Origin of the sequence: Streptomyces viridifaciens, assembly GCF_001888885.2 — a bacterium.
In the GTDB taxonomy this organism is placed as follows: Bacteria; Actinomycetota; Actinomycetes; order Streptomycetales; family Streptomycetaceae; genus Kitasatospora; species Kitasatospora aureofaciens.
Genome location: NZ_CP090840.1, coordinates 1,439,017 through 1,554,359 on the forward strand (window position 1 = coordinate 1,439,017; position 115,343 = coordinate 1,554,359).

At 70.5% G+C, this 115,343-nt stretch carries 88 protein-coding genes and 10 pseudogenes (2 of these 98 only partly in view); 57 read left to right on the plus strand and 41 right to left on the minus strand.

Annotated elements, in window-relative coordinates; translation table 11 throughout:
* Together BOQ63_RS06105 and BOQ63_RS06110 are read right to left on the minus strand one after the other, a co-directional pair.
* On the minus strand, positions 1-69 hold the 5' end (the start) of the coding sequence (locus BOQ63_RS06105) for a hypothetical protein (RefSeq protein ID WP_191093632.1). It extends 234 nt beyond the left edge of the window; the window shows 69 of its 303 coding nt (coding positions 1-69); it begins with the start codon at positions 67-69; its stop codon lies off the left edge, out of view.
* Between the two features lie 42 nt (positions 70-111).
* Positions 112-1,740: a tannase/feruloyl esterase family alpha/beta hydrolase gene (locus tag BOQ63_RS06110; RefSeq protein WP_072653625.1), complete on the minus strand. Its 1,629-nt coding sequence runs from the start codon at positions 1,738-1,740 to the stop codon at positions 112-114.
* 213 nt (positions 1,741-1,953) lie between these two features.
* Here BOQ63_RS06110 and BOQ63_RS06115 point away from each other — a divergent pair, with 213 nt between their 5' ends.
* From BOQ63_RS06115 to BOQ63_RS06125, 3 genes are all read left to right on the plus strand, one after another.
* A complete protein-coding gene (locus tag BOQ63_RS06115) occupies positions 1,954-2,787 on the plus strand; it encodes an alpha/beta fold hydrolase (protein ID WP_030555949.1) in 834 nt (277 codons plus the stop codon).
* Between the two features lie 22 nt (positions 2,788-2,809).
* On the plus strand, positions 2,810-3,358 hold the full coding sequence (locus BOQ63_RS06120) for a nuclear transport factor 2 family protein (RefSeq protein WP_223886184.1): 549 nt from the start codon (positions 2,810-2,812) through the stop codon (positions 3,356-3,358).
* An 88-nt stretch (positions 3,359-3,446) separates the two neighbouring features.
* On the plus strand, positions 3,447-3,716 hold the full coding sequence (locus BOQ63_RS06125) for a helix-turn-helix domain-containing protein (RefSeq protein WP_223886185.1): 270 nt from the start codon (positions 3,447-3,449) through the stop codon (positions 3,714-3,716).
* A gap of 30 nt (positions 3,717-3,746) precedes the next feature.
* On the opposite strand, the gene BOQ63_RS06130 is transcribed toward BOQ63_RS06125, so the two are convergent.
* Positions 3,747-6,464 (minus strand): AAA family ATPase, encoded by a 2,718-nt coding sequence (locus tag BOQ63_RS06130; RefSeq protein ID WP_150476415.1) that lies wholly within the window; start codon positions 6,462-6,464, stop codon positions 3,747-3,749.
* Positions 6,465-7,160: 696 nt separating this feature from the next.
* A complete protein-coding gene (locus BOQ63_RS06135) occupies positions 7,161-8,087 on the minus strand; it encodes an alpha/beta hydrolase (protein ID WP_030555955.1) in 927 nt (308 codons plus the stop codon).
* 476 nt (positions 8,088-8,563) lie between these two features.
* Between BOQ63_RS06135 and BOQ63_RS06140 the strand changes: the two are divergent.
* The 4 genes and pseudogenes from BOQ63_RS06140 to BOQ63_RS06155 form a co-directional block, all read left to right on the plus strand.
* Positions 8,564-8,779 (plus strand): annotated as a pseudogene (locus tag BOQ63_RS06140) (hypothetical protein); the annotation flags it as partial.
* Positions 8,780-9,085: 306 nt separating this feature from the next.
* Positions 9,086-9,928, plus strand: a complete 843-nt coding sequence (locus BOQ63_RS06145) for an oxidoreductase (RefSeq protein WP_072653629.1) — start codon at positions 9,086-9,088, stop codon at positions 9,926-9,928.
* Between the two features lie 122 nt (positions 9,929-10,050).
* Positions 10,051-11,226 carry a hypothetical protein gene (locus tag BOQ63_RS06150; protein ID WP_072653630.1) on the plus strand — a complete coding sequence of 392 codons (1,176 nt, stop codon included), beginning with the start codon at positions 10,051-10,053 and terminating at the stop codon, positions 11,224-11,226.
* Between the two features lie 11 nt (positions 11,227-11,237).
* Positions 11,238-12,485 (plus strand): ATP-grasp domain-containing protein, encoded by a 1,248-nt coding sequence (locus tag BOQ63_RS06155; RefSeq protein ID WP_072653631.1) that lies wholly within the window; start codon positions 11,238-11,240, stop codon positions 12,483-12,485.
* Between the two features lie 374 nt (positions 12,486-12,859).
* On the opposite strand, the gene BOQ63_RS06160 is transcribed toward BOQ63_RS06155, so the two are convergent.
* Complete coding sequence (locus tag BOQ63_RS06160) at positions 12,860-13,219, minus strand: hypothetical protein (RefSeq protein WP_030598543.1); 360 nt, start codon at positions 13,217-13,219, stop codon at positions 12,860-12,862.
* 126 nt (positions 13,220-13,345) lie between these two features.
* Between BOQ63_RS06160 and BOQ63_RS06165 the strand changes: the two genes are divergently transcribed.
* Complete coding sequence (locus tag BOQ63_RS06165) at positions 13,346-13,564, plus strand: hypothetical protein (protein WP_030598530.1); 219 nt, start codon at positions 13,346-13,348, stop codon at positions 13,562-13,564.
* 86 nt (positions 13,565-13,650) lie between these two features.
* Positions 13,651-13,812: a hypothetical protein gene (locus BOQ63_RS06170; protein WP_167395632.1), complete on the plus strand. Its 162-nt coding sequence runs from the start codon at positions 13,651-13,653 to the stop codon at positions 13,810-13,812.
* On the opposite strand, the gene BOQ63_RS06175 is transcribed toward BOQ63_RS06170, so the two are convergent.
* Entirely contained in the window at positions 13,813-14,556 is a 744-nt protein-coding gene (locus BOQ63_RS06175; RefSeq protein ID WP_150476319.1) for a DNA-3-methyladenine glycosylase family protein, read from the minus strand.
* A 749-nt stretch (positions 14,557-15,305) separates the two neighbouring features.
* On the opposite strand from BOQ63_RS06175, the gene BOQ63_RS06180 reads away from it, so the two are divergent.
* The 4 genes from BOQ63_RS06180 to BOQ63_RS06195 all read left to right on the plus strand — a co-directional run bounded on the left by BOQ63_RS06180 (position 15,306) and on the right by BOQ63_RS06195 (position 18,929).
* Positions 15,306-16,763 carry a hypothetical protein gene (locus BOQ63_RS06180; protein WP_150476320.1) on the plus strand — a complete coding sequence of 486 codons (1,458 nt, stop codon included), beginning with the start codon at positions 15,306-15,308 and terminating at the stop codon, positions 16,761-16,763.
* Positions 16,764-17,098: 335 nt separating this feature from the next.
* Positions 17,099-17,386, plus strand: coding sequence for a hypothetical protein (locus BOQ63_RS06185; protein ID WP_030555968.1), 288 nt, complete (start codon positions 17,099-17,101; stop codon positions 17,384-17,386).
* 58 nt (positions 17,387-17,444) lie between these two features.
* Positions 17,445-17,606 (plus strand): DUF7196 family protein, encoded by a 162-nt coding sequence (locus BOQ63_RS06190; RefSeq protein ID WP_167344953.1) that lies wholly within the window; start codon positions 17,445-17,447, stop codon positions 17,604-17,606.
* An 822-nt stretch (positions 17,607-18,428) separates the two neighbouring features.
* Complete coding sequence (locus BOQ63_RS06195) at positions 18,429-18,929, plus strand: IPT/TIG domain-containing protein (protein WP_063737934.1); 501 nt, start codon at positions 18,429-18,431, stop codon at positions 18,927-18,929.
* A gap of 151 nt (positions 18,930-19,080) precedes the next feature.
* On the opposite strand, the gene BOQ63_RS06200 is transcribed toward BOQ63_RS06195, so the two are convergent.
* A complete protein-coding gene (locus tag BOQ63_RS06200; protein ID WP_072653633.1) occupies positions 19,081-19,329 on the minus strand; it encodes an IPT/TIG domain-containing protein in 249 nt (82 codons plus the stop codon).
* A 2,542-nt stretch (positions 19,330-21,871) separates the two neighbouring features.
* Positions 21,872-22,621, minus strand: a complete 750-nt coding sequence (locus BOQ63_RS06205; RefSeq protein WP_072653634.1) for an IPT/TIG domain-containing protein — start codon at positions 22,619-22,621, stop codon at positions 21,872-21,874.
* Positions 22,622-23,801: 1,180 nt separating this feature from the next.
* Between BOQ63_RS06205 and BOQ63_RS06210 the strand changes: the two genes are divergently transcribed.
* The 5 genes and pseudogenes from BOQ63_RS06210 (at position 23,802) to BOQ63_RS06230 (ending at position 28,117) form a co-directional block, all read left to right on the plus strand.
* The gene (locus BOQ63_RS06210; protein ID WP_150476321.1) at positions 23,802-25,106 is read left to right on the plus strand and encodes a Mu transposase domain-containing protein; all 1,305 of its coding nucleotides are present in this window, start codon (positions 23,802-23,804) and stop codon (positions 25,104-25,106) included.
* Positions 25,103-25,324: pseudogene (locus tag BOQ63_RS06215) on the plus strand (transposase); the annotation flags it as partial. The gene BOQ63_RS06210 and the pseudogene BOQ63_RS06215, both read left to right, overlap by 4 nt.
* Positions 25,325-25,804: 480 nt before the next feature.
* Positions 25,805-26,119 carry a phosphotransferase gene (locus BOQ63_RS06220; protein ID WP_107488437.1) on the plus strand — a complete coding sequence of 105 codons (315 nt, stop codon included), beginning with the start codon at positions 25,805-25,807 and terminating at the stop codon, positions 26,117-26,119.
* A gap of 130 nt (positions 26,120-26,249) precedes the next feature.
* Positions 26,250-26,648 carry a hypothetical protein gene (locus tag BOQ63_RS06225; RefSeq protein ID WP_043389906.1) on the plus strand — a complete coding sequence of 133 codons (399 nt, stop codon included), beginning with the start codon at positions 26,250-26,252 and terminating at the stop codon, positions 26,646-26,648.
* Between the two features lie 233 nt (positions 26,649-26,881).
* Complete coding sequence (locus BOQ63_RS06230) at positions 26,882-28,117, plus strand: IS701 family transposase (RefSeq protein WP_078938714.1); 1,236 nt, start codon at positions 26,882-26,884, stop codon at positions 28,115-28,117.
* Positions 28,118-28,188: 71 nt separating this feature from the next.
* On the opposite strand, the gene BOQ63_RS06235 is transcribed toward BOQ63_RS06230, so the two are convergent.
* From BOQ63_RS06235 to BOQ63_RS06245, 3 genes are all read right to left on the minus strand, one after another.
* On the minus strand, positions 28,189-29,049 hold the full coding sequence (locus BOQ63_RS06235) for a transposase (RefSeq protein WP_454130757.1): 861 nt from the start codon (positions 29,047-29,049) through the stop codon (positions 28,189-28,191).
* Positions 29,040-29,603: a DUF2637 domain-containing protein gene (locus tag BOQ63_RS06240; protein WP_143174645.1), complete on the minus strand. Its 564-nt coding sequence runs from the start codon at positions 29,601-29,603 to the stop codon at positions 29,040-29,042. The genes BOQ63_RS06235 and BOQ63_RS06240 overlap by 10 nt, the downstream gene beginning before the upstream one ends.
* A 214-nt stretch (positions 29,604-29,817) precedes the next feature.
* Entirely contained in the window at positions 29,818-30,066 is a 249-nt protein-coding gene (locus BOQ63_RS06245) for a hypothetical protein (protein WP_143174646.1), read from the minus strand.
* A gap of 5,440 nt (positions 30,067-35,506) precedes the next feature.
* Between BOQ63_RS06245 and BOQ63_RS06250 the strand changes: the two genes are divergently transcribed.
* A complete protein-coding gene (locus BOQ63_RS06250; protein WP_030558279.1) occupies positions 35,507-35,812 on the plus strand; it encodes a hypothetical protein in 306 nt (101 codons plus the stop codon).
* Between the two features lie 18 nt (positions 35,813-35,830).
* Here the strand turns inward: BOQ63_RS06250 and BOQ63_RS06255 are convergent, their stop codons facing one another.
* The 4 genes and pseudogenes from BOQ63_RS06255 to BOQ63_RS06270 all read right to left on the minus strand — a co-directional run bounded on the left by BOQ63_RS06255 (position 35,831) and on the right by BOQ63_RS06270 (position 41,539).
* A complete protein-coding gene (locus BOQ63_RS06255; protein ID WP_030558280.1) occupies positions 35,831-36,391 on the minus strand; it encodes a histidine phosphatase family protein in 561 nt (186 codons plus the stop codon).
* A gap of 27 nt (positions 36,392-36,418) precedes the next feature.
* Positions 36,419-37,540, minus strand: a pseudogene (locus tag BOQ63_RS06260) (IS630 family transposase).
* A gap of 316 nt (positions 37,541-37,856) precedes the next feature.
* Positions 37,857-39,413 (minus strand): Mu transposase domain-containing protein, encoded by a 1,557-nt coding sequence (locus BOQ63_RS06265; protein WP_063737936.1) that lies wholly within the window; start codon positions 39,411-39,413, stop codon positions 37,857-37,859.
* Positions 39,414-40,939: 1,526 nt separating this feature from the next.
* Entirely contained in the window at positions 40,940-41,539 is a 600-nt protein-coding gene (locus BOQ63_RS06270) for an IS66 family transposase (RefSeq protein ID WP_050366295.1), read from the minus strand.
* 98 nt (positions 41,540-41,637) lie between these two features.
* On the opposite strand from BOQ63_RS06270, the gene BOQ63_RS06275 reads away from it, so the two are divergent.
* The 5 genes from BOQ63_RS06275 to BOQ63_RS06295 all read left to right on the plus strand — a co-directional run bounded on the left by BOQ63_RS06275 (position 41,638) and on the right by BOQ63_RS06295 (position 47,406).
* On the plus strand, positions 41,638-41,985 hold the full coding sequence (locus BOQ63_RS06275; RefSeq protein WP_030558359.1) for a PadR family transcriptional regulator: 348 nt from the start codon (positions 41,638-41,640) through the stop codon (positions 41,983-41,985).
* Positions 41,982-42,878 (plus strand): hypothetical protein, encoded by an 897-nt coding sequence (locus tag BOQ63_RS06280; protein WP_141763818.1) that lies wholly within the window; start codon positions 41,982-41,984, stop codon positions 42,876-42,878. The genes BOQ63_RS06275 and BOQ63_RS06280 overlap by 4 nt, the downstream gene beginning before the upstream one ends.
* Positions 42,879-44,595: 1,717 nt before the next feature.
* On the plus strand, positions 44,596-46,677 hold the full coding sequence (locus tag BOQ63_RS06285; protein ID WP_191093633.1) for a hypothetical protein: 2,082 nt from the start codon (positions 44,596-44,598) through the stop codon (positions 46,675-46,677).
* A 230-nt stretch (positions 46,678-46,907) separates the two neighbouring features.
* Positions 46,908-47,195, plus strand: a complete 288-nt coding sequence (locus BOQ63_RS06290; RefSeq protein ID WP_072653638.1) for a hypothetical protein — start codon at positions 46,908-46,910, stop codon at positions 47,193-47,195.
* Between the two features lie 55 nt (positions 47,196-47,250).
* On the plus strand, positions 47,251-47,406 hold the full coding sequence (locus BOQ63_RS06295; RefSeq protein ID WP_167344966.1) for a DUF7196 family protein: 156 nt from the start codon (positions 47,251-47,253) through the stop codon (positions 47,404-47,406).
* A 518-nt stretch (positions 47,407-47,924) separates the two neighbouring features.
* Here BOQ63_RS06295 and BOQ63_RS06300 read toward each other — a convergent pair.
* Positions 47,925-48,425, minus strand: coding sequence for an IPT/TIG domain-containing protein (locus BOQ63_RS06300; protein WP_063737934.1), 501 nt, complete (start codon positions 48,423-48,425; stop codon positions 47,925-47,927).
* A 620-nt stretch (positions 48,426-49,045) separates the two neighbouring features.
* Between BOQ63_RS06300 and BOQ63_RS06305 the strand changes: the two genes are divergently transcribed.
* From BOQ63_RS06305 to BOQ63_RS06340, 8 genes and pseudogenes are all read left to right on the plus strand, one after another.
* Positions 49,046-49,264 carry a DUF5988 family protein gene (locus tag BOQ63_RS06305; RefSeq protein ID WP_030554638.1) on the plus strand — a complete coding sequence of 73 codons (219 nt, stop codon included), beginning with the start codon at positions 49,046-49,048 and terminating at the stop codon, positions 49,262-49,264.
* A gap of 235 nt (positions 49,265-49,499) precedes the next feature.
* Positions 49,500-50,774 carry a beta-ketoacyl synthase N-terminal-like domain-containing protein gene (locus BOQ63_RS06310; protein ID WP_232543344.1) on the plus strand — a complete coding sequence of 425 codons (1,275 nt, stop codon included), beginning with the start codon at positions 49,500-49,502 and terminating at the stop codon, positions 50,772-50,774.
* A 68-nt stretch (positions 50,775-50,842) separates the two neighbouring features.
* Positions 50,843-57,358, plus strand: a complete 6,516-nt coding sequence (locus BOQ63_RS06315) for a type I polyketide synthase (protein ID WP_072653641.1) — start codon at positions 50,843-50,845, stop codon at positions 57,356-57,358.
* An 85-nt stretch (positions 57,359-57,443) separates the two neighbouring features.
* The gene (locus tag BOQ63_RS06320; protein WP_050366125.1) at positions 57,444-57,872 is read left to right on the plus strand and encodes an ATP-binding protein; all 429 of its coding nucleotides are present in this window, start codon (positions 57,444-57,446) and stop codon (positions 57,870-57,872) included.
* A gap of 396 nt (positions 57,873-58,268) precedes the next feature.
* A complete protein-coding gene (locus BOQ63_RS06325) occupies positions 58,269-59,525 on the plus strand; it encodes a Mu transposase domain-containing protein (RefSeq protein ID WP_050366126.1) in 1,257 nt (418 codons plus the stop codon).
* An 850-nt stretch (positions 59,526-60,375) separates the two neighbouring features.
* Positions 60,376-60,516 (plus strand): annotated as a pseudogene (locus BOQ63_RS06330) (DEAD/DEAH box helicase family protein); the annotation flags it as partial.
* A 651-nt stretch (positions 60,517-61,167) separates the two neighbouring features.
* Positions 61,168-61,701, plus strand: coding sequence for a SigE family RNA polymerase sigma factor (locus tag BOQ63_RS06335; RefSeq protein WP_072653642.1), 534 nt, complete (start codon positions 61,168-61,170; stop codon positions 61,699-61,701).
* A complete protein-coding gene (locus BOQ63_RS06340) occupies positions 61,698-62,519 on the plus strand; it encodes a hypothetical protein (RefSeq protein ID WP_150476322.1) in 822 nt (273 codons plus the stop codon). The genes BOQ63_RS06335 and BOQ63_RS06340 overlap by 4 nt, the downstream gene beginning before the upstream one ends.
* 422 nt (positions 62,520-62,941) lie before the next feature.
* Here BOQ63_RS06340 and BOQ63_RS06345 read toward each other — a convergent pair whose 3' ends face one another.
* Positions 62,942-63,085, minus strand: coding sequence for a hypothetical protein (locus tag BOQ63_RS06345; RefSeq protein WP_167395663.1), 144 nt, complete (start codon positions 63,083-63,085; stop codon positions 62,942-62,944).
* Positions 63,086-63,100: 15 nt separating this feature from the next.
* Between BOQ63_RS06345 and BOQ63_RS06350 the strand changes: the two genes are divergently transcribed.
* Both BOQ63_RS06350 and BOQ63_RS06355 read left to right on the plus strand, forming a co-directional pair.
* Entirely contained in the window at positions 63,101-63,571 is a 471-nt protein-coding gene (locus BOQ63_RS06350; RefSeq protein ID WP_143174648.1) for a hypothetical protein, read from the plus strand.
* Positions 63,572-63,859: 288 nt separating this feature from the next.
* The gene (locus BOQ63_RS06355; protein WP_143174649.1) at positions 63,860-64,324 is read left to right on the plus strand and encodes a hypothetical protein; all 465 of its coding nucleotides are present in this window, start codon (positions 63,860-63,862) and stop codon (positions 64,322-64,324) included.
* Between the two features lie 21 nt (positions 64,325-64,345).
* On the opposite strand, the gene BOQ63_RS06360 is transcribed toward BOQ63_RS06355, so the two are convergent.
* The gene (locus BOQ63_RS06360; protein ID WP_435820466.1) at positions 64,346-64,480 is read right to left on the minus strand and encodes a hypothetical protein; all 135 of its coding nucleotides are present in this window, start codon (positions 64,478-64,480) and stop codon (positions 64,346-64,348) included.
* Positions 64,481-64,847: 367 nt separating this feature from the next.
* Here BOQ63_RS06360 and BOQ63_RS06365 point away from each other — a divergent pair, with 367 nt between their 5' ends.
* The 4 genes and pseudogenes from BOQ63_RS06365 to BOQ63_RS06380 form a co-directional block, all read left to right on the plus strand.
* Positions 64,848-65,597: a hypothetical protein gene (locus BOQ63_RS06365; protein ID WP_072653647.1), complete on the plus strand. Its 750-nt coding sequence runs from the start codon at positions 64,848-64,850 to the stop codon at positions 65,595-65,597.
* 374 nt (positions 65,598-65,971) lie between these two features.
* A complete protein-coding gene (locus BOQ63_RS06370; RefSeq protein ID WP_157846645.1) occupies positions 65,972-66,127 on the plus strand; it encodes a hypothetical protein in 156 nt (51 codons plus the stop codon).
* Positions 66,128-66,552: 425 nt separating this feature from the next.
* Complete coding sequence (locus BOQ63_RS06375; RefSeq protein ID WP_050366127.1) at positions 66,553-67,119, plus strand: RICIN domain-containing protein; 567 nt, start codon at positions 66,553-66,555, stop codon at positions 67,117-67,119.
* 723 nt (positions 67,120-67,842) lie between these two features.
* Positions 67,843-67,945, plus strand: a pseudogene (locus BOQ63_RS06380) (IS5/IS1182 family transposase); the annotation flags it as partial.
* 879 nt (positions 67,946-68,824) lie between these two features.
* On the opposite strand, the gene BOQ63_RS06385 reads toward BOQ63_RS06380, so the two are convergent.
* The 3 genes from BOQ63_RS06385 to BOQ63_RS06395 form a co-directional block, all read right to left on the minus strand.
* Positions 68,825-70,540: a beta strand repeat-containing protein gene (locus tag BOQ63_RS06385; RefSeq protein WP_150476323.1), complete on the minus strand. Its 1,716-nt coding sequence runs from the start codon at positions 70,538-70,540 to the stop codon at positions 68,825-68,827.
* A 158-nt stretch (positions 70,541-70,698) separates the two neighbouring features.
* The gene (locus BOQ63_RS06390; protein WP_072653651.1) at positions 70,699-71,493 is read right to left on the minus strand and encodes an IPT/TIG domain-containing protein; all 795 of its coding nucleotides are present in this window, start codon (positions 71,491-71,493) and stop codon (positions 70,699-70,701) included.
* Between the two features lie 261 nt (positions 71,494-71,754).
* Positions 71,755-72,450, minus strand: coding sequence for a hypothetical protein (locus BOQ63_RS06395; RefSeq protein WP_167395664.1), 696 nt, complete (start codon positions 72,448-72,450; stop codon positions 71,755-71,757).
* A gap of 579 nt (positions 72,451-73,029) precedes the next feature.
* Between BOQ63_RS06395 and BOQ63_RS06400 the strand changes: the two genes are divergently transcribed.
* Entirely contained in the window at positions 73,030-73,272 is a 243-nt protein-coding gene (locus tag BOQ63_RS06400; RefSeq protein WP_143174652.1) for a hypothetical protein, read from the plus strand.
* A 470-nt stretch (positions 73,273-73,742) separates the two neighbouring features.
* Here BOQ63_RS06400 and BOQ63_RS06405 read toward each other — a convergent pair whose 3' ends face one another.
* Both BOQ63_RS06405 and BOQ63_RS06410 read right to left on the minus strand, forming a co-directional pair.
* Positions 73,743-75,149: a DUF11 domain-containing protein gene (locus BOQ63_RS06405; protein ID WP_143174653.1), complete on the minus strand. Its 1,407-nt coding sequence runs from the start codon at positions 75,147-75,149 to the stop codon at positions 73,743-73,745.
* Positions 75,150-76,009: 860 nt separating this feature from the next.
* Positions 76,010-76,273, minus strand: coding sequence for a hypothetical protein (locus BOQ63_RS06410; protein ID WP_143174654.1), 264 nt, complete (start codon positions 76,271-76,273; stop codon positions 76,010-76,012).
* Between the two features lie 599 nt (positions 76,274-76,872).
* On the opposite strand from BOQ63_RS06410, the gene BOQ63_RS06415 reads away from it, so the two are divergent.
* The 6 genes and pseudogenes from BOQ63_RS06415 (at position 76,873) to BOQ63_RS06440 (ending at position 81,110) form a co-directional block, all read left to right on the plus strand.
* Positions 76,873-77,178, plus strand: coding sequence for a hypothetical protein (locus BOQ63_RS06415; protein WP_072653653.1), 306 nt, complete (start codon positions 76,873-76,875; stop codon positions 77,176-77,178).
* A 305-nt stretch (positions 77,179-77,483) separates the two neighbouring features.
* A complete protein-coding gene (locus BOQ63_RS06420) occupies positions 77,484-78,275 on the plus strand; it encodes an IPT/TIG domain-containing protein (protein WP_050366225.1) in 792 nt (263 codons plus the stop codon).
* A 511-nt stretch (positions 78,276-78,786) separates the two neighbouring features.
* Positions 78,787-80,052, plus strand: coding sequence for a YVTN family beta-propeller repeat protein (locus tag BOQ63_RS06425; RefSeq protein ID WP_167395665.1), 1,266 nt, complete (start codon positions 78,787-78,789; stop codon positions 80,050-80,052).
* Positions 80,031-80,078: pseudogene (locus tag BOQ63_RS06430) on the plus strand (hypothetical protein); the annotation flags it as partial. The gene BOQ63_RS06425 and the pseudogene BOQ63_RS06430, both read left to right, overlap by 22 nt.
* A 91-nt stretch (positions 80,079-80,169) precedes the next feature.
* Positions 80,170-80,783 (plus strand): annotated as a pseudogene (locus BOQ63_RS06435) (MFS transporter); the annotation flags it as partial.
* Between the two features lie 33 nt (positions 80,784-80,816).
* Entirely contained in the window at positions 80,817-81,110 is a 294-nt protein-coding gene (locus BOQ63_RS06440) for a DUF1330 domain-containing protein (RefSeq protein ID WP_072653655.1), read from the plus strand.
* A 127-nt stretch (positions 81,111-81,237) separates the two neighbouring features.
* On the opposite strand, the pseudogene BOQ63_RS06445 reads toward BOQ63_RS06440, so the two are convergent.
* From BOQ63_RS06445 to BOQ63_RS06460, 4 genes and pseudogenes are all read right to left on the minus strand, one after another.
* Positions 81,238-81,371, minus strand: a pseudogene (locus BOQ63_RS06445) (IS5/IS1182 family transposase); the annotation flags it as partial.
* 47 nt (positions 81,372-81,418) lie between these two features.
* Positions 81,419-82,653, minus strand: a pseudogene (locus BOQ63_RS06450) (IS701 family transposase).
* Positions 82,654-83,015: 362 nt separating this feature from the next.
* On the minus strand, positions 83,016-84,242 hold the full coding sequence (locus tag BOQ63_RS06455) for a S53 family peptidase (RefSeq protein ID WP_072653656.1): 1,227 nt from the start codon (positions 84,240-84,242) through the stop codon (positions 83,016-83,018).
* 639 nt (positions 84,243-84,881) lie between these two features.
* Complete coding sequence (locus BOQ63_RS06460) at positions 84,882-85,142, minus strand: helicase associated domain-containing protein (RefSeq protein WP_191093634.1); 261 nt, start codon at positions 85,140-85,142, stop codon at positions 84,882-84,884.
* Positions 85,143-85,267: 125 nt separating this feature from the next.
* Between BOQ63_RS06460 and BOQ63_RS06465 the strand changes: the two genes are divergently transcribed.
* Positions 85,268-85,429, plus strand: a complete 162-nt coding sequence (locus tag BOQ63_RS06465) for a hypothetical protein (protein WP_157846648.1) — start codon at positions 85,268-85,270, stop codon at positions 85,427-85,429.
* Between the two features lie 499 nt (positions 85,430-85,928).
* Here the strand turns inward: BOQ63_RS06465 and BOQ63_RS06470 are convergent, their stop codons facing one another.
* Entirely contained in the window at positions 85,929-86,519 is a 591-nt protein-coding gene (locus BOQ63_RS06470; RefSeq protein ID WP_223886190.1) for a hypothetical protein, read from the minus strand.
* A gap of 297 nt (positions 86,520-86,816) precedes the next feature.
* Here BOQ63_RS06470 and BOQ63_RS06475 point away from each other — a divergent pair, with 297 nt between their 5' ends.
* Positions 86,817-87,470: an RICIN domain-containing protein gene (locus BOQ63_RS06475; RefSeq protein WP_072653658.1), complete on the plus strand. Its 654-nt coding sequence runs from the start codon at positions 86,817-86,819 to the stop codon at positions 87,468-87,470.
* Positions 87,471-87,951: 481 nt separating this feature from the next.
* On the opposite strand, the gene BOQ63_RS06480 is transcribed toward BOQ63_RS06475, so the two are convergent.
* From BOQ63_RS06480 to BOQ63_RS06495, 4 genes are all read right to left on the minus strand, one after another.
* A complete protein-coding gene (locus tag BOQ63_RS06480) occupies positions 87,952-88,422 on the minus strand; it encodes an STAS domain-containing protein (protein WP_079183436.1) in 471 nt (156 codons plus the stop codon).
* Between the two features lie 26 nt (positions 88,423-88,448).
* Positions 88,449-88,901, minus strand: coding sequence for a hypothetical protein (locus BOQ63_RS06485; protein ID WP_150476325.1), 453 nt, complete (start codon positions 88,899-88,901; stop codon positions 88,449-88,451).
* 1,489 nt (positions 88,902-90,390) lie between these two features.
* Entirely contained in the window at positions 90,391-91,296 is a 906-nt protein-coding gene (locus tag BOQ63_RS06490; RefSeq protein WP_030554692.1) for an NADP-dependent oxidoreductase, read from the minus strand.
* A gap of 96 nt (positions 91,297-91,392) precedes the next feature.
* On the minus strand, positions 91,393-92,463 hold the full coding sequence (locus tag BOQ63_RS06495; RefSeq protein WP_030554693.1) for an alkene reductase: 1,071 nt from the start codon (positions 92,461-92,463) through the stop codon (positions 91,393-91,395).
* Between the two features lie 220 nt (positions 92,464-92,683).
* Here BOQ63_RS06495 and BOQ63_RS06500 point away from each other — a divergent pair, with 220 nt between their 5' ends.
* Positions 92,684-93,214, plus strand: coding sequence for a MarR family winged helix-turn-helix transcriptional regulator (locus BOQ63_RS06500; RefSeq protein ID WP_030554694.1), 531 nt, complete (start codon positions 92,684-92,686; stop codon positions 93,212-93,214).
* A gap of 1,042 nt (positions 93,215-94,256) precedes the next feature.
* Here the strand turns inward: BOQ63_RS06500 and BOQ63_RS06505 are convergent.
* The gene (locus tag BOQ63_RS06505; RefSeq protein WP_072653661.1) at positions 94,257-94,634 is read right to left on the minus strand and encodes a hypothetical protein; all 378 of its coding nucleotides are present in this window, start codon (positions 94,632-94,634) and stop codon (positions 94,257-94,259) included.
* A gap of 85 nt (positions 94,635-94,719) precedes the next feature.
* Between BOQ63_RS06505 and BOQ63_RS06510 the strand changes: the two genes are divergently transcribed.
* Both BOQ63_RS06510 and BOQ63_RS06515 read left to right on the plus strand, forming a co-directional pair.
* Positions 94,720-95,058 (plus strand): cyclic-phosphate processing receiver domain-containing protein, encoded by a 339-nt coding sequence (locus tag BOQ63_RS06510; protein ID WP_072653662.1) that lies wholly within the window; start codon positions 94,720-94,722, stop codon positions 95,056-95,058.
* Between the two features lie 228 nt (positions 95,059-95,286).
* Entirely contained in the window at positions 95,287-95,589 is a 303-nt protein-coding gene (locus tag BOQ63_RS06515; protein ID WP_167395666.1) for a hypothetical protein, read from the plus strand.
* 23 nt (positions 95,590-95,612) lie between these two features.
* Here the strand turns inward: BOQ63_RS06515 and BOQ63_RS06520 are convergent.
* The 3 genes and pseudogenes from BOQ63_RS06520 to BOQ63_RS06530 all read right to left on the minus strand — a co-directional run.
* Positions 95,613-95,772, minus strand: a pseudogene (locus BOQ63_RS06520) (threonine/serine dehydratase); the annotation flags it as partial.
* A 112-nt stretch (positions 95,773-95,884) separates the two neighbouring features.
* On the minus strand, positions 95,885-97,339 hold the full coding sequence (locus BOQ63_RS06525) for a lipase family alpha/beta hydrolase (protein WP_030554701.1): 1,455 nt from the start codon (positions 97,337-97,339) through the stop codon (positions 95,885-95,887).
* Positions 97,340-97,381: 42 nt separating this feature from the next.
* Positions 97,382-98,329, minus strand: coding sequence for a hypothetical protein (locus BOQ63_RS06530; protein WP_072653664.1), 948 nt, complete (start codon positions 98,327-98,329; stop codon positions 97,382-97,384).
* Positions 98,330-98,980: 651 nt separating this feature from the next.
* Between BOQ63_RS06530 and BOQ63_RS06535 the strand changes: the two genes are divergently transcribed.
* The 5 genes from BOQ63_RS06535 to BOQ63_RS06555 all read left to right on the plus strand — a co-directional run bounded on the left by BOQ63_RS06535 (position 98,981) and on the right by BOQ63_RS06555 (position 107,098).
* Positions 98,981-99,217 carry a hypothetical protein gene (locus tag BOQ63_RS06535; protein ID WP_030554707.1) on the plus strand — a complete coding sequence of 79 codons (237 nt, stop codon included), beginning with the start codon at positions 98,981-98,983 and terminating at the stop codon, positions 99,215-99,217.
* A 114-nt stretch (positions 99,218-99,331) separates the two neighbouring features.
* Positions 99,332-99,646 carry a hypothetical protein gene (locus BOQ63_RS06540; protein WP_072653665.1) on the plus strand — a complete coding sequence of 105 codons (315 nt, stop codon included), beginning with the start codon at positions 99,332-99,334 and terminating at the stop codon, positions 99,644-99,646.
* 1,039 nt (positions 99,647-100,685) lie between these two features.
* Entirely contained in the window at positions 100,686-101,954 is a 1,269-nt protein-coding gene (locus BOQ63_RS06545; protein ID WP_030554712.1) for an ATP-grasp domain-containing protein, read from the plus strand.
* A 1-nt stretch (position 101,955) separates the two neighbouring features.
* Positions 101,956-103,188 (plus strand): MDR family MFS transporter, encoded by a 1,233-nt coding sequence (locus BOQ63_RS06550; RefSeq protein ID WP_072653666.1) that lies wholly within the window; start codon positions 101,956-101,958, stop codon positions 103,186-103,188.
* A gap of 685 nt (positions 103,189-103,873) precedes the next feature.
* The gene (locus BOQ63_RS06555; RefSeq protein ID WP_191093635.1) at positions 103,874-107,098 is read left to right on the plus strand and encodes an ATP-binding protein; all 3,225 of its coding nucleotides are present in this window, start codon (positions 103,874-103,876) and stop codon (positions 107,096-107,098) included.
* A gap of 61 nt (positions 107,099-107,159) precedes the next feature.
* Here the strand turns inward: BOQ63_RS06555 and BOQ63_RS06560 are convergent, their stop codons facing one another.
* On the minus strand, positions 107,160-108,524 hold the full coding sequence (locus BOQ63_RS06560; protein WP_046386965.1) for an aminotransferase family protein: 1,365 nt from the start codon (positions 108,522-108,524) through the stop codon (positions 107,160-107,162).
* A gap of 211 nt (positions 108,525-108,735) precedes the next feature.
* Between BOQ63_RS06560 and BOQ63_RS06565 the strand changes: the two genes are divergently transcribed.
* A complete protein-coding gene (locus tag BOQ63_RS06565) occupies positions 108,736-109,920 on the plus strand; it encodes an LLM class flavin-dependent oxidoreductase (RefSeq protein WP_072653669.1) in 1,185 nt (394 codons plus the stop codon).
* Between the two features lie 154 nt (positions 109,921-110,074).
* Complete coding sequence (locus BOQ63_RS06570) at positions 110,075-111,076, plus strand: alpha/beta fold hydrolase (RefSeq protein ID WP_072653670.1); 1,002 nt, start codon at positions 110,075-110,077, stop codon at positions 111,074-111,076.
* A 141-nt stretch (positions 111,077-111,217) separates the two neighbouring features.
* Here the strand turns inward: BOQ63_RS06570 and argJ are convergent, their stop codons facing one another.
* The 4 genes from argJ to BOQ63_RS06590 all read right to left on the minus strand — a co-directional run.
* On the minus strand, positions 111,218-112,399 hold the full coding sequence (gene argJ, locus BOQ63_RS06575; RefSeq protein WP_072653671.1) for a bifunctional glutamate N-acetyltransferase/amino-acid acetyltransferase ArgJ: 1,182 nt from the start codon (positions 112,397-112,399) through the stop codon (positions 111,218-111,220).
* 233 nt (positions 112,400-112,632) lie between these two features.
* Positions 112,633-113,607 carry a clavaminate synthase Cs1 gene (gene cs1, locus BOQ63_RS06580; RefSeq protein ID WP_030554726.1) on the minus strand — a complete coding sequence of 325 codons (975 nt, stop codon included), beginning with the start codon at positions 113,605-113,607 and terminating at the stop codon, positions 112,633-112,635.
* Positions 113,604-114,554: an agmatinase gene (speB, locus tag BOQ63_RS06585; RefSeq protein WP_072653672.1), complete on the minus strand. Its 951-nt coding sequence runs from the start codon at positions 114,552-114,554 to the stop codon at positions 113,604-113,606. The genes cs1 and speB overlap by 4 nt, the downstream gene beginning before the upstream one ends.
* Positions 114,555-114,649: 95 nt before the next feature.
* Positions 114,650-115,343, minus strand: the end of a protein-coding gene (locus tag BOQ63_RS06590; RefSeq protein ID WP_030554730.1) for an asparagine synthase-related protein. The gene runs 878 nt beyond the window's last position; 694 of the gene's 1,572 nt are visible here — the last part of the coding sequence; its start codon lies off the right edge, out of view; it ends in the stop codon at positions 114,650-114,652.

Genomic DNA, 115,343 nt, shown 5'->3' on the forward strand with positions numbered 1-115,343 from the left:
CAGCGGGGCGCGTCCGTTGACCTGTGCGTTCACCGACGCCGAGTTCGACATCACCGTCAATGTGTTCACGACTCTCTTCTCTTCAGCAGTCCGTGTTCGGGCCTGAGGGGGTCAGTCCCGCGAGGCCTGGACGCAGCGGAAGCTGCTCGCGACGCTCGGGTCGCCGTGGCCGGTGTAGCGGGAGACCATCGGATAGCGGCACACGTCGCGGGCGACGGTCCGGCCGGTGGCGGTGGTCAGGGTGGCGTGCAGCACCGCCGGTGCCTTGCCCTGCTCGACCCAGGCGGTCAGCGACGCCAGGTCGTCGACCTTGCCGCCGTCCAGGCCGCAGTGCGAGACACCCGGAGCCAGGAAGAGCCGGTAGAAGTCGTCGACCTTCCTCGTGCCGCCCATCTTCTCCTCCACGCGCTCGCGGTAGTCGACCGTGCCCGCGGTGGGGATCAGCTGGTCGGCGTCGCCGTGCCAGGTGATCAGCTTGCCTCCGGCGTCGCGGAACGCGGAGAGGTCGGCGTCGCGCGTGCCGATGACCGGGTCGTACTCGGCGCGGGCCTTGCGGAAGATCTCGTCGAACTGCGCGTAGGTGAGGTTCGCGGTGTTGAACGCGGGCTTCTTCTCCACGAAAGTGGCGACCCACGTGGCCGGAACGAAGAACGGCGAGCCCGTGGCGACGCCGTTCGCGTCGGTCTTGCTGTCCGCCAGGTAGCGGAAGTCGGCGCCGATCGGCAGGCCGTACCAGAGCCGCTTGCCGTTCACATCGCGCGGGCCGTCCCAGATCCTGCGGACCACGTCGGCGTCCGCCTCGGTGATGGCGACCTGCTTGCCGTCGCACTCGATCCGCGTGCCGACCAGGCGGCGCGGGTCGAAGTCGCACCGTTGCGGATCGCCGATCAGGCCGTCGGCGACGCCGTCGCGCTTGTCGCAGGCCTTGAGGGCAGCCTGGTTGAAAGCGTCGAACTCGCACCCGGTCGGGTAGGTGTGCGCCTCGTTCATCACGACCTGCGGCCACAGGGTGGCGACCTCGAACTGGTTCCAGTTGATGCCCGGCGCCGCGGCGTTGATGCCGTTGAAGTCCTTCGGGTACCGCTGGGCCTCCATGTAGCCCTGGCGGCCGCCGGTGGAGCAGCCGTTCCAGTAGGAGTAGGACGCCGCCTTGCCGTAGACGTCGGCCACGACCTGCTTGCCGACCAGCGCCATCTCGTGCGCGGAGCGGGAGGCGAAGTTGTCCAGGAGTGCGGTGTTGACGTGTCCGGAGGCGTCCACCGCCCAGCTGGTGTCCAGGGCTCCGCCGACGCCGGCGTCGGTCGTGGCGGCGGCGTAGCCCTGCTTGACGGCCGCGGCGAGCCCGGCGCCGTTGTCCCCGGCGGCGTAGGCGACGCCGCCGACTGCCTGGAAGCGGCCGTTCCAGCCCGCCTGCGGCAGCCAGACGTTCACCTTGGCGTGGTCGTTCGAGCCGGGGTGGGTCAGCGTGACCGTCACCTCGCAGTGCGCCGGGACGTCGGGCACCGGGAAGCCGCCGAGCGGCGGGGCCCCGGGCACCTGGAAGGTGCCGGCCGGCACATCGGCCGCGGTAACGGACTCCACCGCGGTGCCCGCCGGGGCCGGCAGCGCGGACGGGGCGCAGGTGAAGGGCAAGGGGCCGGTGGCGGCGAGGTCCGCCGACGCGCTCACCGGTGTGGAGACGGCCGCGGCGGCGACCAGGGGGACACTCGCCGCGACGATGGTCAGGAACCGTCTTTTCATGATCTCTCCTCGGAATCGGGGATGGCGCCATTACTGTGGCCGCCGCGCCGATGGCGGTGCATCAGTCACCTGACGCCCAGTCGGCAAGGCGGTTCGGAGGTCCGGAAGGGCCGGAAGCGTGAAGTCACATGACCGATGCGCCGGGAACGGGCCGAGGGCAACAGTGAGCACCGCTGGATCCATCGCACTGTTCAAAACCCTTGGAGCGTTTCCATGTTCACCATTGAGAACGGCCGCCTGCGCCGATTCATCGCCGGTGCCGCCGCCGTCGTCGGCGCGTTCGCCGCCGTCGGCACCGCGAACGCCGCGACCCAGGACTCGGCCAGCGACCGGGCCGCGAGGCCGACCATCGTCCTGGAGCACGGCGCGTTCGCCGACGGCTCCAGCTGGGACGGCGTCATCGCCAAGCTGCACCGCGACGGCTACCCGGTGGTGGCCGCCGCCAACCCGCTGCGCGGCCCGGCCTCCGACGCCGCCGCGCTGCGCAGCCTCGTCGACCACATCAAGGGCCCCGTCGTCCTGGTCGGCCACTCCTACGGCGGCTCGGTCATCAGTGAGGCCGCCGTCGGTGAGCCGCGGGTCAAGGCCCTCGTCTACGTCGCCGCGTTCCTGCCCGCACCGGGCGAGTCCGCGCTGCAGCTGACCAACCAGTTCCCCGGTTCGACCCTGTCCGGCACGCTGGACCCGGTGCCTTACTCGTTCGCCGACGGCAGCACCGGCACCGACCTGTACATCCAGCAGGACAAGTTCCGGGCCCAGTTCGCCGCCGACGTCCCGACCGACCGGGCCGCGCTGGCAGCCGTGACGCAGCGGCCCATCGCCCAGGCCGCACTGGAGGAGAGGGCCACCGCCGCCGCCTGGCAGACCGTCCCCAGCTGGGACATCGTCACCACCGGAGACCTCAACATCCCGGCCGCCGCACAGCGGTTCATGGCCGAACGCGCCCACGCCCACACCACCGAGGTCGCCGCATCACACTCCGTCGCGATGTCCCACCCCGACCTGGTGGCCGACGTCATCAAGAAGGCGGCCCGCGCCACCCACTGACCGGCCCATCAGACTCCAGTTGATGCACAGCGCCCTCTCAACGCCGGGAGGGCGACCCCCCGTCCTCCCGGCGCATCCTCTGCACCTGCTGACGGCTGACTTCGAACAACAGGAAAGGACAGGTCGCCGATCCATCATGGATATCTCATCAAGTCACCGCGCCATCGAGAACCTGATCGCCGCCTACGCCGTGCACGTCGACAGCGGAGACTTCGGCGCGGTCGGCGCGCTGCTGGCGGATGCCCTGTTCGTGGGCAGCGGGGCACCGGTCCGCGGCCGAGAGGCCGTCGAGGCGATGTTCCAGGACACACTCATCACCTACGATGACGGAACGCCGCGGACCAAGCACGTCACGACCAGCACCGTCATCGACATCGCGGCTGATTCCACGCACGCGACCGCACGGTCGTACTTCACCGTGCTGCAGGCGCTGCCAGACCTGCCTCTGCAACCGATCGCCGCAGGCCGGTACCAGGACCGGTTCGAATACCGCGGACAACGGTGGCACTTCACCGAACGACACGTGCACGTCGATCTCGTGGGAAACATGACCCACCACTTGCGAAACTGACGGACTTTCAGGCGATCCGACACCGCCGAGCACCACTTCACCGTCGTCGGCGACGAGGGCGCAGCTGAGCGCGGCGCACGGCATGTTCGTGGAGATCGACGCCGAAGCGTTCGCCGAACGTACGCGCCTTGAACTCGCCGAATTCGCGGTAGCGATGTCGCCGGCTGCCATGCACCGGACGGTCGAGCTGACGGAACGGGAGAGCCGGATCGCCAGGCGCGCACGGGACGGCCGGTCGAACGCGGAGATCGGAGCCGAGCTCTTGCTCAGCGCCCCTCCCGTCGAGTGGCACCTGCGCAAGGTGTTCACCAAACTTCGCATCAGCTCACGGCAGGAGTTGCGCACCGTGCTGCCGTAGTCGTCCCACCGATCCGCCGGACAACGGCGATCACCGCTCGAACAAAGCACCGTCGATCTCGCGACGGGAGGAGATCCCCAGCTTGGCGAAGACCTTGCGCAGGTGCCACTCGACCGTGCGAGGGCTGAGGAACAACTGCGCGCCGATCTCCGCGTTAGCGTGTCCGGCGGCCGCGAGGCGGGCGATCTGCGCCTCCTGCGGGGTCAGGACCGGCGCGCCGACGGTCCGCTGGCGGACAGTCTCACCGGTGGCGAGCAGCTCTCGCCGAGCCCGCTCCGCGAACGCCTCCATACCCGTTTCCGCGGCCGCCTCGTACGCCGCCCGCAGCTCGGTACGGGCCTGCGCGCGCCGGTTCTGGCGGCGCAGCCACTCCCCGAACAGCAGCCGGGCCCGGACCTCGAACACGCCGAGCCCGCCCCGGCCGAAGTGGTCGACGGCCTCGCGGTAGCGGTCTTCGGCCTGCTCGGATGCTCCGGTCAGAGCGTCGGCGATCGCCTGCGCACCCAGGGCCCAGGGCGTGCCGGCCAGGGCCCAGTCGGCCAGCCGCTCGCGCGCTCGGGCCGCCACCGCCGGGTGGCCGGCCCGGGTCGCGGCCTCGACCAGCTCACTGCTCGCCCAGAAATGCACGTTGAGGTCCTGGTACTCCGTGCTTCGCAGTGCCGCTTCCATGGCGAGCGGATAGTTGCCCAGGCCGTTGTGGAGCACGGCCCGCACACACGCCGCCATGCCGGTGAGCCGTCCCAGGGCGGGCTGCTCACCGTCGCGTTCCATCGCCTCGATCAGTTCCAGGGCCGGTCGCTCCCGTCCCCGATACGCGCCGATCAGGGCCGTCATGCGCGGAACCACGCCGGTGGCCTTCTCAACGGCCGCGGCCTCGGCCAGCAGGTCCCCGGCTTCGGAGAAACGCCCCGCAAAACCCAGCGCGGCCGCCCGGTAGGGCAGCACCATCGAGAGGATCGACAGCGTTCCCGTCGTCCGGGCGAAGCGGGCCGCCCGATCGGTGACGTCCAGCCAGGCCTGGAGATCGCCCAGCTCCGCGGCGGCGTTCGCGGCCGCCCACAGGACGGACGGGTCCTCCTCGTCGGTGAGGGAGCGCAGCGCCCGCGCCAGCAGCGGGAAGGCGGCGACCGGCCCGTCCGTGGTCCACACGACCAGGGCACGAAGGAAGACTCCCGCCGGCTCGTCGCCGGGTATCAGGTCGCGAGCGGCGTCGGCGACTCGCCGCAGTCCGCCTTCGTCGTGCCGGCCGGCCCGAATGGCCGCGCCGAACGCGTCGAGGTAGGTCTTCCGTGCGACGGCCGGGTCGAGGTCCCTGAGCCGGCCCGCCGCGTCGAGCAGCGGCTGCACCGCGCCCGGCCCCGAGTCGGTCATGGACGACACCTTGGCCCGCAGCCGGCTGGCGTTGGCCTGCTGCAGCCGGTCCAGCGGCCCCAGCTCGGCGGCGGCTAGCAGGTCGGGCACCCGAGCCGGCACGCCCGCGGCGAGGTGGGTGTCCGCGGCCGCCAGCGCGCGCCGCGCCCGCTCCTTCGGGTCGGGGGTGAGCGCGGCGGCACGTTCCAGGAAGGAGGCGGCGGCCGCCCGGCCGCCGCGCGCCAGGGCCCGGTCGGCGGAGCGCTCCAGCGCGGCGGCGACCTCCTCGTCCGGCCCGACCGCGGCGTGAGCCTGGTGCCAGGCCCGCCGGTCGGCGTCACGCCGGGCGTCAATGGCCTCGGCCAGGACGCGGTGCGCCGCGCGCAGCGTGGCGGCATCCGCGCCACGCCAGACGGCCGAACGCACCAGCGGGTGCCGGAACCGCACCGAGGCTCCCAGGGTGATCAGGCCTGCGGCCTCAGCCACTGCCGCGGCCTCCAGCCCGATGCCCAACAGACGCAGAGCATCCCACAACAGCGGCCCGTCACCGACCGGTTCAACCGCCGCGACCAGCAACAGGGCCCGGGCGTCGGCCGGCAACGCATCGACGCGCCGACGGAATCCGTCCTCGACCCGGGTCGCCACCGGACCGGCGCCGGGCCCTCCGAAGCCGAACGCCAATTCCACCGGTGACAGACCCCGGGGCAACTCCAGCAGGGCGAGCGGATTCCCACCGGTCTCGGCGACGATCCGGTCCCGCACACGAGCGTCGACCGGCCCCGGCAGCACGCTGTCGAGCAGCACCCGGGCGTCGATGTCGGCCAGCCCGCGCAGGGGGAGTTCCGGCAGGTCGGAAAAGCCCTCATCCTCCTTCTTCCCGTCGGTGATCCGCTCGGCGAACACCAACGCCACCGACTCGGCGTCCAGCCGACGCCCGACGAACGCCAGGATCCGCCGGGACATCAGGTCCAGCCATTGGACGTCGTCGACCAGGCATACCAGCGGGGTCCGGGCCGCCGCCTCGGCGAAGAGACCGAGGATCGCCATCCCGACCAGCAGCATCTCGGGCGGGTTCCCCGCGCTCAGACCGAACGCGACACGCAGCGCGTCCTGCTGCACCGACGGGAGTCGATCCAGCTGCGACAACAGCGGAGCGCACAGCCGTTGCAAGGCCGAATACGCGAACTCCGACTCGGCTTCGACACCGACCGCGCGTACGACCTGCATCTGCGCCGCCTGCCCGGCCAGATGGTCGAGCAGCGCCGACTTGCCCACGCCGGCCTCACCGCGCAGAACCACCACCCGACTGTGCCCTTCGCGCACCTCGCGCAGCAGGCGGTCCAGCGCCTCCAACTCCCGCTTCCGCCCGAGCAACTGGTGTTTCGCGTGTTGTGGCATGTCACCTCCGGGACGAGTTCCTCCCGGAGGAGCTTCACCCATCCTACGAACAGCAGGCCGGCTGAGCCGCACGGATTCCGTACCCCGGGCCGTCATCGCTGACTCAGCGCCGGATGACTGATGCGCGCTGGACGGATCGCACGTGACGGTGATGACCGATGGGTCTCGGAACACAGCGAAGGGGCTTGGCATGACTCGCACGTGGTTGATCACCGGCGCGCCCCGGCGTCTGCCGGGGCCGCCCCTCGGCTGGTGGCCGCCTGGCCTGGGCGGCCGGACCGACCTGCCCGGCCACAACACCAGCCGCCGCGAGACCGAGGAAACGGCGTCGACCGGGGGTGGGCCGGTTCGTGTTCTCGTGCATTGCCATCCGGGACTCCCTGGGGCCGAAACCGGATGTGAGGTGTTCCGCCGTCAGATTCACGGCACCTGATCGCGTGGCGCGGCGGGTCGGCTCACCGTGACCTGCGCCGTACGGCGGTGTCAGGGTGTCCTCAGACGGAACGGCACTGGTGACGGCAATTGTCGAGGCCCTGCCATGCTCAGTAATTGGGTCCGCACAGCCCGTCGGAATTCGTCATTTGACGGCGCATCGGCCGCCTCGCGGCCGGGCTCCGTGGCAGGGGAGAGTGCGCGGACTCAGTCACCTGACCTGCGAGCGCGGCGGCCGCGAGGTGTGGGCCCCACCGCCATCGGTCAGCTCGTGGCGCCGAGGTGGGTGGTGAAGAAGTCGGCCAGTTTGTCGACGGCCGGGTCGATGTACTCCTTCTTGTCGTAGAGGTCGACGTGGCTCGCGCCTTCGATCCAGTGCAACTCCTTCGGCCCGGTGGCGCGTTGGTGGGCCTCGACGGCCATCCAGGAGGTGACGGCGCGCTCGCCGACGATCTGCAGCATCGGGCGGGGGCCGATCAGCGGGACGGCGAAAAACGCGTCGTAGGAGGCCAGCCGGTCGATGCTCTCCCAAGCCAGGAACTTCGCGGACCGCTCGTGCTCGCCGCGCGAGGTGCAGTAGTACTCGAATCCCTCAACGCCGTGCTCGCCGCCGAGTGCGCCCGCCTGCGCGGCGGTCTGCGGGAACATCGTCATTACGCCGGGATCCTGGCCACGGGCGCCGGCAGTGCGGGCCGAGGCGGCCGCGCCCAGCAGCGCCTGGAAGACAGCCGGGTCCTGGCCGCCGTCGGCACCGAGCCGGAACTGGCGGGAGGGGTCGGCGGTGCACACGGTCGCCACGGCCCGGACCCGGTGATCACCGCCGGTGGCGGCCAGCGAGTATCCGCCGGACGCGCAGATGCCGAGCAGGCCGATCCGCTCCGCGTCGACGTCCTCACGGGTGACCAGGTACGACACGGCGGCCTTGAAGTCCTCCACGCGCTGAGCCGGGTCCTCCAGCCCGCGCGGCAGTCCCCCCGACTCCCCCTGGTGGGCCGCGTCGAACGCCAGGGTGACGAACCCGTGATCGGCCATCCGCCGCGCGTACGTGCCGGACGTCTGCTCCTTCACCCCCGTCCCCGGGTGGCCGACCACCAGGGCCGGGTGCGGCCCCGGCGCCGGGGTGTCGGGGATGTACAGGTGCGCGGCGATCTCGATGCCCGCGCTCTCAAAACGGATATCTGACATGCTCATGTAAACACTCTCCTGTCGATCGCCTCGTCGGTTGTTCGTCGGCACCCCGGTTCAGACTGCGACCCGCTCCGCCCGTACCGCGCCGCGTTCCTTGTGAGAAGCCGGGGGGACGCCAAGGGAACCTCCGCGAGCGGGATCGGCCGGCGTGGTTCTCCTTACGCCCGCACGGGACCTCAGATCGGGGCCCTGCTGCATCGCCGGGCCGACAAGCCACGCCGCTCGCAGCCTGACTCGGGCGTGGGGCGCCGGTTCAACTGTGCAGTGCCGGTGCTGATCAGAGCAGCAGTCATATGGCTCAACAATCCTGTCGGCCACCAGCAGCCTCCACCCGGGACCGCCACCCGACGGTCCCGGGCAAGGCCACCCGCTCGGCGCCGCCTTGCGCGCCGCACGGTCCTCACATCCCCTTGTCGCACCCCATCCCTTCCCCGAGGACTTCGGCCGTCAGACGACCGTTGCGGGATCCCCCACAAGACTCCTGCCAGCGGGCCTTCCTGGTGGTCAGTCACGACGAGCGCTTCCTCACCGAGATCGGGGTGAACCGCTGGCTCCGGCTGGGCGACGGCACGCTGAAGGAGACCGCGGCCCCGAGGTGTGAGCCGCCGATGTGTGAACCGGCCCGCGCCCGAGGCTCCGTGCCTTCGGCGGGCCCACCACCCCTCATATCGGAAGGTTCACCGCACCTCGGATGAAGGCGGAGTTGACGGCGGTCAACTCCGAAGCCGGAGAGTTGTGCCGGTGGGGAGGCCACGTCGAAGGACTGCGGCGTAAGCGTGGCGATGCTGCCGGGAAGCTGGGCGCCTCCCTCCTCGATCGGCACTCAGTGGACGTGGGAACCATCCGTGACCGCCCTACCGGTCCGGGTATCCAGTCCGGTCCGGGGCAGGCCCGTCGTCGGCTGATGGCCGACTCAGGGTCATATGACTGATGTGAGAAGGATGCACCGCACATGACAGTGATGACCGATGGGTCTCACGACAGAGCACAAGGGGATTGACATGACTCGCACGTGGTTGATCACCGGCGCGTCCCGGGGCTTCGGGCGGTGCCTGACCGAAGCGGTTCTGGAGAGCGGGGACCAGGTCCTGGCGACGGCTCGGCAGCCGGAGCAACTGGCGGACCTGATCTCCCGCTACGGGGCGCGGGTCCGCACCACGGCCTTGGACGTGACCGACGCGGCTGCGGCCCGTGCCGCGATGGACGGCGCGGTGGCGGCGTTCGGGCGGCTGGACGTGGTGGTGAACAACGCCGGATACGCCAACAGCGGCCCGATCGAGGAGATGACGGACCAGGACTTCCGCGAGCAGTTCGAGACGAACTTCTTCGGCGTGGTCAACGTGACCCGGGCCGCGTTGCCGGTGCTGCGCGAGCAGCGGTCGGGTGTGTTCGTGCAGTTCTCGTCCCTGGGAGGCCGGGTCGGCGGCACCCCGGGCATGGGTGCCTACCAGAGCGCAAAGTTCGCCGTCGAGGGCTTCTCCGAGGTGCTGGCCGGCGAGGTCGCACCGTTCGGGGTGAAGGTGGTCATCGTCGAGCCCGGAGCCTTCCGGACGGACTGGCAGGGCTCGTCCATGGAGCTGCACCCGGTGGTGGGGCCCGACTACGAGGAGACTGTCGGCGCCATGAACCGGTACCGACAGGAGAACAACGGCACGCAGCCCGGCGACCCGGCCCGCGCCGCCCGAGTGATCATCGACGTCATCGGCCACGACGACCCGCCACGCCGGCTGCTGCTCGGCGCCCAGGCCGTGACCGCCGCCCTGGCCGCTGGTGCAGCGCGCGCGGAGGAGACCCGGAAGTGGGCCGGGGCGAGCGCCGCCGCCGACTTCCCGGCGGAGCAGTGAGCCACCGGTGCCCGCGCGGTCTCGGCGCCGCCGGTACGGGCCCCGGCAGGCAGCCGGGCCTCCGAGCAACACCAATCCCAGTGGCGGTCACGACCCGTCGCGGCGGCCGGCAAGGAGCAGACGTGAACAGCAACCAGCTCTTCGACAGCGCCACACACCCCCGACAGCGCACCTCTCCCGCCCCCGGCCGCTCGGGCTCACCGCTGCGCGACTACGTCCTGCGCAGCCTTCCCGCCGCCCTCGACGACCTCTCCGCAAAACGCACGACGTATCATCAACTCGCGGATTCACAGGAGCAGATGCTCCGAAATGTCACTCAGCAGCTCCTCATCGAGGACGACGAGCGGACCGCGCGCCTCCTCCAGCTCGATCTGCTCTTCCTGCTCAGCGGTTACGCGCCCGCGGGGCCGCAGGCCGCGCCCCGCGGCCTGGCCGAGCTGATATCCGCCCAGTGCGGCAGGTTCCCCGCCCTGGATCCCCATCTGAGCTATGAATTCCTGATCGACGTCAACTGCGAGGAATACCGGCGCAGCGGGGACATCCGGGTGTTCTCCGCAGGCCGGGACGCCGCTCTCGAACGGGACTTCTACCTCGGCCACCACCTCTCCGAACCGTGGGCCAAATCGGCCGCCTACGGCCTGCGCTCGCTGGTCCTGCCGGCGGCCGCCGCCCGACCGGCCGCGGTCCTGGACGACGTCGTCGAGCACCTTGCGGAGTTCACGCGGTACATGGCCAGGTACCGCAAGCTGTCGCAGGAGGCGTTCAACCGGTTCCGCCCCTACCACATGGGCCATCCCGGCGGCCCGCGCGGCGCGAGCGGTGCGTTCATGCCCAGTGTCCACCTCCTCGAACTGGCCCTGCTGCCGCCGTCGGAGGGGTACGGCATCTTCCTGGACCAGTCGATGTCCTACTTCCCCTCGTGGTCCCGGCCCGTCATCGCGCGGTGGCGCGGCGACTCCATCCGGGGTGCGAACGTGTCCCAGCGGCTGCGGGACGGACGGCTGGTGCTCGACCGCGCGGGCCGCGACCGGTTGGTCAGGGTGATCGACAAGTTCGTGGACTTCCGGATGGCGCACCTGGGCGTCACCCGGCACGCGCTCCCCGAGGCGTTCCGGGAGCGGACCGGGCTGACCCGTCGCGACATCCGCGAGCAGGGCGGCGAACACGACATCCTGGACGGCCGGGACCCCGGCACGTCGGGGTTCAGCGTCCGGCATGTGCTCACCAATGCGGTGTACCGGCTCCTCGCGCTCCGCGCCGATCTCACCCGCCCCGGCTCCGCTCCGGCCGACCAGTAGGCAGGCAACCGATGTCAGCATTCCGTGTCGCGGTCGTTGACGCGTTCGGCACGTCCTTCGGGTTCACCGGCGCGTTCGGCGCGGTGGGCGGCGAGGTGATCCAGGTCCGGAGCACGCCCGACCCTCCGGTCGGAGTCGATCCGGTGGACGACCGGTCCTTCGCTCATGTGCTGCTCCACGACGGCGAGTTGGACGTCCTGGCGGCACAGCTCGCCGCGCTGGGGCCGGTCGCGGTCCTGGCCGGTCGCGAGACCGGGGTGGAGCTCGCCGACGCCCTCTCCGAGCGGCTGGAGTTGGCCTCCAACGGCACGGCCCTGAGCAGCGCGCGGCGCGACAAGTACGTGCAGATCGAAACGATCAAGGCTCAGGGCGTCCCCGGCATGCGGCAGCTGCGAACCGGTGACGAAGCCGAACTGCTGGCCTGGCACGAGAAAGTGGGCGGGACCGTGGTCGTCAAGCCCCTGCGCGGCTACTGGGGTGCCGGCGTGTCGTTCTGCGATCTGCCGCAGGACTCGGTCGCCGCGCTGCGCAGGCTGCGCAGCCGCCGTACGGTGCTGGGCGAGCCGATCACCGAGGTCGTCGCCCAGGAGTACCTGGTGGGCGCCGAGTACATCGTGAACACGGTCAGTTGCGCGGGTGTGCACCAGCTGACCGACGCCTGGCGCACCGAGCGGATCGAGGCCAACGGGGTGCGGGACCTGGTGACCGCGCAGGTGCTGCTGCGCTCCGACGAACAGCCGGTCGGCGAGCTCTTCGACTACGGCCGCCGGGTGCTGGACGCCCTCGGCATCCGGTACGGCGCGGCGCACCTGGAGATCAAGCTGACCCCGGACGGCCCGCGGCTGGTCGAGGTGGGCGCCCGCGTTTCGGGGCTGCCCTACTACACGGCCGAGGTCCTGGGCGAGGGCCAGCTGGAGTGGACCGTCGACGCCTACGTCCGGCCCGAGCGGTTCCGCGCCCGGGCGGGCCGGCCCTACCGGCGGCGGCAGGCGTTCGCCTGGGCGGCACTGGTCGCTCCGGCTTCGGGACGGCTGCGGGGCTACCGCGCGCTGGACCGGCTCGAGCAGCTGGCGAGCTTCCACTCCCTCACCGTGCAGGTGAGGCCCGGCGACGCGATCACCGCGACAACCTACGATCGCGAATACCCGGCTACCCTGACGCTCAGCCACCCGGTGGATGCCGTCCTGCAGCGCGACCTCAACACGGTGCGCTACCTGGACGGCCCCGGGATGTACGAGATCACCCCGGCGGCCGATTGACGGGTTCGCCGTTCAGATCGCCATCACCCCGACGGCCGGCCCGAAGGCCCGGTCTCCGCCCGGTCGGACGGCACGCCGCTGCGAGTGCGACGCGGCGTCGGGTATGTGCTGGCCACCAGGGTCAACCACGAACACGATCGCGAAGGCGTCCGGCGATGCGCCCCGAATCGACGCGCGAGGAAACAAGGCTCCGGACCGTGACGCAGGAATCGACGCGCGAGGAAATGAAGCAGAGCAGGAAGGGCCGCGGTGTCGCGAGTGTGGCACCGCGCTGCGCGCCTCCGGGCCGGGCCGCCGCCCGCTCTACTGTGGCCGCTCCTGCTCAATACGACGCGCGCGGAATCTGCGGGCGCCGCGCCAGCCGTTGTGGCCCCTCAAACGAGCGCCGTCCCCGTGGAGGAACTGCGCCTGGCCCTCGCCGCCGAGCGGTGCAGGCGGCGCTGGTCGGCGAGGCCACGCATTTGCTCGCCGGCGAGGTGCTCCTGAGCTTCCCGCAAGGCCTGACCGAGGTCCATGAGCTGCCTGACCAGGTCGTGGTGCCGGTGGGCAAGGAGGTTCGCGGCCCACGCGGCCACTGTGGGGCGGTGCAGGGCACGGATCGCCTTGGCGAGCTGCGGGTCTGACTTCTTCACCTCGTCGGCGCGTTCGTTTCGGGCGGCGGTGAAGGCGGTCGGAGCAAGGACGTAGAGCGCGTCGGTGATCGCCTCGAAGTCGGTCGGCGGCTTGCTGGCCACCTTCGAACTGTATGGCCGGTGCGCCCTCGAGTCCGGCGGACGTCCTCCGTTCAAGGTGAATCCGCAGGGCGAAGCACGGCGGATGCCGCCGCCTCAGCGCGACGACCGGCGCAGTACGGTCCCAGGATGAGCAGCAGCGACCTCCAGCTCCAGGATCTCCTGTCAGCGGCCCTCGAGGACACCGTGGCAACAGCCCACGCCGAGGCGGCCCGATGGCTGACCGCCCAGCTGGAGCAACGCGGCACCGAGGCCATGTGGGAAGCCGCGCGCCGACTGCTCTCCGACCTGACCGTCCGGCCCGCTTACGGGCTGCCCCCGCACGAGGCAGCCGACGGCTGCGCCTGACCGCGCGGAGCGCTCAGCCCGATGTTGCGCTCGTCCTGTCGCTGAAGCTCGCCCTGTGGGAGCGCGGCGAGGAAGGTGCCGCCGAGGTGTGGCGCGCCGCCCCGGTTGAGCTGCGTCGGCACGCGATCATGCACCTGGTGATCTCGTACTGCGCGACCGTCGGCTACGACGGGCGCCGGCTGAGCCCGGCCGAGACGGTGTCGCTCGTGCGCCAGGCGTTCGCGGCTCCGCCCTGTTCGGCGGGGTGATCATCTTTTGCGGTGGTCGTTGGGGGAGAGGCGGGGGCCGAATCGTGGGGCGCTGGCGCCGGCGAGGAAGGCGAGTGTGCAGACGCGGTGGCGCTGGCCCGCGTAGGGGGCGAGGAGTTCGAGCATCTGCTCGTCGGTGCTGCGGGCGCGTCCGGTGAAGAAGTGGCCGATGTGGTTGGCGAGGTGGTAGTCGCCGACGGAGACGGCGTCGGGGTCGCCGTTGGAGCGCTGGAGGGTCTCGGCGGCGGTCCAGATGCCGATGCCGGGCACGGTCATGAGGCGCTCGAAGGCCTGCGCGCCGGCCATGGTCGAGGCTTCTTCGAGCCGGGGTGCGAGGCGGACGGCGCGCAGGATCGTGGCCGCGCGTTTCGGGTCGACGCCGGCCTTGTGCCATTCCCAGCTTGGGATGGCGGCCCACTGGCGGGCGGAGGGCATGACGTACAGGTCGGGGCGCGGGCCGGGTGAGGGGGTGCCGTGGCGGCGGACGAGGTAGCGCATGGCGCGCCGGGCTTCGAGGACGGTGACCTTCTGTTCCATGATCGCGGGGATCAGGGAGTCCAGGACGAGGCCGGTGGCGCACAGGCGAAGGCCCGGGTTGCGGCGCTGGAGTTCGCGCAGCGGCCCGGGTGGCAGGACAAGTTGCTCGGGGATGTCGGTCGCGCCGAGCAGGGTCGGCAGGCGCTCGAGGAGCAGTCCTGGTGCCGACGATCGAGCCGCTGGAGCAGACCGCCGAGGCGTGGTCACTGCGGGTCGGGCGCCGGGCCTGGCGGTGGCGGCGTGATCCCGCGAGGAGGCGCTGGAGAGCGCGGAGGCCGGCGGCCGGGTCCAGGCCAGGTGAGCACGCAGGCCCTGCGGATCGCGGACCTGGTCGCCTCTGCCAAGCCCAGGGAGCCGGTGCCGGTGTACGCCACCTACGCCTCGCTGGAGCGCATCGTCCACGCCCACCAGGGCTGGGGACTGGCCCAGTGGGACCTCGTGATCATCGACGAGGCCCACCGCACGGCCGGTTCGGAGGGGAAGCGTGGGCCGCGATCCACGACGACGCCCAGGTCCCGGCGAAGCGGTTGGCCGGACACACCCGCGCCTGAGCGTCACGCTGGCGGGTTGAATGACCCGGTGGCTACGCTGCGGCCTCGTATGGGCCCAACTCGCGTTCGACGGCGTGCGTGAGGCCGGTGCGCTGACGCCGGCGCACCTTGCGCCTGGCAACCCGGCGCGATGGCGCGCCCCATACGGAAGTCATGTTATTTAACTATCAAATCCCGCCATATGAGTGACTTTGGACCGGGGGGTCTGGTCCGGGACCACGGCTATGGGTCTAATGGCGATACCGAATGTGGGGTGCCCATCCCTCTGTTGGGGAGCTAAGGCAACGATCGCTTGACGAGTCGTTGTCGCGCTACATGGGCACCTTGGCAGACGGATGCTGCGCCATATGACGCAGCCATGAGCGGCAGCCCCACGCCGAAGCTCCTTGAAGGGGTTGTCGTTCCATGGCAGTAGTCGTCTTCCCCCTGACGGTTCCAGCGTGTACGACGTTCACCGTCACCATCACCGGCGCTCCCGCGGGGACCGCCTCCACCGTCATCACGTATGACGGCGCCACCCAGACCGTGGCCGTCCTCGGCGGTTCAGCCACGGTCAGCTTCACGGCGGTTGGGTCCGGAACCCAGGTCGTGTCCGCGACCTACTTCAGCGGTACCGGTGGCACCGGCACCGTTACGGGTGCGGAAACCGGGACTGTGACCGTCACGCCCGCACCGGCCGGAACCATATCCACAACGCTGACCACCCCGGTCAGCGGGACCACCACGGCCAGCACCATCATCACCTGCGGTGCCGGTCTCACCTCCATCAACGGAACGCTGACGTACACCCTGCCCGGCGGCGGCACGGTCACCGCCACTGTGACCAACGGCGTGGTGGGGACGACCAACCTGGGGGTGGCGCTGACGCCGGGCCAGGTGGTGACCGTGAGCTTCACCCCGGCGGCTGGGACCTGTCCGGCCTGCACGCTCGCGCCGATCACCGTCACCTTGCCTGAGGTGTCCAGCTGCTCGGTGGTGATCCAGCCGCTGGTCGGGCCGGTGGTGGTGGGCCAGCCGACCAGCGTGACCGCTGTGGTGCTGTGCAACGGCGTGCCGGTCTCCGGTGCGTCGGTCACCTTCACCAGCGGTACGGCCACCGCGACCGCCACCACCAACGCCCTAGGCATCGCCATCGGATCGCTGACCTTCAGCACCGCCGGCCCGGCCACCGTGACCGCGACCGTCACCGCGGCCGGCACCGCGTGCGCGTGCTCCGGCGTGGTCTCCGTCCCCATCACGGTCACCGTGGCTCCGCAGCCGACCTGCCAGGTGCTGCTGCTGCCGACCGGGCCGGCGGTCGTGGGCGTGCCGCTCCCGGTGACCGCTGTGGTGCTGTGCAACGGCGTGCCGGTCTCCGGTGCGTCGGTCACCTTCACCAGCGGTACGGCCACCGCGACCGCCACCACCAACGCCCTCGGCATCGCCACCGGATCGCTGACCTTCAGCACCGCCGGCCCGGCCACCGTGACCGCGACCGTCACCGCGGCCGGCACCGCGTGCGCGTGCTCCGGCGTCGTCTCCGCCCCCATCACGGTCACCGTGACCGGGACGGTGGGTAGTGGAACGACCTTGACGGCAGCGCCCGCCTGCTGGCGGGTCAACCTGCCGCTGCCCCTGCCCGACGTGTTCAAGGCGACGCTGACGGCCACGCTCTCCCCGGCGCAGGCGGGAGTCACGGTCAGCTTCTTCGTCGCAAACCAGCTCGTGGGCACCGCCGTCACCGACGCCACCGGCACGGCCACCCTCCAGGCGGGACTCAACCCGCTCCAGATCCTCGCAGGCAGCTACACGGCACACGCCACGGTCGGCGCCACCATGCTCCAGGCGACCAACTCCCTGACGCCCTGCTTGCCGCCGGTGTGACCGACTACGGTCAGATCGCCCGGGGCAGCGTGACGGGTCCCGCCGGAACGTCGGTGCACAGGTCTAGGCCGGTGCGTCCGAGCTGACGGTGTCCCGCTGGAGGTCCACCGGTCAAAGGTTGTCCCCCGTCGTGGAAGGACGGGGGACAACCCAGCTGCCAGCCTATTGGTCGCTCAACCGTCTCCACGTCCGAGCCGTACCACGTGAGCGACCGGCGCACACAAGCACCCTGGACCGGTACACACCGCAGCCCCATCACCGATCCCGGGCAGAACCGGATCCGAGTGCCGCTGTACCACCCCGTCATAGGTCAATCGGTGAGTGGATGGTTTGCCATGAGCGTTACCGCGTTCCTTCTCGCCCTCGGCACCACTTGTCGCATCACCCGTTTCATTACTAAGGACACGCTGGCAGCGGGGTTCAGGTCGTGGATCGCAGCTCGCTTCGGCGACGACTCCCGAGCGGCCTATCTGGTCAGCTGCGGATGGTGCACCAGCATCTGGGCCGCCACCGCCACCGCCCTGTACGCCACCTGGTTGGAGGGCTCGCCATGGTTCCAGGTACCCACGGCTGCCCTGACGCTCTCGTACCTGGCGGGAGTCGCTTCACGCTGGCTGGACTGACCGGCGACGGCCCCATGAACGCCCTGCCCCATGAATCGAAGCCGAAAGGATGGCATCCATGCCTTGCAACTGCGGCGGAGGATCCCCACACACCACCATCGTCTACCAACTGAACCTGCCCGACGGCACCATTCGCCGGTACGTCACCTATCAGGAAGCCGTCGACGCAAACCAACGGGCGGGCGGCACCGGGACAATCACCGCCGTCTCCAACCAATAGGCTGAAGCCCCTTCGACCGAGTCGGCAGCGTTCGAGGGTGGAGCCCGGCAGGGCGTCCTCTGACCGACCCCGGCCGGTAGCGAACGAGCCGCTTCCCCACAGAAGTAGTGAGGGAAGCAGCTCGCGCATTGCTGATGTTGCATCCCCGCCGCCTCGGATACCGAAACCCGCTCGATCATCGGAGCGTGGCACGGCCGGATCAGCTGCAAGGTGCTCAGGTAAGACCTGAGTGTTCTTACATGCCTCTCGTCCGCCGATCGGCCTGCTCAACCGGTCGCACTGAGCCGCGAGCCCGATGACGTACTGAGGCGAGCGCATGAAGTGCACCAGGGGCCACTCGCATCGCAGTTCCTAGATCGCAGAGGTGCCATCGAAGCCGTGGCGTCACCTGAACAAGGTCCGGCCGGGTACCGCTTACCCGAATAAATACGACGACTTCGCCATGCTCTCAATGTTGCCCCATGTCATGGGTATAGTTGCAGGTCAGAGGGTCGGCTGAACCGTTTTGGCACGTTTCTCTCCCGGTTTCCGAGCGCTTTCACCGTGATTATCAGTCTGATCCTCGAGAACTCCTCGACGGCCGTTCGGAAGGCACTCGCTCGTGCTCACCTAAAATGCCCAGCGGCAAGTCTTTTGCGCGACCGGTTCCCTCCGGCGAGGTGTCGAAGAGGTTGTGCGCCCCTGATAAAGACCTTTGCTTCCGTCTTTGGCGAATTCCCTATTGTCACGCGATGGCGGTCGAACCTACCGTGAGGAAAACGCCTCGTAGACTTGGCGACAATGGCCTTGTCTGGCGTTCGGAAATCGGAAAAGAGGAATCCTGTGTCCCCGATTCTCCTCGCACTCGTCCCCTCGCAGGGTCCGACGACCGGAGGCAACCCCGTCCTCCTGGTCGGCACCGGATTGACCGGGGCCACCGCGGTCCTGTTCGGCACCACCCCCGCGCTCAGCTTCACCGTCCAGTTCGACGGCGCCATCACGGCGGTCGCCCCGCCCGGGACCGGCACCGTGCCGGTCAAGGTGGTCACGCCGGCCGGCACCAGCAACACCCTCAGCTACACCTACCAGCTGCCGGCCCCGCCGACCATCCTCGCGCTCGTGCCTCCGATCGGCCTGGCCGTGGGTGGCCTGCCCGTCCTCATCGTGGGGCACGGCCTGTCCGGCGCGACGGCGGTCCTGTTCGGTACCACCCCCGCCACGAACTTCACCGTGCTGGGCGACGGCGCCATCCTGGCCGTCTCCCCGCCCGGAACCGGCACCGTCCCCGTCACGGTGATCACGCCGGCCGGCACCAGCAACGGCGCCTCCTACACCTACCTGTAGGACGGGGGCCGAACCGCCGCCGTCCGTAGGGGGGATGCGGCGGGGAAACAGTGAGCTCCGGCAGCAGAAGCTGCCGGAGCTCACTGTTCGTCGGACACTCGGACGGGGTGGGATTCCGATGTCCGCGCCGGTTTCGGAAGAGGTGGCGACCCTAGATTGCCGGTGGGGCGGTGTGGGTGTAGGCGAGGTTGTTGCTGGTGCCTCCGGGGGTGGTCACCGTCACCTGCACGGTGCCTGAGCCTGCCGGCGCCGTGGCGGTGATCTGCGTGTCCGAGACCACCGTGAACGACGGGGCGGCAACGGCACTGAACCGCACCGCCGTTGCTTCCGAGAACCCGGAGCCGGTCAGCGTCACCACCGACCCCGTCGCCCCCGACGCCGGACTGATCGAATCGATCACCGGAATATTGTGATCAATCATGACTTGCCCCATAGGTTGTACGGTCTCCGAGGTGACGGATGTCGGCGTGCGCAAGGCGCCTGAAGCGTCGGCTATCCGCCCGGGGACGCGACGGGCGCCGAAGCGGGGAGCCCCGGCCGACGGAGGGAACATCGACCGGGGCTCGTCAGGGGTGGTGAGCCGAGCTTGCGCCGACGCCCGACCGCCGCGTCGAGCACGGACGCGGGCCGACGGTCAGCAGAGTCCGGGCGGCGAGACGCGGGTGAGCGGCTCGCCCGGGTCCCCTCGGTGGTGAATCTCCCGGGCCCCGAGGGCACCGAGTGATCGGCACGACGACGCTTGGCTCAGCGGCGCGCTCGTTGTCCGACTCGTGGGCAGTCGAGCTACGACGTGTCTGACGCCATGACAAGTGGCCCTGCAGTGCCGTTGAGCCACATGAGCCGTCACGGAACGGCCTGTTCGCCCACCGTGGAGGGGTTCACCGCCGTGTGCCCGGGTCGCCGTGGTCAGGAGGCTTGTCCTTGCGGCCGCAACGCCGCTCTCGGCCGATCCGCCCTCGGCGCCGCCTGCGCCGTCCAAGGACGGGGTCGGCCGAGCGCATCCTGCTGGAGTCCCGCTCGAAAACCTGGCCGTGGGGGGCTGGGGTCATGCGTTCCGTCGTCGACAGCTCGCGCGCGGGCTGACTTCCTGCCACCACCGTGTGTAAGTACCACCCCAACAGAAGCCCCCAGCTCCACAGCGCTGACGTCGTCGTTCGACGGTACGAGGAAGAGGGGTCGGCAGACCATCCGGTCGCCGCATCCAGTATCCTTCGGAACCTTTGGATTGCTTGCATGACGCCTCCTGGCGTATGTAAGCCGCCGCATGTGCCGGCACCGCTGAGGCGGCGCGGGCAGATGGATCCAGATCCTCCACGGGGTGCCCATCGAGCCGGACACCACCGCCGCCTGAAGCACGGCGGGCGCCGGCTGCACGTTCCCCCGGGAGGGATGGGCGGCCCGCCGGTTGGATACAGAAAAGTAATCCAGAGCGGTGAAATCGGTGACAAGCCTTTTGGCCCGCATTCACCCGCTTGGCGCAGTGTCCGACGATCTCGCAATCCGGAAAACGGCCTGCGCCATAGCGTCGCGGCTGAGGAATCAGACCTGCCCGTGCCGGATTTGCGTGCTTGTTCCTCACCCGGCAGAGATCGCGACTTCCGTGTCCGCGGCCAAGAGACGGCTCGGCCGCGGATGGACGGAATTCCCCACCCTCTGCCGTTCGGAATTGCTCGATCCCAGCCCGGACGCACCGCGCGAAGCCTCCGGCCGGAGCTCGGAGGCCGGGCACGATCGACGCCCGAGCGGCCGCCGTCTCCGCTCTCGTGGAAGTGAATCTCTGGAGTCGCGCCCCCGCTGCGGACGCCGACCCAGGACGGCTGCTCGGTCCCATCCAAGCCGCAACCACCGGAAGCCGGTCCACCGGCCGGCCCGGAGCACCGACGGTGTCGCTGCCGCCGTAAAGTCCCGCGGTGCCGTCGCCTGCCGGTGTGGACTGAAGCCGACGGCCTCGCGTGCGCGGGTCTGGATCACGGCGACCCGCTGCACCTGGGCGTGCCCGGCGACGGGGTTCGCCGCCCTCCCCGAACCGTCCGGGAGCGGGGCTCGGATCGGCCGTACCGTGGGACGCTCTGCGGGCGGAGGCGAGGCGGCCGCCCGGCCCTCCTCATCCTCGCTGGTCGATCTGCTTCTTCCCTCATCCTCTTTCCCCTATCGTGGGGTCTCCTGCGGGCGGACCGGAAGAGGAGCGGACAGAGTCGGAACAGCGCCGGAGTGCGCGAAGCACTTCCTGACGGCGCTTCAAGTGAGTTCACCTCTGCACGTCGGCACGGTCAGCGACAGCCGCTCATAAGGGCCGGTCACCGACGAAAGTTCTAACGCCCGGTCCCACGGCCGGAATCCCGACGCGGGTGGCGTCGTCCGGCACGCCGTAGCCGTGAACGCCGTGCGCGGTCTCCGGTCGATCGCGGCGCGGATGACAGGGCTTCGTCATGGCCGGGCGTGCCGGGAACGTCATCCGGCATTCCATCGGGCACCAGCCGAATGCGTGTCCCCCGTCCCCGGTCTCCTTTACCGGCACGGCACGGCTCGTCCTGACGCTCGGGGAATCCAGCGCACTGGCGCCCGGCTCGGGATCACGGCCGTTCTCGTGCCACGCGACTCAAAGGGCCGTTGAGCTTGGGCGAACGCCCCCGTCCTTCTGCCGGGCGGAGTATCTGTCGGCGGTCCCCATGGAGCCAGGTCGCGCGGGAGGTGGCGCCTGGAGCGCCCGCTGGTGTGCTCGACGTACCGGATCGCTTCCGGGACGCGGCGGAGGTCACGCCCTGCGATTCGCGCCGGTCCTGCCGTGTGATCAGGAAAGCACCCCGTTCTTCCGGGGCTGGCCGAGGAACCGGTACCGGGTGCGGTGGGACGGGCTCTGCCCGGGCGGGACCGAGGACGGTCCCGCCCGGGCAGACGGCCTCTTTGGCCACGGGGCCGGGGGTCAATGCCTGTCTTCCGCCTCAGATCCCCGGGCTCGAGAGGTACTGGAACGGGGTCGCAGCGGTCGCGCTTCCGGCCGCGTTGGTGACCGTGATGTCGGCGGGGCCGCCGGCCCCGTCGGCGGTGGGCGGTGCGACGGCGGCGATGGTGGTGTCGTTGATGACGACGAACGGGGCCGACCGGCCACCGAAGGTGACCGACTCGGTGCTGCTCAGGGAGGTGCCGGTGATGGTCACCGCGGTGCCGCCGGAGGCCGGCCCCGAGGTGGGAGCGAAAGCGGTCACAGTGGGCACGTCCACGTAGGTGTAGGTGAAGCCGTTGTTGGTTCCGCCCGCGGTGCTCACACTCACTCCGACGGATCCGACCGCCGCGCCCGCGGGCACGGCGACGGTGATGGCGCTGTCGCTGACGACGGTCGGTGTGGCGGTGTTGGCCCCGAAGTGCACGGCGGTGGCGGTCGACAGGCCCGTACCCGTGATGGTGACGACGTTGCCGCCCGCCAGCGGCCCGGAGGTGGCGCTGAGCGCGGCCTTGAACGGCGCGCCGACGTAGTAGAAGTTCAGCGGGTTGCTGGTGCCGCCCGGGGTGGTCACGGTCACCTGGGCCACCCCGCTGCCGGAGGGTGTGGTGGGGGTGACCGAGGTGGCCGTGTTGGCGGTGATGGTGGCCAGATTGGAGCCGAAGTGCACGGCCGTGGCCCCACCGAGGTTGGTGCCGGTGATGACGACGGTCTGTCCGCCGCTGGTCGATGCCTGGTTGGAGATGGACACGACTGCCTCCTTGAACGGGTGAGGTGAACCGCGCACCGTGCGTGCCCAGGAAAAAGTCACAGGCCACGCGCATTGCGGTTCGGACCAGGCCCCGGCGAGGACGAAACGGACGTGGCCGAGGCGGTGAACCGGGCGCTGGCGGGCCGGTCTATGTATGTGGCCGGGCTACTCCGGGCGTGAGGGGGAGACGGCCCTGGATGACTGTCGCCGGTCGCGGTGGCGGGCGGATCGTTCACGCCTCTGCCAGGAGAGCCCACGGCGCCACCGGTAGTGACCGGCCATACGGCAGGCCGACGCCTCACTCCCCGGGAGAGGATGGGCGACCCACCGGATTGGACGTTCCTAGTAATCCATTGAGATGACAGGCACGCAAGTAGAGACACCAAATCACCCGATTGGCGACATGTGCTGCCGGGGAGCGCGGCCCGTCTGTGGCGATCGGTAGGGTCTCCCCGCCGAAGCCGTCGGCCGCGCCCGCAGATTGCTGACCTCGCCCCGGTACGGCTGCACGGGAGTGTGGTCGAGCAGTACGCGGCCGACGCGCAGCACGCAGGACCGCGGGGCGCGCTCCTCCTGGCGACACCGGTGGGGCCCGTCCGCAGGGCGGCTCCCTGGCAGCCGCGTGCGCTTCTGATGTGCGGCGCGGAACCCTGCGAAGTGTCAACCGTCGCTGACACCGGCCTGGTTGGCGTCGAGCATGGGAGCAGACGGGGGGCGCGCGGATGAGCACGCACACCGGCATATGCCAGCGTCACCCGTTGAGCGGCGGCACCGGCAGGCGACCGTCCAGGGATCTGTGCCCAGGTGAACCCAGGCACGCTGAGCACATTTGCGCGACGGGCGGCCAGACGCATGTTTGGCCTGGAATTCCGGGCAGAACCGCGAGTAATCGCTCCCGCAAAGGTCTATGCCAGTCCCTCTGCGTAGCAAGCTTTGCGAAAATTGTTAAGCGCTCAACGGCCGGGATCTGGCCATTGTTGGGCCGATCTTCGCATCTGACTTGACATCGCATGCCCGAGGTCTTTGCTAATTGACTGCCGGGTTATTCGCTCACTGAAATTGCACAGTGCTCTACAGTTGCTTGCAAAAACCTTTCTTCTCCGCTCGTGGCGTTTCGTGTATATTTCCTGGCTTCCAGCGAGGCCTCTGAGGAGAGCCATGTCGAACTGATAGGAGTGGAATGCTGACCGGAGAGGAATACATCAACATTTGTGCCCTGCGCTCGCGCGGATTGTCCATCGCCGCCATCGCTCGTATCCTCGGCCGTGACCGCAAGACCGTGAGTTCCTATCTGTGCGGGAAGCGCACGGTCGGAGTCCGCAGCTCCGACCGGGACGAGTTCAGACGGTTCGTCCCCTACTGCCGTCAACGGCTCCAGGACGACGCCCACTTCCAGGCCTCGGCGCTGTACGCGGAAATCGTCGATCTCGGCTACACCGGTGGCTACTCGACCTTCACCCGTGCCCTGCGCACCCATCAGCTGCGTCCTCGCTGCCCGCTGTGCCAACGGCCTCCCCGCGGCCGCCCCGTCCGGCAGGACGACGCGGAGGAGGTGCGGTTCCGCTGGTTCGTCTTCTCCGGAGCCCCGGCGGACTGGGGCAGCACTCAGGCCTGCATCCTGGTGGGACGCCTGATCCACTCCCAGCGCTGGAGCGCCGCACTGGCGGAACAGATCGATCCCGGCCACCTGGCCGACTCCGTCGACCGGATCCTGCGCCAGTTCGGCGGAACCGGCTGGCGCTGGCGCTTCGACCGGACACCGGCGGTCCACTGCCAGGACGATGGCGAACTGGCCACAGCACTGGGCAAGGTCGCGAAGCACTACGGTGTCGTCGCGGAGCTCGTCCCGCCCGGGCGGGACGCCGACGACGACGTCATCGGGCGAGCGCTCGCCCATTGGTGGCAGACCATCCACGCGGACACCGGCCTGCTGGAGGCCCAGGAAAGCCTGGAGCGACTGACCAGACTCATGGAGACTCGCCGGGCCTCGGCACGGGGCGGGTGCACGGCGCCCGCTGCGGCGGTCCTGCTCGACCTCCCCCATGACCCGTATCCCGCCAGGATCAGCGTCACTCGTACCGTTTCGGCCGGCAGCATGGTGTCCTACCGCGGCAACCTCTACGCCGTTCCCCGGCATCTGCACGGTCACACCGTGCAGGTGCGCCGAAGGGTCGGCGATCCCCTTCTGACGATCGCGACCCCGCGCGGAAGAGTGATCGTCCAGCATTCCCTGGCGCCCGACGGTGCCGGCCTGACGGTCATCGGCCACCGGCACGGGATCAGCCTCGAACGCCCGCTCCCGGTGCCGAGACCGGCCTGCCACAGCAAGATGTACAGTCCACCGTCCGCCGAAGCGCTCGCGGCGGCCCAAGCACTCCGACAGGACGACCGTCAGGAGGACGGATTAGGGCGGGTATCGGAGTGTGATCAATCTGTGGGGTCCGCCCTCACAGCGAGGTCTGATCGGGGAAATCATGTCGCGTGACGCGATTGCAACTGACTGACACGGAACGGGAGTTCATTGAGCCGTACCTGCCGGTCGGCGAGCACGGGCCCATACCCGGAGCGGCTGCGGCAGCAGTTCGAGGGCGTGATCCGGGGTTCAAGACCGGAGGGCAACGGCGGCATATGCCAGCGGAGTTCGGCGCGTGGTCGACCGAGACCCCATGTGTCACCAACGTCCGGCAGTGGTCCGCGGCAGGGCATCTGGCAAGTCCGGCCCCGTCACTCAGCCGGGGCCGGCTCGCCGCCGGTGGATCGACGACTGCTAGATCAGCCAGCCGAGGATGGCGACGATGTTGGCGAGCAGGTTCAGGAGCATCGGTCTGGTTTCCTTTCGAATCGTGGATGGCTTCGGAGTCGGTGATCAGGCGACCCCGCGTTCGGCTACGCCCTGCAGTGCACAGCATGCTTACCGTAGTCACCTATAAGGGTGAGACCACTCGAATGGGGGAAGGTTCACTCGATTGGTGCAACTGCAACGATGGGCCTGGTCAGGGGTGCCGGCGGCCTGGAGACGACACGCAACTGCATCGTGCCCTGGATCCCCGCCCGTCGCTCGGGAAGAAGACGGGTACTGGTAGAGCACCACGGACGTGGCGCGCTTCAGGGGTTGACACTGCTCGCTGAACGGGAGCCTACCGGTCCGAGCGCCCCGCCCGGCTTCGAGGGCGACGCTTCGACCTGCGTGCGGGCAACGTGCTCGTGGCACGGCGTCCGGACGGCTGGGAGGTGAGCGGCGTGATTGACGTCGAGAACGCGATCGCCGCAGACCCGCTGATCGACCTGGCCAAGACCGACTACTACTCCCTCGGCCGCGGTGAGCCGGAATGCAGCGCGCTGTTTGAAGGCTACGGGCCGCTTCCCGCCGACGCCGTCGAGCGGCTCGAACTCTACCGGCTCTACCACGCGGTCGAGTTGTGGGGCTGGTTCCGTTCGATCGGCACGGTCGGGCCCGTGGGTGGTATCGCCGATGACATCGTCCGGCCGGCGCGTTAGTACTCCAGCTGTAGATCTTGATCTTTCTGTCCTACGGCCGCACACCTGAGCGTGTGAGCGAGGTTGGAGTGAGGTTGCGTTGGCAAGAGGCGGTGCAAGTCGGTGTCGGCGCTGCCCGTAGGGTGGTCTGATGTTCGATCAGCTTGAGATCAGGGTGCTGCCGCCTGGACGCCGGTTCGCTGCCCAGGTGCGGTTCTGGGTCAACAGCGAGGACGTCGTGGGGTCCGCGGTCGGCGAGGGAGGCCGTGGCCCGTACGCGGCCGATGTTCTGCCTGCCGATGGCCTCAGTCCCCTGCGTGCGACCGGCGAGCCGCGACGCGTGGAGCTGGGAGAACCCGAGTGCACGGGCGGCTGCTGCGGCTTCCTGTCCGTGGTCGTGCAGCGGTTCGGGGGCATCGTGCAGTGGTCGGACTGGGAAATCCCGCACCTGGAGACAACACGGCCGCTGGAGCTTCACTTCGACGCCGCCGAGTACGACGCTGAGCTGGCTCGCGCTGAGGCGGACCGATGGTGGCAGATCAACACGTAGCCCGGTGTTGGCACCGCACCCGGCCCGGCAGGCCAGGGGTCGATCGCCAGTCGACCCTCGGTGACCTGGGCACGGCCTTCGCTGTCACAGGACACTTGCTGGGTTGAGGCCGGCCCGCAGACCGAGACGGCCACCGTTGATCATCATCAGTTGTGTGGACAGACGAAGATCAGCGGGTGGCCGTGGGCGCCAGCGTAGACCCTGCCCGGTGGCAGTCGGTATTCGAGGGCCTGATGGCCAGGGTTGCGGGCCGGTTCGCCCGCGTGGAGCCGCGCCGCCGGGCGCGGGCGTTCGTCCTAGGCCTGCTCGCGGACCTGCCGAGGAAGAACTGCTGGACGATCGCCGAGCACGCCGGTGACGCCAGTCCGGCCGGCATGCAGCACCTGCTCAGTCGTGCATCCTGGGACGCCGACCACGTCCGCGACGACATACGGGACTTCGTGGTCGACCACCTCGCCGACGAGGGCGCCGTGCTGGTGGTGGACGAGACCGGCGACCTGAAGAAGGGCACCGCGAGCGTCGGAGTGCAACGCCAGTACACCGGCACCGCCGGCCGGATCGAGAATTCCCAGGTGGCGGTCTACCTCGTCTACTCCTCCCCAGCCGGGCACGCCGCCATCGACCGGCGTCTCTACATTCCGCGCTCCTGGACGCAGGACCCGGACCGGTGCCGGGCGGCAGGCGTTCCCGAGGGTCTGGGGTTCGCGACCAAGCCCGCCCTGGCGACCGAGATGATCGCCCAGGCTCTGGATGCCGACGTGCCGGCCGCTTGGGTCACCGGCGACGAGGTCTACGGCGGTGACCCGCACCTGAGCGCCGAGCTGGAGAGGCGTCAGATCGGTTACGTTCTGGCTGTCTCGCGCAAGCGGCCGATCACCACCTGCGCAGGCGTCTTCCGGGCTGGCGTACTGGCCCACGGTCTGCCGAAGAACGCCTGGCAGCGGCTGTCCGCGGGAGCAGGAGCCAAGGGCCACCGCTTCTACGACTGGGCCCAGGTCGACATCGACAGCCCGCAGGACAGCGGCGGCCACTGGTGGCTGCTCATCCGACGCAACCGACGCACCGGTGCCTTCTACCGCTGCTACTCGGCCCACCCGGTCCCGCTGACCACGCTGGTCAAGGTAGCCGGGCGCCGCTGGACTGTGGAGGAGACGTTCCAGGCCGCCAAGGGCCTGGCCGGACTGGACGAACACCAGGTCCGTCGCTGGACCTCCTGGCACCGCTGGACCACCCTGGCCATGCTCGCCCATGCCTTCCTCGCGGTCACGGCCGCCATCGAGCAGGCCGCCACGAGACCGCCAGGATTCGTCCCGCTGACATGCAGCGAGATTCGACGCCTCTTCGCAGCATTCATCACCCCGCCCATCCGCAACCTGGCGCACAGACTCCGCTGGTCAGACTGGCGGCGACGGCACCAAGCCCGCGCCCGCACCAGCCACTACCGGCGACAGGCCGCCCAACAGCCGTGATCAAGATCTACAGCTGGAGTATTAGGCAGCCCGGTGCACCAGGGCGGCGTCGTTCGAGCGGGCCGGTTCGATCACGTGATGCCAAAGGTGGCGAGTGGGCGGCGGGGGTCGGCGGGCGTGATGGCGGAGGCCGGCCGCGATGTTGTCGTGGCCGAAGTGCCGGAGGGCAACGAGCGCGAGGTCGCGCAGGCTGGCCATTGTCCGGGGCTCGGTACCGGGGCGCACGCGGGAGCCTCGGTGTAGGTGGTGTCGCGCACGTGGTGGATCTTGTTTTCGATGCCCCAATGGCCGCGCACCCATGAGGCGAGATCCGCGGGGCGGCCTGGTGAGGTAGGAACCAGTCGCGCCGTAGACGCGCTCGAGGGTGACCTTGCCGGTGGTGACGGTCCGGCGGCGGCGCACGACCTGGACGGCGTGAGGGAAGCCGAGGCCGCGCGCGACGGAGCAGGTCTTGATCCGGTGGACCTCGTCGCGGCCGTGCGCGGTGGCGCGGGATCTGCCCTGCAGCGGCACATGCTGCCACGGCAGCCCTTCGGTTCCTGCTGAAGGGCGGGGTGGTTGCCCTTGATCGCGGCGATGTAGTGGGCCTGCTCGGCCTCGACCAGGAAGCGGGCGTGCTCGGTCTGCGAGTGCAGCGCGTCGAAGGTGACCACGGTTCCGGCGAGTTCGAGCGGTGCGAGCAAGGGTTTGAAGACGGTGATTCCGTTGGTCTCGGAGCCGACCTCGCGCTGGGCGATGACCTGGCCGCCCCCGTCATGGCGGCGAGGAGGTGGACCTGGGTATGCGGAAGACCGGGTCAGCGGAGCCGTTGTGTTTCCGGGATGCCACGATCCGATGTTGCGGTTCCCTCCTCGACGGACGCCGCCCTCAATCGGAGATCCGGTTGTCCCCCCGTTGGCCGTGGTCCCGCACCGTCCGCGTTCTATCGCGATGCCCGGTGTGAGGGGGTCTGTCGGACATCATCCTGGGACACCTGCCTGGCCGCCAGCAGTTGGCGCACCATTTGTTGCAGGCACACCACGGCGGTCACCGGCGGAAGGCCCGCGACCACGGCCTCAGGCATCGTGCTGGGTGTGTCGACGATGCACAGGGCACTGGCGATACCGGCGAACACCAGGATGATCGTCCAGGAGTTCGCGACCTTGCGACCTCCCAGCGCGGCACGCAGGACGGAGAGAGAGGCAGCCATCCACGGCCCGTAGATGACGACCGGCCAGTACTGGGACAGGTTTCTGGGCAGCCGGGAAAGGGCCACGTTCTGCAGAGGGTGGTAGGAGATCGCCCATCCGAGGATGCACGCCACGGTGACGACCGCCGCAGTCAGGAATCCGAGCAGAGATCCCATGACGTCGGCTCGGCGGCCTGCGGGGCGTGCTGTCCGTGAGCGGTGCTCCGGACGGTCGTCGATCACCTGGGGATGGAAGCCCGCGGCCGGCAGACCGATCTCCTGCATGAGGGCTTCCACTCCGACGGTGCGCGACTGCACGCTTGCGTCGGTCCACCCGTCCACGACCGGATAGGGCACCTCCGGAGACGACTGGCCGACGGGGGGCCAGAGGGGATGGTTGTGTATGACCTCGTCATTCGGAGCGAATCCCGAGGCGTAGCGAGGGACGAAAGTGGTGTCCGTCGACTCGTACAAAGCGGCCCTCCTGTGTGCGTCATCGTGTATCGCGGCCGGCGGCGCCCTGGGCAGGCGGCTATTCCTCTGAACGGGGCATCCGGACCGAGAATTCAAACTCGAGCTGACGCAGAATGCGGATGAGTTCGGCCAGATTGCGTGAGCAATGTCTCAGCACCACGCGCTCGCCGTTCTTCGCGAGATACCCACTTTCTGCATCACCCATGACATTGATCCGGTCCGGGACGAATAGCCAGTCATCGCCGACATTGCAGATCCTGTCTGGCTCCAGGGGCAATGGAAGAGGCGACTCGGTCGATTGATTCATGCCCCGAGAACGATGAGTCAATCGCCGGGAAACGTACGGCATCCGGGTGTCCTGAAATATGCCAGGCCGCCCGTGCTCAGCATTTTTACCCGGGATGCAGAACTCGTCGGGCCGAACGTGCGGTGGTCATTCGGCGGGCCTGGGACAGGAGCGGTCTAAGCGGGCGCGACCATCACCGCTCGCTGGTTTTCCCCTGCGCCCCGGCGGGACGGCTGCGGTTCCTGCCGGATGCTCTGCGATTCTCCCCAGCGGTGTGGCCGCTGCGGCGGCTGCCGACCGTGGCCGGTCCCGGATGATGGCGGGGCAGCCGTTGTTGCTATGGGGCGCGCGGTCATCCGATCAACGGAAGCTCAGGTTGCATGAGAAGCACCAGTTGCGCGTTTCCATCCGGGTGGCTGGTGAGGGGAGCGCCCGATGCCGCATCATGACCGTCGGTGTGGCCGCTGAGGCGGCCGGCGCTGCTACGCCGCGTATCCGATCAACCGCCCGGTTTCCTGCGTCGGCGCGTAGCTGACCGGTGGTGGCATTCCGGCAGCTCCGTGGTCCTGGGACGACGGGTGCCGGGTGTCCGGCGGAAGTCCGCCAAGCCAGGGCGGTCGGGCCGCTCGGAACTTCCTGTCCGGGCTTCTGCAGGACGCCCGGACGGCGTGACCGGGCTCCTGCCTTTGCGCGGACGCAGGAACCTTGGGAGCGGACAAGGATTGCAAGGATTCAGATACGTTCCGTGATGGAAGGAGTACTCCGAGTGCAAACTCGGCTCGGTGATGAAGCAGCCGTCCGGACTCGTCTGAGTCCGGGCGGCTATGCGGCGCAGTCGTTGCTGCGTCGCTGCTCCAGATCACTCGAGCCCCGGATGTGAACCGTCAGACGAAAACAGCCGCTCGTGTTCGCTTTTCCGGAGTTCGCTCGACCCTCTTTTACCACGCCCCCTGGCGGGGAGGTGTGACATGACCTAGCGAGAAGGAAAGGGCTCAGTCCGCACCACCGGACCTCACCGAGCTAAGCACAGGCCTCGGGGTCTCAACACCCTGTCCCGTCGCCGCCGAGCACATATCTGAGCCGACGACGGAATCCACTGCTGCCTCGACTCGACGGAACACTCGGGATCCTGCGAAGAATCGGTGTCCTGTCGAGCTGCGGCCTCCTCACGCGTCGTAAGTAGGCAACGCCATTTTGCATCACCGAATCTGCCAGCTCGCCCCTGCCCATGTGGTGGGCCGCCGCCGTGTCCGCCCGGGATCGGGCCGCCGAGTCCTGAATGGACGAAGGCGACAGCCGTCTCTCCCGAGCTGTGAGACACGAGTGACCACTGCTCAACCGGGACTGGCGGGGAACAGTACCGCCCCGACGTCGAAACGGGTGGCGCCTCGCCGCTCGGCCGATCCGGGCACTCACGGTCGGCCGGTCGGACCGGACCGACGAACGATCGGGCATCATGCCTCCGGAGGTGCCCCTTGAGCCGGGCGGGCACGGCCACCATGCTCCCGGAAACGGTCCGGGACTCCGGGTGCGCCCCGGGAGTGCCTGCTACCGGACGGTCCAGCATGCCCGCCACCCGATTCCCGGCAGCGTGGCTCGGTGACAGGGACTTGACGGGTGATCTGATCCGGGTCGTGACGCTGGTGCAGGACTACGGCTGGAAGTCGGGGTCATGCTTCGCCGCCGACGGGACAATCGGGCGTCAGCTGGGGCTGTCGCGGGGCGGCGTCAACCGGCTGATCGCCAAGGCGAAGGCCAAGAATCTGGTCCGCACCTCCCGCAATCCGGCCACCCGGACCATGAACCGACGTGTCCGTCCCCTGGCCGACGGTGAGCTGGCCGTGTGCATCAGCTCGTACGCCCGGACCCATCTGGCCGGTACCCGGTTCAAGGTCTACGCCTTCCTCTCCCTGCGGCAGCACTTTCCTGAACCGACTCCTGTCGGGCGAATTGCGCGCGAGTGCCGGATCAAGGAGGGAACGGCCCGCGACGCGGTGGCGGAACTCCTGGCCCAGGGCTGGGTAAGCAGAGGTCCCGGCGAGAGAAGGGTTTTCAGGTACGTCGTCCACCCCGTGCCCGTGCCCGTGCGAGTCCCGGACGGGCAGCCCGGGTCCCCGCCGAACGGAGATGTTCCCGCACTCCGAGCCGTCCCCGGCGCCGCAGCCGACAGCGGCGAGGTCTCCGGTACAGCACCGGCTCCCCGTCGCGGCGCCTCGTTCGACGTCTGGCCGGGAGCCGCCGGTTCGGTCACAACGGGTCTCCCCGGTCCGGTGACATCGACCACCCCCGATTCGGTGGCAGAAACACGATCCTTCCAACACGACTTGCTGAACAAGCCGGCGGTCGCTGGCGGTTGGTTGTCCAACGAACCGCCCAACGCGCGCACGCGAGGCCGAGCGGCGGCAGCCATGTCGGAGATGGCGGGTACGGCGGGGCGCGGCGGATGGCGAGCGGACCGTGAGGCGATCCGGTTGCTGACCGACGAGCAGAGACGATGGGGACGACGCGCCGCGTCGTCGGCTCTCAGCCGACTGCCGAGTCAGCTGGCCGAGCGGCTGACCGGGCGACAACTCGAGGTGTTCGCCTGGCACATCGTCGCAACGTTCGCAGACTACGGCACCTCCCCAGAAGCCCACGGTGAGGTGATCCTCCGCGCCCTCGAGTCCGCATGGGAGTTCGCGCGCCGTAGGGAACCAGTCGGCGCCGAGCCGTGGTCCTCCGTGATCTCCCCGCTCCCGTGGCTCATCAGGGTCGTCGACCGGGCAAGCGAAACGGTCACGGGGGCCAGGCCGGTCCGGGCTCCGGAGTGCGCACTGTGCCGTGGCCCGCTGATCGTCCGCGACACCGGGGATCCGAGCACCTGCTGGTCCTGCGGTCCCGCTGCTGCCGCTGCCGCGTGCCGCCGGCTTCAGGACCAGTGGGAGTCGTCCGCCAGCCGGTCGGACGTCGCGCCTGCCGAAGATGCCCGACCGGCGCAACTCGCACCCACCGCAGCTGGGCGCTGCGAACGGTCAGAAGCAGAGGGCGACGTGTCGGAAGGAACGCTCCTTCGCCGACGCCTCGCCGCTCGCCGGTTCGAACGGGAACGGGCCCGCGCCCGGCTCGGCGACGCTTCGCCCGTGGACCGCACCACCCCGACCGGTCCGCCCCGGCAGGGCGCAGCCACACCCCTCCCTCGGGAGGACGCCGGCCAAGGGCCCGCAGACCGGGCGGACCGAAGCACAACCGAGCCGTGCGAGCACACGCCGGAGACCATAGCCGCCCAGGGTCTCGCACCGCGCAGGGACCTCCGAGAGCCCGATGCAGGCGGGACCACCGTGTTCGGGACGGCACGGCCGGAGCCGGGCGGACGCCCCCATGGGACGCGACCGGTGTCCGGAGCCAGCCGGGATCCGGCTCCCGGGTGCGAGCACGTATCAGCGGGCCGGAGACAGCAGAGCGCCGGACAGTACGCCGCGGTCATCGCCGGATGCCCGCCCGGCGCGGGTGCCTTCCGGGGCGTGTCACGGGCAACGAGCCCGCTGCACTCTGCCGAGGCCCACGCGACCACCAGTCGTCGAAGGCCGTCCGAGACCGCTAGAGACGTGACCGACCCGACGCGAGCCAGATGGAATCTCCGAGGCGACGGAGCGCCCGAAGCCCGGGGCCGACCTCCACCTCCTGGCATTGCGTCACCGTCTCGCCGGATCCGTCAAAGCCCCCGCGCACCGCTTCCGCGGTTGGTAAGCGCTCCACGATTCGGCCGGTTCACGTCGGCCCGAAGTCTCCGGACCGCGCTGCCGGACACCGCTCCTCGGTCTCCATCCGTCCAGCCGCTCCACTGCGGTGACCGCGCTCCGGCCGACAAGACCACTTCTCCTGCTCCCCCTCCGAGGCCGGGGAGCGGTGGGCTGCGAACACCTGGAGGCACCACTGAATGCGCGGGCAGGTTTTCCGAGCGATGAGCCCCCGCACATGCAAAGTGCCTGGCCACAAGGGGTTTCCGTTCCGATCTGCAAAACGGTTTGCTTTTTCCCGGCCCACTGGGCTGTGCGGGTGAATCGTCCGACCAGGGCATTGCGGAAATTCCGGCTCGACGGATAACTGGATACATCAGACCGGGTGGGTCACCCTCCTCACCCGGGCAAGCAGCCGCTCCGCCGACGGCAATTCCGAGTCTGCCCGGACCACTGCAGAGGCGGGTTGCGGTGGTGGGTGCCCCGGCGAGGAATCGGATCCGTCGGCCGGTGCGACTTTGACGCGCACCGGCCGACGGCTACCCCGCTTGTGGCGACCCCCGAGCTCGCCCTCCGCACATTCTGCGGGCGCGACACCCGTTCCCGCGTGCTCCATGGCCGGTCTCCGCCGAACCGGACCGCCCGGCCGACGCGCCGGCGGGCCGAGAGCGCCGGCTGCCCCGTGCTCCCGGACGACTCGCGGCCTCCGCCGCCTGGTCAACGCCGGTCGGAGAGGATGCCCGGTCGGGCTTCGCCGCGTAGCCGGGCCGGCCTGCTCTTCCAGGCGTGACCTGCACGATCAGAACGGCTGTTTCCGGTCAATGCTCGGAGGAATCCCGTGAGCGCTTCACCCGTCCCCGACCGGAAAATTCCCCAGTCGCGATGCCGCCCCGTCCTCGGTGAATGAAGAAAGGCAAGTCCGGCCCGTCATCGGCCGCTGGTTACTGAACTATCCCTACCGTCACACTAGGTGCTGCATTACGTGAACGCGCCCCCTTTTTTGGAGCGGATCGCTCCTCCGTGGATAACCTATTCCCGATCGGCTTTGCCGGTCCGGCGTCCGTTCGCCCGACTGCTCGTAAACCCCTGGTGGGAGCCGGACGGAGGATGGCGCCTCCCCGGGCCGGAGCGGCGCCACGAGCGGGGGAGAGCACATGCACCACGGGGAGTCTCCTGCCCGTCCGGGGCAACGGCCGCGGGCGCTCCGAATCCAGGGACGGCTCGGCGTGCGCACCGGGAACGGGCATCGGCTCATCCGCCGGAAACGAGACGGTTTGCAGGCCGCCACGGGTACGCGGGCGGACACCGCGCTGCCCGGCCCCGCGGTTCACCGAGGAGGAGAGTCCACTGACCACCGCACAGATCACGGGGCGGGCTACGGGAGGTCACGGCCGAGAACGTTCTGATCCGTACTCGGTGGTGCCGCGTGCTCGTGGCCTCCGAGGCCGTCCGATTGCGTTCGACCGCTCCGGCGGAGCACGCCGGGTGGTGGAGCCGGACGGCGGACCGGCTGCTGCCTGAGGGCCGTGATCGGGGAAGGACCTCCCGAGGCCGGGGCTACGCCGTGTCGGCCGGCAACCCAGCGGGTCCCGGCCTCCTCGAGGGCGACTCGTCGAGTGGGAGGCGGCTCACGAGCGCCCCACCATCGGCGGCCACAGGGCGGTCGCCCTGAGTTCCGACCAGGCGGGGCGGCGCGTGGAGCGTCGAGCCTCGGTCTTCCACTGCGAACATCGTTAGGAGAATTCATGTCCAGCTCGCGAGCCGTGAGCCGTGAGGTCGTTCAGAGCATCGTCGACGCGGTGGCCCAGCTCGACCGTGACGCCTTGCGTCGGCTCGATCCCGAAGGACTCAGCGCGCAGTTCGACGCGCGTTTCGAACTGGAAGACTACTTCCACGCGATGTGGGAGCACTTGAAGGCGTGTGGTGAGCGCCCGGCCGTCCGTGTGGAGTACCAGCCGCTGGCCGCCCTCCTCGATCTGCTCACTGGACTGAGTGAGAATGTCATGTTCGTTGACAGCGTCGTGCACAAGGACGTGTTGCGGCAGCAATAGTGCTGTGACCGGGAGGGTTCACCGGGTCGATGGGGTCCAGCCAGCGGGAAGCACGTAGTGCCAGCCCGGGCGCCAGGCGGGTGGGGCCTCGACGAGCTCTTTCATTGAGGCGCCGGTGAGCAAGCAGTCCAGGGCCCATCGGTTGGCCGAGTGAGCGATCACCAGGATTCGGCCGCCGTCCCAGCGCGTGGCCAGGTCGTGGAGGAACACGTCGGTGGCCGCGAGGACCTGGCGGTAGCTCTGACCGCCGGGGAAGGGTTCGTCGATGCGGCGAGCCCGTTGGGCGGCAATGCGGGACACAGGGGTTCCGTTGAGGTCCCCGTAGTTGCACTCGCGCAGCCGGATGTCCTGGTGGATCGGGGGCCTGCCGTTGGGGAACGCGATCCGGGCTGTCTCCACGGCTCGGTGGAGGTCGGAGGTGAACACCGCGGCAAAGCCGCCGGCGCGTCGGCGTTCTCCGAGTTCCGCGGCCTGGAGGCGGCCGAGTTCCGAGAGCCGGCCGGGGAGCCAGCCGGTGGCGATGCCCGCCTCGTTGTCGGTGGTGGTGGCGTGCGTCTCGTAGACGATCTCTACTGCCATCGCGGGTCTCCTGGGTGCCGGGGCGGGTCAGGCTGCTTCGGTGAGCGGTCGGCCTCCCCAGCGCAGGCCTTTCTCGCTGCGGATGCGCGCTCGTTCGCGGCGTTGGGCGGCCAGGACGTCGGGATGGCGGGCGTTGGCGTTGCGCCAGCGCAGGTAGGCGTGGAGGGCTCGCGTCTGGGACGGGTGGTTCGGGTGGTTGGAGTTCGCGACGGTGAACTGACGCAGTGGTCCGAAGTGCGCCTCGATCGGGTTGGCCCAGGATGCGTTTGTGGGTGTGAAGCAGAGGTGGACGTTGTTGTTCTTCGCCCAGCGGAGGATCTTCTTGCCATTGTGGGCGGAGAGGTTGTCCAGGATCACGTAGACGGGGGCGCCGTCGGGGCGGGCGGCCCGGATCGACTTCAGCGCGGCCAGGGTGTTCGTGGTGCCTTTGCGGCGCCGGTTGATCCCCAGAGAGTGTCGTCGCCGATGGCGTAGCAGCCGTGGAAGTAGGTGAGGCCGTGGGTGCGGTGGTAGGTCGCCGGGAGCCGGTCCGGTCGGCCCTGCTTGGCCCAGCAGCTGCCGGCGGTGGGGCGGATGCCGAGCGGTCCGAACTCGTCGAAGGCGAACGTGCGGTCAGGGAAGTGTTCCAGGACGTGCTCGATCCGGTCGAGCTTGGCGTCGTACTCGGGGTCGGGGGACTCCTTCCACGTCTTGGTGCGCTAGAAGGTGACGCCTCGTCGGGCAAGCAGGCAGCGCAGGGCCTCGCGGCCGATGCGGATCACCCGGCCGTGGACCCGCCGAAGGATAGGTGAGCAGCTTGCGAATCGACCAGCAGGTGAAAGGGTGCCCGAGCTTGGCCGGGCGGGTGGTGGCCGTCTTGATGACGAAGTCCTCGTCGTCAGGGCTGAGCAGGCGGGGACGGCCTCCCGCCCACCGAGGGTGCAAGCAGGCCAAGCCGATCTCGTTGAACCGGTGGATCACGTCCCGCACCGTGTCCTCATCCGCTTGGACAAGCTGGGCGATCACCGGCACCCGGTTGCCGCCGGCCGAGGCCAGCAGCATCATCGCCCGCCGGTAGCGCGCGGTGTTCGTACTGCCCCGCCGCACGATCCGCTGTAACTGCTGGCCCTCTCGGTCCGTGAGCCTACGTACCCTGACCGGCTCTGCCATTCCACCCCTCCGAGCTGAACGTTTGACGACATCCAACCGGCCGAGGGCCCACCAGCGCCAACCCGGTGGACCTATGCGGTCACAGCACTAGCTGTGACGGGCTCCTCCTGAGGCAGGCGCAGGGGGGCCTCGGCCGACGGATTGACGCCCCTGGCAGTCCCCCGGAGACCTCGGTCGGGATGATGTCGGGACTCACTGACCGACAGACGGCTGGGGCGGACGGCGTTCGAATGCGGGAACTTCCATCGCGCGTCCCGCCTGTCGCCTATCGTGGGTCGACGACGCCACCCGGCTCCGATCGGTGGCCGGCGGACTCTCACCCCGGTATGGGTTCGGCCGTGCTCGTCCCGGGGGCCTGAACCGCGGTCATTTGCAATGGAGTCGCCCCTGCCCGGCACCGGAGCGGATCACCCTCCGACCGGTGCTGTCCCCGTCGGGGAGTCCCGCTGGATTCACGGTGTGCAGTCCGGAAGCTTGTCGGCGTGACGGTGTTTCGCGACGGGGACGGCGGCTCACTGGGAAGCGGCTGAGCCGCCGGGTGGAACCAGTGGCTCCGGCCGTTTCCGTCCGATCCGGTCGGAATACCCGGCCGCAGCTCGCCGCGGGCGGGGCCTTCCGGCGACCCGCCAGCCTGCTGACCGGACGCTGATCCGTCCTCCTGACGGTCGTCCTGTCGGAGTGCTTGGGCCGCCGCGAGCGCTTCGGCGGACGGTGGACTGTACATCTTGCTGTGGCAGGCCGGTCTCGGCACCGGGAGCGGGCGTTCGAGGCTGATCCCGTGCCGGTGGCCGATGACCGACAGGCCGGCACCGTCGGGCGCCAGGGAATGCTGGACGATCACTCTTCCGCGCGGGGTCGCGATCGTCAGAAGGGGATCGCCGACCCTTCGGCGCACCTGCACGGTGTGACCGTGCAGATGCCGGGGAACGGCGTAGAGGTTGCCGCGGTAGGACACCATGCTGCCGGCCGAAACGGTACGAGTGACGCTGATCCTGGCGGGATACGGGTCATGGGGGAGGTCGAGCAGGACCGCCGCAGCGGGCGCCGTGCACCCGCCCCGTGCCGAGGCCCGGCGAGTCTCCATGAGTCTGGTCAGTCGCTCCAGGCTTTCCTGGGCCTCCAGCAGGCCGGTGTCCGCGTGGATGGTCTGCCACCAATGGGCGAGCGCTCGCCCGATGACGTCGTCGTCGGCGTCCCGCCCGGGCGGGACGAGCTCCGCGACGACACCGTAGTGCTTCGCGACCTTGCCCAGTGCTGTGGCCAGTTCGCCATCGTCCTGGCAGTGGACCGCCGGTGTCCGGTCGAAGCGCCAGCGCCAGCCGGTTCCGCCGAACTGGCGCAGGATCCGGTCGACGGAGTCGGCCAGGTGGCCGGGATCGATCTGTTCCGCCAGTGCGGCGCTCCAGCGCTGGGAGTGGATCAGGCGTCCCACCAGGATGCAGGCCTGAGTGCTGCCCCAGTCCGCCGGGGCTCCGGAGAAGACGAACCAGCGGAACCGCACCTCCTCCGCGTCGTCCTGCCGGACGGGGCGGCCGCGGGGAGGCCGTTGGCACAGCGGGCAGCGAGGACGCAGCTGATGGGTGCGCAGGGCACGGGTGAAGGTCGAGTAGCCACCGGTGTAGCCGAGATCGACGATTTCCGCGTACAGCGCCGAGGCCTGGAAGTGGGCGTCGTCCTGGAGCCGCTGACGGCAGTAGGGGACGAACCGTCTGAACTCGTCCCGGTCGGAGCTGCGGACTCCGACCGTGCGCTTCCCGCACAGATAGGAACTCACGGTCTTGCGGTCACGGCCGAGGATACGAGCGATGGCGGCGATGGACAATCCGCGCGAGCGCAGGGCACAAATGTTGATGTATTCCTCTCCGGTCAGCATTCCACTCCTATCAGTTCGACATGGCTCTCCTCAGAGGCCTCGCTGGAAGCCAGGAAATATACACGAAACGCCACGAGCGGAGAAGAAAGGTTTTTGCAAGCAACTGTAGAGCGCTGTGCAATTTGAGTGAGCGAATCGAATGGCTGTCAATTGGCATAGGTCCGCGAATGCCGTGTCAAGCCGCAGACGCGGATCAGCCAAACAGTGGCCTGATCCCCACTGTTTTGTACTTTTATGACTTCTTCAAGTGCGCGCTGGTGATGGACTGGCGTAGACCTGTGCCGGCGTTGAGCGCTCGCGGTCTTCCCTTGTTTCCTGAGGCGGACTGGTTCCAGTCGGCCGCCTTGCGTGAAGCCCGACCGGCCCGCGCGCACGAGCCCGGGTCATCCGCTGAGCGTGCGGCCGACAGGACGCTCATCGAAGTGCACTGGGGCATATGCCGATGCGCGAGCCTGGCGTGCGCCCCCCGCTCGCTCCTACACCCGTGTCGATGTGCTCGGGCGTCAGCAGGGGTTGACGCCGCACAGTGGTGTCATCACCGTCGCCGTGCCCGCGGGCACGGCGCTTGGATCGGTTGGTGTGCGCGTGACCATCGCCGACGGGACCACAACGGCTTCACCCACGCCTCCGTGGACGCATCCACCGTGGCCGCGTTCACCCGGGCCTGACCTCCGGTGGCACCGCGGTGACCATCACCGGCACCTCCCTGGGCACTACCTGGTCGGCCCGGGCGGGAACGTCGTCGCGCCCGGGCGGGTCCCGTCCCGGCACCGCTGCCACCTGGTTCCGGCGAACCGGGAGAGAACGGACCGCGGCCGGTGCCGGCGCACCAGGCCGCGGAGGCCTCGGATCGAACTCGTCACACGACGCGGGCGGTCCTGCCGGACCGGAACGCATCCGGCCGTTCTCGGCGTCGCCGCCCGCAGCCCAGGGTGTCGCCGGACCGGTCTAGGCCGCCGGTCGCAGGAGCGACGTGAACGAACCCGCCCGCGGCCTATTTCGGTGAGCGGAGCTGCTGATCCCCCTTTACCGGGAGGATTCCTCCCGGTAAAGGGGAATCGGCGCGTCAGGCCGTCCGAGGATGCCGATGCGGACGCTTCGCCAGCTCGGGTCGACCGGATCCGGAACCAGCCGACCACTCCCAGGGCGCCGGCGTGCTCGTTTCCGGGGGGAAGGCTCCGCCGCTGCCGTCCGGCGCGAGCGCCTTCCGTGGTGTGGGGAATCCGCATGCAATTCCGCGGCCAGCAACTCCGCCTCCGCTGACCGGTGGCGGTTCGGTTGTTCCGCGACCGGCCATTCTCCGTATCGCGCGATTCGGCCGGACACTCCGCCGATCGGGTGAAAGTCGATCGCAAGGCTTGCCACCGATTTTCGGCTCTGGATTACTTTTCTGTATCCAACCGGCGGGCCGCCCATCCCTCCCGGGGGAACGTGCAGCCGGCGCTCGCCGTGCTTCAGGCGGCGGGTGACGTGCGGCTCGTGATGGGCACCCCCTGGAGGATCTGGATCCATCCGTCGGCGCCGCCTCAGAGGCGTCGGCGGGTGCGGCGGCTTGCATGCGCCAGGAGGCGTCCAAGCATTCCGGTGACTGGTTTGGTGGTCAGGCACAGGTGGTGCGCGTTGCACAGGGCATGGACCGCGCCGGCGTACGTCTTGTACGGCTTCCAGCCGTCGTGGACCGCGATCCCGCCGAAGTGCGGCAGCACGCCCATCGCCTCGAACGCCTCCATCCCGCGCTTGGCGTGGAGCAGGTACAGCGTCAGCGACTTCGTGCAGGCGGTGTGCACCCAGCAGGTACGCCCTGCGATCCGGGTGCCGGTCTCATCGAAGCCGACCACCTCGCAGTCGGTCAACTGGCGGCGCACGGCCTCGGTGTGCGGGGCGACCGCCTCGGCGGCCTGCCCGGCCCACCCGAGCAGGGTCGCGGTGGCCACGTCCGCGCCGAGAACGTCGGCGAGCAGTTCGCCGCACCGCTGGTAGGGCAGGTGCTGCCGGGTGAGCAGGTAGACGGCCAGGCTCTTCAGCCCCGGCCCGTACTGGGCCGGGGCGCCCGCGCCCTGCGGCGCGGATGCCCCGGTGACCTGCCCGCAGGCGCAGCGGCGGTGCTCGATGCGGTGCTCGGTCACCCGCAGGCGGATCTCGGGCAGGTCGAAGACCTGCCGCCGCTCGATGGGCAGTCACCCCTGATGGACAGCTTATGCAGTTCGCCGATATATGTAGCCGTATGACAGAGCGACCCATGCAGGAGCCCACGCTGCTCCTGCTCACCGCGCTGGCCGATGCCCCCAGGCACGGCTATGCCCTTCTCCGGGAGATCGCCGCGATCTCCGACGGCCGGGTCAGGATGAGAACCGGCACCCTCTATGGCGCTCTCGACCGCCTGCTAGGCCAGGGGCTGATCGAGGTCATCGGTGACGAGGTGGTGGACGGGCGCGCCCGGCGCACGTACGCGCTCACAGATGGCGGGCAGGCCGCGCTGGCCACCGAGACCGAGCGTCTGCGTGTTGTCGTCGCCGAGGCGCAGCGCCGCCTGTCCACCGCCCGCCCGAGGCTGAGGGGGGCAACCGCGTGACGGATCGTTCGTTGAGGGCCGCGCTGAGCCTGTACCCGGAGTGGTACCGGCACGAGCGCGGCGAGGAGATCACCGCCGTGTACGACTTGGTGAGGCGGGACGGCGGACGGCTGCTGCGCCTGCGCGAACTCGCCGGCATAGCCGGGCACGGCCTGCGCGTGCGGACGGGGCTGACCTCCGGCGGTTTGGCGGGGCAGGTGCTCGCACAGGCGGTGCCGTTCGCACTGGGAGCCGGTCTTGGACTCCGGCTCAGCCTCTCCTGGCTGCTGCAACCCTGGCCGAGCAGCCAGGAGAGCGGCGGTGAGCATGCGTGGCAACTCGCCCTGATCGCCGTCTGGGCGCTCGCGGTGCTGGCGGCAGTCGCCGGGCGGTGGGGCGCGGCGCGCTGGATCGGCGCGGCGGCCGTGGCCCTCGGCCTGGTGGAGGCGGTGGACAGTCTCCTCTCCGGTTCCCTGTTCGCCCTCGTGGGGTGGGCGAGCGGGCCGCTGCTGTGGCTGGCTCTGCTGCTGATGGCACCGCCGGACCTGCTCAGTGGCCGCCCCCGCCGGACGCTGCCGATGGCGGTCGCGGGTGCGATGCTGTCCTGGCTGCTGCTGCTCGGCCCGGACTATCTGCACACTCCGCTGGTCTGGGACCCGAGTTGGCGCCCGCTCCAGCTCCTGCTGGCCGCCCTCCTCCTGCTGGTGGCAAACCGGCGTCGGCTGTGGCCTGCCGGGATGGTCGTCGGCGCACTGCCTCTGCTGCTGACCTTCACTCTGCCGAGCGTCATCAGCTACTGGGAGGGTCCGATCGGCATGCTGGCGGCCGGCGGGTTCGCGGTGGTGCTGCCGCTGCTCGCGCTCCGGCTCATCAGGGCCGTCCGCGCGAAGGACGAACCGCCTGCGGCCGTCTGACCTCGGCGGACGTCGTGCGCCCGGCCCACCCCGGTGGACGTGGTGGGCCGGGCGCACGACGTGGGGCTCGGGCCCGGCGGCTGGCTTGGGTGCGGGCCCGAGGCGTGGCAAGGACACACAAGGCATCGCCGCCCACAGGGCCGAAGGGAGCACGGTGGAGGTCGCCGTGCGGGCCGGCCACCCGCTGGCCGACCTGGTGGCCTGGACGGCGACCGAACGCCCCGCCGGGATCGAGTGCCTGACCACCAAACCAGTCACGCATTCCGAAGGTTCCTCAGCACGCCGGCCGGTGCGGTGGCCCGGCGTAGTGCCGCACCGATCTCCCCGGACCGCCGAACGGCGAGTCCGATACTTCGGCGCTCTGGGCTGCTGCTGGGGCGGTACGCACCGACGGTGTGAGGGCAGTCAGCGCCCCCTACGGGAGGCGCCCGGCCGAGGTCATCCACGGAAGTCACCGGCGCTGCCGAGGACGGGTGGGCCGACGTGGTCACCGCACGGACGAGGCTCACTGCGACGGCTGGCGCACGGACGACGGCGGCCTTTGCGGCCGGCGCGCCGTGCCTGCGCTCCGGTTCGATGCTCGTGTGTCCGTGGTCCTCGCGTTCGGCATGGGCATCGGGACGACGGCCGTCGTCGTGCCTGGGGCCTTCAGCGCCGGGGAGATGACAGCGATCACCCTGAGGGGGCCCAGGCGGTCCCTGCCGCAGGCGCACTTCACGTTTGACGCATGGTCGATCACACCAATTCAGTGATCGCTTCGCTTGTGCCGGCATCGGGGTCGGTGGTGACGTTGACGGGCAGCGGTTTGCACCTGCACCCAGCCATCGACGATCTAGAACCTGTCCGGTCGCTCATGTGCCCTTCAATCGGCATCCATCAGCGCCTGCACCCGCGGTTCGCGGTCGGTCTCGATCCTTTCGTCACCTGCCCGGGTTCGGGGTCCTCGCCGCCGTGCCGGGACCCAATGGCGTGCAGTTTCGCGATGCCCTCAACTCCACCCGGCAGGCGAGCCGTTGCGAGCTCACGACCTGTCCCCTCCTGCACTCGACAACGTGTGCTCTTCGGCCCAGTCGTCGCCGATGGACAACACCAGCATCCGCCCATTCGCCCTCGTCCAGTCATGCTGCGCAGCCTGCGGAGGGCATGGCTCGCACCCTCATACCGCAACCGCACTTGATCATGATGTGACCGGGCCGGGTGACCGAGCTCTGGGTGGGGCGGGTCGAGGAGTGGGAGGCGGCCCCGGCGGGGTTGCATGCCCGCTTTGCGTCGCGTTTCACCAGATCGGAGCCGTGAGGGCGGGCGCTAAAGTACATGGCCGGGTTGATCGCCGCTCGCCCCCGCCGGCAACTGCCGGCGTACCGCTCCGGCAGGCGGTCAGATGGGTGGGAACGGGGGCGTGCGGAGTCCTGCAGTGCGCCCCGTGCGGTGCAAGTCCCGTGGTCTGAGCGACTGTTGGGTGTGGTGGTGTTCAGACCGTTGGTTCATACGGGTTATTCGACCGGGAGGGTATGGCCTTGGCCGGCCGGTCTGGTTGTAATGGCGGTGACCGACTGTGGGGTGCCCATTCCCCTGTCGGGGCGTCGGGGTGGTGATCGCTTGACGGGTCACCGTCCCCATGCACGGGCACCCTGACAGGTGGAATTCGTCGGCCGTACCATCTGGCGCGGCCGTGTTCGGGCAGCCCCACTCCCGACTCACTCAAGGGGCTGCTCACATGGCAGTAACCATCGTTCCCACCCCCGTGGCGGCGTGTTCCGCCTTCACCGCCACGGCCACCGGCGCGCCCGTGGGGGCCGTCACCGCTGTCTTCTTCTATGACGGCGCCGCCCCGCAGTCGCTGCCGGTGGTCGCCGGCGCCGCCGGACCGGCGACGTTCACGGCTGTCGGCTCCGGCGCGCAGCTGGTCCTGGTGACCTACCTGAATGCCGTCGCCGCGGTGGTCGGGACAGACAGCGGCACGGTCACCGTCAACGCGGCGCCGGCCGGGACCATCTCCACGACGCTGTCGATCGGCGTCGGCGGCCTCGTGACCGCCCAGACCACCCTGACCTGCAGCGCCGGCCTGACTTCCGTCAACGGCACCCTGACCTACACCCTGCCGGGCGGGGGCACAGTCACCGCCCCGGTGGTCAACGGCGTGGTCGGTCCGGCCAGTCTGGGACTGGCGCTGACGGCCGGTCAGCTGGTGGGGGTCAGCTTCACCCCCGCCGCCGGCACCTGTGCGGCCTGCACCTTCGCGCCGATCACCGTCACCGTGCCGGCGCCGCTGGCCTGTTCGGTGGTCGTCATCCAGCCGGTGGTCGGCCCGGTGGTCGTCGGCCAGCCCACCGTCGTGTCCGCGGTGGTGCTGTGCAATGGCGTGCCCGTTGCGGGTGCGGCGGTCACGTTCAACGGTGACGGGGCTGCCCCGGTGACCGTCACGACCAACGCACTCGGCATCGCCAGTGGGTCGATGACCTTCCCCACCGCCGGGCCGGTGTCGCTGACCGCCACCGTCACCGCGGCCGGCACCACCTGCACCTGCACCAACGTCGTCTCGCTTCCGGTCACCGTCACGGTGACCCCGCCGGCGACCTGTCAGGTGTTCCTGCTGCCCCCGGTGGCCCCGGTGGTCGTCGGCCAGCCCACCGTCGTGTCCGCGGTGGTGCTGTGCAATGGCGTGCCCGTTGCGGGTGCGGCGGTCACGTTCAACGGCGGCGGGGCTGCCCCGGTGACCGTCACGACCAACGCACTCGGCATCGCCAGTGGGTCGATGACCTTCCCCACCGCCGGGCCGGTGTCGCTGACCGCCACCGTCACCGCGGCCGGCACCACCTGCACCTGCACCAACGTCGTCTCGCTTCCGGTCACCGTCACGGTGACCCCGCCGGCGACCTGTCAGGTGTTCCTGCTGCCCCCGGTGGCCCCGGTGGTCGTCGGCCAGCCCACCGTCGTGTCCGCGGTGGTGCTGTGCAATGGCGTGCCCGTTGCGGGTGCGGCGGTCACGTTCAACGGCGGCGGGGCTGCCCCGGTGACCGTCACGACCAACGCACTCGGCATCGCCAGTGGGTCGATGACCTTCCCCACCGCCGGGCCGGTGTCGCTGACCGCCACCGTCACCGCGGCCGGCACCACCTGCACCTGCACCAACGTCGTCTCGCTTCCGGTCACCGTCACGGTGACCCCGCCGGCGACCTGTCAGGTGTTCCTGCTGCCCCCGGTGGCCCCGGTGGTCGTCGGCCAGCCCACCGTCGTGTCCGCGGTGGTGCTGTGCAATGGCGTGCCCGTTGCGGGTGCGGCGGTCACGTTCAACGGCGGCGGGGCTGCCCCGGTGACCGTCACGACCAACGCACTCGGCATCGCCAGTGGGTCGATGACCTTCCCCACCGCCGGGCCGGTGTCGCTGACCGCCACCGTCACCGCGGCCGGCACCACCTGCACCTGCACCAACGTCGTCTCGCTTCCCGTCCCGATCACCGTCGGCGTAGGCGGCCCCGCCGTGAGCCTGCAGGCGCTGCCGTCCTGCTGGCAGGGCCACTGGGAGCACGCGCCGGCGACCCCCTCGCACGGGCAGCCGTACCCCTTCACCGCCACACTGAAGGCCCAGCTCACTCCTGCGGCCGCCGGCGTGACGGTGAACTTCCTCGTCGCCGGACAACCGGTGGGCTCGGCGGTGACGGACGCGTCCGGGATCGCGATCCTCACCACCGACCTGAACCTGCTTCAGGTCCAATCCGGCGCCTTCACCGCGACCGCCACCGTCGGCGGCACGCCGCTGCAGTCGACCGGCACCCTGCTGCCCTGCCGGCCGCTGTAGTGACCGGACCGGTCCGGGCCCGGGACGTGGATCGCGGACCGGTACTGGTGGCCGAGCCGGGTGAGGCCTGACCTCGTCGTCCGCAGACGAGCGGCCGACCCCGAAGGTCCGTCCCCCCGCCCTCGCACGGCGGGGGGACGGACGTGCTGAGGGCCTGGCGGCGAAGCCACCGTACCCGCCGCGACGCCCGCAACCGTACTGCCGCGTCCCTGGCCAGTGGAGTTGTCCCCATGAGCTTGACCATGTTCCTTCTCGCGCTCGGCGCCACCTGCCGCATCACCCGCTTCCTGACCAAGGACACCCTCGCGGGCGGTCTCAGGATCTGGGTCGCCGATCGCTTCGGCGAGGAGTCCAAGGCCGCCTATCTGATCACTTGCGGCTGGTGTTCGAGCGTCTGGGTGTCTGCGGTCGCGGTTGGCTGTGGCGCGTGCCTGGAGGGCAGCCCGTGGTTCCGGATACCGGCGACCGCGCTCAGCGTCTCCTACCTGGCGGGCGTGGCCTCACGATGGCTGGACTGACCAACGCCCCCTCTCCAGAAGCCCGAACCCCAGCATCCGGAAAGGACACTGAACCATGGCCTGCAACTGCGGCGGAGGATCACCGCAAACCGTCGTCTACCAGCTGATCCTGCCTGACGGCACCGTTCGCCAGTACGTCACCTACCAGGAAGCCCTGGCCGCACAGCGCCGAGAAGGCGACGCCGGAACGATCACCGTCGTCAGCCGGTGACACGGGCGCCCGGCACCGGGGCGCACCGAAGGCGGTCGGCGCTTCGACCGGCCGCTTTCCCCTTTCCGCACGAAGGCACGAGCAGCACCGTTGCCCGTCCCGGCGCCTCCGCTTCCGTGGCCGTCCTCTCCTGCCGGACCGCCATCCGGGCACACAAGCTGGCAAAGGGCGCTCCAGACCCGGCCGTAACGGCCCGGTACCGCTGTCCGTCCCCGTCCGCCGCCTCATCGGCCTGCTCCTCCACCCTCGCCACCTCACCGCGGCCCATCATCCGCGTCGGTCGTACTGGTGCCGCCGCAGTCAGGCCCGCACACGCCACAGCCATGACGAACGCCGAGGCCGCCCCCCATGACTGCGGTTGCAGTACTGGGTGGACGGCCACGGCGTTCGGAACCGCGCGGACGAGGTGTCCCGCAGGTCCTGCCCGACGAACAGTGAGCTCCGGCAGCTTCTGCTGCCGGAGCTCACTGTTTCCCCGCCGCATCCCCCCTACGGACGGCGGCGGTTCGGCCCCCGTCCTACAGGTAGGTGTAGGAGGCGCCGTTGCTGGTGCCGGCCGGCGTGATCACCGTGACGGGGACGGTGCCGGTTCCGGGCGGGGAGACGGCCAGGATGGCGCCGTCGCCCAGCACGGTGAAGTTCGTGGCGGGGGTGGTACCGAACAGGACCGCCGTCGCGCCGGACAGGCCGTGCCCCACGATGAGGACGGGCAGGCCACCCACGGCCAGGCCGATCGGAGGCACGAGCGCGAGGATGGTCGGCGGGGCCGGCAGCTGGTAGGTGTAGCTGAGGGTGTTGCTGGTGCCGGCCGGCGTGACCACCTTGACCGGCACGGTGCCGGTCCCGGGCGGGGCGACCGCCGTGATGGCGCCGTCGAACTGGACGGTGAAGCTGAGCGCGGGGGTGGTGCCGAACAGGACCGCGGTGGCCCCGGTCAATCCGGTGCCGACCAGGAGGACGGGGTTGCCTCCGGTCGTCGGACCCTGCGAGGGGACGAGTGCGAGGAGAATCGGGGACATAGGATTCCTCTTTTCCGACTTCCGGCCGCCGGACAAGATCCTCTTGGTCTCGTCGGCGGGACGTTTTCCTCACGGTAGATTCGGGCGCCATCCGGTGGCAATAGGGTATTTGCTGAACGTGGGGCATTTGTGGGTCGCGGGGCGTGCAATCTCTTCGGCGCCTCTTTCGACAGGTCGGATAAGGTCAGAGGTCTTGCCTCTGGGTACTTTAAGTGAGCACCGGAAGTAACCCTCACGGGTGCGTGAGGGCGGATTGCAAGATCTAGTCGGAGTGGGGCGTCGAGGCTATCCGTCGGTCGAGGGCCAGTCTGCCGACTACTGGCTCGTGGCACGGCTCTGAACTGCAACTTTGTGCCTTGAGGGGTAATATCGCAAGCGTTTGGAAGTGTTCGTATTTATTGTCGACTGATGATTCTTGGATGTGCTCTATTTGGATATAATCACGGCCTTCTGGCGTGCAGGTGGTCCGTGTTGTGAGGTGGGGGAGTGCCGCTAGGGCGATGCGTGCATTGTTTGGATGTGAGGGGTTAGTCGGTCCGTGTGTGGGTATTCAGGGTGTGCGCGACCGTCAGGTTGCCTAATGTCCCGCTCTGGTTTCCGATGAGTCGTCCGCGGGTAAGGTGAGTGTCACGTCCTATTCTCTTCTTGTCTTCCTCAGGGGCGGTCCGAGTGATATTCCTGAGATCCATGAAGTGGAATCCGGAAGCGCGGAGGATCGGTTGAAGATTCCCCGCTGGAACGGTTATGAGCACTTCGCTCTCACGCAGGACTTCAAGGATGTCGGCGGCGTGCTGATGCCCGTCTACCAGTGGTCGTACCGGACCGCCATCGCCGAGTAGCCTCCCACCGCCGTCCCCCCCGGCCCCCGACTCCGACATCGGGCGAGCACACCGCTGCAAGCGCTGCCCGATGCCACACCCATCCCCACACCCCGAGGTGAGCCATGATCAGCAGCCTTCCCGCACCGGTACGGAAAGAGCGTTCGTCCCGCACTCCCGGGTGTGCGTCGTGAGCGGGCGTTACCCCGCCCGCCCGCGAGGGGACCGCGGTGCCCGGGACACGATGGTCACCGGCATGGGGTTCTGCCTGCCGGGCGACGAGGGGCCGCTGTTCACCGTGGGCGAGGTCTGGGACGTGGCCGCCAACGGCCGCTCGTGCCTGAAGCACCACGGCGTGTACTACGGCTCCGTCGACCTACCGGACGCGGCGTTCGCCGAGCGCCTGCCGGACCTGCCGGGCATCTTCTCCAAGCACTACACCAACGCCCACCGCTACGGTCTGGTGTCCCTCGTGGAAGCCTGTGCGGACGCTCAACTGAGCATCCGAGGAGGTGATCTGAGCGACGCGGCCGTCCTGGTCGGGCGTGGCGGCATCGACGCCAACGTCGCCAGCTACCTCGAAGTCCTGCACGCCGACGCGCGCACCACCGCCCCGCACGAGGCGATGGAGCTGTTCGTCCGGGCTCAGCAGGGGCTCACCCCTTCCGACGTGGCACTGGTCCAGGGGGCGCTGATGCGCACGACCGGCCCCTGCTTCACCGTCTCGTGCGGCTGCGCGTCCTCCGCCGTCCAGATCGGCAACGCCCGCCGCATGATCGCCGACGGTGACATCGACCTCGCCGTCGTCACCGGCGTCGACGTCTTCGGCGTGGACGTGATCCAGAACGTTCAACGCCTGCTGCACGGAGCCCAGCGCGCCTACGACTCCATCCGCGTGGACGGCATGCCCGAACTGCTTCCGGCCTTCGACCGGGTCATGCGGCCGTACGACCGGCGGGCCGACTGCGTGAACCACGGAGAGGGCTCGGTGACCCTGGTGCTGGAAAGCCGCAGCCGCGCCGAGCAGCGCGGGGCGTACACCTATGGCCAGGTCCTGTCACACGGTATGACCCGCGACGGCCTGTCCAATCCCCTCGCGAGCGACGAGAACGGCGCCTCGCTGGTCGCCGCCGTGCGCAAGTGCCTCGGCGACCGGTGGGACGTCGGCCAGATTCCCTACATCCACGGCGGAAGCGACGGCGACGTCGTCGTGACCGCTTTCGAGGCGAACGCGGCCAAGCAGCTCTACGGAGACGGCGTCGCCGACCTCCTCATGACCTCCCAGGAAGCCTGCTTCGGCCACAACGGCGCCCCGGCGGGCGCTCTGGGTGTCGCGCTGACCCTCCTGATGTTGGAACAGGGCGAGGTGTGCCCCACCGCGAACTGCGAGGAGCCGGCCGACAACGTCTGCTTCGACCCCGTCCCCGGCGTCCACACCCGGCTCATCGAGTTCGACTACGCGCTCACCCTCAACTACCAGATCGGAGGCGTCAAGAGCGCGATCCTGCTGGGCAGTTCGGACGCCGGCTGACCCCCACGCCACCGACCGCAGAGCCGGGACGACGAGTGCTTCCATCCCGTTAGCACAGGAGACCAGTGATGGGCCACGCAGAGAACCCGACCACCGCTGACGCGCACATCGCCGTCATCGGCATGGGATGCCGCCTTCCCCACGACATCGACTCGCCCGCCGCGCTGTGGCGGCTGCTCGAAGCCGGCCAGGACGCGGTCGGCGCACCACCGACGAGCCGTGCGGAGCGCATGACCCCGGGCTCGCCTCCAGCAGCCGGGCCGATACCGCTGCAGGGAGGGTTCCTGGGCGACGTCGCCGGTTTTGACGCCGACTTCTTCGGAGTCTCCGGCAAGGAGGCCGACGTCCTGGACCCCCAGCACCGGCTGCTGCTCGAAGTGACCTGGGAGGCGCTCGAACACGCCGGACTGCCCCCGGAGCGGCTGGCGGGAACCCGGACGGGGCTGTTCTCGGGCTTGAGCTACACCGACTACATGGAATCCCTCGCGGGCCAGCCCCAAGAGCTGGAGGGCGCGATCCTGACGAACGGGCACTGCGTCGCCCCGGGGCGCATCTCCTACCTGCTGGGACTACAGGGCCCCTGCGTGGCACTGGACACCGCGTGCTCGTCCTCTCTCGTGGCCATCCACCTGGCCTGTCAGGCCCTGCGGAACCAGGAGTGCGACCTCGCGCTGGCCGGTGGCGTCACCCTCATGCTCGGCGCCCGGACGACGATGTCCTTCGCCCGCATGGGGATGCTCTCGCCCACCGGCCGCTGCCGGACCTTCGACGCAGCCGCGGACGGCTTCGTACGCGGCGAAGGCTGCGGCGTCGTCGTCCTCAAACGCCTGGACGACGCGCTGAGGGACGACGATCGCATCCTCGCCCTGGTGCGCGGCTCCGCAGTCAACCAGGACGGCCGCTCCGACGTCCTCGCCTCGCCATCCGTCGTAGCCCAGCAGGCCCTCTACCACCAGGCCCTCGCGCGAGCCGGGACCGACCCGCGCGACGTGGGCCTGGTGGAGACGCACGGCACCGGGACCCCCGTCGGAGATCCCGTCGAGTTCTCCAGCCTGGCCGCGGTCTACGGCGTGGGACAGGGACGCTGTGCGCTGGGCTCGGTGAAGACGAACCTGGGCCACCTGGAACCGGCCGCCGGCGTCATCGGCTTGATCAAGGCGGTGCTCTGCCTCCAGCGCGGGCTCGTCCCGCCCAATCTGCACTTCACCCGGTGGAATCCGGCCATCAGCGCCGAGGGCACCCGCCTGTTCGTCCCCACCGACCTGGCGGCCTGGCCCACCCGGACGATCTCGCGACTGGCCGCAGTGTCCTCCTTCGGATTCTCCGGGACCAACGCCCACGTGATCCTCGAACAGGCCTCCGCCGTCCGCCGCGCCGCCGCCGTTCTCCCCGCAGGCCCCGCCGCCGGCGCCTGCCCCGCCACGGCCGACAGCGTCGCGGACGGACCGTCACCAGCGGAGCGAACCACCGCACCCCACGTCTTCCTCCTGGCCGCCGGCTCGCAGAACGCTCTTCCCACCGCCGCCGCGCGCCTGGCTCACTGGCTGGAGACCGAGGGCAGCACCACCCCTCTGCGGGACGTGGCCCACACCCTCGCCCTGCGCCGTTCCCCGGGGCACGGCCGGCTCGGCGTGGTGGCCGATTCCCGCAGTGACGTGATCCACGCCCTGCGTTCCTTCGAAGCCGGTCGGGCCCACCCGGGCGTCGTGCGCGGTCACGTCGGCGCGGGCGTCAGCCGCCGCCCCGTCTGGGTGTTCTCCGGTCAGGGCTCGCAGTGGCGGGGCATGGGGCACAGCCTGCTCCGGCACGAGCCGGCCTTCGCCCGGGCCCTGGCCGAGGCCGATGAGCTGATCACCGCTGAGACCGGCTTCTCCGTCCTGCGCGCCGTCCGCGACCGGGAGCACGTCAGCGGCTGCGGCCGCGTGCAACCCGCACTGTTCGCCCTGCAGGTCGCCCTGGCCGCCGCCTGGCGCGACCACGGTGTCGAACCGGCTGCCGTCATCGGTCACTCCATGGGCGAAGTCGCGGCCGCCGTCACCACCGGGGCACTGAGCCTGGCCGACGGCGTCCGCGTCATCTGCCGGCGCTCGGCTCTCCTCACCCGGATCGCCGGAGCCGGCGCCATGGCGAGCGTGGGCCTCGACAGCGCAACCGTCGAGAACGAGCTCGCCGCCCTCGACGCCGACACGGTGTCGGTGGCCGTCGTCGCGGCGTCCGATTCCACCGTGATAGCCGGCACAACGGCCGCCGTTCGGCACCTGACCGCCGCCTGGCAGGCCCGTGGGATCGCGGCGCACCCGATCGACGTCGACGTCGCATCGCACTGCCCCCAGGTCGAGCCGCTGCTCGCGGACCTCGCCACCGCGCTCGCCGACCTCACCCCCAGCCAGCCGGCTGTTCCCTTCTACACCACCGTCCTGGACGACACCCGTGACACCCCGCTCTTCGACGCCGCCTACTGGTGCGCCAACCTGCGCAGACCGGTGCGTTTCAGCGCTGCCGTGGCCGCAGCCGCCGCCGACCGCCACCAGGTCTACCTCGAGGTCTCGCCCCACCCCGTGGTCACCCACCCCCTCGCCCAGACCCTGGGCGGCCTCCTCCACGATCCCGTGGTCCTGCCGACACTGCGCAAGAGGGAGGACGAACCCACCACCTTCCTCACCCAGCTCGCTGCCCTGCACTGTGCGGGAGTCGGCGTCGACTGGTCCCGCCTCCACGCCGGAGGTCGCCTGGCCGACGTACCCGCGCTGACCTTCGACCGCCGGCCCCACTGGACCGACACCACGCCGACGCGGGCGGTTTCCCGGCAGGCTGAGAGCACCCCCGCACCGCTGCCCGGAACGCACACGGAGGTGCCCGGCGACCGACCCCGCCACACCTGGCATGCCGACACCGGCACCGCCGCCCTGCCCTGGATGGCCGACCACCGCGTCCACGGCCAACCGGTCCTGCCCGGCGCCGCCTACTGCGCCCTGGCCCTGACCGCGGGCGCCGAGGTCTTCCCCGGCGCCGCGCACGGCGTCGAAGCGGTGGACATCCGCTTCCACGAACTGATGCGACTCGACGCCCACACACCGGTCGGCGCGACCGTGACCCTCACCAGCGCCGACCGCGCGGACTGCGAGGTCTTCGGCCGGAACGAGGGCGGCACCTGGGTCCGGCAGGCCACCGCGGTCCTGCGCCAGCTGGACACCTCCCCCCCGACACCGACGGCCTCCGTGGCCGCACTGACCGCCGACCACCCCGTCGTCCTGGATCCGCAGGCCCTGTACGCGAGCCTGCGCGCCCGGGGTCTGGAGCACGGCCCCGCCTTCAGCGGTATCACCGAACTGCGCGCCAACGACCGGGCGGACGGCTTCTGGGCGCGTGTGACGGTGCCGGACCCGGCCGGGACCGCCCCCCACGGCCTACGGATCCACCCGGTTCTCCTGGACCTGTGCGCCCAACTCGTCGTCGCCGGCCTGCTCCACGAACCGGGCCACGGCCTGGTGCTGCCCGTCGGGATGCACGCCGTACGCATCCTCGCGGCTCCCGAGAACGCCCACTACGCGCACGCCCGGCTCACCCACACCACCGCGGACAGCATCGTCGGAGACGTGCGGCTGCTGGACAGGGCAGGAAACCCGCTCGTCGAGATCGAGGCACTGCGCTTCGTGCGCCACGGCGCGCGGGCCGATGAAACCGTCGACCGGTGGTTCCTCGAGACGTCCTGGCAGCCCGTCCCGCGCGGGCGCACCACCGAGCCGGCACGCCCCGGATCCTGGCTCATCATCGGTGAGGCGGACGGATCCGCCCACGTACTCGCGGACGCGCTCCAGCTCGCCGGAACAGGCACCGCCGTTTTCGACGTTCCTCTCGACGGCACCGCCCTCCAGCCTCTCAAGCAGGCCCTCGCCCGGACCTGGAACCCCTCGTCCGGACCGTGCTCCGTGGTTTTCCTGTGCGCGCCGTCCGCTCCGGTGGACGACGCCGACACGACGGCACTGCGCCGTACCCGGCGCCTGCTCGCCGTCGCACAGAGCGCGATCTCGCGCAGTGCCCCCACCCGCCTGTTCGCTGTCACCCGCTCCGCCCACGACCCGGAACCGGGACAACCCGCCGACCCTGCCCAGAGCGCTCTGCGCGGACTGGTGCGAGTCCTGACGCACGAACACCCGGAACTGCGGGCGACCCTCATCGACACCGACCCGGCCGACGTCGACCTCAGCCGGCTCGCGGCCGAACTCCTCACCGACCCCCCGGAGGACGAGATCGCCCTGCGCGGGGACACCCGGACCGTCGCCCGGCTGGCGTACGCCCCTTTGTCCGACACCGAACGCGCCACCGCCGTCACCCGCACCGTGAGTTACGGCGTCGACCGCTTGCAGCTCCATGCGGGGTCACTCGGTGACCTCGACGCCCTGCGCCTGACCCCCACGCCACGACGTGCACCGGGCCCCGGCGAGGTCGAACTGCGCCTGCACGCCGCGGGCATGAACTTCCGCGACGTGCTCACCGCCATGGGCATGCTCGCCACCGACGACGAAGCGGGTCACCGGATCGGCTTCGAAGCCGCCGGCGTGGTCACCGCCGTCGGACCCGGAGTCAGGCACCTGCGCGCCGGCGACGACGTCCTTGCCGTCGACGTGCGGGGCGGCCTGTTCGCCACTTTCGCGACCCTTCCCGCCACCGCAGTGGCTCCCCTCCCCGCGGGCCTGTCCACCGAGCAGGCCGCCGGGCTGCCCATCGCCTACCTCACCGCCTGGTACGCCCTGCGCCACGTCGCCAGACTCACCGGCGGCGAACGCGTCCTGATCCACAGCGCCACCGGCGGAACCGGACTGGCCGCGATCACGGTCGCCCGGCACCTGGGGGCCGAGGTGCTCGCCACCGCAGGCAGCGAGGACAAGCGCCGGTACCTGCGCGAGATGGGCCTGCGGCACGTCATGGACTCCCGCTCGCTGGACTTCGTCGAGCAGACCCGCGCCGCCACCGACGGAGACGGTGTCGACGTGGTGCTCAACTCCCTGTCCGGACCGGCCATCAGAGCGGGACTGGAGACGCTGCGCCCCTTCGGCAGGTTCGTCGAGCTTGGCGTGCGCGACATCCTGGCCGACACCCCGCTCGGTCTCGCGCCGCTGCGGCACAACATCACCATGAGCACGGTCGACCTGACGGAACTCCAGCGTGACCGCGCGGACGCCTTCGCCGAGCTGATGGCCGAGGTCATGGCCGAATTCGGCCGGGGCACCCTCGCCCCGCTGCCGTGCCGGACCTATCCACTCGCACGGGCTGCCGACGCCTTCCGCCTCATGGCCGGCGCCGGGCACATCGGCAAGCTGGTCCTGACCGTACCCGGTGAGGGCACCACCACCGCCGTACTGCGCGAGGCGCCGTCGCCGGTGCGGGCCGACGGCGCCTACGTCATCACCGGGGGCCTGCGCGGGGTCGGCCTCGCCACGGCCCGCTGGCTGGCGGACCAGGGCGCCGCCCGGCTCGTCCTCAACGGACGCACACCACCCTCCGCCGACACCAGGCACGTCGTCGCCGAACTGCGCGACCAGGGGACGGAGGTCACCGTCGTGCTCGGCGACATCGCTCAGCCGGGTGTCGCCGAGCAACTGGTGGAAGCGGCCACCGCCGACGGCGGCACGCTGCGCGGTGTCGTCCACGCGGCGATGGTCCTCGACGACGCCGCAGTGTCCAACATCACCGACGAGCAGCTCGAACGCGTCTGGCATCCCAAGGTCACTGGCGCCCGACGTCTCCACGAGGCCACGGCCGCAGTGCCGCTCGACTGGTTCGTCCTGTACTCCTCGATGGCCTCCCTGCTCGGCAACCCGGGCCAGGGCGCCTACTCGGCCGCCAACGCCTGGCTCGACGCGTTCGCCACCTGGCGCAACACCCTGAACCTGCCCACGCTGGCCGTGAACTGGGGGCCCTGGGGGGAAACCGGGGTGGCCACCGGCTTCGCGAGCCGCGGCTACCAGACCATCCCCACCTCCGAGGGGCTCCAGGCCCTCGCGGCGCTCCTTACCCACGGCCGCGTGCGCACCGGCGTCATCCCCGGCCCGCCGGACACCTGGATCCCCCCGGCCGGCCGGGCGTCCTCGCTGTTCGCCCTCCTCACGCCCGAGGCGTGCGAACCCTCCGCGCGGCCGGCCGGCCAGGACGGGGCACGCGATATCCGACGCGAACTGCAGGAGGTGGAAGCCGGTCTCGCCCGTCGTACCGCCCTCGAAAACCACCTCGCCGACCACATCCGCACCGTGCTCCGCCTGGGAGGCAGCACCCTGGATCCGCAGACGCCGCTGAACGCACTCGGGTTCGACTCCCTGCTCCGCATCGAGTTGCGCACCCGTCTGGAAGCCTCGTTCGGGGTCAGGCTCGCAGGCGACTTCGTCGCGGGCCATCCCACTCTGGCAGCACTCGCCGACGGCCTCGCCCAGCACATCGGCATCAGTCTGGTCACTGACGCCGCGCCGGATTCCGCTGGGGACACGGTTTCCCCGGCCGGACAGCTCATCGCCCCGCGTTCGTCCGGGTCGCCCAGGACACCGGACGCCTCGGCCGCCACCGCGACGCCGTCGGCGAAGAACCCGTGAGCCCGCTCCGGGCCGCCGACGGCCCGGAGCCCCCGGCGGAGCGCGAAACAGGGGAATCGCGTTCACCAGGAGAGGGAAACCGAGGATGACGATGACCTCCACAGACGTGCCCCGCCCGGACGTGCGTGACCGGCGGGAACGACGCATCACCATGTTCGTATGGCCGGAGACCCAGTGCGTGCGGTCCGTGCGCCGAGCCGTGCAGGCCATTCTCGATCACTGGGAGATCGCCCATGTCACCGACGATGCCGAATTGCTGACCACCGAGCTCCTGACGAACGCGATCCGTCACACCGGCGGCGAGCAGCCGCTCAGGGTGACGATCGCGGCCGACCAGAGGGGGCTGTCGATCGGTGTCCGGGACCGCTCCGCGAGCGCGCCCCGGCCACACCGGCCGACCGCCTGCGAGGAGAGCGGGCGCGGACTGCTTCTCATCGAGAGGATCGCCGGATCGTGGACGTACCGTTTCCATCCCGACGGCACCAAGACGGTTTCCTGCCGGCTTCCGTTGTGAGGCCGAGTGCCGGCTGCCCGGGCGCCCCACCCGTCGTACGACTCCCGGCAGCCCGCTGCACCAAGGAGCCCGCCCGCGGGCGGATCAAGCGGCACTCGGTATCGGTTGCCGCATGCTTCGCGGAATTCCTCACCGGTACACGGTGCACGGGGTGGCTTGTGCTGGATATTCCGACTCCCATCGCCGGTAGTGGCGGTGAATTCCCTTCCGTGATCTCCGAAATTGCCCAGATAATATTCGGGGCGAGTCGTATTTCCGCCCCGAGAGGAGCTTTTGCGTGCTATATTTTTCAGCCATGCTGACAGTCCTCACTCATTCAAGGTGCTTTCCACTGGTGAAGCCAGACAGGTCGGGGTCCGGATGCTCAGTGCAGAGGAATACAAAGAAGTCTGCGCCTTGCGCCGCCAAGGCTGGTCCATCTCGGCGATCGCCCGGTGCCTGGACCGCGACCGCAAGACGGTCAGGGCCTACCTCAAGGGCGAGCGGAGCATCGGGGTCCGACCGGTGACCCGTGACGAATTCCTGCCGTTCATCCCCTACTGCCAGCAACGCCTCGACGACGATCCGCACCTGCGGGCGAACGTCCTCTACCGCGAGATCGTCGAGCTGGGCTACCCCAGGGCCTACTCGACCTTCACCCGTGCCCTGCGCCGACACGTGACGCGGCCGCGTTACGGGCCGTGCCACCGAGCGAGGGCGAGCCCCGGCCACGGCAGCGTGGAGGAGGTGCAGTTCGACTGGGTCCGGCTGCCACGCCCGCCGGCCGGATGGGACTGCGGGCACGAGATGTACCTGCTCATGGGCTTGCTGACGCACTCCGGGCGCTGGCGAGCCGCCCTCACCGCCACCAATGACCTCCCGCACTGCGTGGAGGCCCTGGACCGGGTGCTGCGCCGCCTCGGCGGCACCGGCGAGCGCTGGCTGTTCGAGGGCACTCCACCGGTCTGCTCGACGGTCGGCAAGGTGACCGCCGTCTTTCACGAGATCGCCAAATACTATGGGGCCTTCGTCGCGGTCCGCCCGCAGACAGGAGCGCCCGGCCCGGTCATCCGTGCCCACCGCTCCGCTGTCCTCCACTGGTGGTTCAGCATGGCCGGCGACCTCGGCCTGAACGAGGCCCAGGACTTCCTTGACCGACTGACCGAGCGCTCGGACCGCTGGTACCGCCAGACCGGTCATCCCGCCCGGGCCCTGCTGCCCCTGCCGTCCAAGCCGTTCCCCGCTCGCATCTGCGTTCGGCGCAGGGTCGGTCTCCACGGCCTCCTGTCGTTCGAAGGCAACTTCTACCTGATGCCCGCGGGGTTCGTCGGCAGCGAGGTGGGGGTCCGGTGGCGGCTCGACGAATCCCACCTGGCGGTCACCACGGGCGCCGGGGCGGTCGTCGCCGCTTTTCCGAGGGCTCCCAGAGACGCGGGCTGGACGGTCGCCCAACACCGTGGCCCCGTCCCTCTTGAACGGCCACATCGTGCTTCCGGCGCCGCGGCGCCGTCCCGGGACGCCTGCCGGATCGGTCGCCCGCGATCCGTGGCCGCTCCGGCCGCGGACCGGGCGGTGACCCGGTTCCACGGCGAGCGGCCCGCTCACCCGACGGGCCGTGACGGCCGGTCGGAATCGGGGTCGGCCTCCTCGCCGACGCCGGGGGCGAACGGGTGACGGCGGTCGCGGGCCGGCCGGCGGTCTCCCGCGGACCAGGCCGAGCCCGGCGTGCATTCCACGGTGGCGGGGAAGGACAGGACCGGCGGGCCTCGCGGCACGGGTCACGGGACGGCGCCCGCCCGGGACCGTCCACCGAGGCCACCGCCTCGACGCCGGAGACGACTGCCCGGTCCTTGCCTGGGCCTTCTGCCGCGGATCGGCGAGATTTCTCCTCGTCCGGACACTGAAGCCGAACCGCCGGAACTGAAAACGGAGCGAAATGGCTTCGGGATTGGCCGTACGGGATCGTTTCCAAGGCGAGTGTGAGCGGCCGTTCGGGTGAGAAAAGAACCCAATGGAAGCCTTCTCCCGTGACCGGATGAATTACTCACGACGATCGACTCGGTGGGCCGCCCACCCGCCCGTTTCTTTGTCATGGTAATGCGTTCGACCGGGAAGGCGCGTGTTCCCGGTCCCGGCAGCCGGCGGACGTCTCCGGTGCGGAGACACCGGGGACCCCAGGACCGGATACTGCCACCGTGGCCGCCACCGCTCTCCACGGACGGCTTTGGGACGCCTACGCGGCATCGCCCTTTCGGATCCACATGAGGTCATCCTGCCACGGCTGGGCACCTGCATACACTGGCGATTTGCCGGCCGGGGCAGGGGTTCCTACTATCCGGTTCTCGCGCAGCTCTTAGGGAACATCGCGAAGCGTTACTGGAGAAGGATCATCTTGCGGAGCAGTTCGAAGCCGGCACGACCGTAGAGCTGCCGCTTGATCCTCTTGATGCGGTTGACGGCGCCCTCGATGCTGCCGGAGATCCAGTTAAGCGTGAGCCCTGCTGGCACGGCGTCGAGGACCGTCTGGGACTTGGTCGTGGTCGACGAAGCGCACCGCACGGCTGGGTCGCAGGGTAAGGCGTGGGCGGCGGTCCACGCCGACGACCAGGTCCCCGCCGTCCGGCGGCTGTACTTCACCGCCACCCCCAGGACCGCGGATGACGACGCGGATCTCGCCCGCTCCTGCAACCTGTCGCCAGAAGCCCGGTCGGTTCAGCCACGTCCGAGGGCGCGCTTGAACAGGCCAGGCTTCTGCGCGGGCGCAGGCGGTGCGGGCAGCGGTGTCGGCTTGACGGCCAGCACCTCGGGGACGAGCTCGGCAACGGAGACCCGCACGGGAGGGGCCGGCGAACGGCACCGAGCACGGCCGCCCGGGTCAGGCCGCCAGCTTCACACTTCGGGGTCTACTACGCTGGCGGGCGATTGAAGGGGCCCGGCCGCGCTACAACTGCCGCACCTTGCCCGCCGGTGCCTTCGGGCGCGCAGGGCCGGGAACGGCCCTCGGGCGCCCGGCACGGCACAGCACGGAGCCCGGCCACCGTCCAGCCGTCCGTGGCCCTCGCCCACGCCTGCCGAACCAGCGAGTTCCTCGCACAGGTGTCCCCTCGTCTCGGGCGGCTCCACGAATCTCGGGGCAGCTCACCGCCTCTGTCGAGGAATTAACGGAACGGCCGGCGGCGGAGGAGGACGGCATCCAGTGATCAGAAGCCCGGAGGGGTTCCCGCCCCGCGACGGCGAACTTTTCCCGTCACCCGTGACATCCCGGTACCGGGTGCGCTCCGTCGGAGTGGGCAGAGACGAACGGAGGACACACCCTGTGCGTAGCGCAGACCTGGAGGAGTTCCGCGGCTTTGCCGAGGACCGGTTGCCGCACCTGCGGCGGACCGCGTACCTGATGTGCGGCGACTGGCACCACGCCGAGGACATCACGCAGACCGCACTGACCAAGATGTACACGGTCTGGGGCAGACGGCACCGGATCGCCAACGTGGAGGCCTACGCCCACCGCGTGCTGACCCGCACCTGCATCGACCACACCCGGCGACGCTGGCGACGGGAGGACCCGACACCCGCGATGTCCGACCGGCCCGGCCCGGGCACCGACCCCTCGCTCGGCATCCAGGTCCGCACCGCGCTCGCCGCCCTGCCACCTCGTCAACGGGCCGTGGTCGTCCTGCGGTACTGGGCCGACCTGGACATCGCGAACACCGCCAAGGCCCTCGGCTGCACCACCGGAACCGTCAAGAGCAACACCGCCCGCGCACTCACCAAACTGCGCACCCTGCTCGGCGACACCGACCCCTTCGACGAACTGACCACCGCCCCGACCCCCCTGAAGGAAACGCTGTGACCCACCACGACGCCCTCGACCCGCAGGACGAACTGCGCACCCTCCTCGCGGCCGGCCTCGGCGCCGAACCGACACTGCGCCCCGGCACGGTGGACGCGGCGGTCGCGGCCGGACGCCGCCGCCGCGGCACCCGCCTGGCCGTCCGCGCCGGCGCCACGGTCGCCGTCACCGCCGCCCTGGCCGCCCTGGTGGCGAACCTGCCCGGCGTCACCACCCCCGCCCCCAGCACCCCGGGCAACCCGGTGGCGGCCGCCGACCCGCTGACCGGCCCGCTCACCCTGGCCGGCGCGGCAGGCGCGAGCGCCGAACCGCTGCGCCCGGACTCCTTCGGCCCCGGCAGCGGCCGCGCCACCGACTGGACCAGCGACCGCCTGGGAACCACCCTGGCCTCCCTGCTCCCGGACGGCGCCAAGACCGTGCGCGCCGGCGACATCCCGGGCCGCACCTTCCGGGTCGCCTGGCAGTCCCCGGCCGGCCCGGTGGACGTCATCGGCGGCGCCGACCGCACCGCCGACGCGCCGAAGGTCCCGCTCTGCGCCACCATCGCCCTGCCCAAGGTCACTGCGCGCCCCGGCGTTCCCAGCCCGCAGGATGCCGCTCCGCGGACCTCCTGCCACCTGGTCGAGCTGCCCTCCGGCGCGCGCGGCGAGGCCGTGACACTCACGCTCCCGCAGAGCGGCCGCACCTCCCAGTACATCCGCCTCCAGCGCGCCGACGGCCGGACGGTGACGCTCCAACAGTGGGCGGAGCAGCCGGACGCGGGCCTGGACGAGGCCGCCCTGCTGGCCATCGCCGACGCCCCCGCCTGGCAGTTCTGACCCGCCGCCGGTCGGTCGGACCCGCTCCGACCGTCACCGTCCGGAGCGGGCGGCGGCCGCAGCCCGGGCGGAAGCCGGGCTGCCGCCGGCTACGGGGGCTCGTCCCGTAACCGGCGGCAACGGAGCGTCGCAATCCCGTCGGCGGTGACGGCCCAGGAAAGACAGCCTCCTGGTCTGCATGCTCAGCGTTCCGTAGTTCGCGCGGGCGCGCATCCCAGGAGTGCGGCTGCGCGCCCGCGGTGAAGAGCGGCACGGCCGGCCGGCGAGAACGGCCTCGGCAAACCCGAACGCGAGTGCCCCGGGTGCTCTCGGCGCGCCTGCCGCACCGGAATCCGCCGCCCGCCTCGCCGACGCACCACCGCACGGAACCTCGCCGCAAAGCGCTCCCGGGACGGCCGGGAGGATTTGCGGCGACCGCCGGTTCACCAGCTGGTGGGCGGCTGCTCGTCCAGTACTTCGAGGACCTCGACCGAGGGGGCCATCACGATGTACGCGCCGTTGACGTCGGTGCTGGTCCACCAGGTGCCCCGGTCCACCCGGCGTCCGGCGAGGCCCCACTGGACCATCACCTCCTCTTCCCCGTGCCGGAAGACTCGCCGGCGCCGTGGATGCACCGCCCCGACGTCGACTTCCTCCAGGAAGCGCACCCGCGCCAGTGTCCACCAGTTCCGTTCCGCGATCGTCATGCCCGGTACAACGACCGGCACCGGTCCACGGCGGCGAGCACGGCGGCCGGCTTGTTAGGCGATTCAGGACAGTTCACCCTGACGAGCCGAAGTCAGTATCTGGACGACTACCGCAAGGCCTTCGGGGACGCCGGCGACGAAGTCTGGCACCTGGAGCGCGGACAGGGCGCGGTCCTCATCAGCGACAACGGATGCGGGCTGACCGGCTGGCTCATCGTCGTCGGCCTGCACCGTGGGGAAGTCCGCGATCGGGACTGCGAGGTCAACCCGCCCTTCGAGCAGTATCTTGACGCAACGGGAAACCGACACACCTTCGGCACCTGGTACCTCGAGTGGCTTGAGCAACGCGAGAGGGCAACTCGATGATCAAGGCATGTCGCTTGGCTGGGTGACTGCGACCGCGCGCGGAACGGCACGTGCGAAGCGCCGGCCACGGCGCGGTGACCGGCGTATCCACTCCCGGCTTTAAGCGACCCGGCTACACGGCCTCGGCCGAGGAGTCCGGCCGCCAGTCCCGTTCCTTCTCCTCCCACCGCTCATCCGAGAACTTCTCTGTCTCACCGAGAATCAGGGCGAAGGCGTTGGGGCGGCACTACGATCAACTTCGTGTGCCGAACATCGGTGCGACACGTGAACGCAGCAGGGGGGACCACGATGAAGCGGACGAAGACACGCACGATCACCGCAGCGGCCGGAATGCTGGGAGTGACGCTGGCGTTCGCCGGGACGGCATCGGCGCAGCCCGACGCCCCGCCAGCGGCCTCGGACGAGCCCTTCGGTCATCCGGGGACCGGACAGATCCTGCCGCCGGCCCCGGACGAGGACACGATGTTCTCGATCCCCGACTGGATCGGGAACGGCAGCGCGGTGACGGCCTCGGTGATCGAGACGCTGCCGATCGCCGTCACGGTCGGCTGTCAGGGCGGCGGTTCGGTGCAGGTGCACGTCGGCGGTCTGGCTCCGGCCTACTTCACGGTGCAGTGCCCGGTGGACTCCGTCGGCGTCGGCTCGGTGGACATCCCCACCCGTCCCGGCCGGGACTTCCAGTTCACCGTGCACACCTCGGACCCGTCGATCCACTGGGGCATCAACGCCCTCCAGATCCGCCCTACCCACTGACCCCGATCCCGGGCCCCGGGCTCAGCCCCGGACGCTCCGGGGGCCGGTGACGGCCGCACCCAACGCGCCCACCCAGGTGCGCAGTTCGCGGTCGGCGGTGACCACCACGCGGGACCGCGCCGGATCCTCGGCGCGGTCCTCGCGGAGCAGTTCCACGATCCGGTCGCCCGCCCGCCCCCGTGGCCTGCGGTGCAGGCGAGGTGGGCGGCAGACCGGTGCACCCTCGCAGCAGTGGGCAACTGGCGAGTGTTGACGAGGTGGAGCGGGCCGCATGCCTCGTCGTGGACGCGGGACTCGGCGACGAAGGCAGCGTGGATCCGCCCGACGGCGAGCAGATGTTCGCGCCGTGCCGCACCGCCAGCTTGTCCGCACCCGCACCGGGCGGCCGGGCGCAGGGGCCCGCAGAAAGTGGCCGTGACGGCGGAGCCAACTGTCGGCGCGGTTCTTGTTGGCGGACACGGGAACGGGGTAAAGATCGCACAGTCCCTGCGGAAAATCGCGTGGGCGGACGAGACGAGGAACCGTGGCAGAAAGCCGTTTCACTGACACCATCGCCCAGCTGGAGGCGGAACTTCCAAGCATCGAGGCCCGGCGGCGGCGCATTGAGGACGAGCTGACCGCCGCCGTGGCGCGCGAGAACGCCGTACGCGGAGCCATCGAGAGCCTGCGGGCCCTGGCCGGACCGCCGACCTCGCAGGACACCACACCGGCGGGCAGCACCCCGGCGACGGCGGACGCCATCACCGAGGACCGGCCGCAGCAGCCCCCGGCCGAAGCCCAGTCAGCGCCGGACCGGAGCCGGGCGCCGGCCAAGAAGGCCACCACGCGCACGGACACGGCCACCAAGACGGCGAAGAAGACCACCGCCAAGAAAACCCCGGCCAAGAAGACCACGGTGAAGAAGGCGGCACCCGCGAAGAAGGCCGCGGCGAAGAAGACCACCGAGGGCGCGCGACCGCGCACGCCGGCGAAGAAGACGGCCGCGGCCCAGACCACCGCGCCGGTGCAGACCGGCGCCGAGCAGGCACCACAGAAGAGCGAAAAGGCTGCGCCCGCGCCCAGGCGGCGAACGACCGGCGCCACCTCCGAGGGTGTACTGAGCGTGCTGGCCGTCGCCCAGGAACCGCTGCGCGCCCGGGAGGTGATTGCCCGGCTGGGGATCGAGGAGTCGGCGGACAACGTGAACGCGGTGCGCACCATGCTGGAGCGCCTGGCCAAGGCCGGCCGGGCTCAGCGCCCGGGCCGTGGCCTGTACGCGAAGCTGGACGGCTGACCCGCCGGGGGCCAGTTCGCGAACCTGCCGCATCATGGAGAACCGGCCTCTAGCCCGGACCTGAACCAGCGACGTCCCCGCGTCTGACACGGTCGTTGCCGTCCCTGTCTGAGACGCCGGAAGGCCGCCACCCGCGGGTGGCGGCCTCCTGTGCCTTCTCGGGGCCTCGGCAGCCTACCGCCGCCCCCGGACATCACCGGGCCGGACCCGTGACCGGCCGGGCTCAGACGGCCGGCTGCTCCTCGGCGGGGCCGTCGATGTGGCGGAGCCGACCGCGGGCGATGACGCGGACTTCACCGGAAAGCTCGGCCCGGTGCGCAGTGGGACGGGCGCGGGTGCGTGTACTGGCGCGGTTGGGCGACGAGGCTGGGTGCGTGAGCATTATGAGCGAGGACCCGGTGAGCGCTGATCGGGTGTACGCGGCCTTGGTGGCGTTGAGGAGGGAACGGATTCTCGACCCGGAGCTGTGGCCGGACGGCCCTCAGCAGGGCGACCTGCGCAGGCTGCTGGGTGCCCTGCTGGCCTCTTGATCTCCGGCTTCTGGGCGGTCTCCGGGACGGGCAGGCCTTGTCCCGTCTCGCTGCGCGCTGTCGCCCGAATCCGGGCTGGGTGGGGCGTACGGGAGCATGCCATCGGCCTATGCCTCGGTCTTTGCGCGGGCCGCGCGTGGGCTGGGCGCGGGCTGGGCGCGTCGCAACCTGGTGCACTTCGCGAGCCGCGTTCCACGCTCTCGTGCGTGCAGGAACGATCGCGGACCCTGATGTCGGACGCCTCTCCTGCGGCCGTGCTCTCCCGTGTCATCGGACACCGGGGGCGCGGGCCGTGGATCGGTGGCGGGAGGGAGACACGGGGCCTCCGTTCCGCCACGCCGGTCAGCACCTCGACAGCGTCCTTCGCATGCACATGAGATGCGCCGCCCAGTCCGGACGGGCGGCCTCGGCCAAGGGAGATCTCCATGAAGGCAACCCGACGCGTCCGTGCCATCGGCCTGTGCGCCCTGGCGGTCAGCGCGACGATGCTGGCCGCCGGCTCCACGCCGGCAGCGGCGAGCGTCGCCCCGTTGTTCAGGGCGAAGCTGATGGCCAACCACAGCGGCAAGTGCCTGGACGTCCCGTTCGCGAGCCAGGCCGACGGGCAGCCCGTCCAGCAGTGGCACTGCTACGACGCGCCTGACAACCAGACGTGGAACTTCGTCGCCGCCTACAACAGCGACCTCGGGGCCGGATTCCTCGCGGACAACTACTACACCGTCCGCGCCCAGCACAGCGGCAAGTGCCTGGAGGTCCAGGGCGGGTCCACCGCCGACGGGGCGTCGGTCGTCCAGCAGACCTGCGACACCAGCTACCAGACAACCCAGCAGCAATGGAAGCTCGTCCAGCGGCCCGATGGCTACTTCAGCCTGGTCGCCCGCCACAGCGGCAAGTGCCTGACGGTCCCGCAGGGGATCCTCGGCGACGGGATCTACGTGGTCCAGCAGGGCTGCTCCAACGACCTGCCCTACCAGGAGTGGAAGCTCGTCTGAGTCCGCCCGTCATGACCGGCCGCCGCGCGTGGGCCCAGCCGTCCCGGACATAGCCCCCACCGGCGACGGGCCGTCGCGCGTGGGACCGATCCAGAATCGGGGCCCACGCCGGCTGGCGCTTTTCTGCGGACGGACTACGTGGTGTTCGGACCGTACTGCTTCTGAGTGTCCGTCAGCTGACTGATGAGCTGTTGAAGGGTGAGGGGCATGGCCGAGTCCTTCTCCGTAGTCCGCGGTTTCCAGCACTGTCGCCCCAGCCCGTGCTCTGCGCAACCGGGGGCTCCGTCCTGGGCGGCTCCCCCATGCCCCCGGCGGCCTGGAACGCCTCGTATGTCATCGGCCTCAGCATTCTGACCGAGTCGCTGGGGCTGCTCTGCTTCGGCTTGGTGCGCTGGTGGGGAGAGGTCGTCCCGGAATGGATTCCCAGGCTGGGGGGCCGGCGCATCCCGCCTCTCGCCGTCATCGTGCCGGCCGCGCTCGGTGCGCTGACTCTCACAGCCCTGACGGTGCAGTGGCTGCTGACCGCCTTCCACCTGGATGGTCTGGACGGCTTCCCGTACCGACCGGGCTGGGACAAGCCGGCGATGACGGTCAGCGGTCTGTTCGCCCTATGGGGCCCCTGCTGCTGCAGACATACGGCTACTACCGGCGCCGCCGCCGGCCGCGACCCCGATGGCCGGCCGGATCCTGATCGTCGACAGGAGGAGATGCTCCTTCCCGACGCGGGTTGCCCGGCTGAAGGCGTGGCGCATCTCCTCCGCTCCCGCTGCGGCCCAGCACGTCGTCAATGGCCAGGGCTGTCCTCACCCTTGAGAGGCAACGCTGACGTCGCTGATTGGTATGCCTGTGCCATGGCCTGGAAGGCCCGCTTCGGTGCGAGGCTACCGTCGGACATGACCTTGCATACTCCGTAGGGGCCATGTCGAAGTCAAGGCGCTGGTCCTCGTGGTGCGAATACCCATAGCCGGCGAAGGTGAACCAGAACGCCGTGTCCACGCCTTCCTCATGGAATACGTCCACCTGCTGCCGGAGGTAGCGGGCTTGTTCGTCCTCATCACTGACGTAGTCGCTGTCGAGGCGGTGCGGGTCCGCGTCGTGGTCGACGATGGCCCAGCCCGTGCCGCCGCGTGCGGCGGCACCCTGGTAGGTGCAGCAACCGAATTCGGTCGCAGCCAGGGGCTTGCCGTGCCGGAAATACTCACGCAGACACTGACGGAAAGCGTCACTGGCATCGCCGTAGGCGTCCACACCGACGATGTCGAAGGGCGGCGCGCCCGCCGCACCGGAATCCGCCGCCCGCCTCGCCGACGCACCACCGCACGGAACCTCGCCGCAAAGCGCTCCCGGGATGCCGGGGGCTTTGCGGCGGCCGCAGGTTCACCAGCTGGTGGGCGGCTGCTCTTCCAGTACTTCGAGGACCTCGACCGAGAGGGCCATCACGATGTACGCGCCGTTGACGTCCATGCTCGTCCACCAGGTGCTCCGGTCCACCCGCCGTCCGGCGAGGCCCCTGGAACATCACCTCCTCTTCCCCCCAGTCAGAAGACCCGCCGGCGCCGTGGATGCACCGCCCCGACATCGACTTCACCCCGGGCGACCGCCGTGCCCGTCACCGGAGGACCCGCAGCTGATCGTCTCGTCCCGTCCACCGCTCATCAATGTTTACGACGCCTCCTTTGATGTGGACGCTGGCGTTCGGGATGCGCTACGGCTGGTACTGGAAGGTGGCGCCGTTGCTGGTGCCGCCCGGGGAGTGGACGGTGACGGTGACCGGGCCGACGGTACCGGGCGGTGAGGTGGTGACGACCATGGTGTCGGAGACCGCGGCGAAGGACGCCGGGGCGGTGCCGAAGAACACGGCGTCGGTGTAGGTGAGGTTGCTTCCCCTGATCAGGACGTCGTCCCCGCCGGACACCGAACCCTGGGCGGGGCTGAGGGAGGTGATGACCGGTGGTGCGACATAGGTGTAGTAGGCGTTGCCCAGCCCGACGGTGCTGGTGCCGCCTGGTGTGGTGGCCGTGACCAGGACGGTCCCCGTGCCGACGGGCGCGGTGACTGTGATCTGACTGTCGGAGATCACGGTGATGTTGGTGGCCGCGGCGGCGCCGAAATGCACGGCGCTGGTGAGGGCCAGGCCGGAGCCGAAGATGGTGACGGTGTTCCCGCCGCCGCTCGGTCCCATGGTCGGAATCAGGCCGGTGATGGCGGGGGCCGCGACGTAGAAGTACGGCAGCGGATTGCTGGTGCCCGCCGAGGTGGTGACCGTGACGTTGACCGACTGCGCCGCTCCCGCGGGGGCGGTGACGGTGATCTGGGTGGCGGTGTTGGCAGTGATCGTCGCGGCATGGGTGCCGAACAGCACCGAGGTCGCACCCGACAGGTTGGTGCCGGAGATGGTGACGGTGTTCCCGCCGCTGGTCGGCCCCTGGTTCGGGGTCAGGCTGGTGATCACCGGCAGGACGGTGTAGGTGAAGGCCGCACTGTTGCTGGTGCCCGCCGGTGTGGTGACCGTGACCTGGACCGTTCCGGAGCCTGCGGGAGCTGTGGCCTGGATCTGCCCGTCGCTGAGCACCGTGAATGTCGCCGAGGCGGTTCCGAAGTGCACCGATGACGCGCCGGTGAACCCGGAGCCGCTGATGACCACTGAGGTGCCGGCGGTGCCGGAGGTCGGGGTCAGGCTGGTGATCACCGGCAGGACGGTGTAGGTGAAGGCCGCACTGTTGCTGGTGCCCGCCGGTGTGGTGACCGTGACCTGGACCGTTCCGGAGCCTGCGGGAGCTGTGGCCTGGATCTGCCCGTCGCTGAGCACCGTGAATGTCGCCGAGGCGGTTCCGAAGTGCACCGATGACGCGCCGGTGAACCCGGAGCCGCTGATGACCACTGAGGTGCCGGCGGTGCCGGAGGTCGGGGTCAGGCTGGTGATCACCGGCAGGACGGTGTAGGTGAAGGCCGCACTGTTGCTGGTGCCCGCCGGTGTGGTGACCGTGACCTGGACCGTTCCGGAGCCTGCGGGAGCTGTGGCCTGGATCTGCCCGTCGCTGAGCACCGTGAATGTCGCCGAGGCGGTTCCGAAGTGCACCGAGGACGCGCCGGTGAACCCGGAGCCGCTGATGATCACTGAGGTGCCGGCGGTGCCGGAGGTCGGGGTCAGGCTGGTGATCACCGGCACGGTGCCGTAGGTATAGGTGACGCCGTTGCTCGTGCCGCCGAGTGGCGTGGTGACGGTGACGGCGGCCGAACCGGTGCCTGCGGGGGCGGTGGTGGTGATCTGGCTGTCGCTGACCAGCGTGAATGACGACACCGGCACGGTTCCGAACTTCACCAAGGTCGCGCCGGTGAAGCCGCTGCCTGTGATCGTGACGGCCGTGCCCCCCGTGGGCGGCCCGTGGTTGGGGTTGATGCTGCTGATGACCGGAGCCATCGGGTGCTCCTTTGCGTGGCTGGTGGGGTGCCCTGGCCGCTGTGGGCGGCCAGGGCGCATGGGGTCCGTGGTCGCGGCCCGTCGGGTCCGAGTCGACGGGCCGCGGGTAGGGGGCGACTGTGCTGCCCGCTGTTCGGTGCCCGTGCCTCGCCTGGGGCTTAGACGACGGTGAAGTGGTCGGCGGCGACGGCCGCGCTGGTGCCGCCGGGGTTGGTGACCTGGATGTCGTAGGTGCCCGCGGCGAGGGTGGGCACGTCGAGGGTCAGGCTGCCCACACCGATGAGGCTGACGTTGTCGGCCGGGGTGGACGCGCCACCGCCGACCGGGGTGAACGTCACGGAGCTGACGTCGACGAAGCAGGTGCCGGTGACGATGACGCCGGTGGTGCCCGCTGGCCCCGTGTTGGGCGTCACGCTGGTGACCGTCGGCAGTGCGTAGTAGATGAACTGACCCGCCGCGCCGATCGGGGAGCTGGTGCCGCCGCTGCTGCTGACGATCACGTCGGCCGCGTCGGTGCAGCCAGTGAAGGCGCCGTGGGCCGGAGGGGTGACGCTCAGGTGGCTGTCCGACAGGACGGTGGGGACGGCGGTGCCGATCGCGTCGAAGGCGACCGAGGTCGCGGTCGCGAAACCGGTGCCGAAGACGTCGATGGCGCCGGGCGCGGCGGGGCCGGTGCTGGGGTTCAGCGACGTGACCGTCGGGGCGGCGACGTAGAAGAAGGCGCTGCTGTTGCTGTTGACCCCGGAGACGGTCGCGGTGACGTTGGCCTGGCCGCTGCACCCCGACGGGATGGCGAAGGTGACGGAGATGTTGCTGGCCGTGGTGGGCGTGACCGTCTTGGTGCCGATGTTCACCTTGGTGGTGCTCAGGCTCCCCAGACCGGTGCCGGTGATGGTCATCGTCTGGCCGGAGTGGCCCGAGGTGGGCGAGATGGAGGTGATGACGGGTGCCATGACTGATCTCCTGTGCTGTTGTGGATGACACTGCTGCCCAGTGCGCCGGAGCCGGCGAATCGACGGTCCGTCGCACAGGGCACGATCGGGTTCCGGCAGTCACGGGGCAGGGCTCGCAGTGCTGCCGGAAGTCGCTGGCCCAGAGGGGGCGGGCACGGGAATGTGGTGCGGGCGGCGTGGTTCCACCGCGCCGTCGACCTGACTGCCGCCCGGGTGGGTGGGGGGGTGGGTGGGAGTGTCCCGGGGCGCCGCCGTCGGGCTTCAGCAGGGCGCGGTCAGGGGCGGGGTTGCGGCGCAGTTGTCCGGGGTGTTGCCGGAGGCGTTGGTGCCCACCAGCGCGACGGAGCCGGCGTTCTGGTAGATGCCGCCGCCGTCGACCGTGGCGGTGTTGCCGGTGACGCTGCTGGTGGTCATCGTCAGCGCGGTGTCGGTGTAGATGCCGCCGCCGAACGAGGCACGGCTGTTGCTGACACCCCCGCCGATCAGGACGACCGACCCGCCGAGGTTGGCGATGCCGCCGCCCACCCCGAAACCGGCGTCACCGTTGCTGATGGCGACCGCGGTCAAGGCGAGCTGGCCGTTGTCGGCGGGCAGATGCGAGGGCCCGTCCACCTCGATGATGCGAAACGCGGCCGCACCGGGCGCGCGGGTGATCTGGGTGGCCAGCCCGGTCATTGTGACCGGCGTGGTGATGGTCGGCAGCCCCGCCGGTCCGCCGGCCCCACCCGAACTGTGGGCGCTGGTGAGGGAATACGTGCAAAAGGGTGCCAGGATCAGGGCACCGCCCCCGGCGGCGTTGGCCGCGTTGACGGCGCTGACCAACGCGGTTTCGCTGCACGGCACGATCACCGTGTACGCCGCACGGGCGGTCTGCGCGTGTGCCGCCGGGGCGGTGAGGATGAGCGCGCCAACAGCGCCGGTCCCGAACAGCACTCGAAGTATGTTGATGGCTCGCAAGAACGCCTCCCCGGACGCCTGAGCCACCCTCGTCAGCCCGTGCGCTGGGACAGCGCGTCGGCCGACAGTCTCCTCCGATGGGGGCCCTCGCGGGCCTGTGACAGGCACACACCACCACATACCGATGGGCTGCCTTCCCCAACGGAGGGATGGGCAGCCCCCTGATCGGACACCACAAGTGAGTCATCCAAGCAACCGTTGAAACAAGGTATATGACTGTCAATCACCCACTTGGCGCAACGCGCGCCGCCGGGCTGGGAGGGACGTGAGATGCCCGGCAGCGTTCAGCGCACGATGCAGCCCCATCCCTCCAGGCCGACGGGAACGACCGTACTGGGGCTGCCGGATGTCGACCGTGGCCGGGCATCGGTACCGCGCCTGCGCAGCGGCCGGTGCCCGCGATCGTCGAGCCAGGCGAGCCTGCGTTCACAGTTGACGGTGATCTTTCTCGTAGAAGTTGACCGCCGAGCTGCGGACAGGGGAGATGTACGCCAGCGCCTCAGGTCTGCCGCCGTGAGTTCCTCACCTTCGCCCGCGAGGCCGACATCCACTTCTGGCAGGCACTCGACCACGGACGGCTTGCTTGAGTCCAACCACTATTTCCGCCTGCGCCACCGCGTCGACCACTTCAACGGCTACCTCAAGAGCCACGAGGCCATCGAACGCAGCCGCACTCGCCGCATCTGCGGCGTCGCCGCCCAGTCCCTCTCCACTTCTTCCAGATTGCCCAAGTTGCCCGCCGACCCTGCAGCCGCAACACGCTCCGCAACCCCGCGACTGGACCCCAAGGGCTACCTGCCCACCATCACGCCGGGCAACTGATCCACCCCTACCCCGAAACTTTGCTTGACCAGGGAGACCGCATCGTGCCCTCTGTGACCACACAGAGGGCCCGAAAGCGTCCCGCAACGCAATCAGGCAGGCCAACCCGACATGGCGTCGGATCGACCGGCCTCATTGGGTCGGTTGACCCGCTGTCGATCCGGCTCATCGCCGAACTCCTCGGCCTGCCCGAGGACTTGAAGGACCGCTTCCGCACCCGCGTCGACCGGGTCTTCGACACCACCCTCACCCACGAGCAGTCTGCGGCCAACGCCGCGCAGTTCTACGCCGTGGCTGCAGGCCCTGGCCGGACTGCCGGCACCCGCGAAGCAGCCCGCGGCGAAGAAGGCGGCGCCCGCGAAGAAGACTGCGGAGACCTCCCCGTATCGCGCCGACCGGCGCGATACGGTGGGCAGCTTCCTACGGGGCCGTCGTGCGGACGGCCCCGCCGTGGCTCCGGGTCGGTCGGTCTACCAGTGCTCGTGGCGCTCGCAGCGCTCGTGGTGCTCGTGGCGCTTGATCCTGGTGGGGTCGGAGGCGATGTGGCTGACGGTGTCGCCGCCGCCGATGGCGGTGACGGTGTTCGTCACCTGGTCGCGGGCGCTGCAGGAGACGTCGACCTCCAGGGTGATGGGCGGGTAGCTGCTTCCGGCGGCAAGGACGTCGCTGCGGGTGCAGGTGAGGTTGTTCAGGGTGCAGTTCCATCCCGTGCCGCTGATGCTGTCGGCTCTGAGCCCGTCGGGGAGGGTGTCGTACACGGTGACCGTGGTGCCGTCGGTCGGGGCGGCTCCGGCGGCGTTGCCGACGGTGATGGTGTAGGTGCCGTCCCGCCCCTGGGTGAAGTGCCTGGTGTGGGTCTTGGTGATGGTCAAGGACGGGACCGTGTAGGAGATGGTCACCTGGCCGTTGTGGTTCGCTGTCCCGATCGTCGACGGCGCGTAGGACGTGGGGAGACCCGTGGGGGTGGCGAAGCTGCTGCCCCCACCACCTCCACCCCCGCCCGCCGAGGTGCCCATGTTGTTGACGGTGGCGCTGCCGCCGCCCCCGCCGGCGAAGTATCCGCCCCCACCGCCCCCACCGGCACCGGTAGTGGAGGTGCAGCCGCCGTCGAAGGTGCCGCCGGTGCCGCCGGTGCCGACCGCGGCACCGGTGAACCCGCCTCCCGGCCCGCCATGCGTGGCCGCACAGAATGCAGCGGTGCCGGCGGCCCCGCCGGCGCCACCGGTGCTGGTGGTGGTGCTGCCACCACCCCCGCCCTGCCCCGGCGAAGCCCCAGGGCCGGTGGCACTTCCCGCGGTACCGCCGGTGCCATCCGCTGTTCCGCCGTTGCCCCCGTTCCCTCCCGCAGAGCCGGCTCCGGTGCCGCCGGCGGCACCGCCGCCCCCGGCGACCACCAGCAAGGAGCCGCCCGCGCTGACGCTGGAAGCTCCGCCCCCACCCGGACCTTCGAAATGGGCACCACTGCCCGCGCCGCCCCCACCCGGGGCGCCGCCGTTGAACCCCCCGGCACCCCCCGTCCCGGTGCCGTTGCAGCCTTTGCCGCCGGTACCGCCGACATCGATGGTGAACGTCGTAGGGGCGACGGTTTGCGGCAGGGTGGTCACCACCTGCGCCCCCGTCCCGCCCGTCCCCGTGACGGTACAGGCGGTGCCGGTGTTGTCGGCGCCACCGGCGCCGTCCGCGGTGATCGTCACCACCGCCCCCGCCGGGACCGTCAAGGTCTGCGAAGCGCCGGTGAAGGTGAAGGTCTGCGACGGATCAGCCCGCTGCACCCGCACCGGCACGGCCCCCACCGGCGCGGCGGCCACCGGTGGAGCCGTGGCCGCCAGCAGCGCCATGCCGGACAGCAGCGCGCTCCCCATCGATACCGCCCCCACCCCGCGCTCCCCATGTCGTCCACCCGAGCCGACCGGGTCGGACGCGACGGCGGTACGGACCGGGGTCGTCCCACCGGCCGGGGCCCTGTTGAACACGGCCACGGGCCGGTGACGGCTGACCTGGTACCACGGCAGATCGTCTTGTCCGCGAGTACGAGCGCTCATCCGCGGGTTCACCTCTCCTCACAGCGAAGCGCCCTGCGCCCCTCACGCTACAAGGCGCGGGCACGACAGGGCGCCTGACAAAAAAATCAGGACAAAACATCATTAAATGCCCTGATCCGATCACTTCGAGGTAGCGAGTCGATGGGATGCCACGTGTGTCGCAGCGGGCCGTGCGGCTACGAGAAGCCGGCATCGGCGTCGCCCAGGCCGTAGAGGGCGGCGACCCGGCCAACGAGCGAGGAGATCGTCTCTCCGGCGAACAGAGAAACACGGAAGATCCCGGGCCCGGCCGTCTGCACCTTCCGTCGCACTTCTTGGACGCATTCGGTCGTCGACCCGGTAGGCACGCCCTGATCAAATCGAGGTGTTCTACCCATGATGAGCCGCGACGCCTCGCTCGTCCTGGAATAGCTGCGGTTGGCTACGGTGGTCGAGTGGCTACGGCGCCCCCCCGGTTCCGTAGTCCGCGCGGGCGCGCAATCCAGGCCTGGGGATGCGCGCCCGCCGTCAACAACAGCACCGCCGGCCGGCGACCACGACCCCGGCAGACCCGAACGCGACTGCCCCGGTGCTCTCGGCCCGCCTGCCATACCGAAATCTGCCGCCCGCCTCGCCGACGGCTACAGCGCCGCATCGAACACCCCTCGCCGCGGAGTGCTCCCCGGATGCCGGGGGGCCTTGCGGCGGCCGCCGGTTCACCAGCTGGTGGGCGGCTGTTCCTCGAGTACTTCGAGGACCTCGACCGAGGTGGACATCACGATGTACGCACCGTTGATGTCCGTGCTGGTCCACCAGGTGCCCCGGTCCACCCGCCGTCCGGCGAGGCCCCATTGGACCATCACCTCCTCTTCCCCCAGTCGGAAGACCCGCCGGCGCCGTGGATGCACCGCTCCGACATCGACTTTCTCCAGGAAGCGCACCCGCGCCAGCGTCCACCAGTTCCGTTCCGCAACCGTCATGCCCGGTACAACGACCGGCACAGGCGATCAGTACACAAGCACCCAGTCCCCAGCTCACCCGGGACGGCCTCCGGCGTGGGGCCCGTGCGCCCCGAAGACTCGCGTGCGCTCCGCTGAATGGGTGGCGAACGGTCAAAGCTCTTGTTCGTACGCAGCCCTGATGGCTTACTTGTGGTATCCGACCAGGTGGGCTGCCCATCCCTCCGCTGGGGAACGCAGCTGGCATCTGCCTGCGCATACTGGCGCGGGTTCGCGAGGGCACCCACCGGAGGAAGCCGTCGGCCGACGCGCTCTCGCGGCGCATCGGCTGATGAGGGTGGCTCATACGTCCAAGGGGGGCGTTGTGCGAGCCATCAACATATTTCGATTACCAGCCGGGTCCGGCGCGGTCGGCAGGCTCTTGCTCACCGCTGCGGCAGCACCCGCAGATGCCGTGGGTTCGGCGCAAGTGGGGGTCGTGCCGTGCAGCGAGACGGCATTGGTCAATGCCGTCGACGAAGCCAACGCCGCGGGGGCGGTGACCTGATCCTTGCGCCGTTTTGCACCTACATCCAGTGGACAGGCCCTAGGAATTCCCGCTTGCCCACGGGCCGCTCACCTTGGGCACGGTCACGGTCAGCAACGGTGACGCCGCCCTCGGCGTGGGCGGCGGCATCGCCAACCTCGGCGGGTCGGTGACCATCACCGCGGGCGCCGTCCGGGTCAGCCACGCTTCGTACGGCGGCGGCATCTACACCGATACCGCGCTGACGATGACCGCCAGCAGCGTCACCGGTAACACCGCCAGCGTCAACGGCGGCGTCATCTACCGGAACGCGGGTTCCATCACGCTGCTCGCCAGCATCGTGGCCGGCAACGCCCCGAACAACTGCGCCGCCACCACCCCTTTGACCGCCCCATGCTGAAAACCCAGGGCATTCAACTTTCCTGCCGGAAACGGTTCCTGGCGCAGTGAGCGAACGCGCCCGTGCCTGCTCCGACCGCGCCGCAACCACGAAGTTGAGCGAGGTTGACGGCGCCCCGTGAGGTGGCGTCTCGTCGCTTCACACAAGACCACCCGCCCAGGCGCCCTGAGGCAACGGCCTTCACATGTCCTCCCGCCCCACTGCGCCCACCGGGGCTGCCCATGCGGCTGCTTGGCCGCGTCATCCATCCGCCTGCTCCTGCTCACTCCCGGCAGGGCGGCAGGCACGTTCGAAGGAGAAAGATCATGGCAACCATCACTTCGCTGGTGGACACGACGACCACCACCAACCAGGGCAAGGCCGGGGACACCGTCCAGATCAACGGCACCTCTCTGTCCACCACGACGAGGGTGAACTTCGGTGCGGCGACGGTCACTCCGACGACTGTCACCGCCACCCAGGTCACCTTCGTGGTGCCCAGCTCGGCGCCGTGCTCCGGCCAGGTCTCGGTCAGTGTCACCAGCAGCAGCGGCACCACCAGCAACGCGCTGCCGTTCTTCGTCATCGCCACACCGACGACCACGGGGACGAACGTCACCTGCCTGCCGGCCGCCACCGGCGGTGCGGTCACGCTGTTCGGCACCAACTTCCTCACCGGCACGCACGTCGCGGTGGGCACCGTCGGTACCGTGGCGGTCGCCCCCACCCAGTCGAGCCAGGTCACCTTCACCGCGCCGGCCAACCCGGGCCAGGTCACCACGGTCTCGACCCAGCCGGTGACCATCACCACCGCCGGCGGCACCAGCACCTCGGGCAGCACCCAGATCGACTACTACCTCGCGCCGACCATCACCTCGGTGCTGCCCGCATCGGGCACTGCGGGGGACCAAATCACCGTCAACGGCACCGGTTTCGTCAACGTCGACACCGTCACCTTCACCGACAGCGCCGCCGCCACCGCCACCGCGGTTTTCACCCCCATCAGTGACACCCAGCTCGTCGCCACCGTGCCCGGCGGACTCGCCACCGGGGCCGGAAGTATCACGGTCCACACCTGCGGCGGCAACTCCAACGCCGAGCCCTTCACGATCGTCTGACCGTCAGGGAAGGCCGGGCACGGACCGCACGGCTACCGAGTCGCCGCCCGCCCGCCCGCCCGAACGCGGCGCGTGGCGGGCGGCGACGCCCCGGTGCCTGGGCCGACACCCACCGGCCAGGGCACACCGTCTCCCAGGCATCAGGAGAAGGAAAAGGCCTCATCGCCCCCGTCCTGACCAGCCTCACCCCCTCCCACGGCTCTGATCTCGGCGGCGAGGCGGTCGTGCTGTGCGGCGGCAACCTCACCTACACCGACGCGGTGACCTGCGGCGTCCTGGCCTCGTTCGCGGCGATCTCCGACACCAGGTCGTCGCGACCAGGGGGCAGAAAGTTCGGGGGGAGAGAGAGTCATGGTTCCGGTAGTGATCAGCGTCAGCAACACCATCCAACGCGCTCCAGCGGGAGGCACTTCGATCCCCGTCCGCTGCACCGATTTCACCAATGCCTCGGCCACCCGTACGGGCGGCGCCCCGGAGCCGGGGGGTTGTCATGGAGGCGAATGAGCCGCTGTTGACGGATGAGATACCGGTGGGGCACGCCCCCATCGTGGCGGCGATCACCCCGGACGGTCGGCACGTCTACGTGACCAACTTCGGGAGCAGCAGCGTCAGCGTGATCGATACGACCACCCGGAGTGTCATCGCCACGATCGGTGTGACCAGCGGGCCGTGGGGCGTCACGGTCGCCCCGGACGGGCTGCGCGCCTATGTGGCCGGTTTCGGGTCCGACACGGTAGCGGTCATCGACACCACCACCAACCGGGTCGCCGCCAGCGTCCCAGGGCTGGACAAGCCCCTCGGTCTTACGGTGTCACCCGACGGCTCCCGGCTCTATGTGGCCAGCCAGGGCGGGAACCGGGTAGATGTGATCAGCACGGCCACCAACACGCTCATCACCTCGGTACCGGTGGGCACCGGTCCGCGCAATGTGGCGGTCACACCCGACGGGACGCAGCTCTACGTCACCGAGGAAGGCGCGAACGCGGTCACGGTCATCAACACCGCCACCCTCACCGTCATCGCGACTCTCCCCGGGTTCCTCTTCCCTCGAGCAGTGACGCCCTCACCCGACGGACAACGCGTCTACGTGACGGAGTACGGCGGCAACAGACTGGACGTCATCGACACCGCCACGCACACCGTCGTGCACACGGTCACGGGGCTGTCCATTCCCTTCGGCGTGGCGGTCAGCCACGACGGGCTGCTCGCGTACGTGGCGTGCAACGGCGACGACAGCGTCTCCACCATCGACCTCGTCAGGAACGAGATCATTGATACGGCGCCGGGCTTCCATGCGCCGTCCTGGCTGGTGGTCACCCCGGACGACCTCGACGTCTACGTGGTCAACAACGGCAACGAGACGGTGCGCGTGCTGCCCACGCCGCCCGGTGCGTACCCGGACGTGGGGCCCCTGTCGGGTGGGACGGCGGTGAACATCATCGGGGAAGGGCTGGGCGACACCACCGCCGTCCGCTTCGGATGCCAGCCGGCCGCCTCCTTCACGGTCCTCAACGACCAGGAGGTCCTGGCCGTCTCGCCGAACCTCGTCACCGACGTCGAGATCGACGCCACCCCCGGGCAGCTCACCACCCGGACCGTAGGCCGCTTCTACTACCTCCCGGACTCGGTGCTGGCCGGGATCAGCCCGACCTCGGGTCCGCTGAGCGGGGGCGGCACCCTGACCGTGACCGGCCGGGGCCTGATCACCACACATCGGTGCGCTTTGGCACCGTCGCTGTCACCCCATCGTCCGTCCTGGACGACAAGGTCACCGTGACGGTGCCGCCCACGCACACAGCCGGCCCCGTGCCGGTCACCGTCGTCACGCGGAGCAACTCCTACGGTCACTCCACCTTCACCTACGTGGGGCCGCCCGGCATCACCTCCGTGACCCCCGGCGGTCGCCGGAGCGAACCTCGCCATGTTCGTCGGCGGGAGCGGCATGTACCTTCTGCTCACCCTCATCACCCGGTACGCACAGACGCCGCACGACGCCGGCTACGGCTTCGGGCTGACGATCTTCGTCGCCGGGCTGGTCCTCACCCGTTCTCGGTCCTGGGGTTCGTTGCCGGCAAGCTCACGCCGCGGGTCCGGACGCGGATCGCCGACCCCCTGCTCCTGGCCGCCAGCGCCATCGTGGTCGGCGGCGGGTTCGCCCTGTTCGCGGCGGCCCGGTCTGAGCTGGCCGAACTCTTCGCGGCGATGGGCGTGCTCGGCTTCGGCGTCGGCGGCTTCTCGTCCGCGATGCCCGGCGTCATCAGGACCGTCACCCCCATGAGCGAGACGTCGAGCGCCATGAGCTTCAACTACGTCGTCCGCAGCGTCGGGTACTGTCTGGGCAGCGCCATCGGCGGCCTGATCCTCGCCGCGGGCACCGGCCCCGGCCACCTCTTCCCCGACGACAGCGCCTACACCACCGCGGCGCTGGTCGGCGTCGGCGCCATGGCGATCACGACGCTGACAAGCCTCCCCCTCGCCCGCCGACGCTCGTCCGAGACCCACCCGTAAGTCAGATGTACTCATCCCAACACTGGAGGTTCCATGCCCAAGGGCTACTGGGTCAGCGTCTACCGCACCATTTCAGACCCTGAGAAGCTGGCTGCCTACAACAAGCTGGCCGGTCCGGCCGTCCGGGCTGGGGGCGGGCGGCTCCTCGCCCGTGACGGTCGGGTCGTCGCACGCGACGCCGGAATCGCCGAGCGCACCATCCTGATCGAGTTCGACAGCTTCGAGCAGGCCGTCGCGGCACGCGAGAGTGCGGCCTACCAGGAGGCGCTGGCCGCGCTCTCCGACGGCGTCGAGCGCGACTTCCGCATCGTCGAAGGCATCGACTGACCGAGGTCCAGTCGGATCTTCACTGGAGATCCACCATCTTGGTTTCCGCTGGTGCGGCTGCTGGCGTGGCGGGACTCGTGGGGGCTCGTGCTGGTCGCGGGCGGCTCTCTTCGGTCTTGATGGTTTGTCAGCGGTCGAGTTCGAGGTTCGTCAGGACGAGCAGGGCGCGGAGCAGGTTGGTGGCGCGGGCGGGGCCCGTGCGGAGTTTGGCGAGGACGCGCCAGTCTTCAGGTGCGCGAAGCCGTACTCGACAGGGGCTCGGCAGCGTGAGGAACTAATACTCCAGCTGTAGATCTTGATCACGGTTGTTACGCGGCCTGGCGCCGGTAGTGGCTGGTGCGGGCACGGGCCTGATGTCGTCGGCGCCATTCCGACCAGCGCAGTCGGTGCACCAGGTCGAGGACAGGCTGGGCGACGAACGCTGCAAAGAGCCGCTGGATCTCGCTGCATGTCAGCGGGACGAGGTCCGATGGTGTCGTCGCGCCAGCTCGTTCGATGGCGGCCGTGACCGCGAGGAAGGCGTGCGCGAGCATGGCCATGGTGGTCCAGCGGTGCCAGGAGGTCCACCGGCGAACCTGGTGCTCGTCCAGCCCCGCCAGGCCCTTGGCAGCCTGGAAGGCCTCCTCCACGGTCCAGCGGCGCCCAGCCACCTCGACCAGCATGGTCAGCGCGACCGGGCGGGGCGAATAGCCGCGGTAGAAGGCCAGCTCACCGGTGCGTCGGTTGCGTCGGATGAGCAACCATCGATGGCCTGTGCTGCTGGGCTGGCTGTCGATGTCGACCTGGGCCCAGTCGTACATGCGGTGGCCCTTGGCGCCAGCTCCCGCTGACAGACGCTGCCAGGCCCTCTTCGGCAGGCCGTGGGCCAGCACGCCAGCCCGGAAGACGCCCGCCCGGGTGGCGATCGCCCGCTTGCGCGAGACGGCCAGGACGTAACCGATCTGACGCCTCTCCAGCTCGGCACTCAGACGCGGGTCGCCGCCGTAGACCTCGTCGCCGGTGACCCACGCGGCCGGGACGCCGGCGTCCAGGACATGGCCGATCATCTCGGTGGCCAGGGCGGGCTTGGTCGCGAACCCACCTCCTCGGGGATGCCCGCCGCCCGGCACCGGCTGGGGTCTTCCGTCCAGGAGCGTGGGATGTAGAGGCGGCGGTCGATGGCGGCGCGCCCGGCCGCAGCAGCGTAAACGAGGTAGACGGCGACCTGGGAGTTCTCGATCCGCCCCGCGGTGCCCGTGTACTGACGCTGCACCCCTACCGTGCAGGTCCCCTTCTTCAGGTCGCCTGTCTCGTCCACCACCAGCACGGCGCCCTGGTCGCCGAGGTGCTCGACGACGAAGTCCCATATGTCGTCGCGGACCTGGTCGGCGTCCCAGGAAGCCCGGCTGAGCAGGTGCTGCATGCCGGCCGGACTCGCATCACCGGCATGCTCGGCGATCGTCCAGCAGTTCTTCCTCGGCAGCTCCGCGAGCAGGCCCAGTACGAAGGCCCGTGCCCGGCGACGCGGCTCTACCCGGGAGAACCGACCCGCGACCTGGGCCATCAGGTCCTCGAATACCGACTGCCAGCGGGCAAGGTCGACGTTGCGGCCCACGGCCACCGATTGAGCTCGGGATGTCCACACGACACCCGATGATCGGCGGTGGCCGTCCTTGTCCGCGGACTCGTCCGCCCGGCGAGACCGCGATCGCCGACTGGAATGCCGGCAGTCTGCGCGTGCCGGAAGGGCTCTTCTGGGTATCCGGGGCGTGTGAGCGGTCGGCTGTCTCGGCGTGTTCGTTGCCAGGGCGGGCCGGGCAGCCGAGGCGGGCTGCAGGCGTCGTGTCTGACGCCTGCAGCCCGCCTCATCCGGCCGGTGAGCGGAGCGTGAGTGCGCGGCCCCGGTCACCGTCGAGCGTTTCCGGCTCAGCTTCCCGATCCGGTGGCGCCGTGCCATTCGTGCCGGGGGTCTCGCAGTCCGTCGACGCCGTCGGGGGTGCCGATGCCGGTGGGGGCGTCGTATCCCGGCATCGCGGAGAAGGCTCCGGCGCTGCCGGTGGTGATGTCGAAGAAGTCCCGCGGGCGGGCGTAGGGGTAGGAGTTGGGGAACGTACCGGGGGCGGGGTTGCCGGCCAGCGCGTACATGCTGGCGACCAGCGGGCTGGAGATGCTGGTGCCGAAGGTGGTGAGCCAGCCGATGCCGAAGACAGTGGGGACCGTGTCGTACACCGGGAAGTTGGTGGCGACCGCGGAGACGTCGACGGTGGTGCGGCTGTTGGGGCAGATGGTGTCGTGCTGGAAGGCGGGCTTCGGTTCGAAGAGAGAGCAGCCGCATCCGGTGCCCTCCCAGGCGCTTTCCGTCCAGCCGCGACGGTTGTGCGCGCGTGTCAGCGTGGTACCGCCTACCGCAGTGACATAAGGGGAGGAAGCGGGGTATTTCGGTACGCCTCCGGTGTCGCCCGAGGCGAAGGTGAAAGCGACGCCGGGGTGATTGAAGTGAAAGTCGAAGGCGCCTTCGAACGAGGCCTCGGGCAAGTCCCAGCTGTTGGAGATGAACTTCGCGCCTTGGGCGACGGCCTGGTCGACCCCGGCGAACAGGTCGCCCGGGACGGCGCTGTCGGTCTCGACGACCAGGATGTGGCAGTCCGGGCAGGCGGCGCTCACCGCGTCCACGTCGATGGACTCCTCCAACGACCAGCCTGGGTCGACGGTGGTCGGCAGGGTGCTGCCGCCGTTCTGGTTGACCACGCGCAGGCAGCCGTTTGCGGTGGTGCACGGGGGGAGGTGGAACTGGCGGCGGTAGACCGCCAGATCGCTCTCCAGGTTGGGGTCGTGGTAGGCGTCGGTGACCGCCACGGTCCGACCCCTGCCGTGCTGGCCGAACAGCTTGTAGGCACTGCGGATGTCAAACGGGCTGAGGCCGGGCGGGTTGGCACCCGGTGGGAGGGACGCGATGGGCGGCACGTCGGTGCGGATCATGGCTGTGCAGGCCGCCTGGAGAGGACCGGACGGCTGAGGGCAGACGCGCTCGAGGGTCGGCGGATGGTGGCCGGGGGGCGAGCCGTGGGCCTGAGCGGTCGCCGGCACGACGGCCAGGCCCACCAGGGCGAGGGCCGTGGCCAGCAGCGATCGGATCGGGCGGACACCGCGCATGACACTCCTCCGGGGCCGGACGGTGTCCCCTTCCGCTCGGGCAGGCTTCCGCCGCCGACACTCGGGTTCGCGGCCTCACCCGTCCCGTCGCGGCGTCACCACCGGTCCGCACCACCCGTCACGGCAACCGCCGCGCGCCCCACTGTCAGCGCGCGAACACCCCCAGCAGCCTGAGCACCACCTGACCACCCGTCGGACGGCGTACCGAATCCACCCGTACAGCAGAATGCACCTCGCGCCACGCACGACGGCATAGCCGGATGGCTGATGCCTGCTCAGAAGTGCAGTTGAACCAATCTGCGACTGCCACGGGGTGATGGAGTGCCACCTTGCCCCTGACCGCTCGACCCACAAGGTCAAGATCTACAGCTGGAGTACTAAGCGAGCGGGTCTGGCCAATACCTGAGTATCGGGAAATTCAAAGAGCCCTATCAAGCCGGCCGCTGTTCCTCGGACACGACGGGCACAGGCGGGCAGGGACGGCCTGGAGCGCGTCTCGGCGGGCGCTGGGCCCGGCCGGTCTCAGCGCCAGTCGAGCCCGAGCGCACGAACTGGTCGAGCTGCTCGCCAGCCAGCTTCGCCCGACGGCTGTTGGTGTTGGAGATCCACAACCCGAGCTTCACCTCCACCGTGCCGCCGTCACCGTCCGGGATCTCCTCGACGTGCTGGCGCGGCACAGTCACCGATCCGGTGCGCTCCCGGTACTTGGGCGAGCGCGGCCACGCCCCGGTCGAAGACGCTCGGCTTCCCAGCGCCGGCCTTCTTCTTCGGCGCCGCCTCCTCGGCTGGGACCGCCAGCGGTTCGACGCCGAGCGCGGCCAGGCGCTCGCGCTGCCCGTCCAACAGCCCCTGCCACACGATGTGCTGACGCTGCCTCTCCGACCACCGCCCTACGTTCAACCCATGGATCGTCATCCCCGGCAGCAGATCACCGAGCTGCGCCCGGCTGTCTAGGCAGTCGGTGTAGTGGCGCTGCCAGTCCAGCGGCCACGCCCGCAGTGTCTTGCCAGGCCCACCGAGATTGGATGCGGACCCTCGCTTGCGTCGACTGCGGCCAGGTCCCGAAGGAGGAGAGCACCTACGAGTACGAGCTCGGCGGCCAGTGGACCCTCCGCCCCGGCGGCCGCTGCTGGACTGCCATCAGGAATACGAGGAGCGACTGGAACGGGAGGCCGAAGAGCAGCTGAAGGCAACCTGAGAGGCGAACGCCGCGCTGCGCCCGTGCTGGACGTGCCGGGGCTCGATCGGCGGGAAGAAGGGCTCGCTGCTGGAGCTGACCGAGTGTGCGACATCCCGCGAGTTCCCCTGAGTCCCGCTGAGCCACCGAGGCCGTGGCCAGGAGTTCCTACGCCACCCGACCCGAAGATCAAATCAGCATGATGGACCTCTCCGGCCCTCCTGGCTCGGCATGGACACGCCGAGGGGATCTCTTCTTGACCGATTCCGCGGTTGGACGCAACAGTTCGCGGCGCCCGTCCCGTGTATTCGGGCGAGGGTGCGCGTCGCACCGGAACCCCCCAGAGAACAGCGAGGCCGCATGTCACCGGAGTTGGAGCTCGGCCGCCGCACGGATGCCACCGCCGCCCCATACTCGGCTGGCTGACCTACCGCCACATCCACCTGCCGGGATCCGGCACCGGCCGCCGTCGAGAACTTCGACGGCGGCCGGTGCCGCCAGGATCAGGCTCACCCGGACCACCGCGTCGTCTTCGTTGCCAGCCTGCCGCGCAGGGCCGAGGAGACGCGTGGGATCTCGTCGGTCGCCGTCGCCAGGACGTAGGCGGTCGTGGAGCGGACCTCGGGGTCGGGGTCGTCGAGAAGCGGGAGCAGGAGTGGCAGGTCGTCCGTGACCGCTTGACGGGCGGCCTGGATCGTCCAGTCCACCGGGCACATCGTGCTGCCCTCGACCCTCAGCGGCTCCTGGGCGACCTGGAGCAGGCCTTCGCGCGATCCGTCCCCCATGTGCTGGCATCGACCGATCTCGGCGACCAGGTGAAGCGTTTGCGCGCCGAGCCCGGGGTGCCCGGTCGTTGCGATCCGGAGCAGGAACGGCACCGCCAGTGCTCCCACCGCGATCGTGCCGCCCTGGTGGTGAAGATTCGCCCAGAGCTGCCGCAGGGCCCTGTCAGCGGCTTCGGCGTCCCCGGACGCGAGCATGGCGAGCAGGCCGGCGATCTCCTCGCCCGAGCCGTAGAAGTTCCGGAACCGCCGCCAGGGGACGCGGGTGCTCCACGCGAAGCTCCACCCCGCGAAGAGCCGGAAGGTGCGACATGTCAACCAGATGTGCCGTGGAATGGGCCTGGAAGTGGTGTTGTCTGGACCTGCTGTCGGGGATCTGGGAGTGCTGCCGTGTCGGTGGTTCAGTCGCTGTGGCTTGGTGGGCGCACCATCGGCCCGCCCGCCGGTTGTTCGTATTGCGCGCTCAGGGAAATGCTTCCCACGCCCCCCGAAGGGACGATCCCCCTCAGGTAGCGCCGAGTACACACTGCACATGAACGATCGCTGACAGTGCCGCCAGGCTGTCCAGGGCGGCTTCCACTGTCCCCGACCACGTACATTGCAGGAGGTCTTCTCGTGCGTATCCACCGCGCCCTGGGCGCCGTCAGCACAGCCGCCGGGTCGTCCGACGCCGCCGCCATCCCCGAACACGCCGGAGCGCAGGGCACGCCCACGACTCCCGCCCCTGCTGCGGCCGGGCGTCCACGACACGGCATCATCGTGACGCGCCTGGCCGTCCTGCTCGGCCTGATGACCGCGCTGCTCGGCATGTCGGTCGAGCCCGCGAGCGCCGCGCCGGGCGACCTGATCAGCCCGATCACCATCGTCAACTCCGCCACCAGCGGCCACCTTCTCCCCTGGGGATTCGGCGACGACCACGACGACAACATCTGGATGGTCGCCGCGAACAGCGCCACCCGCGGCGACCAGTGGACGCTCGAGGAGCTGCAGGGCGGCTACTACCTCATCCGAAACAACGCCACCGGCAAGTGCCTCAAGCCCGCCCCCTTCACCTACTTCGGCAAGACGTACGTGACCCAGGCCAGCTGCAACGACAGCTTCGAGTTCCAGTGGGAGCTGGCACACTCGGTGTTCACCAACCTGTACAAGATCGTCAACCGCTCCACGCGACAGGCCATGACGCCGTACCAGAACCTGCCCGACCAGGTCGTGGTGCTGGACACCAACAGCAACGACGCCAAGAACTGGTGGTCCCTGGCCAGCATCTGACCAGGCGACGCCGAGCAGGACCCGTGGGGCAGCAGCCAGGACCAGGCCCGGCTACTGCCCCACACTCCGCGCCACCCCCCCGACCGCCCCGATGCCAATGGTTCCCCGACCCAACCTCGCACAGCGCCCCCGCACAACCCTCCCGAGGCCCGGCCGATCACGTCGCGTGGAGCCCTGCCGTGGCTACCCGGCGCTGCCCGAGCGGGTAGTGGAGGCCTGGATCACCGTGACGCTGGCAGACGGCACCGTGCGCCGCGAGCAGTGGCGGCGGCACCCTGGACGGCCCGGCCAACCGCACCGGCCTTGGGTGACGACCCGGCGTTCCGGCCCGGCGCGTGGCTGCGCAAGCAGGACGAGGCGCGCATGGACGGGGAAGCTGACCGAGCAGCAGAGCGCTCTCCTGGACGCTCTGCACGCTGGCTGAACGACCGGCGGCACGCACGGATGGGGGCACGTCCGGGCGGGCTCGAAGCAAATATGTTCATGGCCGGCTCCGCCGATGGGGTCGGTCGCCGTGCAGGGCCGCGTAGACGCTGTCACGGATGGTGAACACTTCGTCGGTGCCGGTGACTTCGAGGAGTCGGCGGACCTGGGGTGGGAGGGCCGTCAGAACGAGGAGGGTGCCGGTCAGGGCCGCGTCCTGGAGGGTCTGGAGGAGGGCGTTCGGGCCGGAGGAGTCGCAGAAGCTGACGGCGGCCATATCGACGATCAGCTGGTGCGGGCGCTGGTTGACGGCCCGCGCGAGGGCGTTTTCCAGCTTGGGCCGCTGGACCTGGTCGATCTCGCCTGCGAGGCGGCAGACGACGGTTTCCCCGGTCGACAGCGTGGTGATCCGCAGGCTCGGGCCGATGGTGTCGCTGTCGTCTGCGTTTGGCGGACATGAGCGGGCTCCCTCCCCATGAGGAGAAGCTGTCCGCCTTCGAGTTTGCCTCGTTGCCCGCCTCGAAACCATCCCCGCACGTTGCCGGAGCCGACCGCTCAAACCGACCCCGACAACGCCTCGTGTGTGACCGAAACACCGGCCGCTAAACGCCGGCTTCTGCTCCGGGCGCGCAGGACGCCGAGCGTCACCGGGCCGGCTCGGCCCCACCAGTTCGCGGCGATGTTCTCCCGGCGCCGCCGCTCTTCCTCCGCCGCGGTGCACGCCGCCGCCTCGTCGAGTTCGACCAGGGTGTTCAGCGCGGCCGCGGCAGCCTCCGCTGCCGGCACCACCTGGCCGATCGCCTCCAGCGTGCCCTCGCGGTCGCCCTCGTTCCACCACTGCAGGGCCAGCGCGGCCAGCCGGCCGGTCTCGGTGTGCTTCGCGAGCACCACCTCCGGCAGCGAACTCAGCGAACTCAGCGAACTCAGCGAACTCAGCGAACCCAGCGCACCCTCGCCCAGGTGCGTGCTCCCGCACGGGTCGCCGGGCGGCTGGTCAACGGGCGCCATGGTGCCCGGCCTCGGGGACCAGGAGGAGGAGAGACTCAGCGCCGATCTCGATCACAAGGCCCACAGCTTGTCGCGGCCACCCGGACCAGTCGACATCATTGCTCCGAATGCGGCGTGTCGCCTAGTTACAAGACGGCGTGCCTGCCTGGAGACTTCCGCCCCGCCGAAAATCCCCACCACACACGAGCCGCCGCCACGCCAACAGCGCGCTACGCCTGGAACTCCGTGCTGCGCACTCCGTAGGCCGAGGCGTTCGCCGGCCGGAACGGGCTGTTCCCGACCCCCGCCAGGTCCACCCAGGCCGGGCTGCGTCGGACCACCCCGAGGAGCTTGCCCAGGGCGTCCTTGTCCTTTCACAGCTCCTGCGCCGTGCTGATGATCAGCGCCTCGAGGCGCTCCGACTCGCTCACGCAGTTTCCCTTCCAGGTCGTTGGGCGAATGGAGCCCTATCCTCCGGTGATCGACTCCGAAGGCCACGTTTCTGTGCCCTCCGGTCGTGGGGTGACCCGCTTTGGGAGCTGGACCCGGTTAGGCTGCCCCAGCACCTGCCGGGCCCGAGACACCCCCGGGTCGAGCGCCCTCCGCGGCGGACCGCCTATTCGCGCTCACGCCGACCGGACAGCCCGGTCACAGCGCGTGTGTGTGCTCGCGCTGTGACCGGACAGCCCGGTCACAGCGCGAGCACACACACAGGGCAAGGTACGGCGGGTACCAGCGCGAGCCTGGCGCGAACGGCTGCCACGGGTGCTTGACCATGCTCGCGGTATCGATCCCGCAGGCCGTCACCGGCCCCGGAGTCCCCGGCATGTCCGGGACAGGGTAGGCCACATGCACGACCAGGAGGCCAGGCTGCGCCGGCAACCTTACGGTCGACATGGGCGACCACCTCGGCAGCCCGTCCACCATCACTGCGACAATCGAGCGGAGCCACCCGGAACCGCGGATCCTGGTGGGCGGCCAGGCAGTCATCACACGAACCGCCGTGCGCTGAGCCTGACGCCGTTGCCGCCCCGCCCTCCATCTGCGTTTCCACCAGGCGTACGCGGCCGCCATCCGCCGGGCCTGGACCAGCACCGAACCGACTGGACCTCACCGCAAGCCGGCGTCGCGTTGGCGCGGGGTCGTCCCGGGAGCCCGCTTCTGTTCCGAGTTCAGGCCTGCTTGTGCGCGGCCACGACCAGGAGCGGTGGCCTGACGAGGTGTTCGGCCAGGTCTGGTCGGCGGGTGACCTGGGCGGGGGTGGGCTGGGGTTCATCCAGCGCTGCCGTTCCACTTCTGGCCGAGGACCTGGAACCCGGCGGTGAGGTCCGCGTCGGCCGCCAGTGGTGCGGGCGTGGGGATGGTGGCGAGTTCCATCGCGTCCAGCCTCCCGTCGTGCCGGTCCGGCTCGTTGTGCCTCTGGGTGGGGCCGTGGCTGGCTGAGGCTCGGGTGCCGGTTGCGGTCCCCGGCCGTCTCGTCCGACGACGCGAGGCGGAGGCACATGGGGGGTCAGGGCAGGAGGACGGCCTTGCCGTGGTTGCGGTGGGCTTCGAGGTCGGCGTGGGCCTGGGCGGTCTCGGCCAGGGGATAGGTGCGCCAGATCGGCACGGTGAGCCGGCCCTCGGCGACCAGGTGGACCAGCTCCGGCAGGGCGTCTGTGCCCTGGTCGGTGGTGCCGGCGCTGAAGCGCACGCCGTGCTGCTGGGCGGACATGTCGGCGATGGTGATGACCTTGGCCGCGTCGCCGGTCAGGGCGACGGAGTCGGCGAGCACGCCGGCGCCGGAGGCGTCGAACACGTAGTCCACGCCGCCCGGAGCGGCGGCCGTCACCCGCTCGGCCCAGCCGTCGCCGTAGCGGACGGCGGTGGCTCCGAGGGCGGTGACGCGCTCGATGTCCTTTTCGCTGACGGTGCCGATGACGGTGATGCCGCGGGCGGCGGCCAGCTGCACCGCGATGAAGCCGACGCTGCCGGCGGCGCCGTGGACGAGCAGGGTCTGCCCCGCCTGCACGCCCAGCTGTCCGAGGACGCGGTGCGCGGTCTGGCCGACCGTGACCAGGGAGGCGGCGACCTCCCACGACAGGGCCTCGGGTTTGGCCACCGGCCGCTCGATCAGGGCGTACTCGCTGTAGCTGCCGCCGACCGTGGCGCCGAGAACCTCGTCCCCCACCGCCGCGCCGGCGCCCTCGCCGACGGCGTCGACGACACCGGCCGCGTCCAGGCCCGGGATCATCGGGAAGCGGGCCGGGGCGACCTTGGCCATCAGGCCGGAGCGGATCTTCATGTCGAGCGGGTTCACGGAGGCGGCTCGCACCCGGATCCGGACCTGGCCAGGTCCCGGCTGAGGCAGGGCGACCTCGGACAGCTGGAGCACCTCGGGCGCGCCGTACTCGGAGAAGGTGATAGCAGTGGACATCGGAAACTCCCAGGTGAAGACGGGTGGAGGCGGGAAGGTCACACGCTCTGGATCACTGTGTGGCCGGGAAGGCGGCCGCGCGGGTGGCCACGCCGGTCAGGCGGTCAGGGTGGGGTAGTCGGTGTAGCCGCGGTGGTCGCCGCCGTAGAAGGTGGCCGCGTCCGGGGTGTTGAACGGTCCGCCGGCGGCGAGGCGGGCCGGGAGGTCGGGGTTGGCCAGGAACAGCGCGCCGTAGGCGACCATGTCCGCGGTGCCGTCCTCGACCAGGGCCAGCGCGTCGGGGCCGGTGACCTCGGGGTAGGTGAAGGGGTTGAGGACGAACGTGCCGGGCCAGGCCTTGCGCAGTCGGGCGGTCAGGTCGCGGTCGGGGCCTTCCATGAGGTGCAGGTAGGCCAGGTCCAGGTCGGCGATCCGCTCCAGCAGCGCCTCGTAGACCTCGCCCGGCTGGGGCTCGGCGATGTCGTTGTAGGGGTTGCCGGGGGAGATCCGCAGGCCGACCCGGTCGCTGCCGATGGCCTCGGTGACGGCGGCGGTGACCTCTGCGGCGAAACGGATCCGGCCCTCGACATTGCCGCCCCAGGCGTCGGTGCGCAGGTTGGTGTTCGGGGCGAGGAACTGGTGGACCAGGTAGCCGTTGGCACCGTGGATCTCCACCCCGTCGAACCCGGCCTCGATGGCGTTACGGGCCGCGGCGGCGAAGTCGGCGATCGTCTGCTCGATTTCGGCCTCGCTCAGCTGCTGCGGGGTGACGTACTCCTTCGGGCCCTTGTGGGTGAACACCTGGCCCTTAGCGGTCACGGCCGACGGGCCGACCGGGACCAGGCCCTCGGGCAGCAGGCTGGGGTGGCCGATCCGGCCGGTGTGCATCAGCTGGGCGAAGATCACCCCGCCCTCGGCGTGCACGGCGTCGGTCACCGTCCGCCACGCCGCGACCTGGCCGGCCGTGTGCAGGCCGGGGGTGTCGGGGTAGCCCTGCCCGACCGGCGAGGGCTGGATGCCCTCGGTGACGATCAGCCCGGCACTGGCGCGCTGGGCGTAGTAGGTGGCCATCAGCTCGGTCGGCTCCGCGCCCGGCCCGTAGGCGCGGCTTCGGGTCATCGGCGCCATCGCGATGCGGCTGGCCAGACGGCGGCCGCCGACGACGATCGGATCGAAAGCAGTGGTCATGATCTCTTCCCTCGCTAGGAGTGGTGGGCGGTGGCCCCGACACATCCAACGTAACAGATACCTGTTCGAACAAGTAAATAGCTGAGAGCCACTTTCTGGCCGAGAGTGATGCAGGTCATGCCAGTTCACCAGGACAGTTACGATCAAAGGCGGAGAAGCCCCCTGGGCGGCAGGGGCGCGCGATAGCATTAGCTGCCCGATCAGGAAAGTTGAGGAAGAGATGACACAGTCCACCCCGGCGGCCGGGAAGGACCCTGCAGGAACAGGGCCGGAGGCGAGCGTCCCGGTCCCGGCCGCGGCCAGCGGCGGGCCCATCAGCCACGCGATCTTCCGCCTCGCCCGGCTCCACCGCATGTTCGCCGGACAACTCCTGCGCCGCATCGGCCTCCACCCGGGCCAGGAGCTGGTCATGATGCACCTGTGGGAACTCGGCCCCCAGCGCCAGACCGACCTCGTACGACTACTGGACTCCGACGCCGCCACCATGACCCGCACCATCCAGCGCCTGGAACAGGCCGGCTTCGTCCGCCGCCGCCCCTCACCCACCGACAAGCGCGCATCCCTCATCGAACCCACCGCCGCAAGCCACGCCCTGCGCCGCGAGGTCGAGCAGAGCTGGAGCCAGCTCGAGGACCTCGTCACCGCGGGTCTCTCGGCCGACGAGTGCACCGAGGCCCTTAGCACCCTGGAACGCCTGGAGCAGAACCTCGTCCAGGCCGCCGCCGACCCCACCTGCGCAGCCGAGAGGTAGCGGCTTTCTCTGCACCTGGTCGGCGTCACAGCACGTCAGAGCCGGTTGAGCAGCATCGCAGCCCTGTCACCTGACGGGCAGTGGGCATTCCTCCAGCCTGCTCCCGTCCTCGTCGGCCGACGGCTCCCGCATGGGGACTGGTGTCACGGTGTGTGGCTGCCGGGTGCGTACCGGTTCCGCGAAGCTCCGACATCGGTAGCGACGTAGGCGGTGGTGACCTCGGTGTAGCCGAGTGCTTTGGCGACGACCGGCGGTGGCGCGTGTTGGAGGTAGTGCCGGAGGGCTGTCACTCGGGCGGATCTGGGGGAGATGCCTGCCGCCTGTAGGTGTTCGCGGAGAGCGCCGGGGCTCATCGGCTGTCCGGCCTGGCGGCCGGGGAACAGCAAGTCGGCGCTCCGGGGACCGGGAACTGCGCGCCCACCGCGCCCAGCCCCAACACGGCACCGCGCCACCCAGGGGCGGTCGTCTCGGGTCCGACCAGAGGTCCCGGGCCCACCGGGGAGCGTGGTCGTCCTGGTGCTCGCGGGCGAGTTGGGCGATCGCCAGGATCAGGCTCACCCGGACCACCGCGTCGTCTTCGTTCGCCAGCCTGAACCGCAGGGCCGAGGAGACGTGGGATCTCGTCGGTCGCCGCCGCCAGGACGTAGGCGGTCAGGGAGCGGACCTCGGGGTCGGAGCCGTCGAGAAGCGGGAGCAGGAGTGACAGGTCGTCCGTGACCGCTTGACGGGCGGCCTGGATCGTCCAGTCCACCGGGCACATCGTGCTGCCCTCGACCATCAGCGGCTCCTCGGCGACATGGAGCAGGCCTTCGCGCGATCCGTCACCGATGTGCTGGCGCCGGCCGATCTCGGCGACCAGGTGAAGCGTTTGCGCGCGGAGCCCGGGGTTCCCGGTCGTCGCGATCCGGAGGAGGAACGGCACCGATCTGAGACTTGCAGGTCGGTGCCGTACCTCGTTCGAGTGAGTGTTGCTGGTGTGCTCCCGTCAGCTGGGCGGGAGCATCGTCCTGCCGAGGGGCAAAAGTGTCATGACGTCCGAAGCTCACTCCGGGTCGGGAAGGCGATGAAAGGCTCCGTCGAACTCTCCCGATGCAAGCAGCTTGGCGATCACGCTCACCATGCCTTGGATGCCGGGGCCTCGGACGATCAGCCCGTCCGAGCACGAGAAGTACCGCCCATCTGCGGTTTCTCCGGTGTCCTCCCACCCCTTCATCAGTCGGTCCACCTCGGCGAGGGTGAAGATCGTTGCACTCCAGCGAGAGCCGTCGGGGAGACGGACCTCGACATCCACGTTGCAGACTTCATCGAGCACCTCATCAGGGCTCGGGAGGAACAGTGCCTCGAATCCTTCGGCGCCGGCCCGGTAATAGGGGCCGTCCCATCCGGCGTCGGTCTGCAGTTGGCTCGCCGTGGTGGTCACAGCAGGAGCATCCCAGTAGTCCGGATGACCATCCCAACAGGCAGCCCCCGCGGTTCTCGCGGGGCTTCACTGTGATGATGATCAGGTGAAAGAAGACCTAGCCGCACCGGCGCCCGTCGTCCTTGGCATAGACGACCTCCGTTCACTCCCCAGAGCTACGCGGATTGCCCGCACCAGCCGCGAAGGCATCCAGCTCCTGCAAGAGCACCGCGACAGCGTCATTGACGAACTCTGGCTCGACCACGATCTCGGCGGCGACGACACCATCATGCCCGTGGTGACCCTCATGGAAGAAGCCGCCTTCAACGGACGGCCCTTCCAGATCGGAACGGTCTTCGTTCACAGCGCCAACCCCATCGGTGCCGAAACCGTCGTCCGGTCACTCACACGCTGGAACTACCAAGTCCGGCGGGCAACGGCTTAGGGAACCCGACACCGGGTTGAGACCTCGGCATTCGACACGTTGTGAGGCTGCGATAGAAACCGCAGACCAGAGAAGCAGCGTCCGACACGAGCCGCGAGGCCCTACAGGCCGGCAAACAGGCCCGAGAGAGGCCCTGACGACCCCTCTGGCGGCCTGCCCCCCTCGCGGAGGTCGGGGCGCGACTGCTGCGCGCGACAGCAGCGCGGCGGGGGGCGACCCGCTCAGGCGGTGGAGCCGCCACCCTCCAGGCCCGCGCGCCGCCCGGTCGGCTGGATCGAGGAGTACGACGTCCAGCGCGGCACCTGGACTGCCCTGATCGACAGCAGCATCGTCGCCGACGCGCCAGCGGCGAACCCCTGCGCTGTCCCGGCGCGGACGCAGTCCTCGCCCTGCTGCGTCGGGTTCTGGGGGACACCTCACTCGCTGGTAAAGCGTGCCCGGCCGCCGTGGCTGCGCGCCGTCCCACGCGCGATGGACAGTCCCAGCAGCGCGCGGCGCGCCTATGGACGCGACGCCGACCTGTGGTGCTGACCGGCCCGCCCCGCCGGGTTGGCGCATGGGGGAGGTGCGGCGGGCGCCGAGGGAGTCGGCGACGATCGAGTCCACCGTGACGTCGACCAGGTGACCAGCCTTGGTCGCGGCGTTGAGCGTGCGGCAGTTCTCCGGCTCCACCGCCACCGTGCGGATGCCGTGGTGCGGGGCGGCGGTGGCCACCCGACCCGGCCGCCGCGAACCCCGACGGCTACGCGGTGGGCGGGCGGATGCGTGCACGCGCAGCCCGGGGGACAGTCGGTGTCCCCCCGGCACGCAGTGGAAGCCGCGTTGTTCATTCGCCAACAATCGTCACGACATCGCGGCACACCATGTGCGGCCGCTCCGCCTCGACCTCGAGAATCCACGTGCCCGCAGCGCCGGTCACCTCGCCGACAAGGCCGCCGATACCGTCCGGTGCCAGCGTCACCGGGGCCTCGCCCGGCTGCCTGTTGTTCGTCAGCCGGGCCCGAACGGTGCGGCCGGAGGTACCGATCCCGCTGACTGTGATCTCGAATGGCTCGCCCGCAACAGCGAAGTCGGGTACAACCAGGCTGAACCCCTCCTCCCCGGCGAGCAGATCACGCCTCGGTTTTGCCCGGCGGATGGCATCCAGCTGATGTGCGAACGACTCGGCACCGGCCAGCGTGGTGTGGCGCTCACCGCCCCACACAGCGTCAGAGATATCGTCGAGCGCCCACTTAGCGAAGGCCGACTCCTCCGGCACGGTGCCGTCGCCGATCCACAGCTGTGAGTTGTCGAGCTGCGTCGGGAATTCCAGTGTCCCGTCCCTCCTGACGACGACCCCGTGCACAGTCGGGTGGGCCCTTCCGCCGAGGCAGTGCACCTTGTACGGGGGTGCGGCTTCGGTTGCCCGGTTGCGTTCCCATGCGCCGGCGAACTCCTCGTGGAACGCGAAGGCGTCGTTGACCAGCTCCGTCGGGAGGTTTCCCACGGGTACCTCGGTCAGGGGACGCCACCGGGTCCCGCCGTCCACCAGGGCCGCGGCGTACACGGGGAGCAGCTGGGCCACGGAGGGAAACGAGCGGGCGATGTCAGCGAGCGCAGGGTTGACGCGCGAGGCCAGTTGTGCGGCCTTGCGCTTGGGCCAGCCCTGGTCCTCGCTCGGTCCGATGCCGTTCCCGGTGAGGAACCGGATCGCCTTCGCGGCTCCCCGGTGCGGGGTTCCGATGGTGACCAGGGAACGCGCGAGGTCTCGGCCGTGCAGGTACTCCAGGTAGTAGCGGGCGATGAGGCCGCCCATGGAGTGGCAGATGAAGACGACCTTCGGCTCGTCGTCGTGCGCCTTCGGATGGAACCTTGGCGCGCGCTCCCGCCACTGCGCGAGCTCCCGCTCCACCCAGGTCTTGAGGCGTCGCGCGTTAAGTCGGTTGGAGAGCCGCCAGTCGTAGGTGAACACGGCGTACTGGTCCGGATGGAGGCCGCCCCTGGGGTCGTGACTCGCCGCCCGTTCGAGCAGGGACCGGACTTCCGGGTAGCCGTAGCTGGCGAGGAGTCCGGGCATGGCGTCGGGCCCCTTGACCAGCTCGTCGGCCTGCACGGCCCATGGTGAGTTCGGCTCCGGTTCGTCGTCGCCGATGCCGGGCGGAAGCTTGAAGGCCTCCACCGCCTTGGACGGGTGCCGGAGTTGGAGCACCGCCTGCCACGACTGGTGCCACACGTCCTTTCCGTCACGGGTGAGGCGGCTGCCGAGAATGCCCGGCAGGAAGACCACCAGATCATGCTCCATCGGGTTGTGTCCTCGTCTCTGTTGTGGGGTTGCAGTTGCCGACTACCTGGTCCCGGCCTTCCGCAGGGCGCTCCTGAGCTGCCGCTCGGGTATCAGGATCTGGTCGCATCCGCTGCGCCCGCGCAATACCACCGTGATGCCGACGGCGGTGTCGTAGATGGCGTCCGCCGTCTCCACCTCTAGGCCGCGGTGGGGGACGGCCAGCTCGTGGCACCAGTCCTCGCGGGCCACGTCGAGCACGGCCACCGTCACCTTGCCGCCGAAAGCCAGGAGGAGCGGCTGTCGGGAGGGACCGGAGAACGCCAGAGCCATGGGCGCGCCGTGCTTGCTGCGGAAGCTCCTGGTTGTCCAGTCCCCGTCCTGGCACTGCGCCAGGTACACGGACGCTCCCTGCGTCCATGCGGCCAGCGGGAGGTACTCGCCATCGGCGTAGCGCATGCCCAGGACGGCACCGGGAGGCCGGTCCACGACAACGTCGCGCCGTCCGAGGGCGACGAACCCGCTCGCGGTGCTCTCCCACAGGCGAAGGTCCTGGCCGCAGTCCGCCAGCACCCACGTGCGGTCCTCCACTGTGCGCGCTGCCGCACTGCGGATCTTCATCACGGCGGCCGACACGCTGCCGTGCTCCAGCCAGGTGCCGCCGGACCGGACGAACCGCAGCACCTGCTGTCCGGCCGGAACGAAGAGCTGCGGCCCGTCCGTCCCCGCGACCAGACTCAGGCTCGGTACCGGCTCACCCGCATCGCCACCGATGTCGACCTGCCCGTCGGGTCGATGACAGGTCAAGTCCTCCGACAGCCGCCACAGCTGGACGCGCCGACCGGACGCCGCCGCCACCGTCCAGTGGTCGTCGGACCACAGTGCGGAGACGGCAGTGACCCGGTTCTCGGCCTGGAACCCGATCTCGGTGCCGCCGCGACCGCCGCGGGGGGCCTGCCGGGAGAGCACGATGTCGGTGAATGTGGCGGTGGAGACCGGCCGCGACAACAAGATGCTCTTCTCGCACCGCCCCTGGCCCTGGTTCGTGAAGCGGTCCGCAGGCGCGATGGTGATCCGGACGGCCGCTTCGAAGTCGAGGCGATCGAGCGTCGCATGGTGTGCGAGTGGGAAGCGGCGAAGTCACTGTAACCGCGACCGGAGACAAGAAGATCCAGCGGCGAAACGACAGCGCCCCGACCCCACCGGTGAGCCGGGATCGAGGGCACATGCGCCGAGGCCGGATCACACATGGAGGTGTCCGCCGGTTGGCCGACGCGGCTGCGCAACGACGACAACGGGCAGACACTGCGGCGTCTGGCTTAGGCGCTGCGCGCCGACGTCGCGTACGCGCAGTCCGATGCCGAAGGCGAGGAGCGCGTGCCGCCCGTCCGATCGTCCCGGACATGTGGGCGGGACTCCTGATCTACTGCCACGGACCCGCCGGAGCGGAGGCCGCGTGATGCCACTGCATGAGCGGGCAGACTCTCCGCAACCTCGACAAGTGCGGCTTCCCCATCCCCGAGCAGCAGCACTCGATCCTGGAGGCGCCGAACGTCGTCTGACGGTCGGGCCGCCCAGCCCGGCTACGGCGCGCCGCCGTTCATCCGCCTCTGGGTCCGCCCGACCTGGCTGCGCCAGGTCGCCCACGCGGGCTGGGCCGTTTTGGCCGGCCGCGCGGTCCTGGACGTCCTCGCCTGGGACGAGAGCGTCACCCCGCGCCGCCCGGCCCGGGTACGCGCCGCGCTGATCTGCGCCGACTACGATGCCGGCATGCACGGCTGGCGGGCCCACGCGGACAACCGCGACCTGAACGTCGCCTGGAGTCCGGAGGGCCAGGCCACCCTCGTCATGCCCTGGGGGGAACCCCGGGCCGGCCGCGAGGCCGCCTCCGCGGTGTGAAACCCGCCTCCCCGCCGCCGCGGCTGTGGTCTCGGCCCGGGGACGTCAGGGACTGCCCGGGCCGTTGCCCCTGTGCGGTAGGAGAGAACCGACGGAGCGAAAGGAAAGCCCCGCGTGTACGTCGACGTGACCATGCTCGATCAGGAGTGCGTCCGTCTGGCTGGCCTGATGGCCGGCCAGGGCGTGGACCGGCTCACCCTGCCCCCGACGACCTCCCTGGAGGACGACGGAACGGCGCTCGAGAAAGCGTTCACCGCCGAACTCTCGGCCTCCTACCACCGCATCGCGGCGGCCGGATCCGACGAGGAGTGCATCCTGCCGAGCCTGCTGATGACGATGACCGGGAAACTGTCGGCGCTCGCGACCGAGGTGGCCCTGCGCAGCGACCGGGACGTGGCGGAGGTGATCCGGTCGATCGGCGGCCGGTAAGAGTCGGCCGGTACCGCCCTGGGGGCTTGCCCGGTGCCCGATGAACGGGGTGGCCGCCAGTCCCAACCTGGGCAAGGCCCTCAACTCGGCCGCCGAGCTGCCGACAGCCGGCCACCTGATGGTGTCCGGCGCACGTCCATCCCACCAGGTCAGAAGCCGCGGTGGTTCTGCTGCCTCCACTGCACGAGGCGGTTGTACGCCGTGGTTGCGCGCCTGGGGTCGCCGCCGAAGGCGCCGGCCCGGAGGAGGGGCCAGACCGGGGTGATCTCCTGCTGGATGGTGCCAGCGAGGCCCCGCTCGTGGCCCCAGTTACTTCCGTTGAGGAACTCGCCGGGCCAGGGGGGAGCACCATCGCTCGTCGCTGTCGATGGCAATCATCGAGGCGAGGAACTCGAACCTGTTGCAGGCAGCCTGGTACACACCGTCGTCGAACGCCGTCACCGGCGCCGCCATCACCCGTAGGAGTCACCGTGAAGTTCCGCGCGCCCCGAGCCCTTGCCGTACTGATCGGCCCTGCGGCCGGGCACGGTCGCGGCCGCGGTGCTGGCCCGGGGCGCCGAGGTCGTGGCAGTGGACGCCGAGCCGGGCATGGTGGCGCTGGCGGCCGCGAACGCCCCTTGGCTCGGGGCCCTCGTCGGCCCGACCTTCGCGCCTCTGACCTGCTGGGATGGCCACCAAGGTGACCTGGTGAGTTTCCTTGATGGCCCATCAAGGAAACTCACCGATACCTTGGTGGCCCTGGTGAGTTTGCCGGACCGCTTCCGTTCCCCCCTGCCGTTCCCCCCTCCGCTGCCCCTCCCGGCCGGGGGGCAGTCCTGCGACGTCCCGACGGGGCGCGGCGGGCGGGTGGTGGGCAAGGGTGAACGGCGAGTGGCGGGCGTCAAACCGTTTGCAAGGATCCGCCAAGAGTGCCGGGAAAGGCTGGTCGTGTTCCGCGCGGCCGCCCGGACGCGGCCCGCGACCCGGGCCGTCGAGCGGCCGTGGCGGGCGCCCGGTCACCGGGCACCGACACATCCCACACTCTCGTACGGAGATCCCTATGCGGCAGCGTCCGAAACTCGTCCTGGTCGGCCAGTTCTCCGCTCTTCCCTGGGTGTTCGAAGGCGCGGAGCGCGCCGGTGTCGACCTGATCCTGGCGCCCCGGGGCGACGACGACCCCGAACGGGCCCGCAAGGCCCCCGGGGTGGTCGAACTCCTGCCGCTGGACGTCGACGGGGATCCCGACGCGGCGGTGGCCGCGCTGGTGGAGCGGTTCGCCCGCCAGCCGTTCGACGGGATCATGGCGGGCAACGAGAAGGTCGTTCCCTTCGTCGCCCGGGCCGCGCGGGTGCTCGGGCTGACCGGCCTGACCGAGGAGGCCGCGGCGGTCGTCCGGGACAAGCGCAGCATGCGCCGGCTGCTCGCCGCCGCCGGTCTGGCCGTGCCCGGGTTCGTCGCCGTCGGTCACCCGGACGACTGGGCCGACGCGGCGGGCCTGCGCTTCCCGGTCGTGGTCAAGCCGGCCGACGGCTACTCCAGTCTGGGCGTGATCCGGGTCGACTCCGCCGGGGAGCTGGAGCAGGCGGTGCGCACCACCTGGGCGCTGTGCGACACCCACCTGGGGTACGACGACGGGGCCGCCGACGGCACCGGGGTGCTGGTCGAGGAGTACCTGGACGGCCCCGAGATCTCCGCCGAGTCGCTGGTGCACAGGGGCCGGGTCCGGGTCTGTGCCGTCAGCTACAAGGGGGAGCTGAACGGTCCGTACTTCGAGGAGACCACGCTGCGGGCCCCCGCCCGGCTCCCGGCGGACGTCCTGGCGGCCGTCGAGCGGGAGGTGGTCGGTGCGCACCACGCCTTCGGCGTCACCGAGGGCACCACCCACACCGAGCTGCGCCTGGTCTCGGGCACCCGGCCGGTGCTGCTGGAGATGGGGGCGCGGATCGGCGGCGGCGGGTTCATGCACCACCTGGTGCACGTCAGCAGCGGGATCGACCTCGCGGCCGAGGCGGTCCGCATCCACCTCGGCCGGGAGCCCGAGTGCTGGAGCACAGAGCCGGTGGGTACCGGGCACGCGGCGGCGTACCTGGTGCCGGTGGGCGGCGGCGGCCGGATCGCCCGGGTGCACGGGCTGGACGAGGTGCGCGAGGAGCCGTGCGTGGACCACGTGGTGCGGACGGTCGGCCCCGGCGCGCTGCTGCGGCCGTACCCGGACTGGTCCGGGTACCCGGCGATCGTGCTGTCGCACCACGCGTCGGACGCCGCGGCGGTGGAGTTCCGCGACCACCTGGCGCGGACCCTCAGGGTCGAGTACGACGGGCGGAGCTGAGGTGCCGCTTCGGTCGGCCGGGGCACCGGGGGGGCTGCCGGGGCCGTTCTGGTGGCTCTGGGGCGGAACGCTGGTCACCTCGGCGGGCGGCTTCGTGGTGCCGTTCATGACGATCTACCTCACCACGGTGCGCGGCTATTCGGTCTTCTTCACCGGCCTGACCCTGACCACGTTCGGGGTGGGCAGCGGGATCGCCTCGCTGTTCGGCGGCATCCTGGCGGACCGGGTGGGGCGGCGGACGGTGCTGTTGGCGAGCGAGGTCCTCACCGTCGCGGGCATGCTGGGGCTGGGCCTGGCCCACGGCCGGGTGCCGGTCCTGCTGTTCACCCTCACGGTGGGGGTCGGCCTGAACGCCACCCGCCCGGCCCGCGCGGCGGCCGTCGCCGACCTGGTGGCCCTAGAAGATCTGCCGCGGGCGTACTCGCTGATCTACTGGGCCACCAACCTGGGCTTCTCGGTGGCCGCCGTGACGGCCGGGCTCGCCGCCTCCCACGGATTCCTGCTGCTGTTCCTGGTCAACGCGGTGGCCAATCTGCTCGCCGGCGTCATGGTGTACCTGCGGGTGCCGGAGACCCGCCCGCCGCCGGAGAGCGCCGGGGTGACGGACGCGGCCGGTGCGCAGCGCCCGCCGCACCGCGCGCCGGGCTTCCCGGTCCTGCTGGGTTCAGTGCTGATGCTCGGCCTGCTGTTCCAACAGCCCCTGGTGGCACTGCCGTTGACGATGACGGGGGACGGTCTCTCGGCCGCCGACTACGGCGCGGCGATGATGATGAACGGTCTCGTCATCGCGGTGCTCCAGCTCCCGCTGACCCGGCTGGCCGGGCGGCTCCGGCCGGAACACGCGCTGGCTGTGGCGACCCTGGTGACCGGTCTCGGCATGGGGCTGACGGCCGCCGTGCACGGCACCGTCGGGTACGGGGCGACCGTCGTGCTGTGGAGCCTCGGCGAGATCGTCGTCTGGCCGACGTGCATGGCGCTGGTGGCGGCACTGTCGCCCCCCGACCGGCAGGGCGGCTACCAGGGCTGGTTCCTGTCGGTCTGGAGCGTGTCGGTAGCCCTGGCCCCGGTGCTCAGCGCGCGGGTGATCGAGGAGTCCGGCACCACGGCGGTGTGGGGCGCCTGCCTGTGCCTGGCCGTGGTCTGCGCGGGCTGCCACCTGCTGCTGGCCCGGCTGCGCGGGGAGCGCCGGGCCGAGGCCGTCCCCGGCGAGAGGGCAAGCGTCACGCACTCCTGATCCGGCTCCGGCCGCCGCCCCGACCGGTTGCGGGGCCGCGCTCCCGACGGCTCGTCGGCTCCTCCCGTGGACGACCGCGCGGGGGGAGCCGACGCGCGCCCACCCGCCATCACCGTCCGTGGTCGTCCGGAAGGGGAACCTTCCGGTCCGACGGCGGGTTTCACCGTCGCCCCATCCGGGGTAGCCTGCCAGCATTCATGATTCATATGACAGTGACATGACCAGCAAAGCGCTGTGCCGTTGTATCGGACGCAGACGGATCGCGGCTGGTCACGCCAAGGGAGGCCCCGCCATCACTACTCCACGCCGTCCGCGCAGCGCCCCGTCCAGACGCCCGGCCTGATTGCGCCCGAGACCACACCCGTCGACGGTTCCCGCGCCCTCCCCAGCTCCCCCCAGCACCGCCGGACCGGCAACCGTCGGTGACGGCAGGGAACGGCGACCCCACGGAACCGGCGACTCCCCCGAGGCCCCGCCGTCGATACCCCCGTACGGCCGGCCGCCACAACATCCCCGGCCATGTTCGGAAATTACCCGAATCACGCCGTGCCCCGGCTCACCCCGGCGGTCACGGCGGGTGCACCAGCTGTCTTGCCTGACGGGATGTGATCAGATGAGCCGAGTCGACAACGCCGCTTCCGATCTCGTGTTACGGAGCCCCGCACCGATCAGGGTGCTGGGACAGATGTCCGTGCTGGCCGGCCGACGGGCACTCGACCTGGGCCCGCCGCGTCAACGGGCCCTGCTGGCCCTGCTGTTGATCAACGCGGGCCGGGTGGTGTCGGTCTCCGGGATCGTCAGCGCCATCTGGGGCTCCTCACCGCCGCAGGCCGTCGTCGGCACCCTCCAGTCGTACGTCTCCCGGCTGCGCAAGGCGATCGACGGCCACTCGCCCGTCCCCTCCAAGGACAGGCTGCTGGCCCTGCGGTACCAGGCCCCCGGCTACGTCCTGGAGGTCGACCGAGACTGCATCGACGCCAGCCGGTTCCAGTCCGCCGTCGAGGCCGGGCGCGAGCAGTTCGCCCGCGGGGACCTGGCCGCGGCCCGCGGCACCGTCGACGAGGCGCTCGGCCTCTGGCACGGCACCCCGTACGGGGAACTGGCCGCCTACGACTTCGCCCAACTGGAGTCCGCCCGGCTCGAACAGCTGCGCCTGGTGGGCCTGCAGACCTGGGCCGACGCCAGCCTCGGCCTGGCCCGGTACGACGAGGTGGTGCGCGAACTCGACGACGAGGTCCGGCGCAACCCGATGCTGGAACGGCTGGGCTGCCAGCTCATGCTGGCGCAGTACCACTGCGGCCAGCCCGCCGAGGCACTGCTGACCTTCGAACGGATCCGGGCCCACCTCGCCGAGGAACTGGGCGCCGACACCAGCAAGGAACTCCAGGAGCTGCACGGCGCGATCCTGCGTCAGGACCTCGTGCACGCGGGCGGGCGGACCGCCTCCCCGGCCGACCTGCGCCCCCGCCTCACCCTGGTCGCCGACGTCGACGCGCTGCGACCGCCCACCCCGGGCCCGGCGGATCCGGGCCCCGCCCCGGCGCTCACCCCCGCCCCCGCCGCCGTGCCCGAACCGCCGCGCCCCGCACCGGCGTCGGCCCCCTCCCCCAACCCGGCGGCCGTCGCCCCGGCCGTCGCACCAGCCGCCCCGCCCGCCGGACGGCTGATCGGCCGCACCCGGGAACTGGCCACCCTGCGGGCACTCACCGCACCCGGCCGCCGCGGCCGCACCGTCCTGGTGATCGGCGAACAGGGCGTCGGCAAGACCCGGCTGCTCCAGGAACTGGCCGGCGGACTGCCGGCCGCCGGACTGGACGCCGTCTGGGCGCACTGCGCCGCCGGTCCCGAACTCCCCGAGTACTGGCTGTGGACCCGGGTCGTCCGCAAGCTCCGCCGCACCAGGGCCGCCGAACTGGCCACCCTGCCCGAGCCCGTCCTGGACACCCTCGGCATGCTGCGCCCGGACCGCGCGCCGGGCCCCGCGGGCACCGAGGCGCCGCTCTCCCCCGCCCGGCACCTGGCCTTCCAGGACGCCGTCTGCCAGGCCCTGCTGACCGCCGCCCGCCGCCCGCTGGTGCTCTTCCTGGAGGACCTGCACCTCGCCGACACCGGCACCCTGGCACTCCTCCAGCTGCTCACCAAGGAGCTCGGCGACAGCGACCTGCTGGTGGTCGCGACCGTCCGGGAGCACCGGCTCGCCCAGCGCCCCGAACTCGGCGGAGCGGTCGCCGACCTGCTCCAGGAGGTCGCCGCCGAGTACCTGCACCTCGACGTGCTCTCGCTCGCCGAGACCAGGGCCCTGATCAACCGCACCGGGGGCGAGCCGCCCACCTGGGACCTGGTGTCGGCCGCCCACCGCGCCACCGGCGGCAACCCCTACCTGCTCACCAGGCTGCGGCCGACCGCCACCGCCGTGACCGGACCCGCCGAACCGGCCGCCCCGCTCTCCTTCGGCCTGCGGCTGGTGCTGGGCGCCCGCCTGGCCGAGTGCCCGGAGGGTGTCATCCGGGTGCTGCAGACCTGCGCGGTGATCGGCCCGGCCGTGGACCGCCGGCTGCTCACCGACGTCCTCACCGGACTGGGCGAGCCACCGGGCCTGGTCCACGACGCGCTGCACAGCGGGCTGCTGCGCCCCGATCCGGTCGACCCTCGCGGCTTCCGGTTCGCGCAGGGGCTGGTGCGGGACATGCTGCTCGCCGACCTCGACCCGGTCCACCGCGCCCGGCTGCACCACCGGGTGGCGGTCGCGCTGGCCGACGGCGCCGTCGGCAGGGCCCGCACCGACTGCGCCGAGACCATCGGCTACCACTGTGGCCGGGCGGCGCAGGAACTCGACCCGCGCGAGGCGGTGCAGCCCCTGGTCGGCATGGGCGACCTCGCCGAGCGCCGGCGGCTGCACTCCGAGGCGCGCGCCTGGCTGTCGCAGGCCATCGACGTACTGCGCGGCCAGCCCCGGAACCGGTCCGTCGCGGCCGAGCTGGAACTGCAGAAGCGGGTCGTGTGGCTGCTGTCGATGACCCTCGGCTACGGGTCCCCGGCGGTCACCGACGCCTGCACCCGGGTCGAGGTGCTGCAGAAGACCCTCGACAACACCCGCCCCACCGCGCTGTTGGCCTCCCGGGTCATCATGCACCTGGCCGGCGGCGACCTGCGCCGGGTGTCCGGGATCGTCGCGCTGCTGGAAGAGTCGGCCGAGCACGGCGGCGGGACCGAGGCCCGGACGGCCGCCTGCTACGGCAAGGGCGTGCTGTGGTTCACCGCCGACCGGCTGGAGGAGGCCGTCGCCGAACTGGAACGCGGGCTCCCGCTGGTCGACGCGCAGGGCGCGGAGGAGCGGCCGGACCGGTTCATGGGCCTGTCCCGCAGCGACCCCAGGATCAACTACCGCGTCCACCTGGCCGTCAGCCACGTCCTGCTCGGCGATACCGCCGCCGCCGGGCGCTACCGCGAGGAGCTGCTGCAGCTCTCCGAGTCGGACAGCTGCGACCGGCCGTGGGACCGCACCTTCGCCCTCTACGCCGACGCCCTGCTGGCCGTCCTCGACGGGGACGTGGAACGGGCCTGGCAGGCCTCCACCGCCGGGGTCGACCTCACCGTCCGCTGCCAGCTGGGCCACTGGCAGAACATGCTGTCCGTGCTGCTCGGCTGGGCCGAGGTGCGCCGCGGCCGAGCCGGCGTCGGACTGCGGCGGATGCGCTGGGCCCTGGACGCCGCGGCCCGCTCCGGCACGGTCTTCCGGCGGGCGCTGCACCTGGGGCTGCTCGCCGAGGCGGAGCAGCACGCCGGACTGCCGGACCTGGCCCGCGCGACGGCGCGGACCATGGCCGACGAGATCGAGCTGCGCGGCGAGCACGTGCTGCGGCGGCCGCAGTGGCCGTTCGCGGCCCTGCTCGCCGGGGCGGCGCGGTAGCCCGGGGCGGCGGCACGGCAGCGCCGCCGTGCCGCCGCCCCGGGCCCGGCCCGCCGACGGGTCAGCGCACGTGGCCGTCGAGGCCGACCCGCGAGAGCACCGAGCGCAGGCCGTCGACGAGCAGGCCCGCGTCCTGCCGGGTGAACACCAGCGGCGGATTGATCACCAGCGCGTACGGGTTGGTCCGCAGGATGATGCCCGCCTGCTCGCGCAGCGCGTCCGCCACCTCGGTGGTGCCCTGCGGCAGCGGCCGCCGGGCCTCCTTGTCCGAGGTCAGCTCGACGGCCAGCATCAGCCCGACCCCGCGGACCTCCGCCACCACGGGCAGGTCCAGCAACCGCGTCAGCCCGTCCTTCAGGTGTGCGCCGACGGCGGCCGCGTTGGCCGCCAGCCCCTCGCGCTCGATGATGTCCAGGTTGGCCAGGGCGACCGCGCACGCGGTCGGGTGCCCGGTGTAGGTGTAGCCCACCGGAAAGCCCTGCTCGCCGGTCACGGTGTCGGCGACCTCGTCGGAGACCAGCACCGCCCCGTGCGGGAGGTACCCCGAGGTGAGGCCCTTGGCGGTGACCAGGATGTCGGGCACCACCCCGACGTGCTCGGCGGCGAACCAGTGCCCGGTGCGGCCGTACCCGGTGACCACCTCGTCCAGGATCAGCAGGATGCCGTAGGAGCGCAGCAGTTCCGCGACCCGCGGCCAGTAGTCGGCCGGCGGGACGACCGCGCCGATGCCGCCCATCACCGGCTCGCCGATCATCGCGGCGATCCGCTCCGGCCCGATCCGCTCGATCGACTCCCGCAGTTCGGCCAGGCAGAACTCGGTGACGTCGGCGCCGGAGAACAGCTCCCGGCGGTAGGGGTGCGGCGGCGTCAGGAAGTGCACGTCCGGCATGCTGGGGCCGAACCCGGTGTGATAGACCGGGAATCCGGACACGCCGCCGCTGCCGTAGCCGATGCCGTGGTAGCCCATCGTGCGGGCCAGGATCCAGGTGCGCTGGGGCTCGCCGCGGCGGTGGTGGTGGAGCCGGGCCATCCGCAGCGCGATCTCGTTGCCCTCCGCGCCGCCGCTGGTGAAGTACGTCCGGCGCAGCCCTCCCGGGGCCAACCCGGCGAGCCGGGTGGCGAGTTCCACCGCCCGGTCGTTGGTCACGGTGCCCCAGGTGTGGAAGTACTCCAGCCGGGTCATCTGCTCGGCGGCGGCCCGGGCGAGCTCGGCGCGGCCGTGGCCCACCTGGGTCACGCCGAGGACGGCGGAGGCGTCCAGGTACTCGCGGCCGGCCGCGTCGGTGACCCGGCAGCCCGAGCCGGAGACCAGGACGGTGCGGTCCGTCCGGTGCGCCGGCAGCGTGGGGTGGATGAGCGTCGCGCGGTCCGCGGCCGCGAGCCCCGTGCCGGTCGCACCGGGGGCGGTGGCAGTTGCTGGGTTCAAGGCGAGCTCCTAAGGATCGGGTGAGGCTCGCCACCACGCTGTCAGCGACCCCTTGGCGTCCGCTGGACGTCCCGCTCCGCGCCGCCGCCCGGCCGTTCCGGACCGGTGGAGGCGGCGCGTCAAACGATTCGCAAGAGCCGGGTGCCACCGTCGACCGCACCCTCCTCCGCTTCCAGCCGTGGCGTCGCCGCGCGGCACGAAAGGACGACCCGTGAAGTCCATCCTCTTCTACCTGCCGACGGTCGGCAGCCACGACCAGGTGCTCAAGGGCATGTCCGGGGTGAACCAGCAGAACTACCGGAACATGCTTTGGCAGCTCACCGAGCAGGCCCGGGCGGCCGACGAACTCGGTTACTGGGGGCTCTCGTTCACCGAGCACCACTTCCACGTCGAGGGCTTCGAGGTGTCCAACAACCCGATCATGCTGGGCCTGTACCTGGCCATGCAGACCAAGGAGATCAGGGTTGGCCAGATGGCCAACGTGCTGCCCTTCCACAACCCCCTGCGGCTCGCCGAGGACCTGGCGATGCTCGACCACATGACCCGGGGCCGGACCTTCGTCGGGATCGCACGCGGCTTCCAGAAGCGGTGGGCCGAGATCATGGGCCAGCCGTTCGGGGTCGGCGGGACGCTCTCCGACGCCGGCGCCAACGACCGGCGCAACCGGGCGCTGTTCGAGGAGCACTGGGAGATCCTCAAGAAGGCGTGGACCACCGAGACCTTCTCGCACAGCGGCGCCCAGTGGACGATCCCGCCCAAGGGCCTGGAGTTCCCCTACGACGCCGTCCGCAGCTTCGGCCGCGGCCTCGACGAGAACGGCGTGGTGCAGGAGGTCGGCATCGCCCCGAAGCCCTACCAGCACCCGCACCCGCCGGTGTTCCAGCCGTTCAGCTTCAGCGAGGACACCTTCCGGTTCTGTGCCCGCGAGGGCGTGGTGCCGATCCTGATGAACACCGACGACCGGATCGTGAGCCGGCTGATGGACCTCTACCGGGAGGAGGCCGCGGCCGCCGGGCACGGCGAGCTGCGGCGCGGCGAGCGGATCGGGGTGATGAAGGACGTGCTGGTGGCCAGGGACGCCGACGAGGCCCACCACTGGGCGGCCCGCGGCGGCGGCTTCGTCTTCGAGAACTGGTTCGGCCCGATGGGCTTCACCGAGAGCCTGCGCCGGGTCGGCGAGACCGGCCCGATCGGCGCGGACTACCGGACCCTGGTCGAGCGCGGCCTCGAATGGGTCGGCACCCCCGACGACATCAACCGCAAGATCGAGAAGCTGGTGACCCAGCACGACCCCGAGTACCTGCTGCAGTGCCAGTACTCCGGCCTGATCCCGCACGACGTGCAGATGCGCAGCCTGGAGCTCTGGGCGACGGAGATCGCGCCCAACTGGCTGTGAGACCGGCGGGGCGGCCCGGCACCCCGCCGCGGCACGGTCCCGGCACGGCACGGCACGGCACGTCCCGGCACGTCCGGGCACGTCCGGGCACGTCATGGCACGACACCGACCAACCGTCCGGCCCCGCGGGCCGCTCATCACGGAGGAGAAGCCGGTGGACCACCGCGTCTTCGCACTGGACAGCCTCCCGCTGGCCGACGGGGGGACCCTGCCCTCGGCCGGGATCGCCTACGCCGTCCACGGGACGCTCGACGCCGACGGCCGCAACGCCGTCCTGTGCCCGTCCTACTTCGGCGGCGACCACACCGCGTACGACTGGCTGATCGGGGAGGGCAGGCCGCTGGACACCCGGCGGTACTGCGTCGTCACCGTCGGCCTGTTCGGCAACGGCGTCTCCAGCTCGCCGAGCAACCACCCGCTGGGGGTGGCCTTCCCCCGGATCAGCCCGCAGGACAACGTCGACGCCCAGTACCGGCTGCTCACCGAGGAGCTGGGGGTGACCGAACTGGCGCTGGTGACCGGCTGGTCGATGGGCGCGGCGCACGCCTACCAGTGGGCGGTGTCGTACCCGCGGATGGTCCGCCGGATCGCCCCGTTCTGCGGGTCCGCGGCGACCAGCGAGCACAACCGGGTGTTCCTGGCGGCGCTGGCCGCCGCGCTGCGCGCCGACGGGAGCCCCGACGGGGGCGCCGACCGGGGCCGGCGGGCGGCGGGCCGGGTCTTCGCCGGGTGGGCGGCCTCGCACCCGTTCTGGGCCCAGGGCGGCTACCGCGAGCTGGGCTTCGCCTCCCGGGAGGAGTACCTCACCGGCTTCTGGGAGGAGTTCTTCGTCGCCGGGCCGTCCACCGAGGACCTGCTGACCATGATCGACACGTGGGCCCGGGCCGACGTCGGGGCGACGCCGGGCTTCGACGGCCGGACGGAGGCCGCACTGGGCTCGGTCACCGCCGAGGCGGTGCTCCTGCCGGGCGCCCGTGATCTGTGCTTCGCGGTGGAGGACGAGGCGAGGGCGGCCGCCCTGATGCCCCGGGCCACCCTGCGGGTGATCCCGGGCGTGTGGGGCCACCTGGCCGGTGCGGGGGCGACCGCCGCCGACCGGGAGTTCATCGGCGCGGCGATCACTGCCCTCCTGGCGACCCAGCCCGCGGCCGTCTGAGGGCCGCCGGCCCCGTGCACGGCAGCGCCCCCGGGAGGTCCGCCTCCCGGGGGCGCTGCCGTGGATGCCGGACCGCCGGCGGCCCGGTCACGTCACTCACGTCACGGCAGGTGACGTCGCGCCGCGGCCCGGCCGGGGGGATCAGGTCGAGTAGTCGGCGTTGAGCCGCACGTAGCCCTCGGTCAGGTCGCAGCCGTAGACGGTGAAGGCACCGGCGGCGATGCCGAGGTCGATCCCGATGACCACCTCGGGGCCCTGCATCTGCTTGGCGACGGCGGCGCGCAGCTCGCCTTCCCCCTCGGCGCCGCGCCCGCTCGGCGGGTAGACCTCGACGTCGCCGAAGCGGATGGTGACCTTCTCCTGGTCGACGTCCGTGTCGTCGGAGCACTTGCCGATCGCCATCGCGACCCGGCCCCAGTTCGGGTCGCCGCCGTGCACGGCGGTCTTCACCAGCGGGGAGTTGACCACGGCCTTGCCGATCCGCTTGGCCTGCGCGGTGTCCCGCGCGCCCGAGACCTGGACCTCGATGAGCTTGCCGGCGCCCTCGCCGTCGCTCGCGATGTCCTTGACCAGGGCGAGCGCCACGTCGTACAGCGCCTGTTCGAAGGCGGCCGGGTCGACGGCGCCGGCCAGGCCGTTGGCGAACAGCGCGGCGGTGTCGCTGGTGGAGGTGTCGGTATCGATGCTGACCGCGTTGAACGTCCGGTCCATCACCCGGCGGAAGATCCGGTCCTGCTCCTCGGGGTCGAGCAGCGCGTCGGTGGCGAAGAAGGTCAGCAGGGTGGCCATGTCGGGCTCGATCATCCCGACGCCCTTGGCGATGCCGATCACCACGGCGTCGCCGACCCGGGCGCGGGCGGTCTTGGGCCGGGTGTCGGTGGTCATGATGGACCGCGCGGCGCGGTCGAAGCCGCCCTCGGGCAGCGGGCCGGTCATCGTCCCGATGTGGTCGAGGATCCCGGCCATCGGGTACTGGCGGCCGATCACACCGGTGGAGGCGATCAGCAGTTGGTCCTCGGCGAGGCCGAGCGCCCGCGCCGTGGCGGCGCGGACCTCGCGGGCGTTCGCCTCGCCCTGGGCGCCGGTGGCGACGTTCGCGTTGCGGGCCAGCACGACGACGCCCCGGGCGCTGCGGTCCGCGGCGGCGGCCCGGCTGAGGGTGACGCTGGGGCCGGCGAAGCGGGAACGGGTGAAGACCGCGCTGACCACGGCCGGTCGGGTCGAGATCAGGACGGTGAAGTCGTCCCGCCCGTCGTCACCCAGTCCGACCGGCGCGGTGTGCACCGCGAACCCCCGTGGCTCGTCCGCTGCGATTTCGGTCATGGTCCATCGTCTCCCGAGAGGCCAGGTGCACCGGCGTGCCGACACGCCGGTGCGGTGTCCGGTCGATCCCATCATGTGCGGTCTGTCAGGTCGAGTCGGCGCGGTGCCGACCGGCGATGCCCGGCCAACTCGTCCGCGCCGGGCGGGCGTACGGCCGGAGGGCCCGCAGGCGGCCGACGACGGTCGGTCCTGCGGGCCCTCCGGGCCGAACGGCGGGTCGGGGGCGCGGCGGGTCAGGGGCGCGGGGTGAAGTCGACGACGTCACCGGCCCGTTCGCCGCCCGACAGGGCGCCGCCGCGGTCGGTGCGGATGTAGACCCGGTGCAGCCAGCGGTCCTTGCCGTCCCAGCGCGGGGTGAACGGCGTCCGGGCGTGGGTGGTCCGGAAGTTGTCGATGATCAGGACGTCCCCGGGGACGAGGTGCACGGCCTCCGTGACCTCGTCCAGCGCCTTGGAGAGCGCGGCGACGGCCTCGACGTCCCGGGGGTCCTCGGGCGCGAGCAGTTCGCGGTCGTAGCCGAGGAACGGGTCGGCCGGGTCCCCGTACAGCGGGCGGACGTTGGCGATCGCGCCCGGGTCCTCCTCGCCGCCGCGGAAGGCCACGTCCACGCAGCAGGGCACCGGCCGGTCGTACAGGTGGGCGCGGAACTCGGCGGGCACCAGCGGCAGCGCGTTGCGGATCGAGCCGACCAGGGTGGCGGCCTTGCGCTCATGGTCGGCCCGGGAGCAGGCGAGCATCACGTAGTCGGGCTGCAGCACGTGGTACGCCATCTCGGTGTGGAACTCCAGCAGCGTCTCGGAGGTCTCCGAGGACAGGTGGTGGGCGCCGGGCGACGGGTACACGTCGTGGTAGACGGTGGCGGAGCGCAGCTCCCGGTAGCCGGTGTGCAGGCCGAGCCGGCGCCCGACGATGCCGAGCATGGCCTCCATGAACAGCAGGGGGCGGTCCGCCGGCGCGGGGGTGCTGCTCGGGGTGGCGGGCAGCGCGTCGTCGGCCTCCACCGGCAGGCCGCGCAGCAGGAGGTAGCCGTCGGTGCTGCCGCGGCTGTTGAAGTCGTCCAGTGCCGCGGCCAGGCCGGCGGGGAGGTCGGCGGCCGCAGCGTGCGCGGTGTCGAGGAAGGCGGGCAGGTCCTCGCGCGGGATCTGCGGCAGCCGGGCGGCGAGCGCCCGCAGGGCGGCCGCGTGCTCGGAGCAGTCCAGGACGGTCACGGGGTGGTCCTCTCTCGGGTGTGGGCGCGGGCGTACTGGTACAGGAGTTCCGCGCCGATTTCGGTGGCCAGGACGGAGGTGATGCCGCCGTGGTCGTAGAGCGGGGAGACCTCCATGACGTCGAAGCCGACGGGTGAGAGGTCACCGATCCCGCGCAGCAGCGCCAGCACCTCGCGGGAGGTCGGGCCGCCCGGGGCGGGGGTGCCGGTGCCGGGGGCGAAGGCCGGGTCGACCACGTCGACGTCGACGGAGACGTACAGGGGCGCGTCGCCGACGAGTTCGCGCACCAGGCGGGCGGTCGCGGCGGGGCCGCGGTCGCAGAAGTCGTCGGAGGTGACGATCCGCACGCCGTGGCCGCGGGCGTAGTCCAGCGAGTCGGGCTGCGGGTTGTGGCCCCGGATCCCGATCTGGACCATGCGCTGCGGGTCGACGAGCTTCTCCTCGATGGCGTGCCGGAACGGCGTGCCGTGGTGGTACTCGCCGCCGTAGAACGCCGGGTTGGTGTCCGAGTGCGCGTCCAGGTGCAGGACGGCGACCGGCCCGTGCTTGGCAGCGACGGCGCGCAGCGCGGCGAGCGTCAGCGAGTGGTCGCCGCCGAGCATCAGGAAGGCGCCGTTGTCGTCCAGCAGTTCGGTCAGCCGCTGCTGGGCGTGCTCCATGGCGATGTGCATGTTGAACGGGGTGAGGTCGATGTCCCCCGCGTCCACGCAGCTGATCAGGTCGAAGGTGCCGGGCCCGCGGTCGATGCCGACGCCGTGGATGAGCCCGGACTCGTTGCGTATCGCGCGGGGCCCGAAGCGGGCACCGGGACGGTAGCTGGTGCCGCCGTCGTACGGTGCGCCGATGACCACGACGTCCCGGCCGTGCGGGTCGGGGTCGTGCGGCAGGCGCATGAATGTGGGGATCTGCGCGTACCGGGGGGAGACCTTGATGTCGATGCGCTCCACGCGGTTCTCGCTCCTCTCTGTCGTGCTGCTGCGGTCGGCGCCGGGGGTGCCGCTGGTGCGTCCGGTGCCCCGGCCGGGCCTGCGGCGGGCGGGCGTCACGGGTGGGCCGGCAGTGCGTCGTGCTCCAAGGCGTCGGCGACCAGCTGCACCACGTCGGCGGTGGCCACCTCGTCGGGGTGCCGGCCGTCGACGACGACCCGGTCGAACAGGTGTTGGACGACGAGCTCCTTGGCCCGGTGCACCCGGTCCCCGGGCACCCCGGCGTCGGTCAGCAGCCGGCTGAACGAGCTGGTGGTGCCCGAGCCCTCGTGCACGCCGAGCTTGGGGCGGGTGACGGTCTCGTGCGGGAGCAGGTCCGTCATGGCCGCGCGGAGCACCCACTTGTCCCGGCCGTGGCGCCGCTTGAGCCCGGACTCCAGCGACACCAGCAGGTCCAGCACCTCGCGGTCCCAGAACGGGTGGGTCGACCAGTGCCCGGCGATCCCGGACAGCACCGGCGTCATCTCGTTCAGGCCGTCGAAGGTGGCCATGTCGTGGGCGAGGGCGGTGTCCAGGGCCGGGAGCCGGTTCTCCCGGTGCATGCCGCCGAGCGGGATGTCGGCGCCGTAGCCGGTGAGGATGCGCCGCCCGGGGCCCTCCAGGCGCAGGTACAGGGCGGTCAGCGGCAACAGGTACTCGATGATGTCCGGGTCGAGTGACTCGGCGGCCCAGACCGCGTGCGGGAGCCGGCGCAGCAGGTCGTCGGTGTGGACGGTCAGCTCCCGGTGGGCGGAGCCGAGGTGTTCGGCG

Excerpts from the sequence above, each read along its gene's own strand:
- BOQ63_RS06110 (WP_072653625.1), bottom strand. The coding sequence starts at position 1,740 with ATGAAAAGACGGTTCCTGACCATCGTCGCGGCGAGTGTCCCCCTGGTC.
- BOQ63_RS06115 (WP_030555949.1), top strand. The coding sequence starts at position 1,954 with ATGTTCACCATTGAGAACGGCCGCCTGCGCCGATTCATCGCCGGTGCC.
- BOQ63_RS06120 (WP_223886184.1), top strand. The coding sequence starts at position 2,810 with ATGCACAGCGCCCTCTCAACGCCGGGAGGGCGACCCCCCGTCCTCCCG.
- BOQ63_RS06130 (WP_150476415.1), bottom strand. The coding sequence starts at position 6,464 with ATGCCACAACACGCGAAACACCAGTTGCTCGGGCGGAAGCGGGAGTTG.
- BOQ63_RS06135 (WP_030555955.1), bottom strand. The coding sequence starts at position 8,087 with ATGAGCATGTCAGATATCCGTTTTGAGAGCGCGGGCATCGAGATCGCC.
- BOQ63_RS06145 (WP_072653629.1), top strand. The coding sequence starts at position 9,086 with ATGACTCGCACGTGGTTGATCACCGGCGCGTCCCGGGGCTTCGGGCGG.
- BOQ63_RS06155 (WP_072653631.1), top strand. The coding sequence starts at position 11,238 with ATGTCAGCATTCCGTGTCGCGGTCGTTGACGCGTTCGGCACGTCCTTC.
- BOQ63_RS06165 (WP_030598530.1), top strand. The coding sequence starts at position 13,346 with ATGAGCAGCAGCGACCTCCAGCTCCAGGATCTCCTGTCAGCGGCCCTC.
- BOQ63_RS06180 (WP_150476320.1), top strand. The coding sequence starts at position 15,306 with ATGGCAGTAGTCGTCTTCCCCCTGACGGTTCCAGCGTGTACGACGTTC.
- BOQ63_RS06185 (WP_030555968.1), top strand. The coding sequence starts at position 17,099 with ATGAGCGTTACCGCGTTCCTTCTCGCCCTCGGCACCACTTGTCGCATC.
- BOQ63_RS06190 (WP_167344953.1), top strand. The coding sequence starts at position 17,445 with ATGCCTTGCAACTGCGGCGGAGGATCCCCACACACCACCATCGTCTAC.
- BOQ63_RS06210 (WP_150476321.1), top strand. The coding sequence starts at position 23,802 with ATGCTGACCGGAGAGGAATACATCAACATTTGTGCCCTGCGCTCGCGC.
- BOQ63_RS06225 (WP_043389906.1), top strand. The coding sequence starts at position 26,250 with ATGTTCGATCAGCTTGAGATCAGGGTGCTGCCGCCTGGACGCCGGTTC.
- BOQ63_RS06230 (WP_078938714.1), top strand. The coding sequence starts at position 26,882 with ATGGCCAGGGTTGCGGGCCGGTTCGCCCGCGTGGAGCCGCGCCGCCGG.
- BOQ63_RS06245 (WP_143174646.1), bottom strand. The coding sequence starts at position 30,066 with ATGAATCAATCGACCGAGTCGCCTCTTCCATTGCCCCTGGAGCCAGAC.
- BOQ63_RS06250 (WP_030558279.1), top strand. The coding sequence starts at position 35,507 with ATGTCCAGCTCGCGAGCCGTGAGCCGTGAGGTCGTTCAGAGCATCGTC.
- BOQ63_RS06255 (WP_030558280.1), bottom strand. The coding sequence starts at position 36,391 with ATGGCAGTAGAGATCGTCTACGAGACGCACGCCACCACCACCGACAAC.
- BOQ63_RS06265 (WP_063737936.1), bottom strand. The coding sequence starts at position 39,413 with ATGCTGACCGGAGAGGAATACATCAACATTTGTGCCCTGCGCTCGCGC.
- BOQ63_RS06275 (WP_030558359.1), top strand. The coding sequence starts at position 41,638 with ATGACAGAGCGACCCATGCAGGAGCCCACGCTGCTCCTGCTCACCGCG.
- BOQ63_RS06285 (WP_191093633.1), top strand. The coding sequence starts at position 44,596 with ATGGCAGTAACCATCGTTCCCACCCCCGTGGCGGCGTGTTCCGCCTTC.
- BOQ63_RS06290 (WP_072653638.1), top strand. The coding sequence starts at position 46,908 with ATGAGCTTGACCATGTTCCTTCTCGCGCTCGGCGCCACCTGCCGCATC.
- BOQ63_RS06295 (WP_167344966.1), top strand. The coding sequence starts at position 47,251 with ATGGCCTGCAACTGCGGCGGAGGATCACCGCAAACCGTCGTCTACCAG.
- BOQ63_RS06300 (WP_063737934.1), bottom strand. The coding sequence starts at position 48,425 with ATGTCCCCGATTCTCCTCGCACTCGTCCCCTCGCAGGGTCCGACGACC.
- BOQ63_RS06310 (WP_232543344.1), top strand. The coding sequence starts at position 49,500 with ATGGGGTTCTGCCTGCCGGGCGACGAGGGGCCGCTGTTCACCGTGGGC.
- BOQ63_RS06315 (WP_072653641.1), top strand. The coding sequence starts at position 50,843 with ATGGGCCACGCAGAGAACCCGACCACCGCTGACGCGCACATCGCCGTC.
- BOQ63_RS06320 (WP_050366125.1), top strand. The coding sequence starts at position 57,444 with ATGACGATGACCTCCACAGACGTGCCCCGCCCGGACGTGCGTGACCGG.
- BOQ63_RS06345 (WP_167395663.1), bottom strand. The coding sequence starts at position 63,085 with ATGGTCCAGTGGGGCCTCGCCGGACGCCGGGTGGACCGGGGCACCTGG.
- BOQ63_RS06355 (WP_143174649.1), top strand. The coding sequence starts at position 63,860 with ATGAAGCGGACGAAGACACGCACGATCACCGCAGCGGCCGGAATGCTG.
- BOQ63_RS06375 (WP_050366127.1), top strand. The coding sequence starts at position 66,553 with ATGAAGGCAACCCGACGCGTCCGTGCCATCGGCCTGTGCGCCCTGGCG.
- BOQ63_RS06385 (WP_150476323.1), bottom strand. The coding sequence starts at position 70,540 with ATGGCTCCGGTCATCAGCAGCATCAACCCCAACCACGGGCCGCCCACG.
- BOQ63_RS06390 (WP_072653651.1), bottom strand. The coding sequence starts at position 71,493 with ATGGCACCCGTCATCACCTCCATCTCGCCCACCTCGGGCCACTCCGGC.
- BOQ63_RS06410 (WP_143174654.1), bottom strand. The coding sequence starts at position 76,273 with ATGACGGTTGCGGAACGGAACTGGTGGACGCTGGCGCGGGTGCGCTTC.
- BOQ63_RS06420 (WP_050366225.1), top strand. The coding sequence starts at position 77,484 with ATGGCAACCATCACTTCGCTGGTGGACACGACGACCACCACCAACCAG.
- BOQ63_RS06440 (WP_072653655.1), top strand. The coding sequence starts at position 80,817 with ATGCCCAAGGGCTACTGGGTCAGCGTCTACCGCACCATTTCAGACCCT.
- BOQ63_RS06455 (WP_072653656.1), bottom strand. The coding sequence starts at position 84,242 with ATGCGCGGTGTCCGCCCGATCCGATCGCTGCTGGCCACGGCCCTCGCC.
- BOQ63_RS06465 (WP_157846648.1), top strand. The coding sequence starts at position 85,268 with ATGCGGACCCTCGCTTGCGTCGACTGCGGCCAGGTCCCGAAGGAGGAG.
- BOQ63_RS06480 (WP_079183436.1), bottom strand. The coding sequence starts at position 88,422 with ATGGTTTCGAGGCGGGCAACGAGGCAAACTCGAAGGCGGACAGCTTCT.
- BOQ63_RS06485 (WP_150476325.1), bottom strand. The coding sequence starts at position 88,901 with ATGGCGCCCGTTGACCAGCCGCCCGGCGACCCGTGCGGGAGCACGCAC.
- BOQ63_RS06490 (WP_030554692.1), bottom strand. The coding sequence starts at position 91,296 with ATGTCCACTGCTATCACCTTCTCCGAGTACGGCGCGCCCGAGGTGCTC.
- BOQ63_RS06495 (WP_030554693.1), bottom strand. The coding sequence starts at position 92,463 with ATGACCACTGCTTTCGATCCGATCGTCGTCGGCGGCCGCCGTCTGGCC.
- BOQ63_RS06500 (WP_030554694.1), top strand. The coding sequence starts at position 92,684 with ATGACACAGTCCACCCCGGCGGCCGGGAAGGACCCTGCAGGAACAGGG.
- BOQ63_RS06525 (WP_030554701.1), bottom strand. The coding sequence starts at position 97,339 with ATGGAGCATGATCTGGTGGTCTTCCTGCCGGGCATTCTCGGCAGCCGC.
- BOQ63_RS06545 (WP_030554712.1), top strand. The coding sequence starts at position 100,686 with ATGCGGCAGCGTCCGAAACTCGTCCTGGTCGGCCAGTTCTCCGCTCTT.
- BOQ63_RS06555 (WP_191093635.1), top strand. The coding sequence starts at position 103,874 with ATGTCCGTGCTGGCCGGCCGACGGGCACTCGACCTGGGCCCGCCGCGT.
- argJ (WP_072653671.1), bottom strand. The coding sequence starts at position 112,399 with ATGACCGAAATCGCAGCGGACGAGCCACGGGGGTTCGCGGTGCACACC.